The sequence below is a fragment of the Flagellimonas okinawensis genome (assembly GCF_029194005.1).
GTDB classification, from domain to species: Bacteria; Bacteroidota; Bacteroidia; order Flavobacteriales; family Flavobacteriaceae; genus Flagellimonas; species Flagellimonas okinawensis.
Map to the genome: position 1 here is coordinate 1 of NZ_JARFVA010000003.1, position 115,343 is coordinate 115,343.

At 43.2% G+C, this 115,343-nt stretch carries 98 protein-coding genes and 2 tRNA genes (1 of these 100 running past the window's edge); 34 read left to right on the top strand and 66 right to left on the bottom strand.

Annotation, left to right across the window (positions count from 1 at the left end; translation table 11 throughout):
* The 5 genes from PY091_RS09570 to PY091_RS09590 all read right to left on the bottom strand — a co-directional run.
* Positions 1-654: Calx-beta domain-containing protein (locus tag PY091_RS09570; RefSeq protein WP_275649444.1), on the bottom strand; the 654-nt coding region annotated here is incomplete at its 3' end.
* A 143-nt stretch (positions 655-797) separates the two neighbouring features.
* A complete protein-coding gene (gene fabD, locus PY091_RS09575) occupies positions 798-1,682 on the bottom strand; it encodes an ACP S-malonyltransferase (RefSeq protein WP_275649445.1) in 885 nt (294 codons plus the stop codon).
* 101 nt (positions 1,683-1,783) lie between these two features.
* Positions 1,784-2,299, bottom strand: coding sequence for a gamma carbonic anhydrase family protein (locus PY091_RS09580; RefSeq protein WP_275649446.1), 516 nt, complete (start codon positions 2,297-2,299; stop codon positions 1,784-1,786).
* Between the two features lie 80 nt (positions 2,300-2,379).
* On the bottom strand, positions 2,380-3,111 hold the full coding sequence (locus PY091_RS09585; RefSeq protein ID WP_275649447.1) for a LytR/AlgR family response regulator transcription factor: 732 nt from the start codon (positions 3,109-3,111) through the stop codon (positions 2,380-2,382).
* Positions 3,111-5,327: a tetratricopeptide repeat-containing sensor histidine kinase gene (locus PY091_RS09590; RefSeq protein ID WP_275649448.1), complete on the bottom strand. Its 2,217-nt coding sequence runs from the start codon at positions 5,325-5,327 to the stop codon at positions 3,111-3,113. Before PY091_RS09590 ends, PY091_RS09585 begins: the two co-directional genes overlap by 1 nt.
* Before the next feature lie 198 nt (positions 5,328-5,525).
* Between PY091_RS09590 and PY091_RS09595 the strand changes: the two genes are divergently transcribed.
* The gene (locus PY091_RS09595) at positions 5,526-6,698 is read left to right on the top strand and encodes a vWA domain-containing protein (RefSeq protein WP_275649449.1); all 1,173 of its coding nucleotides are present in this window, start codon (positions 5,526-5,528) and stop codon (positions 6,696-6,698) included.
* A gap of 52 nt (positions 6,699-6,750) precedes the next feature.
* Here the strand turns inward: PY091_RS09595 and PY091_RS09600 are convergent, their stop codons facing one another.
* Positions 6,751-7,746 carry a PorP/SprF family type IX secretion system membrane protein gene (locus PY091_RS09600; RefSeq protein ID WP_275649450.1) on the bottom strand — a complete coding sequence of 332 codons (996 nt, stop codon included), beginning with the start codon at positions 7,744-7,746 and terminating at the stop codon, positions 6,751-6,753.
* Between the two features lie 124 nt (positions 7,747-7,870).
* Between PY091_RS09600 and PY091_RS09605 the strand changes: the two genes are divergently transcribed.
* The 4 genes from PY091_RS09605 (at position 7,871) to PY091_RS09620 (ending at position 12,122) form a co-directional block, all read left to right on the top strand.
* Entirely contained in the window at positions 7,871-8,767 is an 897-nt protein-coding gene (locus PY091_RS09605) for a NifU family protein (protein ID WP_275649451.1), read from the top strand.
* A gap of 70 nt (positions 8,768-8,837) precedes the next feature.
* Complete coding sequence (locus PY091_RS09610) at positions 8,838-9,038, top strand: dodecin family protein (RefSeq protein ID WP_275649452.1); 201 nt, start codon at positions 8,838-8,840, stop codon at positions 9,036-9,038.
* A 68-nt stretch (positions 9,039-9,106) separates the two neighbouring features.
* The gene (locus PY091_RS09615; RefSeq protein WP_275649453.1) at positions 9,107-11,206 is read left to right on the top strand and encodes a thioredoxin domain-containing protein; all 2,100 of its coding nucleotides are present in this window, start codon (positions 9,107-9,109) and stop codon (positions 11,204-11,206) included.
* A gap of 88 nt (positions 11,207-11,294) precedes the next feature.
* On the top strand, positions 11,295-12,122 hold the full coding sequence (locus tag PY091_RS09620) for a mechanosensitive ion channel family protein (protein WP_275649454.1): 828 nt from the start codon (positions 11,295-11,297) through the stop codon (positions 12,120-12,122).
* Here PY091_RS09620 and tsaB read toward each other — a convergent pair.
* From tsaB to PY091_RS09810, 38 genes are all read right to left on the bottom strand, one after another.
* Positions 12,119-12,799 (bottom strand): tRNA (adenosine(37)-N6)-threonylcarbamoyltransferase complex dimerization subunit type 1 TsaB, encoded by a 681-nt coding sequence (tsaB, locus tag PY091_RS09625; protein ID WP_275649455.1) that lies wholly within the window; start codon positions 12,797-12,799, stop codon positions 12,119-12,121. The two genes, PY091_RS09620 and tsaB, sit on opposite strands and share 4 nt — an antisense overlap.
* 16 nt (positions 12,800-12,815) lie before the next feature.
* Positions 12,816-14,165, bottom strand: coding sequence for a TolC family protein (locus PY091_RS09630; RefSeq protein WP_275649456.1), 1,350 nt, complete (start codon positions 14,163-14,165; stop codon positions 12,816-12,818).
* Between the two features lie 40 nt (positions 14,166-14,205).
* A complete protein-coding gene (locus PY091_RS09635) occupies positions 14,206-15,324 on the bottom strand; it encodes an efflux RND transporter periplasmic adaptor subunit (protein ID WP_275649457.1) in 1,119 nt (372 codons plus the stop codon).
* Between the two features lie 39 nt (positions 15,325-15,363).
* Complete coding sequence (locus PY091_RS09640) at positions 15,364-16,563, bottom strand: ABC transporter permease (RefSeq protein WP_275649458.1); 1,200 nt, start codon at positions 16,561-16,563, stop codon at positions 15,364-15,366.
* Positions 16,564-16,622: 59 nt separating this feature from the next.
* Complete coding sequence (locus PY091_RS09645) at positions 16,623-17,852, bottom strand: ABC transporter permease (RefSeq protein WP_275649459.1); 1,230 nt, start codon at positions 17,850-17,852, stop codon at positions 16,623-16,625.
* Entirely contained in the window at positions 17,845-18,546 is a 702-nt protein-coding gene (locus PY091_RS09650; protein ID WP_275649460.1) for an ABC transporter ATP-binding protein, read from the bottom strand. The genes PY091_RS09645 and PY091_RS09650 overlap by 8 nt, the downstream gene beginning before the upstream one ends.
* Before the next feature lie 105 nt (positions 18,547-18,651).
* Positions 18,652-19,752 (bottom strand): efflux RND transporter periplasmic adaptor subunit, encoded by a 1,101-nt coding sequence (locus tag PY091_RS09655; RefSeq protein ID WP_275649461.1) that lies wholly within the window; start codon positions 19,750-19,752, stop codon positions 18,652-18,654.
* Positions 19,753-19,790: 38 nt separating this feature from the next.
* Positions 19,791-21,047 carry an ABC transporter permease gene (locus PY091_RS09660; protein ID WP_275649462.1) on the bottom strand — a complete coding sequence of 419 codons (1,257 nt, stop codon included), beginning with the start codon at positions 21,045-21,047 and terminating at the stop codon, positions 19,791-19,793.
* 11 nt (positions 21,048-21,058) lie between these two features.
* Positions 21,059-22,303: an ABC transporter permease gene (locus tag PY091_RS09665; protein WP_275649463.1), complete on the bottom strand. Its 1,245-nt coding sequence runs from the start codon at positions 22,301-22,303 to the stop codon at positions 21,059-21,061.
* Between the two features lie 97 nt (positions 22,304-22,400).
* Positions 22,401-22,613 carry a hypothetical protein gene (locus PY091_RS09670; RefSeq protein ID WP_275649464.1) on the bottom strand — a complete coding sequence of 71 codons (213 nt, stop codon included), beginning with the start codon at positions 22,611-22,613 and terminating at the stop codon, positions 22,401-22,403.
* 8 nt (positions 22,614-22,621) lie between these two features.
* Entirely contained in the window at positions 22,622-23,158 is a 537-nt protein-coding gene (locus PY091_RS09675) for a DUF420 domain-containing protein (protein ID WP_275649465.1), read from the bottom strand.
* Positions 23,155-23,898: an SCO family protein gene (locus PY091_RS09680; RefSeq protein WP_275649466.1), complete on the bottom strand. Its 744-nt coding sequence runs from the start codon at positions 23,896-23,898 to the stop codon at positions 23,155-23,157. Before PY091_RS09680 ends, PY091_RS09675 begins: the two co-directional genes overlap by 4 nt.
* Positions 23,879-24,511 (bottom strand): hypothetical protein, encoded by a 633-nt coding sequence (locus PY091_RS09685; RefSeq protein WP_275649467.1) that lies wholly within the window; start codon positions 24,509-24,511, stop codon positions 23,879-23,881. The genes PY091_RS09680 and PY091_RS09685 overlap by 20 nt, the downstream gene beginning before the upstream one ends.
* A gap of 70 nt (positions 24,512-24,581) precedes the next feature.
* Entirely contained in the window at positions 24,582-24,965 is a 384-nt protein-coding gene (locus PY091_RS09690) for a cytochrome C oxidase subunit IV family protein (protein ID WP_275649468.1), read from the bottom strand.
* 15 nt (positions 24,966-24,980) lie between these two features.
* Positions 24,981-25,955 (bottom strand): cytochrome c oxidase subunit 3, encoded by a 975-nt coding sequence (locus tag PY091_RS09695; RefSeq protein ID WP_275649469.1) that lies wholly within the window; start codon positions 25,953-25,955, stop codon positions 24,981-24,983.
* 92 nt (positions 25,956-26,047) lie between these two features.
* The gene (locus PY091_RS09700) at positions 26,048-26,629 is read right to left on the bottom strand and encodes a cytochrome c oxidase subunit 3 (protein WP_275649470.1); all 582 of its coding nucleotides are present in this window, start codon (positions 26,627-26,629) and stop codon (positions 26,048-26,050) included.
* A gap of 1 nt (position 26,630) precedes the next feature.
* Positions 26,631-27,533, bottom strand: coding sequence for a heme o synthase (gene cyoE, locus PY091_RS09705; protein WP_275649471.1), 903 nt, complete (start codon positions 27,531-27,533; stop codon positions 26,631-26,633).
* 156 nt (positions 27,534-27,689) lie between these two features.
* Complete coding sequence (locus PY091_RS09710) at positions 27,690-28,394, bottom strand: energy transducer TonB (RefSeq protein ID WP_275649472.1); 705 nt, start codon at positions 28,392-28,394, stop codon at positions 27,690-27,692.
* Positions 28,395-28,457: 63 nt separating this feature from the next.
* Positions 28,458-28,865: a VanZ family protein gene (locus tag PY091_RS09715; protein ID WP_275649473.1), complete on the bottom strand. Its 408-nt coding sequence runs from the start codon at positions 28,863-28,865 to the stop codon at positions 28,458-28,460.
* On the bottom strand, positions 28,858-29,238 hold the full coding sequence (gcvH, locus tag PY091_RS09720; protein ID WP_275649474.1) for a glycine cleavage system protein GcvH: 381 nt from the start codon (positions 29,236-29,238) through the stop codon (positions 28,858-28,860). The genes PY091_RS09715 and gcvH overlap by 8 nt, the downstream gene beginning before the upstream one ends.
* A gap of 103 nt (positions 29,239-29,341) precedes the next feature.
* Entirely contained in the window at positions 29,342-36,445 is a 7,104-nt protein-coding gene (gene sov / locus PY091_RS09725) for a T9SS outer membrane translocon Sov/SprA (RefSeq protein ID WP_417957001.1), read from the bottom strand.
* A gap of 5 nt (positions 36,446-36,450) precedes the next feature.
* Positions 36,451-37,032, bottom strand: coding sequence for a Holliday junction branch migration protein RuvA (gene ruvA / locus PY091_RS09730; RefSeq protein WP_275649476.1), 582 nt, complete (start codon positions 37,030-37,032; stop codon positions 36,451-36,453).
* Positions 37,033-37,051: 19 nt separating this feature from the next.
* Positions 37,052-39,349, bottom strand: a complete 2,298-nt coding sequence (locus PY091_RS09735; RefSeq protein ID WP_275649477.1) for an NADP-dependent malic enzyme — start codon at positions 39,347-39,349, stop codon at positions 37,052-37,054.
* A gap of 127 nt (positions 39,350-39,476) precedes the next feature.
* Positions 39,477-40,802 (bottom strand): MFS transporter, encoded by a 1,326-nt coding sequence (locus tag PY091_RS09740; protein WP_289623506.1) that lies wholly within the window; start codon positions 40,800-40,802, stop codon positions 39,477-39,479.
* A 128-nt stretch (positions 40,803-40,930) separates the two neighbouring features.
* Positions 40,931-41,851: a tRNA epoxyqueuosine(34) reductase QueG gene (queG, locus tag PY091_RS09745; RefSeq protein ID WP_275649478.1), complete on the bottom strand. Its 921-nt coding sequence runs from the start codon at positions 41,849-41,851 to the stop codon at positions 40,931-40,933.
* Between the two features lie 43 nt (positions 41,852-41,894).
* Entirely contained in the window at positions 41,895-42,305 is a 411-nt protein-coding gene (locus tag PY091_RS09750) for a DsrE family protein (RefSeq protein ID WP_275649479.1), read from the bottom strand.
* Between the two features lie 2 nt (positions 42,306-42,307).
* Positions 42,308-42,991, bottom strand: coding sequence for a Tat (twin-arginine translocation) pathway signal sequence containing protein (locus tag PY091_RS09755; RefSeq protein ID WP_275649480.1), 684 nt, complete (start codon positions 42,989-42,991; stop codon positions 42,308-42,310).
* A gap of 12 nt (positions 42,992-43,003) precedes the next feature.
* On the bottom strand, positions 43,004-44,089 hold the full coding sequence (locus PY091_RS09760) for a c-type cytochrome (RefSeq protein ID WP_275649481.1): 1,086 nt from the start codon (positions 44,087-44,089) through the stop codon (positions 43,004-43,006).
* 200 nt (positions 44,090-44,289) lie between these two features.
* Entirely contained in the window at positions 44,290-45,312 is a 1,023-nt protein-coding gene (gene ruvB / locus PY091_RS09765; protein WP_275649482.1) for a Holliday junction branch migration DNA helicase RuvB, read from the bottom strand.
* A gap of 58 nt (positions 45,313-45,370) precedes the next feature.
* The gene (locus PY091_RS09770) at positions 45,371-46,192 is read right to left on the bottom strand and encodes a GIN domain-containing protein (RefSeq protein ID WP_275649483.1); all 822 of its coding nucleotides are present in this window, start codon (positions 46,190-46,192) and stop codon (positions 45,371-45,373) included.
* Positions 46,193-46,314: 122 nt separating this feature from the next.
* Positions 46,315-48,138, bottom strand: coding sequence for a cytochrome c oxidase subunit I (locus PY091_RS09775; RefSeq protein ID WP_275649484.1), 1,824 nt, complete (start codon positions 48,136-48,138; stop codon positions 46,315-46,317).
* Positions 48,139-48,176: 38 nt separating this feature from the next.
* The gene (locus tag PY091_RS09780; RefSeq protein WP_275649485.1) at positions 48,177-49,304 is read right to left on the bottom strand and encodes a cytochrome c oxidase subunit II; all 1,128 of its coding nucleotides are present in this window, start codon (positions 49,302-49,304) and stop codon (positions 48,177-48,179) included.
* Positions 49,305-49,336: 32 nt separating this feature from the next.
* Complete coding sequence (locus PY091_RS09785) at positions 49,337-50,671, bottom strand: quinol:cytochrome C oxidoreductase (protein WP_275649486.1); 1,335 nt, start codon at positions 50,669-50,671, stop codon at positions 49,337-49,339.
* A 17-nt stretch (positions 50,672-50,688) separates the two neighbouring features.
* The gene (locus PY091_RS09790; RefSeq protein WP_275649487.1) at positions 50,689-51,258 is read right to left on the bottom strand and encodes a c-type cytochrome; all 570 of its coding nucleotides are present in this window, start codon (positions 51,256-51,258) and stop codon (positions 50,689-50,691) included.
* 4 nt (positions 51,259-51,262) lie between these two features.
* On the bottom strand, positions 51,263-51,790 hold the full coding sequence (locus PY091_RS09795) for a DUF3341 domain-containing protein (protein WP_275649488.1): 528 nt from the start codon (positions 51,788-51,790) through the stop codon (positions 51,263-51,265).
* A 2-nt stretch (positions 51,791-51,792) separates the two neighbouring features.
* Positions 51,793-53,544 (bottom strand): NrfD/PsrC family molybdoenzyme membrane anchor subunit, encoded by a 1,752-nt coding sequence (gene nrfD, locus PY091_RS09800; RefSeq protein WP_275649489.1) that lies wholly within the window; start codon positions 53,542-53,544, stop codon positions 51,793-51,795.
* Between the two features lie 33 nt (positions 53,545-53,577).
* A complete protein-coding gene (locus tag PY091_RS09805; RefSeq protein WP_275649490.1) occupies positions 53,578-56,697 on the bottom strand; it encodes a TAT-variant-translocated molybdopterin oxidoreductase in 3,120 nt (1,039 codons plus the stop codon).
* 32 nt (positions 56,698-56,729) lie between these two features.
* Entirely contained in the window at positions 56,730-58,097 is a 1,368-nt protein-coding gene (locus PY091_RS09810; protein WP_275649491.1) for a cytochrome c3 family protein, read from the bottom strand.
* A gap of 235 nt (positions 58,098-58,332) precedes the next feature.
* On the opposite strand from PY091_RS09810, the gene PY091_RS09815 reads away from it, so the two are divergent.
* Positions 58,333-58,710, top strand: a complete 378-nt coding sequence (locus tag PY091_RS09815) for an SPOR domain-containing protein (RefSeq protein ID WP_275649492.1) — start codon at positions 58,333-58,335, stop codon at positions 58,708-58,710.
* Between the two features lie 50 nt (positions 58,711-58,760).
* On the opposite strand, the gene infB is transcribed toward PY091_RS09815, so the two are convergent.
* Genes infB through rimP form a run of 3 tightly spaced genes read right to left on the bottom strand, consistent with a single transcriptional unit; the run spans position 58,761 to position 63,224 of the window.
* Positions 58,761-61,475, bottom strand: a complete 2,715-nt coding sequence (gene infB, locus PY091_RS09820; protein ID WP_275649493.1) for a translation initiation factor IF-2 — start codon at positions 61,473-61,475, stop codon at positions 58,761-58,763.
* 42 nt (positions 61,476-61,517) lie between these two features.
* The gene (gene nusA, locus PY091_RS09825; RefSeq protein ID WP_275649494.1) at positions 61,518-62,750 is read right to left on the bottom strand and encodes a transcription termination factor NusA; all 1,233 of its coding nucleotides are present in this window, start codon (positions 62,748-62,750) and stop codon (positions 61,518-61,520) included.
* 12 nt (positions 62,751-62,762) lie between these two features.
* The gene (gene rimP, locus PY091_RS09830) at positions 62,763-63,224 is read right to left on the bottom strand and encodes a ribosome assembly cofactor RimP (protein ID WP_275649495.1); all 462 of its coding nucleotides are present in this window, start codon (positions 63,222-63,224) and stop codon (positions 62,763-62,765) included.
* Positions 63,225-63,558: 334 nt separating this feature from the next.
* Here rimP and PY091_RS09835 point away from each other — a divergent pair, with 334 nt between their 5' ends.
* Positions 63,559-66,963, top strand: coding sequence for a PA14 domain-containing protein (locus PY091_RS09835; protein ID WP_275649496.1), 3,405 nt, complete (start codon positions 63,559-63,561; stop codon positions 66,961-66,963).
* 27 nt (positions 66,964-66,990) lie between these two features.
* On the opposite strand, the gene PY091_RS09840 is transcribed toward PY091_RS09835, so the two are convergent.
* Positions 66,991-68,907: a propionyl-CoA synthetase gene (locus tag PY091_RS09840; RefSeq protein ID WP_275649497.1), complete on the bottom strand. Its 1,917-nt coding sequence runs from the start codon at positions 68,905-68,907 to the stop codon at positions 66,991-66,993.
* A gap of 241 nt (positions 68,908-69,148) precedes the next feature.
* Here PY091_RS09840 and PY091_RS09845 point away from each other — a divergent pair, with 241 nt between their 5' ends.
* Positions 69,149-70,243 carry an adenylate/guanylate cyclase domain-containing protein gene (locus PY091_RS09845; RefSeq protein ID WP_275649498.1) on the top strand — a complete coding sequence of 365 codons (1,095 nt, stop codon included), beginning with the start codon at positions 69,149-69,151 and terminating at the stop codon, positions 70,241-70,243.
* A gap of 14 nt (positions 70,244-70,257) precedes the next feature.
* Here the strand turns inward: PY091_RS09845 and PY091_RS09850 are convergent, their stop codons facing one another.
* Complete coding sequence (locus tag PY091_RS09850; RefSeq protein ID WP_275649499.1) at positions 70,258-71,769, bottom strand: carboxylesterase/lipase family protein; 1,512 nt, start codon at positions 71,767-71,769, stop codon at positions 70,258-70,260.
* A gap of 133 nt (positions 71,770-71,902) precedes the next feature.
* On the opposite strand from PY091_RS09850, the gene PY091_RS09855 reads away from it, so the two are divergent.
* Positions 71,903-72,505 carry a YkgJ family cysteine cluster protein gene (locus PY091_RS09855; RefSeq protein WP_275649500.1) on the top strand — a complete coding sequence of 201 codons (603 nt, stop codon included), beginning with the start codon at positions 71,903-71,905 and terminating at the stop codon, positions 72,503-72,505.
* 52 nt (positions 72,506-72,557) lie between these two features.
* Here the strand turns inward: PY091_RS09855 and PY091_RS09860 are convergent.
* Positions 72,558-72,629 (bottom strand) — tRNA-Gln (locus PY091_RS09860).
* Between the two features lie 194 nt (positions 72,630-72,823).
* Between PY091_RS09860 and PY091_RS09865 the strand changes: the two genes are divergently transcribed.
* Entirely contained in the window at positions 72,824-76,156 is a 3,333-nt protein-coding gene (locus tag PY091_RS09865) for a glycosyltransferase family 117 protein (RefSeq protein ID WP_275649501.1), read from the top strand.
* Between the two features lie 33 nt (positions 76,157-76,189).
* On the opposite strand, the gene PY091_RS09870 is transcribed toward PY091_RS09865, so the two are convergent.
* Together PY091_RS09870 and PY091_RS09875 are read right to left on the bottom strand one after the other, a co-directional pair.
* Positions 76,190-76,489 (bottom strand): thioredoxin family protein, encoded by a 300-nt coding sequence (locus PY091_RS09870; protein WP_275649502.1) that lies wholly within the window; start codon positions 76,487-76,489, stop codon positions 76,190-76,192.
* A 96-nt stretch (positions 76,490-76,585) separates the two neighbouring features.
* Positions 76,586-76,981 (bottom strand): hypothetical protein, encoded by a 396-nt coding sequence (locus PY091_RS09875; protein ID WP_275649503.1) that lies wholly within the window; start codon positions 76,979-76,981, stop codon positions 76,586-76,588.
* A 169-nt stretch (positions 76,982-77,150) separates the two neighbouring features.
* On the opposite strand from PY091_RS09875, the gene PY091_RS09880 reads away from it, so the two are divergent.
* Positions 77,151-78,455: an OmpP1/FadL family transporter gene (locus PY091_RS09880; RefSeq protein WP_275649504.1), complete on the top strand. Its 1,305-nt coding sequence runs from the start codon at positions 77,151-77,153 to the stop codon at positions 78,453-78,455.
* An 81-nt stretch (positions 78,456-78,536) separates the two neighbouring features.
* Here PY091_RS09880 and PY091_RS09885 read toward each other — a convergent pair whose 3' ends face one another.
* A complete protein-coding gene (locus tag PY091_RS09885) occupies positions 78,537-79,769 on the bottom strand; it encodes a metallophosphoesterase (protein WP_275649505.1) in 1,233 nt (410 codons plus the stop codon).
* Positions 79,770-79,823: 54 nt separating this feature from the next.
* Positions 79,824-80,543 carry a copper homeostasis protein CutC gene (locus PY091_RS09890; protein WP_275649506.1) on the bottom strand — a complete coding sequence of 240 codons (720 nt, stop codon included), beginning with the start codon at positions 80,541-80,543 and terminating at the stop codon, positions 79,824-79,826.
* Positions 80,544-80,583: 40 nt separating this feature from the next.
* Here PY091_RS09890 and PY091_RS09895 point away from each other — a divergent pair, with 40 nt between their 5' ends.
* The 6 genes from PY091_RS09895 to PY091_RS09920 all read left to right on the top strand — a co-directional run bounded on the left by PY091_RS09895 (position 80,584) and on the right by PY091_RS09920 (position 87,027).
* Positions 80,584-81,582, top strand: coding sequence for an isoaspartyl peptidase/L-asparaginase family protein (locus PY091_RS09895; RefSeq protein WP_275649507.1), 999 nt, complete (start codon positions 80,584-80,586; stop codon positions 81,580-81,582).
* A 44-nt stretch (positions 81,583-81,626) separates the two neighbouring features.
* Positions 81,627-82,160 carry a hypothetical protein gene (locus PY091_RS09900; protein ID WP_275649508.1) on the top strand — a complete coding sequence of 178 codons (534 nt, stop codon included), beginning with the start codon at positions 81,627-81,629 and terminating at the stop codon, positions 82,158-82,160.
* A gap of 140 nt (positions 82,161-82,300) precedes the next feature.
* Complete coding sequence (polA, locus tag PY091_RS09905; protein WP_275649509.1) at positions 82,301-85,135, top strand: DNA polymerase I; 2,835 nt, start codon at positions 82,301-82,303, stop codon at positions 85,133-85,135.
* A gap of 14 nt (positions 85,136-85,149) precedes the next feature.
* Positions 85,150-85,809 carry a DMP19 family protein gene (locus tag PY091_RS09910; RefSeq protein ID WP_275649510.1) on the top strand — a complete coding sequence of 220 codons (660 nt, stop codon included), beginning with the start codon at positions 85,150-85,152 and terminating at the stop codon, positions 85,807-85,809.
* A 105-nt stretch (positions 85,810-85,914) separates the two neighbouring features.
* Positions 85,915-86,733, top strand: coding sequence for an NIPSNAP family protein (locus PY091_RS09915; protein ID WP_275649511.1), 819 nt, complete (start codon positions 85,915-85,917; stop codon positions 86,731-86,733).
* Between the two features lie 9 nt (positions 86,734-86,742).
* Positions 86,743-87,027 (top strand): thioredoxin domain-containing protein, encoded by a 285-nt coding sequence (locus PY091_RS09920; protein ID WP_275649512.1) that lies wholly within the window; start codon positions 86,743-86,745, stop codon positions 87,025-87,027.
* A 54-nt stretch (positions 87,028-87,081) separates the two neighbouring features.
* Here PY091_RS09920 and PY091_RS09925 read toward each other — a convergent pair whose 3' ends face one another.
* Positions 87,082-87,645, bottom strand: a complete 564-nt coding sequence (locus PY091_RS09925) for a hypothetical protein (protein ID WP_275649513.1) — start codon at positions 87,643-87,645, stop codon at positions 87,082-87,084.
* Positions 87,646-87,825: 180 nt separating this feature from the next.
* Here PY091_RS09925 and PY091_RS09930 point away from each other — a divergent pair, with 180 nt between their 5' ends.
* Positions 87,826-88,563 carry a sulfite exporter TauE/SafE family protein gene (locus tag PY091_RS09930; protein WP_275649904.1) on the top strand — a complete coding sequence of 246 codons (738 nt, stop codon included), beginning with the start codon at positions 87,826-87,828 and terminating at the stop codon, positions 88,561-88,563.
* Here PY091_RS09930 and PY091_RS09935 read toward each other — a convergent pair.
* Complete coding sequence (locus tag PY091_RS09935) at positions 88,551-89,006, bottom strand: MarR family winged helix-turn-helix transcriptional regulator (protein ID WP_275649514.1); 456 nt, start codon at positions 89,004-89,006, stop codon at positions 88,551-88,553. The genes PY091_RS09930 and PY091_RS09935 overlap by 13 nt on opposite strands.
* 174 nt (positions 89,007-89,180) lie before the next feature.
* On the opposite strand from PY091_RS09935, the gene hppD reads away from it, so the two are divergent.
* From hppD to PY091_RS09960, 5 genes are all read left to right on the top strand, one after another.
* The gene (gene hppD / locus PY091_RS09940; protein ID WP_275649515.1) at positions 89,181-90,314 is read left to right on the top strand and encodes a 4-hydroxyphenylpyruvate dioxygenase; all 1,134 of its coding nucleotides are present in this window, start codon (positions 89,181-89,183) and stop codon (positions 90,312-90,314) included.
* 79 nt (positions 90,315-90,393) lie between these two features.
* On the top strand, positions 90,394-91,551 hold the full coding sequence (locus tag PY091_RS09945; RefSeq protein ID WP_275649516.1) for a homogentisate 1,2-dioxygenase: 1,158 nt from the start codon (positions 90,394-90,396) through the stop codon (positions 91,549-91,551).
* A 99-nt stretch (positions 91,552-91,650) separates the two neighbouring features.
* The gene (gene fahA / locus PY091_RS09950; protein WP_275649517.1) at positions 91,651-92,874 is read left to right on the top strand and encodes a fumarylacetoacetase; all 1,224 of its coding nucleotides are present in this window, start codon (positions 91,651-91,653) and stop codon (positions 92,872-92,874) included.
* Between the two features lie 102 nt (positions 92,875-92,976).
* Positions 92,977-93,846, top strand: a complete 870-nt coding sequence (locus PY091_RS09955; RefSeq protein WP_275649518.1) for a flavin reductase family protein — start codon at positions 92,977-92,979, stop codon at positions 93,844-93,846.
* 15 nt (positions 93,847-93,861) lie between these two features.
* A complete protein-coding gene (locus PY091_RS09960) occupies positions 93,862-94,956 on the top strand; it encodes a pyridoxal phosphate-dependent aminotransferase (protein WP_275649519.1) in 1,095 nt (364 codons plus the stop codon).
* A 52-nt stretch (positions 94,957-95,008) separates the two neighbouring features.
* On the opposite strand, the gene PY091_RS09965 is transcribed toward PY091_RS09960, so the two are convergent.
* The gene (locus tag PY091_RS09965; protein WP_275649520.1) at positions 95,009-97,660 is read right to left on the bottom strand and encodes a DUF5916 domain-containing protein; all 2,652 of its coding nucleotides are present in this window, start codon (positions 97,658-97,660) and stop codon (positions 95,009-95,011) included.
* A gap of 247 nt (positions 97,661-97,907) precedes the next feature.
* Here PY091_RS09965 and rplM point away from each other — a divergent pair, with 247 nt between their 5' ends.
* From rplM to PY091_RS10015, 10 genes are all read left to right on the top strand, one after another.
* Positions 97,908-98,363, top strand: a complete 456-nt coding sequence (rplM, locus tag PY091_RS09970; protein WP_275649521.1) for a 50S ribosomal protein L13 — start codon at positions 97,908-97,910, stop codon at positions 98,361-98,363.
* Positions 98,363-98,749, top strand: a complete 387-nt coding sequence (rpsI, locus tag PY091_RS09975; protein WP_275649522.1) for a 30S ribosomal protein S9 — start codon at positions 98,363-98,365, stop codon at positions 98,747-98,749. The genes rplM and rpsI overlap by 1 nt, the downstream gene beginning before the upstream one ends.
* 227 nt (positions 98,750-98,976) lie before the next feature.
* Positions 98,977-100,032, top strand: a complete 1,056-nt coding sequence (gene rpsB, locus PY091_RS09980; protein WP_275649523.1) for a 30S ribosomal protein S2 — start codon at positions 98,977-98,979, stop codon at positions 100,030-100,032.
* A gap of 79 nt (positions 100,033-100,111) precedes the next feature.
* Positions 100,112-100,936: a translation elongation factor Ts gene (gene tsf, locus PY091_RS09985; RefSeq protein ID WP_275649524.1), complete on the top strand. Its 825-nt coding sequence runs from the start codon at positions 100,112-100,114 to the stop codon at positions 100,934-100,936.
* Positions 100,937-101,069: 133 nt separating this feature from the next.
* Positions 101,070-101,777, top strand: coding sequence for a UMP kinase (pyrH, locus tag PY091_RS09990; RefSeq protein ID WP_275649525.1), 708 nt, complete (start codon positions 101,070-101,072; stop codon positions 101,775-101,777).
* A 42-nt stretch (positions 101,778-101,819) separates the two neighbouring features.
* The gene (frr, locus tag PY091_RS09995) at positions 101,820-102,374 is read left to right on the top strand and encodes a ribosome recycling factor (RefSeq protein ID WP_275649526.1); all 555 of its coding nucleotides are present in this window, start codon (positions 101,820-101,822) and stop codon (positions 102,372-102,374) included.
* A gap of 75 nt (positions 102,375-102,449) precedes the next feature.
* Positions 102,450-104,849 carry an efflux RND transporter permease subunit gene (locus PY091_RS10000; RefSeq protein ID WP_275649527.1) on the top strand — a complete coding sequence of 800 codons (2,400 nt, stop codon included), beginning with the start codon at positions 102,450-102,452 and terminating at the stop codon, positions 104,847-104,849.
* A 90-nt stretch (positions 104,850-104,939) separates the two neighbouring features.
* Complete coding sequence (gene asnS, locus PY091_RS10005) at positions 104,940-106,373, top strand: asparagine--tRNA ligase (RefSeq protein WP_275649528.1); 1,434 nt, start codon at positions 104,940-104,942, stop codon at positions 106,371-106,373.
* 49 nt (positions 106,374-106,422) lie between these two features.
* Complete coding sequence (rpoN, locus tag PY091_RS10010) at positions 106,423-107,880, top strand: RNA polymerase factor sigma-54 (RefSeq protein ID WP_275649529.1); 1,458 nt, start codon at positions 106,423-106,425, stop codon at positions 107,878-107,880.
* A complete protein-coding gene (locus PY091_RS10015; RefSeq protein ID WP_275649530.1) occupies positions 107,880-108,482 on the top strand; it encodes a hypothetical protein in 603 nt (200 codons plus the stop codon). Before rpoN ends, PY091_RS10015 begins: the two co-directional genes overlap by 1 nt.
* Here PY091_RS10015 and PY091_RS10020 read toward each other — a convergent pair.
* The 8 genes from PY091_RS10020 to PY091_RS10055 form a co-directional block, all read right to left on the bottom strand.
* The gene (locus PY091_RS10020; RefSeq protein ID WP_275649531.1) at positions 108,477-109,178 is read right to left on the bottom strand and encodes a porin family protein; all 702 of its coding nucleotides are present in this window, start codon (positions 109,176-109,178) and stop codon (positions 108,477-108,479) included. The genes PY091_RS10015 and PY091_RS10020 overlap by 6 nt on opposite strands.
* Positions 109,179-109,251: 73 nt before the next feature.
* Positions 109,252-109,734 (bottom strand): ExbD/TolR family protein, encoded by a 483-nt coding sequence (locus PY091_RS10025; protein WP_275649532.1) that lies wholly within the window; start codon positions 109,732-109,734, stop codon positions 109,252-109,254.
* Positions 109,735-109,746: 12 nt separating this feature from the next.
* Positions 109,747-110,355: an ExbD/TolR family protein gene (locus PY091_RS10030; RefSeq protein WP_275649533.1), complete on the bottom strand. Its 609-nt coding sequence runs from the start codon at positions 110,353-110,355 to the stop codon at positions 109,747-109,749.
* Positions 110,356-110,366: 11 nt separating this feature from the next.
* A complete protein-coding gene (locus PY091_RS10035; protein WP_275649534.1) occupies positions 110,367-110,804 on the bottom strand; it encodes a hypothetical protein in 438 nt (145 codons plus the stop codon).
* Between the two features lie 26 nt (positions 110,805-110,830).
* On the bottom strand, positions 110,831-111,559 hold the full coding sequence (locus PY091_RS10040) for a MotA/TolQ/ExbB proton channel family protein (RefSeq protein ID WP_275649535.1): 729 nt from the start codon (positions 111,557-111,559) through the stop codon (positions 110,831-110,833).
* A gap of 77 nt (positions 111,560-111,636) precedes the next feature.
* Positions 111,637-111,724, bottom strand: a tRNA-Ser gene (locus tag PY091_RS10045).
* A gap of 66 nt (positions 111,725-111,790) precedes the next feature.
* Positions 111,791-112,822: an asparaginase gene (locus PY091_RS10050; RefSeq protein ID WP_275649536.1), complete on the bottom strand. Its 1,032-nt coding sequence runs from the start codon at positions 112,820-112,822 to the stop codon at positions 111,791-111,793.
* Between the two features lie 3 nt (positions 112,823-112,825).
* Positions 112,826-113,593 carry a TatD family hydrolase gene (locus PY091_RS10055; protein WP_275649537.1) on the bottom strand — a complete coding sequence of 256 codons (768 nt, stop codon included), beginning with the start codon at positions 113,591-113,593 and terminating at the stop codon, positions 112,826-112,828.
* A gap of 76 nt (positions 113,594-113,669) precedes the next feature.
* Between PY091_RS10055 and PY091_RS10060 the strand changes: the two genes are divergently transcribed.
* Positions 113,670-114,110, top strand: coding sequence for a retropepsin-like aspartic protease family protein (locus PY091_RS10060; protein WP_275649538.1), 441 nt, complete (start codon positions 113,670-113,672; stop codon positions 114,108-114,110).
* 70 nt (positions 114,111-114,180) lie between these two features.
* Here PY091_RS10060 and odhB read toward each other — a convergent pair whose 3' ends face one another.
* On the bottom strand, positions 114,181-115,343 hold the 3' portion of the coding sequence (odhB, locus tag PY091_RS10065; protein ID WP_275649539.1) for a 2-oxoglutarate dehydrogenase complex dihydrolipoyllysine-residue succinyltransferase. The gene runs 58 nt beyond the window's last position; the window shows 1,163 of its 1,221 coding nt (coding positions 59-1,221); the start codon falls outside the window, past its right edge; the stop codon is at positions 114,181-114,183.

Here is a 115,343-nt window from a genome sequence, read left to right on the forward strand (position 1 = left end):
GATCGTACCGCTGCCGCCCGTTATGGCAACGTAGTCGCCGTCCGCTGTGGTCGCGGTGCCGTCAGAGGTGTTCACATCAAAATCTATGTCCGCGGCGGCATTTCCGCCGCCGTCAACGCTTACCGTAAATATGAAGTCCGTGGTGCCGCCATCGCCCTCCGAAAGGGTCACATCGCCGATGCTGATCGCATCCAGGGCAACGTCGTCGTTGGTGATCGTGCCCACTCCAGTGTCATCCGTGATAGTCGCGTTCACCGGGTTGCTGATAACCACATTGAAGTCCTCGTCCAGTTCAACCGACGTGTCCCCGTTGACGGTGACCGTGACAGTCGTGCTGGGAGTGCCAGAGGTGATCGTACCGCTGCCGCCCGTTATGGCAACGTAGTCGCCATCCGCAGTGGTCGCGGTGCCGTCAGAGGTGTTCACATCAAAATCTATGTCCGCGGCGGCATTTCCGCCGCCGTCAACGCTTACCGTAAATATGAAGTCCGTGGTGCCGCCATCGCCCTCCGAAAGGGTCACATCGCCGATGCTGATTTGATCTTGCCCAAATCCGAATCCAATCCCAAAAAGAAAGAAAAGAACAAAGAAAATGTGTCCGCGTCCTACAAGGGTTCGCGATGTATCTGAGGGATTTTTGAATAAGGTCGACATCACCAGTACTATCAGTTTCAGTTTGTTTAAAAGCTAAATGTAGGTTGGCGATTTGGGAGCTACCAATATTACAAAAAAGGCAAGGAACATCCTTGCCTATTTAGTTTAAATCTCTATTTATTCGGATAAACTGTTTTCCTTAACTACGAAACTATGGCTGAACTGGTTTCGGCTTCGCGATGGATTTTTTTCACCAAGCCCTGCAACACCTTTCCAGGCCCTACTTCCACAAAGGATGCAGCTCCGTCCTTCACCATTTGTTGCACGCTCTGGGTCCACTTTACCGGAGCTGTCAATTGTAGGATCAAATTCTTTTTGATTTCCTCTGCATCGGACACTGCAGTGGTGGTCACATTTTGATAAATGGGACAACTTGGTGCATTAAATTGAGTGGACTCGATGGCAGCTGCCAACTCCTCTCTTGCAGGTTCCATTAACGGGGAGTGAAAAGCACCCCCAACAGGTAACAGCAAAGCTCTTTTGGCTCCTGCTTCCTTCATTTTTTCACAGGCGATGTTCACAGCGTCCACTTCACCGGAAATCACCAATTGCCCAGGACAGTTGTAGTTTGCCGGAACAACGATTCCCTCCACTTCGAAACAAATCTTTTCCACCACCTCATCTTCCAATCCCAAAACAGCCGCCATAGTACTTGGTTGCAGCTCGCATGCCTTTTGCATGGCAAGTGCTCGTTGTGAGACCAATTTTAATCCATCCTCAAAATTTAAAGCGCCGTTGGCCACCAGTGCCGAGAATTCCCCTAAAGAATGTCCCGCTACCATATCTGGCTTAAAACTATCTCCCAACACCTTGCTCAAAATCACCGAATGCAAAAAAATGGCGGGTTGTGTCACCTTGGTTTCTTTTAGGTCTTCGGCTGTTCCTTCGAACATAATATCGGTAATGGAAAACCCAAGTATATCATTGGCCCTTTCAAAAAGTTCCTGTGCTTCGGAGTGATTTTCATAAAGGTCCAGCCCCATACCTACAAATTGTGCTCCTTGTCCTGGAAAAATATATGCGTTCATAGTTGTCGAGTTTTTTGAGTGGGACAAAAATAGGGAATATTATCTGATGGATTCTTTGATTTTTGGATAGTTGGAATGTAGGACTTCTGGATGCAAAATCGTTACTCCCCTTTAAACCAACTGGAATATTTCACATAATTGTTGGCAATGCGGTCTATCTCACCTTTGGAGAGTTCCGGGCTGATATCCTTGATTTTCTTTGCGGGCATGCCTGCATAGATACTACCTGCCTCTACATGGGTTCCTTTGGTCACTACAGCTCCGGCGGCAATAATCGAATTACTTTCCACTATGCAATCATCCATGATAATACTTCCCATACCCACCAGCACATTGTCCTTTATGGTACAACCGTGAACAATGGCATTATGCCCAATGGATACATTGTTACCGATAGTGGTCGGTGACTTTTCATAGGTACAATGGATCACTGCGCCATCTTGCACATTGACCTTGTTTCCCATTTTTATAAAATGTACATCGCCCCTGATCACCGCATTGAACCATACACTGCATTGATCACCCATGCTTACTTCCCCCACAATAGTGGCATTTTCAGCTATAAAACAATCTTTTCCAATTTCTGGGGATTTTCCCCTAACGGGTTTAATAATCATTGGTGTGAATTTTATTTTTAGACAAAACCTATCTCTAATGCGCTTCGGCCGCGCTAAGGCAGATAACTTGAGCTGGCAATTTATTGAAAATATGACAACAGGTCTGCCTTTTTGGATGCAGAAACCGAAAGTTCCTTTCCATTGGAAAGCACAACACTGCCTCCTTTTCCCTTTTTGTATTTCACCACTTCGGAAACGTTTACCAAATATGACTTATGGATACGGGCAAAGGAATAGGGTTGCAGGGCTTCTTCAAAATATTTTAAGGTCTTGCTTACTACTATCTTCTTCTTCTCTAGATAAATTTCGGTGTAGTTATCGTCCGCCTTGCAGAAATAAATATCCGATACATCCAAGACTTGGAACCCATCTTGCTGGGGCAAGGTGATTTTACCCTCGGCACGGACCGGTCTTGCCTGCAATACCTGTCCTTCCAGTGCATTCTCCTTTTCTTTGATAGCGGCCACATAATCGACCGCCTTGATCAATTCATCAATATTAATGGGCTTCATAAGGTAATAGGCAGCATGATGGTTCAGCGCATCCATGGCGTATTGATTGTAGGCTGTCACAAAAATGGTCTCGAAATTTCGATCGGGAATCTGTTCCAAAAGGTCAAAAGCATTGCCAAATGGCATTTCCACGTCAAGGAACACAAGGTCCGGGCCATGCTCCTTGATTTGGCGCAGACCTTCTTCAATAGTGGCACCTTCTCCGAGCAAGGAAACGTTCTCACAGTATTTGGACAAATAGTTACGAAGGATTTCCCGGCTATTGGCCTCATCCTCCACGATCACCGCTTTTAATTCCATTATTGTTTTTTGAGTTTTAAGGATACCCGGGTACCCGTTTGGTCCGTATTTAGATCGGAAATAGATACATCGACCCGGTTTTTGTACATATCGTTCAAAATCTGGATACGTTTTTGAATATTGCCCATTCCTTTGGATTTCTGTTTCTTTTGATTGACCGTTTTCAATTCGGCCGATTTCTTTCTTCCAATTCCATTGTCTTCGATACAGATTTCGAGCAAATCGTTTGTCAGCTGTTTGACCTTGATCTTTAAAAATCCTTTGTCCTCCTTATACCTTAACCCATGCCAGATAGCATTTTCTATATAAGGCTGAAGCAACATTGGCGGTATTTCGAAGGCATCGATATCTATTTTGCCATCCACATCGATTTCATAATCGAACTTGTCCGAAAACCTCGAATGCTCCAGTTTCACATATAGCTCCAATAATTCAAGCTCTTTGACCAATGGAATAAAATCCTCTTCTGAATTTTCCAAAACACTGCGCATCAGCACCGAAAACTCGCTCAAAAAACGGTTTGCGCTCCGCTCATCGCTCTTTGCTATAAAATTGTTTACAGAATTAAGGGCATTAAAAATAAAGTGTGGGTTCATCTGGGTACGGAGCGACTTCAGGGCCAAAAGGTTATTGGCCAATTTTTGTTGCCTGTTGCTTCGATAGTACAAAAATGTGGTCAAGGCCATTAGGGCAATACCAAAGACCAAGGAATAGATGATCCACTTTTGACGCTTACTGGCTTCCTCGTACAACTGCTGCTCGGTAACTGCCAAGCTGTATTTGCTCTGACTCAATTCGCGTTCCTGTTCCAAGCTGGAAATGCGATTCTGTGTATTTGCTATTTCCCTATTAAAGCGAGCAGCTCGGGATATTTCCTGTTCTTTCCTGACATAAAGGCTGTCCACCACGGCCACATAATCTTGATAGGACTCCAACGCTTTGGTATAGTCTCCCTTATACTTGTACACTTCCGATAATTTTCGGGTCGCATCCTTTTGCACCACTAGGTCATCATCCCGATCGGCCTCGACAATACTTCTTTCCAGGTAGGGTATGGCCTCGTCCAGCTTATCCTGGGCAATATAGGCATTGGCTATCTTGTAGTTGATGCGCTGGCTAGTGATGGTATCCCTGGTACTTATCCCCTGTCCTTCCGAAGCCACTGCGGACCTTGGCAATTGTTGGAGTTCGTCCAGGTTCCGTTTCCTTAATTGGATCTCATCATTATAGCGGCTTTTTTGACTATAAAAATCGGCCACTTTCTCACTTTCCTGAATAAGTCGTTCCGGTGCTACTTTTTTTGATAGGTTCAAGGAGTTTTGGTAAAAACCTTCCGCCTCGATGACCCTGTTTTCCAGAGCAAAGGCATCAGCTATCTTTGAGCTTAGATCTATTTCCTTGGGAGATATCTGGTTTTTTTCGGCAATGAGCAATCCTTGTCTGTAATAATCCTGAGCCTCTTTTAGGTTGGTCAGTGCTTTATGGGCATCACCTAGGGCCTCAAAAAGCTCAACTCGTTGATAGGGTACCATATTTTTCACCTCCAACATGGGTTCCAAGATGGATATCGCACTTTCATGATTTCCGTTCAGAACATATGCTTTACCTAACAAAACTTTGGTTAGATTCGATTCTTGGGCGGACAATGCATCCTTAAAATTGGTGATGGCAAGATCGTACTGCTCATGGAACATGTAGATTTCCCCCAATGTCCGTAGCGAGGCCGAAAGCTCCCTTTTGTTTCCAGAACTGCCCAATGGCTCTATGGAACGAGCTATAAAATCGATGCTCTTTTCGAGATTCGACTTTTTGTAAAAATTTGCGGAGTCTAGAAATCGCTGGTGACTCATCAAATAATTCGCGGGACTCGCTATTTCACGTTTTTGTTTTTGGGAGGTCTCTCTTCTTTGGTATCCCTCCACCAATACATCCACATCTTCTCGGGATTTTATACGATAACGGACCGTTTCCAGTTCGGGTCCCTCCACGATCAACATATCACCAAGGGACACTTTTATCTTAAACTCCCCAAGTGCATCTGTCCGGGTGAACTGTCCCTTATCGGTGGAGACCTGCACCCCTGATATGGGCATGCGATTTTCCTTCCCCTTTACGGAACCGCTGATTTCAAACTGTCCTTGCGAAGGACCTTCCTGAGCCCACGTCCCGAAGACCGTTGCGAACAGAAGGAATAATATGTATGCCTTGCGTATCATAACTTAGGTAAACATACTGCTTCCCAAGCACTTTAAAAAATGGGAATCTCTCGTTTTTGGTGAAAAAACAAGCTGTTTCACCTTACTTACGAACTCATTCGGTACAGTCACTCATTTTACATCACAGATCACTCATTCATAGTTTTAATTCCTGTTTGTTGCCGATACATTTACCTCATCATTATAAATTATTGCATCATGAAACATATAAAATACATTTTGGGCCCTGCACTTCTATTGTTTATGACAGGAACCTGCTACGGTTGCGACCTCAACGCAAACACCACAGAAAGAACTACACTTATTACAAAGTCATCTGTTGAAAAACCAAAGGAACAATTCGTTAAAATAGCCTTGCTCCTGGACACCAGCAACAGTATGGATGGTCTTATCAATCAAGCAAAGGCCCAATTATGGGACATTGTAAATGAATTTACCTATGCCAAATGCGGCAACGATATTCGACCATCGCTTCAAATTGCACTGTACGAGTATGGAAACGACAACCTTTCTTCCAAAGAGGGATACATTCGTCAAGTTTTGGGCTTTAGCAATGATCTGGACGAGATTTCGGAAAAGCTTTTCTCCCTGACCACCAATGGAGGTGAGGAATACTGCGGGCAGGTGATACATTCTTCTTTAAGGCAATTGGATTGGGGCAAAAATGCCGATGATCTAAAAATGATCTTCATTGCAGGCAACGAACCGTTCACCCAAGGGAAGTTGGATTATAAAGATGCTGCCACCAATGCGAAAGAAAAGGATGTCATCGTAAATACTATTTTTTGCGGCAATTACGACCAGGGCATCAACGGAATGTGGAAAAAGGGCGCCTTGCTAACAGGCGGGGAATATATGGCCATTGACCATAATAGAAAAGTGGTTCATATTGCTACGCCATACGACGATATTATTATTCAATTGAATGCCAAATTGAACAAAACCTATATCTCTTATGGCTCCATAGGCAGGCAAAAAAAGGAACTGCAGTTTATCCAGGACAGCAATGCCGCTGAAATGGAAGAGGCCGTTGCGGTAAAAAGGGCAGTAAGCAAGAGTTCTAGGCTCTATAAAAATTCGAAATGGGACTTGGTAGATGCTGCTGAGGAAGATACCGACTTGATTTCCGAACTTCAAGAAAAAGACCTTCCCGAAGAGCTGAAAGGAAAATCCGAAAGTGAAATAAAAGCCTTTATCCAGGAAAAAAAATCGGAACGTATGGAAATCCAAAACAAGATCCAGGAACTTAATGCCAAACGGGAAAAATATATTGCCGAAAACGCATCACAAGAAACCGGTGAACTAGAAAATGCCATGATCTCGGCCATAAAGGCACAAGCTTCCAAAAAAAATTATAGTTGGGATAGATAGGTGCTGTTGAACACCATGTGTAAAGTGGTCCACCCTTAAACGGTGGGCCATTTTAATTGTTGGCCGCTGGACAATAACAATCGTAGCGTTTACCATCATCTCTTTGTCCAAAATCGTAACCGAGGGTGATCTGATGGAACCCGCCATTGTCGAAGCGTATATCCCCAGATTGATAGGAATAATTGTACGAGAACATGAACCTATTGACATTCACCCCAATAATCGGTGTAAATAATTGCAGACGCTGCTCCCCAAATGATCCATTGGTCTGATATTGGGCCCCATCAAAACTTCTACGATAGGATAATCCCGCCCAAACCGTACCAAAACTTACATCACGATAGACCTTGGCGTTTAGGTCAACGGTCTTTTCCTTTGTAAAATCGGTCATTTGAAAAAGAATGGATGGCTCAATTCGCGTGCTCCTTCCAAAAACATAGCCCACAGAAAAAAGATAACGTCTCAAATTATCGAATTCAGCAGCGGTATATAAGTCCCTTCCACTGCCCAATAGGTTCAAAACTGCGGCATGTGCGTAAAATTCGAACAGGTTATAGGAAACACCTAGATCAACATTAAAATAACTTGTAGTATTCTTTACCCCTGTTACAATGGGATCGGGAATCACCGACCTAAATTCCGATTCGTCCAAACTGCTCAATATCACCCCCGCACTTAATCCAAATGAAAGTTGGTTCAAGGTTCTAAAATCCCCTGCCAATTGCAGATGGTGCGCATAGGTGGCCTTAAAACCGGTTTGGGAATGATAACCATTGGAATCATTGAAGAGTATGCCCCCTATCCCACTTCGTTCACCAACCCTGGAATTTATGTTCAAAGTCTGTAGACTAGGTGCCTCATCCACATTGAACCACTGTTTTCTAGCGGTCAGACGAATCTTGGTCCCTTCCGCAATACCTGCCATGGATGGGTAAACCAAGTAATAATTGTCCGCCAAGTAATCAAAATACACGGGAATACCTTCCTGTGCCTTGGCCATGGACCCAAAAAACAGGGCTATGATAATCGAGGTTAAGATACGTCTCATGTGACGATTGGGGCTAATGGTTGTTGAATACGATAAAACAATAACATAACGGAAAGCTCAGTACATTATTATAATATTTTGCTACGCATCCCAACTATTGGTATTTTTGCATCAAAGTTTCAAGATGAAAGAGTACAACATTACAGTTGTTCCTACGAACAACCCCAAGATAATCAAGTTCGAGACCAATCATTTTTTGGTAAAGGGCAATTACGAATATAAAAACATAGACGAGGCCAAAAATTCCCCTTTGGCCCAACAGCTATTCTATCTTCCTTTTATCAAGACCGTTTACATAGCCAGTAATTTCGTGGCTTTGGAACGTTTTGACATTGTGGAATGGGAAGATGTAAAGGATGAGGTGGCCCAACAATTGGTGGAATACCTCAACGCGGGAGAAACCGTTGTAAGCGAAGAAGAGGTCAAAAAGAAACAGCCTATTACGGTATATGCGGAGGTAACACCAAACCCTGCCGTGATGAAGTTTGTTTCCAACAAAAGAATTGTTCCCAGTACCTACGAGTTCAAGAATATCGACGAGGCCAAGGATTCACCTTTGGCAAAGGAACTCTTCCATTTTCCTTTTGTAAAAGAGGTTTTTATGGATGAGAATTATGTTTCCGTGACCAAATACGAAGTTGCGGATTGGGAGGAAATCAACATGCAGCTCCGCGAGTTTATAAGGGATTATTTGGCCGATGGCAAAGAGGTCGTTACCGCTGAAGCCATCCAAAAAAGTAAGGAAACTGTGGAACAAAACACAGTCCAGACCGACTATGACGACACCTCACAACAGATCATAGCCATTTTGGAGGAATATGTAAAACCTGCCGTTGCAAGTGATGGCGGTAACATTCTATTCCAGTCTTATGAAGAAGAGAGCGGTACGGTCAGTGTTATCCTTCAAGGAGCGTGCAGTGGGTGTCCATCATCAACATTCACCCTTAAAAACGGTATCGAGACCATGCTCAAGAACATGATGGGCGAAAAAATACGTGAGGTTGTGGCGCTCAATGGATAATTAATGGCTTTATACTGCCTTTTTCCCATCAAAATTTGTTAAATTAAGGGGAATCAAAAAAACATTGACCATGGCAGTATTAAAAGTTATTGAAGTATTGGCGAATTCCAGTAAAAGTTGGGAGGATGCCGCAAACAAAGCATTGGAACAAGCCTCAAAATCCGTAAAAAACATTCGGTCCATTTACATTAATGAGCAAAGTGCCACAGTAAAGGACGGGAAAATTGATGATTACAGAGTGAACGTAAAGATCACTTTTGAAGTACAGTAAAAAAAAGAAAGAATAAAAGATGCGTCCGGTACCGGACGCATTTTTTTATGCTACAATCTGCCCTATTGATGAAAAAAATAATTTTCTTCATAGTACTCGGAACCGCAGTCGTGGGCTGCAAACAAAAATCAGACAACGTGAACCATAAATATACCAATGCCCTAATCAACGAAACCAGTCCCTATCTATTGCAACATGCGCACAACCCCGTTAACTGGGAGGCCTGGCATCCGGAAGTATTGGAGAGGGCCCAGAAAGAGGACAAACTCCTATTGATCAGCATTGGATATGCGGCATGTCATTGGTGCCATGTTATGGAAAAAGAATGTTTTGAAGACGAGCAGGCTGCCAAGGTGATGAACGAAAACTTCATCAATATAAAAATCGATCGCGAAGAGCGACCCGATGTGGACCAGATCTATATGGATGCCATCCAAATGATATCGGGACAAGGGGGATGGCCACTCAACATTGTCGCATTGCCCGACGGAAGACCCTTTTGGGGTGCGACTTACGTTCCAAGGGATAACTGGATAAAATCTTTGGAACAACTGGCAGAGCTATATAGGAAAGACAAATCAAGGGTCACCCAATATGCAACCGATCTTGCCAATGGACTCCAGGCAATCAACCTTGTGGAAAACGACACAGAAAGTGAGCGTTACTCCATGGATCAGTTGGAGGCTGCAGTGCACAATTGGTCACAACACTTCGACACCTTTATGGGAGGACATAAACGGGCCCCAAAATTTATGATGCCCAATAATTGGGATTTTTTATTGCACTATACCAAAGCTACAAATAAACCACAGATCATGGAATTTGTGGACACTACCCTTACACGAATGGCCTATGGGGGCATATACGACCATGTTGGCGGAGGTTTTTCCAGATATGCCGTGGATATCAAATGGCATGTACCACATTTTGAAAAAATGCTGTACGACAACGGTCAATTGACAAGCCTCTATGCAAAAGCCTACGCAGTAACAAAAAATGAACTTTACAAGGATGTTGCCTCCCAAACCATAGCTTTTGTAAAAGAAGAGCTCATGGACAAGAGTGGCGGCTTTTACTCCTCTTTGGATGCGGACAGCCTAGATAAAAATGGACAGTTGGAAGAAGGCGCCTACTACGTCTGGACTCAAGGGGAACTCACTCAATTGTTGGGAAAGGATTACGAGATTTTCCAGGATTATTTCAACATTAATTCTTACGGACACTGGGAAGATGGAAATTATGTACTGATCAGGGATAAAAATGATAAGGAAATAGCCGACAAATACAACCTGGAAGTTTCCGGGCTGAAGAACATAATCCGGAAAAGTCTTGACATACTTAAAACTGAAAGGAACACACGCTCCAGACCTCGACTGGACGATAAAATCCTGACCTCTTGGAACGGCCTTATGCTTAAAGGATTAGTGGATGCCTATCGTTACCTGAGCAAACCGGAATACTTAGATCTCGCAATAAAGAATGCCGAATTCATCCAACAGCAAATGATCAAGGACGATAATTCCCTGCACCGAAACCATAAGGAAGGTAAAAGCAGTATCAATGGGTTCCTTGATGACTATGCTACCGTTATCGACGGTTATTTTTCCCTCTACGAGATTTCTTTTGATGGACAATGGCTAAGGTTGGCCAAAAGGCTTTTGGACTATGCCATAGAACATTTTTTGGACGACACTTCCGGAATGTTCTTTTATACCTCGGATGTGGATCGATCATTGATCAGAAGGACCATCGAAGTGGACGACAATGTGATTTCCTCCTCCAACTCCATGATGGCCATCAATCTCTTCAAATTCGATAAGTTATTTCCCAATAAGGGCTATGGCAAAATATCCGAACAGATGTTGAAAAACGTTCAGAAAGATTTTGATCGAAGGGCACAAGGTTTTTCGAATTGGCTGCATTTGGTTCTCTTTCAAAACCAGAACTTTTATGAAATTGCGGTGCTTGGTGATGATTTCAAAACCATGGCACGTGAAATCGGAAAGGAATATAATCCCAATAGTATCTTGGTAGGTTCGAAAAAAGACGGAAGTCTGGAACTACTGAAAAACAGAACGGTACCCGGAAAAACATTGGCCTACGTTTGCCAGCACGGAGCTTGCAAACTACCAGTCTCAAGTCCAGCGCAGGTTTTGGACCAGTTATAGCCCGACCAACATTAACATTTGTTTAGAAACCTATTCTTTTATTTTGTTTTAATAATCTGTAGGTTGCTGTTAAAACTAAAAAACCATTATGGAAGAACTAGAAAATTATCAAGATTACATAGACCAAGCTGTTGAATGGGCAGTGGATATTTTACCCAACCTCATCACAGCGATTGTTATATTTTTTATTGGGCTATGGGTCATTACTTTTATCAATAAAATGGTTCGTCGCTTTTTCGCGAAAAAGGATTATGATGAAACTCTTGAATCCTTTTTACAAAGTTTCATTAGCATAGTCCTCAAAGCTTTGCTGTTCGTGTTGGTGATCACCCAACTGGGAGTAAAAACATCCTCGCTGGTAGCCATTGTCGGTGCTGCGGGTCTTGCCATTGGTCTGGCTCTTCAAGGTTCCTTGGCGAATTTTGCGGGAGGGGTACTCATCCTTATTTTTAAACCGTTCAAAGTAGGTGATTTTATATCGGCTCAAGGAGTGGATGGCACGGTAAAGGAAATTTCCATTTTCAATACCAAACTGAGCACCTTCGGCAACCAGATTGCCATCATCCCCAACGGTCAATTATCCAATGGCAACATTGTAAACTATAATATGGAAAGTACCCGTAGGGATAAGATCGATGTGGGCATAGGATATAGCTCCAACATCAAGGAAGCCAAGGAAATCCTACTTCAGATATGTGCCGATAATCCAAGCATCAATACTGAGCCGGCACCAGAGGTGTATGTTGGTAATCTGGGTGATAGTTCCGTAGACCTTACGTTGCGGTTTTGGGCCAATAACGATGTGTTCTGGCCTGCACACTTTTATGTGATAGAACAGACCAAATTACGTTTTGATGCAGCGGGAATCGAGATTCCGTTCCCACAAAGGGTGATGCATCAAATGAAAGAAGATTAAGCTTTCTTTTTTTTCTGCTGAAGGACAAAATCCTTGAGGTAATAGGGCTCAAAATAAGCTACATCCTCAAAGTGTTTGGATTCATATTTTTTGAATGCTATGGAAGCCATATCCTTGGCAGAAGGAACAACGGATTCATTAAAAATAAAATTGGGGTGTCGCAAGACAACCTTACATTTTTCTGCACCACTCCCAACGAGGTACACCTTGTTATCCGAGACGTATTCCTTAAAGGATAACTCATTGATTACCTCTGCCCTTGTTTCTCTTACTTCGCTATTATTGACATCGTATACACAGGAATACACCTCCATACGCCGTGCATCCAATACAGGGATTACCAATTCACCTGAGTTTAATTTTATCTGGTGTGCCATACTCTGTAAAGTGGGCACGGAAATCAATGGTAAATCCAAGGAAAAACACAATCCTTTTGCAGAAGAGACCCCGATACGTAGACCCGTGTATGAACCTGGCCCTTTGCTAATCGCAACGGCATCAAGGTCCGAAAATGACAAAGAAGCCTCTTGCAAGGCTTCTTTGATAAATATGTGCAATTGCTCGGAATGTGAATAATTTACAGCATTGTTCTCTTTTAGGACAATTATGTTATCATCCTTTGAAATGCTCACCGAGCAGTTGGTAGTTGCTGTTTCTAAATTTAGTATTACGGCCATAGCGGCCACAAAGATACTAGTTTAATGAAATCGGTATACCAAAGTAGAACTCCAAAATTTTCAATCTGAAGATATAATCGTACTTGGTACGGATGGCATCGGCTTGAGCATTCTCCACTCTAGCTTGCGCCTGACTGTACTCGAAAGCATTCATTAATCCGACATCGTATCGTTCCTTGGCGTATTCGTAGGACAAACGCCTAGCCTCCAAGGTTTTTTCTGCAGCGACATAGGCCTTTTCAAACGTATTTACGTTTACATAGGCTTGCTGAATTGTGCTTTCAAGAGCCAATTTATCTTGCTCCAATTGTAATTTGGCCTTTTCCAAACTGATTTTAGACCGCATCACATTATTACGTGTACTCCATCCATTGAAAATTGGGATATTCAACTGCGCACCATAACTGATACCGTCAAAAATCCAGAGCTGATCGGTGAAGTTTGGCGTGTAAGGCACACCGTTCCCATCGGGAATCTGCGTCACATCGGAATATCTTGTACCATATTGAAAGAATCCCGACAAGGTTGGCAGGTATCCTCCCTTGGCTATCTTTAAATCCTGTTCCGCCAGATCCACATTGGATTCCGAGAACTTTATGTCGTTCCTAAAGCTCAATGCCTTATCAAAAATCACTTTGGGTGAGTTGCTAAGAATATCCGATGGTGGAATATCAAATTCCTCTTCCGCGATATCGAAATTCTCATAATCCGTAATCTGTAGCAATTGCGCCAAATTCACACGTGATATCAAAACAAGGCTCTCACCATTGATGATCTGCTGCTCCTGATTGGCTGCCGTAGCCTCTATTTCCAATAGGTCTCCTCTCGGGACCACACCGGATTCAACCAGTTCCTTGGTCCTTTTAAGATCTTGTTCGGTCACGGCATACTGCGCCCTAAAGGTCTTTAATTGTTCCTTATTGGAGACCACTTGTAAATAGGCGTTGGCCACATTCAATCTAATATCATCCTTCAAATTGTCCAGACGGTACTGACTTGCTATGGCGCTCATCTTTGCCCTGTTCAGGCGGTTAATGTTCCTCAACCCATCAAAAAGAGTAACATTGGAGCTTATTCCTGCGTTTACGTTAAATGCCGTACTGTTCGTGGGCAAGTTGTTTGTTGGGTTAATGGAGAAACCTGTATTGCTCGATGCGGAAGTAGACCCGTTAAGGCTGGGCAGCAAATTCCCAAGTGCATCGGATTTATCTATTTTGGCATTCTCCAAATCCAATTCAAATTGTTCTACGCTCAAGTTATTCTCTACTGCATACGCCACACATTCCTCAAGTGTCCATTTGCGCATTTGCGCATTGGAAAAAGAAACTGCGAACAACAGTATTAATATCGTTATGCTATTTTTCATTCGTTTTTTGATTTTGGTTTATAAAATGATTCAGCATGGATTAATCTTCGTCAGATCTGCTCTCGAGCTTGTTCCAAACCTTGATCTTATCATCTTCGCCAATACCTGATACAATTTCTACATCTATACCATCACTGACGCCAAGTTCCAAATCCCTTCGCTCGAATTCATTTTCACCCGTCTGCACTTCCACATAGGGCTTTTCTGTCTCCTTATCGAACTGGAGCAAAGCCTCTTTTATGGAAAGGACATCCTTTTTCTCTTCCAAAACAATGGATGCATTCGCACTGTAACCGGCCCTAACGTATGAAGTGCCATCGCCTTCCTTTACATCCAGGTCGCCCTCGATCTTAAACTGTACCGCACCTTCTTCCTCAACACCCTTTGGTGCGATGAATTTTAGCTTTGCATCGAACTTTTGTTCTTCCAATGCCCCAAGACTTATTTCCAATGGCATTCCAACGCTTAATTTGCCTACCTCGGCCTCGTCGACCTCGCCTTCAAAGATCATTTTGGACATATCGGCGATAGTGGCAATGGTAGTACCCTCGTTAAAGTTGTTACTTTGGATGACCTGGTCTCCTTCCTTCACTGGAATTTCCAGTATGGTTCCGGAAACTGTCGCCCTAATATTGGTATTGGCACTGGAAGATCCACCTGCAGATCCTTTTCTGATAATCTGGTAATCGGCCTGGGCATTCTTGAGTTCTTGCATTGCCTGCTCATAGGTCAATTTCAAGTTGTTATAATCCTGATTGGAAATCACACCTTTGTCGAACAACGTTTTGTTTCTATCATATTCCAATTTGGCGTTGTTCAATGCCAATTCTGCGTTGCGCACACGACCGGCCGCTTGGTTCAAGGATTGCTCGTTGGGAACTACCTTGATTACGGCGATAAGGTCCCCTGATTCTACCCGAACACCTTCCTCCAACATGATTTTATCGATAATTCCGGAAATTTGAGGTTTGATATTGATCTCGTCCTCAGGTATCACCTTACCGGTTACGATAACCTTATTTACAATGTCCTTTCGTTCTGCTGTTTCGGTCTTATACAGCTCTACAGGAGTACTGTTCTGCTTTAAAAAGTAGACTACAGCGGCCAAAATACCAATGACCACTACCCCTATCAATCCGTATTTTACATACTTGTTCATTCTTGCTTATTTGATTTCGTTATTTAATTGTATTGATGATTATTCTTCTCTTAATGCATCTATAGGTTTAATCTTTACCGCCCTGTTTGCAGGCAACAGTCCAATGAGCACACTCAGCCCTACCATAAGGATAAAGGATATGACAAACTGAGGTATACTTATCATGGGCTGTACAAAGGGAAAATCGTCCCCACTGCCCCACATGGAATTCATAATGGACAATATTCCTACGGCTATGGCAAATCCTACCAGCCCGGCAAACGCGGTCAATACGATCGCCTCGATCACGATTTGGCGCTTAACGATTATAGGAGTGGCCCCTAAGGCTCGCCTTACACCTATTTCCTGGGTACGTTCCTTTACCGTGATCAAAAGAATATTACTGATCGCAATGACCCCTGCCAACAAAGTGAAAATCCCGACAAAGAATGAGAACCCTTGAAGAACTGTGGTAAAGGCAGTAATACTGTTGAATATTTCCGACATATCGAAACTGCCTATGGCACGTTCGTCATCTGGATGGATATCGTACTTGGTCTTTAGGATGGTCTTTATCTGGCTCTCCACGAATGCTACAGGGGTACTTTCCTCCACTGCAATGGCCATCCATCCCATTCGATCACCGGAATTAAAGGCTTTTTGAAAGGTGCTAAACGGAATAAACACCGCATTCTCACCATCTATATTGATATTATTGTTCGGTTTATAGATTCCTACCACCGTAAAATAAACACCATTGATTCGGATTTCCTCGCCCATGGCCTTTTCACCCTTTTCAAAAAGGAGCTTATAGGTTTCCTCCCCTATTACACACACTTTTTTGGAATCTTCAATGTCGGTTTGGTTCAAGAACCTACCTTCCACCAATTTCTTTTTGGTAATGTTATCTATCTCCGGATAATCCCCGTAAACGGCGGAACCACTGGTCTGCCCATTTCTATATACACTTACCGTTCCCCTATGGCTTGCCAACTCAATTCTAGGAGCCAGTACTTCTATCTGGGGAATCTGCTTTTTCAAAATATCCGCATCTTCCAATTTGTACCGTATCCGTCTTCCACGTTCGAAACCTTTGTAGGGCTCAGAGGTAGATTGCCCCCATACGAACAAGCTATTGGAAGCTGTTCCTGCAAATAGCTTATTGAATCCGTTGCTCATACCATTGGCAGAACCCAATAACAGCACCAATATGATCATGGCAAAGATTACCCCCAACATGGTCAGGAAGGTCCTGAACATGTTTTTACCCAGGGTATGAAAAATTTCTATCCACAAGTCTTTATCAAATAACCACATAACTATTTATCACTTAGTGCAACAATGGGTTTCACATTTGCAGCTTTCATGGCCGGCAACAAACCTGCCAACACCCCTGCAACTATTAAAATAATAGTGGCCGTAACCACAACCGATAGGCTTACCGATGGATTGCTGAATGCCGGTGTCTCGATCATTGGACCGATTGCGGCCAAGATCATCCAGGCAAACAACAAGCCTACAAATCCCGAGATGGCCGTGATAAAAACAGACTCCAAAAGGACCAGGTTCACAATTTGTCTGGGCCTAGCCCCCAATGCCTTTCTTACCCCAATTTCCTTTGTACGTTCTTTGATCGTGAACACCATGATGTTCCCGATGCCAACGATACCAGCGATCAAGATCAAGAACCCTACTCCAATACCTATCCCTTTAAGAACAGCGGTAAAGCTGCTGATATCATTGAACGCTTCGGCATAATTCCAAACATTGAGACCTGCTTGGTCCTCAGGCGCTATCTTATGTCTTCTCTTCATTAATATTTCCAAACGCTCCGAAAATTCGAGTGCCTCGGCCAAATCATAATTTGGGTTGTAGGTCAATGCAATACTTGCTATCTCATTGGTATTCCCATAAATTCTTTGATAGGTACTTACAGGGGCATAGATTCGTCTTTCGGCATTATCGTCCCCATCATCCGTAAATACACCGATGACCCTGAACGGCAATCCGTTGAATTCAACAAATTTCCCCAACGGATCTTCTTTTTTGAAAAGATCTTCAGCAACCTTTCTTCCGATGACGGCCACCTTTGCCTTGTTGATGATATCCGCCTCGTTGATATACCTACCTGCGGTAACCAAGGTCTTTTCTATGGCCTGATGGTCGGGGTGTGTTGCCTGTACGGAATAAGAACCCGTTTCATCCTTATATCGAGCAGTGGCATTGCCGTAATATCTGGCACTTATATATTCAATATCCTTTGGAAAACTCTCCTTAATGTACTCAAGGTCATCATTCTTCAATTGGATGCGTCTACCTGCCTCGAATCCACCATATGCTTTGGAAGTGGTACCCGGACGTACAAAAATGGAATTGGTGGCATCATCGTTGAACTGTCCTACGAAACCGTTCTGCATACCATTTACCGATGCAAGGAGCATCACCAATATAAAGATGGCCCATCCCACTGAGAAACCTGTTAAAAAGGTCCTCAGTTTATTGGTCTTGAGCGTATTGAATATTTCCTGCCAAACGTCCCGATCAAACATACTGTTCCGCTCTTACTTGTTCAACTTTTTTATCTTCCACAATAACACCATCCTTTAGGTGCACGATACGTTTGCACATATGTGCAATATCCTCCTCGTGGGTCACCACCAAAATGGTGTTCCCTTCATCATTGATTTTTTGGATAAGGTCCATGACCTCGTACGATGTTTTACTGTCCAAGGCCCCCGTTGGCTCATCTGCCAAAAGCACCTTTGGTTCCGCTGCCATGGCGCGTGCAATGGCCACCCTTTGCTTCTGCCCACCGGAAAGTTCGCTAGGCAAGTGGTCTGCCCATGGTTTAAGGCCCACTCTTTCCAAATACTTCATAGCCTTTTCTTGGCGTTCCTTTCGAGGTACTTTTTGGTAATACAATGGGAGTGCTACATTTTCGGCGGCACTTTTGTAATTGATAAGGTTGAAGGATTGAAAAATGAAGCCCAAGAACTTGTTCCTATACTGGGCTGCTTTTGTCTCGCTCAGGTTTTTGATAGGAACACCATCAAGGTTGTACTCACCTGAATCGGCACTATCGAGCATTCCCAAGATATTCAACAAAGTGGATTTGCCAGAACCGGAAGAGCCCATAATGGCGACCAGCTCACCTTCTTCCACTTTAAAATTGATTCCCTTTAAAACATGAAGGGAATTGCTTCCCATTTTATAGGATTTATGAAGATCTTTGATTTCTATCATGATTGATGACGTTAGCTATCTTACTTTTACTTCTGCTAGTAAGACATATATGTTGTTAAATTGTTACAAGATTTTTCACTTTTTTTCTAAATGGTAGTATTTCCATTATTCTTCAGCCAGCGCGTTCCACACCTTAACCTTGTCAGAAGCCGTTATACCAGACCGTACTTCGACAAAAATGCCATCACTGACGCCTAGTTCCACCTCCTTTTTTTCAAATTGCTGGTCAGCGGTCTCAACTTCCACAAATGGCTTCTTTGTATCATCGTCAAACTGGACCAGGGCTTCCTTCACGGCCAATACACTATCGGCCCTTGCCAAAATTATGGATGCATTGGCACTGAGGCCCGCCCTGATAAATACGGTATCGTTCTTTTTTAAGGTTCCCTTTATTTCGAACTGAATGGCACCGTTTTCTTCCTTGCCCTTGGGAGCAATATAATCCAGGACAGCATCGAAGACACGGTTTTCAATGGCCCCTACGGTAATTTCCAACGGCAGGTCTTCCTTTATCTTCCCGACTTCGGATTCATCCACTTTGCCCTCAAATATCATTTTATCCACATCGGCAATGGCTGCAATGGTAGTACCTTCGTTGAAGGTATTGCTCTCGATTACCTGATTGCCCACCTCTACCGGCACCTCAAGTACCATTCCGCTAACAGTCGCCTTGATCAAGGTATTGGCCGAGCTGCTCAAACCGCTCGTGGTTCCAGTTTTTACGATATCGTACCTTTTATTGGCAGCTGCATAGGCTTGTTTTGCCTGATCATAGGATACTTGCGCCCGCTCAAGGTCGGTTTTGGGCACCACACCCTTGCCAAAGAGTTTTGATTGACGCTCATAATTCCTTTTTTGGTCATCCAAGTTGATCTTGGCCTCATCAATGGCATTTCGTGCATCATTTAAAGCGGAGAGATTCGGAACGACCTTGATCTTGGCCAGAAGATCTCCGGATTTCACATAATCCCCTCCTTCCACATAAATCTCTTCGATGACCCCTGAGATATTGGGTTTTATCAAAACTTCTTCCAAAGGCAGGATACTGCCCGTGGCCACCGCTTTTTTTACAATGGTCTGTTTGGATGGGGTTTCCGTTTCATACACTACAGGGTCCTCTGCATTCTTTTGATACAAGTAGTACATGGAGCCACCGAACACTATTACGATGAGCAACAAGATGACAATGGTTACCGATTTTTTCATTTCTATTATTGTTAATTGATTGATTCTTACCTATTATTCTATTCTGTTCGCAATGCTTCTATGGGCCTAACCCTTATTGCGCTTTGTGCCGGGATAAATCCTGCCAACAGTCCCGAGACCATTAAAATGGTCAAAGCCCCTGTGACTACGCCTACACTGACACTTGGACTCATGAACATATCTACTGGACCAATACTGTCCAAAAGGGAATTGATACCGAATATGACCAAGGAACCCAATATGATCCCTACCATACCTGAAATCAATGTCAGGAAAATGGATTCCATTAAAATTTGCTTTTTAATGGACCATGGCTGTTCGCCCAACGCCCTACGTATGCCTATTTCCTTGGTACGTTCCTTGACCACGATGAGCATGATATTACTGACACCTATAATCCCTGAAAGCAAAACCATGATCCCTACGATATAAGCAACCGCCTTTAAGGCCCCGAAAAGACTTTCAACACGATTGTATTGCTCGTACAGGTCAAAATAGCCTACTGCCCGGGTGTCCTCCGGGTGAACTTTATGACGCTGCTTCATCACATCGACTATTTTATCCTTTAACTGCGAAATGGAACTGCCATCGTTTGCCGTAATGGCCATCCACCCCACGTCTTCTCCTCGGTTAAAGGCTTGTGAAAATGAAGTAAAGGGCACAAATATCTCCTTTTGGCCTTCTTCGCCTCCTCCGCTATTGTTCTTTTTATAAGTACCAATGACCATAAAATTCACTCCTTGTATTTTGATATAGGTACCAAGGGCTTCTTCATCCTTATCGTACAGATCGTTTTTGACCCCTTGCCCGATGATGGCCACCTTTCTTTTCTCCCTGATGTCGTTATAGTTCAAGAATCTCCCCGAAGTGACGGCCATAGGGTCTTGGTTAATGATTTCGGGATAATCCCCATACACATTGTAAGCCCCTGTTCGAATACCACGGACTACATTGTTGTTCCCACCAAAGCCTCCCAGTTGGTTACGTGGAGAGATAAACCTGAGATTGGGAACATTGTCCCGAAGAGCTTCCACATCACCTATTTTAAATTCAAACCGTCTGCCTTTTGGCAAACCTTCGTAGCCCTTGGTAGTGGCCCTGGTCCACATAAACATGGTATTTGTGGCTATGTTTCCAAAATCTTGTTTGATACCGTTTTCCAATCCTTTACCTGCCGCCAAAAGCACAATAAGGATGAAAATTCCCCAGCAGACACCAAAGGCCGTGAAGATGGTGCGCCACACATTGGTCGTGAGCACCTCGATAATTTCCCGCCATCTATCTTTATTGAACATATCAGCTTAGTTTATTCGTCCCTCAAGGATTCGATTACCTTTACTCTTGCTGCTCGGTATGCGGGCACAAAACCTGCCAAGGTTCCTGCCACGATCAATACAATTACCGTTGAAAAGGCCACATTAAAGTTCACGGACGGATTCATGATATAGTCGACCTCAATATTGGGACCTACGAGTTCCAATAACGCCATACTAAATATAAGTCCGCCAAAACCTGAAATCGCGGTAACAAAAATGGCTTCGTGCAAAATCATGCCAATAATGGACCATGGCTTTGCTCCAAGGGCCTTTCGTATACCTATTTCACGAGTTCGTTCTTTTACTACGATCATCATAATATTGCTAACCCCTACAACCCCTGCAATAATGGTACACACTCCCACAAACCAGAAGAAAAGCTTGATATTGTTGGTGAGGCCATAATAACGTTTGGCCTCTTCCATGGCACTCCAAACCTCTATACCCCCTGTATCGTCCGGAGCTATTGTGTGGGCTTGTTGCAAATACTGCCTAAGTCCGTTCTTAAAATCAACGGCCTGTGCCACTGCCTGATCAAAATTATCCACTGGCGGTAGGGTAAAGGACAGATTATTAAGTCTATTACCCCCGTTAAAAGTGCGTTGGGCAGTAGTAATGGGTATATAGATCCTTTCCTCTTCTCGATCTTCCATCTCTTTATATACCCCTATTACTTTAAATGGGATACCAGAAATATCTATGAACTCGCCAATGGGAGTATCCACTTCTGCAAAAACATCTGTTTTTATCTTATTTCCAATGATGGCCACTTTACCATTGGACACTTCATCTTGGTAATTGATGAATCTACCCTCGAGCATTTTGGCATTCTCGATAAATTGAAAATCCGATGCCACACCCTGAACCCCATAGATAAGTGCCTCCTTCCCGTAGTTTACACTCACCCCTCTAACAAAAATCCTAGCCGAACCATATTCAATATCGTCTTGGAACATAGCACTTGCCTTATCGAAATTTTCATTGACCAGCTGAATCCGTCTTCCAGGGTTCAGGCCTTTGTATTCTTTAGAAGTTATTCCCGGCCAAACCCATACACTGGTGGATGCATCTTGCTTGAACTCGTTTTCGATTCCGTTGCGCATACCTTGGCCAAATCCTAGAAGGATTACCAATATAAATATTCCGGAGGCCACGGAAAGCCCCGTTAAAAAGGTGCGGAGTTTGTTCTTTCGTATGGTGTCAAATATTTCTTGCCACCGTTCAAGGTCGAACATGGGTTAGCGATTTTTGATTGATGAGTAACGCAATGGTTCACCAATAAGACCACTAAAGCCGACAAATGTTACAGTTTGAAGTAAAAATAATGGGTTTTTAACCCCTCATTTTCCGATAAATGAAATAGAATAGGCCAGCGACTAAGACATAAGGAACGGCCATAAGATATATGATTCCGTTGTTAATGGCCTCTGCAGTTTTACCATCGGACTCGCTTTCCACCACCGCTCGGCACATGGCACATTGGGCTTCGGCGAAAGTGGGGAAAACCAAAAATAAAAATAATATGACCAGCAATCTTGTTCTCATGTAAGTCTTTAATATGGATAATATGGTGAAATCATCACATAGACCAAAACACCCGTGATGGCCACGTAAAGCCATATGGGAAACGTATATTTAGCCCATTGTCTGTGGCTCTCAAAATCGTCCAAATAGACCTTTGAATAAGTAATCAACACCAATGGAATCACTGAAATGGACAACACAATATGTGTCATCAAAATAAAGTAATAGATGTATTTAATGGGACCCTCACCACCAAAAATGGTCGTTTCGGATGTCATGTGATAAGCGACATACATGACCAAAAACAACGCTGAAAGTATAATATTGGCCGTCATCAACCTTTGATGTATACGTTGCCTTCCATTTTTTATGGCTACAATGGCAGCTATCAATAAAATTGCAGTTAGACCATTGATTCCTGCATAAATCGGTGGTAAAAAAGATAATGGTTTAGCATTTGGAATCCTATACCCGAACAATAATGCCACAACCAAAGGAATGGCTATGGATATCACGGTGATCAACTTATTGAACCGTTTTTCCCTTAACGTTACTTCATCGGTCATTCTGCCAATAGTTTTTTTATGTCCTCTTTCAATATAGTAATCTGTTGGGTCTCCCCATCGCTATTCTCTCCTTGCTCCTCTGTAATGGTTCCCCTGTAATAAATCAGGGGGTTCCCAAACTCATCTTTCCGAGAGCGAATATACCCATTTTTATCCACCAACGCGAACATGCCCGAGTGCTCAAAACCACCTGGTGCAGCTTGGTCCTCATTGGCAAATATGTAAAAACCTTCCTGTGCCAAGGCGTATATTTTTTCTTGATCACCAGTCATCAAGTGCCAATCCTTATCCGTAATCCCATATTTATCGGCATAAGCTGAAAGCACCGAGGGGGTATCGTACCGTGGATTAATGGTGAAGGATGCCACTCCAAATGCCTCATCATCCTGAAAAGTATCCTGCAGCTCCACCAAATTCTTGGTCATTATGGGACATATCGTGGGGCATGTGGTAAAGAAGAACTCGACCACGTAGACCTTACCCAGATAATCTTTGTTAGTGACCATTACACTATCTTGGTTCAAAAACGAGAATTCCGGAACACTTCGTTTTTCACCTTGGTTGACCACAAAACCCACTTCCACATTTTTGGAGGTTCCGCTCATGCGATCATTCTCCACGATTGTGCCTCCCTTTACCCTTTTGGTAATTTCATAAACTGCAAAAATCCCAAAAATGAGAATTATTGCGGACACCCAGATATAGGTGTGTTTCTTTTTGTTATTTGCTCCTGTCGGCATTGTTCTTTTTTAACGCTAGTCGGTACTCTGCCAAGATTATCTTAACATCGTCAACCATTTTATTGTTCAGCTCCGCTACTGACGAAGTATCAAATCCGTACTTAATGCCCTCATCCTCATCATCGGTTCGCCCTCTTAGGCTTAAATCCTTGTCCACTATAAAAACATGAGGCATGGATAAATTGTCATCAAGCTCCAAATTAGTATCAAGCGAATTGTAGAATGCGGTTATTTCGGATTCCTCTCCAAAGGCAAAATGCCATTTGTCCACATTCGACAGTTTGCCCAGTTCGGTCTTTAGCTCGTCCACCTTGGCCTCGGAGCCCTCAGTTGCGACCATGACAATTTGAAAATCGTTGAATTCCCCAAATCTCTTGTAGATTTTCTGGTTCAGGTTAAAGGCATTCCCTTGCATAGCCTCTACATTGTTTCCCAAAAAACCTAAAATGGTAATCTTATTTTTAAGTTGAACGCGGGAATCAATGGTTGAAACATCGTCGACCTTTTCGGTAAGAATGGGAAGACGGCCAAAATTATTTACACCTGATGCAAAGAACAGGTAAACCACAACGGGAAGGATAAAAAGGACTGCTAATACGACTTTCTTCTTCATAGTATCAAAACCGTACAAAAATAAAAAAAGACGGTTGGAAAACCGTCTTTTAAATTTGTTAAATGCTTTCTTAGAAATTCCAAGTTATGAATCCATCGCTATATACATTATAAATGTAGTCAGCTTCGAAAAGCAGGATGAATATCAAATAACATATTAGAAATATGGGGGTCCATACGATTACTCTTCGCAACGGAGTCTTTTCGTCTCTTAAGTGCATAAAGTCCCATGCAATGTAATAGGCCTTTACCAAGGTTAGGATTATAAAAATCCAGTTTAGCAATTTCATCCCCAAAAAGTAGCTATGGGTCAAAAATTTTGGTTTAACGATACCCAAAGCAACCTCCACGGTCGTTACTATAGAGAGAAATATAAGTACTCCCCAAATTTTTTGGGTGTTCGACTTAAATTTTAAAAGTCCTCTGAAAATCTCAAGTTTATGCTCGTGTGCCATTTATAATCAATGTTTTTAAACCAAATAAAAGAATGTAAATACGAAAACCCATACCAAATCCACAAAGTGCCAGTACAGACCTACTTTCTCAACCATCTCATAATGCCCCCTACGCTGGTAGGTTCCCAAAATAACATTGAAGAAAATAATAATATTGATCACAACACCGGAGAATACGTGGAATCCGTGAAATCCTGTAATAAAGAAGAAGAAATCCGCAAATAACCTATGGCCATATTCATTGTGCACCAAATTTGCACCTTCCACCACCTGATTGGCTTCCAAGATTTTCGCCAAGGATTGTTTTCTATCCAAAAGGGTCTTCTCACCTTCCTCGTTCAACTGCTCGGTACGTATAAGAATATTTGGCGTGGCCTTGAATCCTTCCACTACCTCGTTCAACGAGTAGGATGTTTGGTAACCTTCTGATTGGAACCAGATACCTTCGCTGGCAACGTGCTTTACCCTTTCCTCTGGCAAGGTCTTGGCAAAATCCGCCAAGGCTGCACGCTCTCCGGTCTCAGCATCCACAAACTGGAGAATCCTACCTGAGTTGGTCTCAAGAGCTCCAAAATCACCTTTAATAAAGGTGGCCCATTCCCATGCCTGTGAGCCAACGAATATGGCACCACCGATAATGGTAAGGAACATATAAAGAATTACACTTTTCTGTTTCATCTTATGACCTGCATCCACGGCCAACACCATGGTCACAGAGGACATAATCAAGATAAAGGTCATAAAGGCCACATAGTACATTGGGTAGTTCCCGTGAAAAAATGGTACGTGCGTGAACACTTCATCGGCGATAGGCCATAATTCTATAAACTTAAATCTTGAAAAGCCATAGGCTACCAAAAACCCGGAAAAGGTCAAGGCATCAGACATGATAAAGAACCACATCATCATTTTTCCATAGCTAGCGCCCAGAGGTTTATTTCCACCTCCCCAAACGCTATCTTCTGTACCGGTACTTACCGTTGCATCCATATAAAAGGTCGTTTTATTAAAACTTTCACAAATTTACATTTTTTGATGTATTGGAAAAGACAAACTTGAATGAAAACTGCTCCAATCAGGTTTTATTTCACGAAATACATAAATAGTATAAGATATACCCAAATAAAATCCAGAAAATGCCAAAAAGTGGCACCCAATTCCATCCCTAACATATTATCAGGGGTATATTTACTTCCTATCTGTCGCACCAAGACCACCAAAAGTGATATCAATCCTGCCACTACATGGGCAATGTGCACTGCTGCGATCAAAAATACATAGGACATTTTTATATTACTAGTGGGACCGGTAAAATAATACCCATTTTCCAACATTTGAGAAAAACCTACAAACTGAAGTGATATAAAAGTGACCCCCAAAGCAAGTGTGACCAACAATAAAATAGTGCCCATCTTTTGGTTCCCCTTGGCCACAAAGTTTTTGGCCATATAATAGGCAATGCTGCTCAGTATGATCATTGCCGTACTGATGAAAAAAGCACTAGGCAGTTCTAGGTCGCTTACCCAGTCCTCACGCTTACTGCTCACGATATAGGCACTGGTCCAACCGGCAAACCCCATAATCAAACTAACAATACCGAACCAGAGCATCATCTTCTTTGCCCTTCTGTTCTTTTCTTCCGCTGTTCCTTGGGTCAAATCCATATTAACTTATAAACTTATCTACGACGTAAATTACTTGAATCAATGAAATATAGGTAACACTGGCCAACATCAACCTTCTTGCCGAAGGGTTGTCCCTTTTCTCATATAATCTAAATGCAAAAAACAACATGACCAATCCGGAAAGCAATACGATCACTGCCGCCGGAACGGACAAGTGCAAGCGCCCTGTGAAACCGAACACTGGGACAATGGAAATCACGATCATCCAAATAGTATAAAGAATAATCTGAATTGCGGTCCCTTTATCTTTTTTACCAGTGGGGAGCATTTTAAAGCCCGCCTGTTTGTAATCATCATCCAGCATCCAGCCGAGCGCCCAAAAATGTGGAAACTGCCAAAAAAACTGAATCATAAACAATGTCCCTGGCTCTATACCAAAGTTGTCGGTAGCAGCGACCCAACCCAACATAAAAGGTATCGCACCTGGAAACGCACCAACAAATACAGCCAGTGGCGACTTGGTTTTTAAGGGCGTGTAGACGCTGGTATATAAAAAGATGGAAATTGCTCCGAACATGGCGGTCTTGGGATTCAATGCCAACAAGGACAAAACTCCGATAACCGTTAAAGCAACTGCGATGATAAGTGCTGATTTTACGGACATTCTACCAGAAGGTATGGGCCTGTTCCTGGTGCGTTTCATCAAAGCATCAAGATCTTTCTCTATAATTTGGTTGTAAGCATTGGATGCACCAACCATGCAGTATCCCCCGAACATCAGTAACAAAAGTGACACGAAGTTGACCTGATCTGCACCTAAAAAATATCCGGCTATGGAGGAAAAAACCACACTTATGGCCAGTTTGGCCTTAGTAATCTCCTTAAAGTCCGAAAACAGTAAGGAAAGGGTATTATTTTTTACGGAACCTACGGCAGATTTCATCCACTTCTTTATTGGCTGGCAAAGATAACGCCAGCATACATCTTATGCAACCAAAGGTAACGTTTTATGATTCTTGCACTTGAATCCATAAAAAAAGCCCGAATGAATATCATCCGGGCTTTTCCCATTCCTGCCTCGACAGGAATTGTATAATTCTTACTGAAGCTTAAATGTAATTGGAATACTGAAAGGTACTTTTACAGGTCTACCTCTTTGTTTTCCAGGTGTCATTTTAGGCAACTTCTGAATAATTCTCATCGCCTCAGCTTCCAAGTTTTTGTCCGGTCCGCGCATTCTAATGTCTCCGATGCTACCATCCTTCTGGATAACGAAAATTACACTTACCCTACCTTGAACACCCATTTCCTGTGCAATTTCAGGATAACGGAAGTTTTTACGGATATGTTGCTGCATCATTTCTTGGAAACAAGCTTTTTTGTCACTGGCTCCTTCACAACCTGGGAATACAGGTACATCCTCGATTACTGCGAAAGGCACGGTAATATCCTCTTCTACCTCTTCCACTTCAACTTCCTCGATTTCGATTACCTCTTCCTCTTGGCTGGTTTCGGTAGACTCGATAACGGTCTCTTCCACCTCTTCTTCATCCTCTACAACCTCGATAACTTCGGGGGCAGCAGGTGGCGGTGGTGGCGGTGGAGTCTTAATCTGCTCGGTCATTGGCACTTCTTCGTCCAATTGATCTTCAACATTCATAGAAATGTCGTAGTTGTTGACCTTGTCGTATTTTTTCCACTCCATGGCTCCGTATACCAACGCCAAGACAGCCGCCAATCCTATAACGAAATATAGTGCGCTGTTTCTTCCTACGTCTGCTTTCGGGTTCTTTTTTGGTTCCATCCTTTTTCTCCTTTTCTTAATTTAGTGTTTGCTAATTTAATTATTAATTGGTTAAATAAACAATTAAAATTTCCATTTTAACGGGTTTTTCTTAGAAAAAACCCACCGAATCAGCCCAATTCCTGAAAATGCTCCCAATGTATTGGCCAATACATCGCCCATCTCCGCCATTCGGTCTGTTGTTAAGGTAAATTGTAATATTTCTATAAGTATACCATATATAATAGCCAAAACCAAGACAATCTTCAAGGTCTTTGCCAATCCAAGACTTCCCTTGGTTCTTTCCCGTAAACTTAGACATCCTGTAAAACCGAACACCATATAAAATATGAAATGGGTTATTTTATCGGCATATGGAATATTAAGGGTTCCTGTGTCCAAATCCATACTGGAAAAAGAAAATAGGCTGAGCACCGTAATAATGACCACCCAACCTAAAAACAATAAGGTATAAAGGTATTTTTTAAGCACCTATCAATGCCTTGTAATCATCGGCACTCATTAATCCATCCAATTCGGAAGGCTCGCTTATTTTGATTTTAACCATCCAACCTTCGCCATAAGGATCGGAATTCACCTTTTCGGGTTCATCCTCCAATGCCTCATTGAATTCAACGATCTCACCGCTCAAGGGCAAAAACAAATCAGAAACGGTCTTTACGGCCTCTACCGTCCCAAAAACCTCTTCCTTGTCCAGTGTTTCATCCAAGGTCTCCACCTCAACATAAACTATGTCCCCAAGCTCGCTTTGCGCAAAATCCGTAATTCCAACGGTAGCGATATCTCCATCGATTTTGACCCATTCATGGTCTTTTGTGTACTTAAGTTCTGATGGTATGTTCATTACTTTCAATTTGAATTAGTTGATGGACAAATGTAACAGATTGCGGAAAGCTTTTCAAAGAAACTTTACCACAAAATGATTCAATGGCAAAATCAGCCCGGTATTAGTTACCAAAGTTATATCTTAAGGTAAATCCAGTATTGATCGTGGTCTGTGGAAATGCCGTCGAAACTGCAAACTCAGAGAAGGAATGGTCATAAAAGAACAGGGCATTGAGACTTTTGCTCAAGGCATAGTCAGCCGTGAACTTTAAGGACATCAATCTTTGTCCGGAAGTGATCTGGTTGTTATCAATATCCAAATTACGTATAATGGTAATGTTATCTCTGAGTGATATATCCGCTTTTAGATTTAGGTCGCCTTTCAAACGTGTCTTCTCACCACCGATATTGGTCACAAATTTCACATCCTTGAAACGGTAGCCCAATCCAACAGTGTATTCGTTTCCGTTAATCTCAGTTAATAGATTATTATCGAATGAAAGGGACAATGTTCTACTGGTTCTGACTTCCGCCAAGAAACTGAAAGAGTTTTGCATCTCAAAATCGACACGCATCAGCGGGCTGAACTCATCGGTAAGCACCACATTATTGATCAGGGTTTTTGGCAACCAATCTGCTGTCTCGGCATCGATAGTGGTATTTTGGCGCTCCAAATTGGTCTGGAAAGAGTTGACACTGTAGGCAGCCCTATACCCATGGCTCAGCGAAAATCGTTTAAACTTCCTTTTAAACCACCTATTCTTCATCAAACCGGTATATTTTATGTTCCAGTTCGGGATTGGTATTTCACGGAACGCATCCATGTTCACCCGTTCAGCGTCCTGACCTGTATAAGCTGCAAAGAATGCCGGCAGCAATACGTCTTGTTGTGTTTTTCCATAACGTTGTGGAAAACCGTCCTCGTCCAATTCTCCCGGTGCTTCGCCCCTATCGGACACCAAACGGTTGGCTATGGTGATCCTGTTCTGTTTGAACTGCTCAAAGGTTTCGGAATCAAACTCATCGCTCTTACTGAAAACAGTCCCGATCATCATCGTGGAAATACTAAAGTTCCCCATCTCGTTCACCAGCCCGTCCAACCCGTTCATCCATTCTTCCGGACTATAGCTTTCCTGAGAAGAACTCATATAATTTCTATCGGCGCTCAAATCGATTGTCAGGTCCTGTGTAGGTTGGGCCGTGGCCGTAATGTTCAATTGTTTGTTGGTGTTCTGCATGAACTGGTTGCTATATTCGGGATAATCCGTGAGCCACCCATTTCGTGCCGCTTCAAATCGCACATCTGCCTGGCTACCGAACACAAAGCCCAAGGTTGGTCGCGTTGTCCCAATAAATCCTATGGATTGTGTATAACCTGGCAATACGGTTCCACGGTTCTCGCTATAGTTTACATTGACACGCTTAACCATTGTGAGTACATCCACCAAAGTATTGAAACCCTTACCGGTCTTTCGAGGACCATCGGGCTCAGCTCCATTGGCCGGGTTCCCTGCCTTGTCCCTTCTAACTGCTGCTTGGTTTGCAGTCACCTTGCCATCGCGCTTCTTAAGGCCCAAAAAGTCATATAAACGCTGCATACTCATGTTCGCTGTAATATTATGAGTACTTGCATTTTGAACCGTATTAATATGCTCCCCGGCAACCTCTAAAAGTGCATCACCGCCTCGTTGCCAATCAAAATTACTGGTATAGGTATACTGCGCATTGATAAAATTGAGGAACGGTATCTTACTGAAGGGCAATTCATAATTCAATTGCATTTGTTGAGCGTGCCTATTGGGCTCACCAATATCAAAAAAGCCATCCCAAAGGTCAAGGGCCTGATTGATACCAGAATCACGATCATCATCCACATTAAAATAATTACGGACAATATTGTTATTGGAGGCTGTAAGGTTCAAGCGTAGTGACTTTGTTAAACTGTAGTTCAATGCATATTGCCAATTGAACAAATAATTTCTTTGTTGTAGCAATGGAAGTTCCAAGGCATCTACTCCCGGTTCCAGAACATCCCTGTACCGTTGTTGGTTGAATGAACGATTGTAATTTGCATTTACCGACAGACTTGTGGGCAACGCATTAAAGTTAAGATCCTTTAACCATTGCCAATATTTCCCCGTGAGCATGGAGTCTTTTTTAGCAAAAGGTGCGACAGGGGCAGGTCTGAAGTTATGGTTGTACACAAAACCTGTAGATACGTTTTGATCACGGAGTTCGGCCACTTCGAAATCCCTGTGGTCGGTTTCGTTATAGGAATAATTGAAGGTAAAGTTTTCAACATCAAAGAAATTCTCCTCGGCTTCCTCACCTCTATTTTTTCTGACCCCTATCAAGTTGATACTGGTACGCTTTGTATAATCTTCCGCTTGCTCTTTAATGGTCTCGGCTTCCTCAGCCGTAGCAGCGGCAGCAATCCTATCGTCCAATCTAAGGTCATCATAAACCGGATCGAACTCTGGCGTGATCAGTGTTTCCGAAATCCCATAGTTGAATGGCAATTGCAAATTCCATTTCTTGGGAAACAATTGCCCCACATTTACATTGGTGACCACATCATAGGATATAGCATCTTCCAATGCTCTTTCGGTTGGTGTCTGATCTATGGAACCAAATCCGGAGGTACTCCTACTTCCAGTTGCGGTAACATTTGCAAAATCGGCCATATTAGCATCCAGTGCTGCGGTCGCTGCCCAGCCTCCATTGTTCTCAAGACCTGCCAAACGAAGTTCATTGAACCAAACTTCGCCTCGGGCGGGAATATCATCAATGTTTTTGATACCCACCATCATTCCTCGGATACTCCCCAAAGAGGGATTACCTCGAATACCTATTCGAAGGGTCCCCAGAGTGCGTGGTGCAAATTCATCCACAGGTACAGCTTCACCATTGACTATCTCATAATAGTTGATTTCATTAAGCGTCTGATCCGAGATCCCTTTGGATTTCACCTTGTTCAAATCACTCAGTGCCACATCTATCTCATTGACATCTGGCCAAATCTCATCAGGTGAGGTGGCTCCATAAGAGGTAAACTGAAGCGGCAATTCTATTTGATAGAAGTTTTCAGAGAAATCGGTGCCTATCCTTAAGAACCCAACCAGTGGCGTATCATTATCCGAATAATCGGTATTGAACAGTTTCTCAGCGTGCATAAACATTTTTAGACGTTTATACTGACGCACATCTATGTTCACATTTTTGAACACCCCCCGAGCATCTTGTGATTCCAAGTTTTCCACAACAAACGACAATGATTGCTCATTTTGCCTGATAATGGTATTGTTGTTGTTCAATTGCTCGCGGATTACGCCTGGAGGCAGCACATACGGAATGGGCTGTCTACCGTAATTCTCCTCAATGTTCACGGTATTCACATCGGTTACGGTAGCATCATCGGAAGGATCGTTATCGACATCGGGCTGTAAACTATTGGTATATGTTCTCCAATCACCACGGACCAAGTCCAAAGTCGCAAAACGCAGGACTACATCATCCGAAAACCCGGTTAGGTACATCCGCATAAAACTAATGGACCTAAAATCGGATATCCCACCAACGGCATCGGTAAAATCGCTCAATGGAATTTTGTACTGAATCCATCTTCTGTTCAACTGGGTACCGTTTGGCAATGTGGGTGTTTGCCCTTCACGAATATCGGTCACATATTGATCATCTATGGTTGTGTTCGGTTTGATCTGTATACGATATTCGTAATAACTGTTCACCGTATTCATCGTAAGATCACGGTCTATATCTTCGACATCGGGCAAGGTAGTGGACCCCCTATTGGTATTGGTCACCTCAACAGGTGAATTCCCTTGGGTATTGTTAAAGTCAAAATAGCGCTCCAATATACCACCCTCCCTATTCAGGTAGTACTGATAGTTGTCCAAAGCAGGATCTTCCGCAGGTCCATTGTAAATGGCCGCTTCCGCTGCATCATCATAACCATCGAGTCCAAGGTCCTGGGCAGACCTATTGGCCTCATCCGCATCAAAAGCATATACCAGTGATTGCGTGGAAGGAACTTGCCCCCAAATGGTCTCCCTTGGCACCTCGTTATTGGTGCTTGCAGGCAATCCGTTCTCGTATTGTTTTCTCCCATCCTTTAAGATATCCTCGGAAATGTTTCCCAGGTTAAGGACCAGTTCCCCGGCATTTACATCGTTGGTTTCCCCATCTATATAGGGATCCAGTACCCAGAATTGTACAAACTCTACATTGGACTGTTCAAAATTTGTACTGCTCAATGGCCTCATGATCCCACCCCATTTAGTATCTGGAGTCTCCGACTCGAAATTTGGATTGGCATTGTAAGGACCTTTTTCGTTCGGATAATAAACAATATCCAATGTACTTTGCACCTGGGTCTGCCCTTGGGCAATATCGGTTTCGGTAAACACCTCATCGATAAATACCCTTCGGGTGGAGTTTAATGATATATCGTTGTCCGACATACCCGATGGGCGTTGGTTTGTATAAAATATGGGGTCGATGGTATACCATGCCATCTTGGCTCGCTCATAACCCACATCAATTCCTGTTCTGTCATTTACAAATTCAACAGGTGGGCTGGCTAAAGTCCATCCCAGTGAAGACCGTATATCAATCAACGCCTGTGCGCCTTCAAAATCATCCAGATAGGTAGTGGTCTCACCCCTAAAATCTGCATTTTTTGGCGAATTGGGACGTAAAAATGCCACCTCGCCACGAACGGATAGATTGGAGGGCACATCCGTATCTATATTGGGCAACTTGTTTGCCAATCGGGTAAGGAAGGGAATCTCGGTACTGAAGTTTCCATTAAGTCCGAAAATTGTATTGTTCACCGGCTCAATACCATAATTTGATTTTTGGGTGAGCGGTCTCTCGTTCAGGTTCAGTAAAGTTCCCCCAAGGACAAATTTATCGTTGAACTTATGTTCGACGTTCACCCCTGCAAACCTTCTGGTCTGCTGACCGAATACGGCATTGTTTTCCACGGAGATATTGATGGGCGTATTGGAAGCTTCCAAACTTGGGTCCAACAACTGTACGGTCCCTGCCTGGTAGTTTACTGTATAGTCTATCCCCTCCTGCAATTGACGACCACCAGCTGTAACTGTCACGGAACCCTCGGGCACATTAAAGGCACCGATCGGGATTCCATTGCCGGATTGTGAGGTGTACCTCCCTTTTATCTGAAAACGGTTTTTCTCTGCATCTTGCAAAGAGGCCGCCTTGGTTTTCGCATACATATTGCGAAATACATATTTTCTCTGGTTGGGATTATAGCCTTGATCGCCATCAACATCATACACACCGCCACCCAATCGTTCAAAAAGAAATTCACCAAATGGCTCAACCTTTGTGAAAATGATTCGGCCGGATTGTGAATCCACTGTGATTCCTTCCACATAATCAAAAAAACCATCCCCTCCGGGCTGCAGGTCGTTATACGTGTTCAAACGATCCAAATTGAAAACGCTCAATAATATTTGATCTTGCAATCCCACGGGCCATCCTGCATTGGGATCTACCGGAGTAATATAGTTTCTCGGTGTTGGATCGGAATAAAGAATATTGAGTTTAAAATCCTCTTGGCTCAATTGATAGGCTCCCGTGGAATAGATGTTCTTCATCATCAAATCCCAGATGGGATCCTGCACATTGGTGATGTTGCTCTTGAGCAATTTCAAAACCAATGAATTGTTCTCAATCAAATTCGAGTTGGGTGGTATCGTGGTGGCATCTACGCCACCATTGGCAAATTCACCCACCTGATACACTTGACCATTAAAGGTATATTGGAAAGCGACTCCCAAAACCTCATCGTTGCTCAAACTCTGGCTCAAGGAAATATATCCTAATTGTGAATCAAACTCATAATCACGTCCAGGTTCCAATTTTCTGGCATTTTCCAGAATAGCATAGTCGAAACCTTGATTAACATTGTAACCGGGTATATTGAAACCTGATTCCACCGTAGCGATATCGCGAATGGATTGGGTCAGTGCTCCACTGCCAATTTGATTGGGATCGTAAGAATTAGCGCCATTCTGTGGAAGTCCCGTTGCCACAGCAGATGCATTGAAGAACCCTGCAGGGTCCCCATTGTTACTACCGATTCGTGTATTGTCCGAAATGGCCTCTCCCAAATCCTGGATGGCCACTACATTTCTAACATTTTGTGTTTGCTGGTTCCGGTTGGTCACCCAAACTTCCAATCGGGTAATCTGCACTTGCGACCGCACCAAAGGATAAAATTCCAAGGCTCTATCATAAGTATCCCTAAAATAATGGGCCAAGAAAAAGTGCCTGTCCTCATCGTAATCCAAAGCTGTCAGAGAAAATTCGTTGACCGTACCACCACCTTGGGCGACCACTGTGTTATTTTGTGATCGTTGTTCAGAAAAAACTGCTGTCACGGTAGTTCTCCCAAACTGAAGCTGCGTTTTGACACCGAACAAACTTTGGGCGCCAGTGATCAGGGAACTGTTGAGCGGCATGCTCACATTACCTACTTCAATTTTTTGAATAATATCGTCCTCGGTCGGTGTATAATCCAACTTGACAAGGTTCTGAAAATCAAATGTGGCCTCGGTATCATAATTTGCGGTCACTTGCAGTCGCTCGCCTACTTTTCCCAACAAACTCAAGCTAATACGTTGATCAAAATCAAAGGAGAGATTGGTTCTGTTTCTTGGGGACAGGGCCGGATTGTCATTTTTCTGCCACAGCACGCCTAAATCCATGGCTACGGACCCTTGTGGAATCACCTCAATGGTATTTCCTCCAAAAATGGTCTCAAAAAAGTTGCTGTTCACATAGAAGTTGGGCAAAAGATTACGTCTTGCCTCTTCACTTCCTTCCTTTTTACCGGCATAGGCATCTGCCTTTTGCTTAAAATAGGATTTCATCTGTTCCTTCTCCACCAGATCATAATATTGTTGTGGTGTAAGGATCACAGGGTAATTGACATTGAAATCACCTATGCTTTCTGTATAAACGTAAGTATTGGTCTTGGGGTCGTAGGTATACTTTGCAACAATGCTATCAGGATTTTCCATGATAAGGCGACCAAGTTCAACCCCTGTTTTTACAGAATCTTGAACCTGTTCATTGGTTTCCTGTGCCATTAGGTTGGATATGGACAGTAAACAAACAACAAAGAAGATGTACTTAAAACGTATTGGTTTAAGTATTGGTTTTGCCCCTTTTTTCAAACTAGTTACAAATTTTTCAGCGCCTGTTTAATAATGTTCTCTACGCTTAACGAAGTATCTTGGGAAAGTACCTTGTCCACTACCTTTTCAGATTGCTTTCTGGTAAAACCAAGAACCTCTAATGCAGATAACGCTTCTTCTTTATTTGTATTGTTTGATTGTTGTGAAACTTCACCTATGTCGTACACTTTTAAAATCTTGTCCTTTAGGTCCAAGATTACGCGTTGGGCGGTTTTCGCTCCAATCCCTTTTACAGACTGGATTGTGGGCACATCACCATTGGCTATGGCATCCCTAACATCGGCCGGTGAAAGAGAGGATAGCATGGTCCGTGCCGTACTTGCTCCAACACCGGAAACGGATATCAACAAACGGAACACTTCTCGTTCGGCACGTTCTGCAAATCCGAACAGGGTATGGGAATCTTCCTTTACCAATAGATCCGTATAAATGAAAATGTTTTCTTCATCCTTCAACAAGGAGAAGGTATGTAGGGAAATGTTCAAAAAATAGCCTATTCCATTGCACTCAACAATGGCATAAGTTGGATTTTTCTCTACTAACTTTCCTCTTAAATGGGTGATCATTTCCTGTCTCGTTGATATGTTAATTTGCCTGCATTTTGGCCTTTCTTCGCTTCTCGCGTTCCTGGGCATCGATTACGGCCACTGCTGCCATGTTCACCATTTCATCCACACTGGCACCCAATTGCAAAATATGGGCAGCCCTGGTAAGTCCGACCATGATAGGACCTATGGAATCGGCATTGTTCAGGCCTTTCAAAAGTTTGTAGGTAATGTTGGCCGACTCGAGATTGGGAAATACCAAAGTGTTGACCTTTTTACCGGAGATCTTAGAAAACGGGAAGTTCTTATTGCTCATTTCGGGGTCAAGGGCAAAATCAGTTTGAATCTCGCCGTCCACCACCAAATCTGGATTCCTTTCGTGCAACAATTTTACGGCCTCCCTAACCTTTTGGGCATTAGGATGGCTGGAGGAGCCGAAGTTGGCATAGGAAAGTAGAGCCATTACGGGATTAAACCCGAATGTTTTGGCCACATTGGCCGTCATTTGGGCAATCTCCGCCAACTCTTCTGCATTGGGGTCGATATTGATGGAAGTATCCGCCAAGAATAGCGGTCCCCTATCGGTGATCATAATGTTTACGGTGCTTGCATTCTGAACATTTTTGGCCCTGCCCAATACTTCAAAGACCGGGCGGAGGACTTTTGGGTAGGCCCTTGAATAACCGGATATCATTCCATCGGCATCCCCTTCTTTGAGCATCATGGCACCAAAGTAGTTTCGCTTGCCCATGTTTACCCTTGCACTGTATTTTGTTTCGCCCTTTCGTTGTCTGGACTCCCATAACTTAAGGGCATAACGTGTTCTCATTTCACTGAACTCATCAGACCGAGGATCTATTATCGGAACTTCGGCATCAAACTCCAGTTCTTTTTTCAAATGCTCAATGATTTCTTTGTTCCCAAGAAGAATGGGGATGGCAATTCCCTCATCATGTACAATTTGCGCGGCCTTCATCACATCCAACAATTCTGCTTCCGCGAACACGATTCGTTTTGGGTTGACCTTGGCCCTGTTGTGAAGCAATCGAACCACTTTGTTATCGTTGCCCGATCTTTGATAAAGCTCCTCCTCATATCTTTGCCAATCCTGTATGGGGAATTTGGCCACTCCGCTTTCCATGGCCGCTTTGGCCACTGCCGGAGGAATTGTGGTAATCAATCTGGGATCGAACGGTTTTGGGATAATGTAATTTCTGCCAAACGTCAAACGGGTTGCATCGTATGCAATGTTCACCTGTTCTGGCACAGGCTCACGGGTAAGATCGGCCAAGGCCCTTACCGCTGCCATCTTCATTTCTTCATTGATCTTGGTAGCCCGTACATCCAGGGCACCCCTAAAAATAAATGGAAACCCGAGCACATTGTTCACCTGATTGGGATGATCGGAACGTCCGGTTGCCATAATGATATCTTTTCTGGTCTTACATGCCAGATTGTACTCAATTTCTGGATTTGGATTGGCCATTGCAAATACAATGGGATTCTCGGCCATGGAGTTAAGCATTTCCGGCGAAACGATATCCGCAATGGAAAGTCCAATGAACACATCGGAATCCTTCATGGCATCCTCTAGGGTATCAATTTTTCTGTCCGTAGCGAACTCCTTCTTCTCTTCACTGAGATTTTCTCTGTCGCTTCTTATGACACCTTTACTGTCCAACATCACAATATTCTCGGCCAAGGCACCGAATGCTTTGTACAATTTGGTACAGGAAACGGCAGCGGCACCTGCTCCGCTAACCACTATTTTCACCTCTTCAATCTTTTTGTCGGCAATTTCCAAGGCATTGAGCAAAGCTGCAGCAGAAATTATCGCGGTACCATGCTGATCGTCGTGCATAACGGGGATATCGAGCTCCTCCTTGAGTCTGCGTTCGATTTCAAATGCTTCGGGCGCCTTGATATCTTCAAGGTTGATTCCCCCGAATGTGGGAGCAATGGTCTTGACGGTCTCAATAAAACGATCGACATCGGTAGTGTCCAATTCCACATCAATTCCATCGATGTCAGCAAATATTTTGAAGAGCAAGCTTTTCCCTTCCATTACGGGCTTAGAGGCTTCAGGACCTATATTTCCAAGACCCAAGACTGCCGTTCCATTGGATATAACTGCAACTATATTCCCCTTTGCGGTATACTTGTATACGTCGTCCTTGTTCTTTTCAATCTCCAGACAAGGCTCTGCTACTCCAGGCGAGTAAGCCAAGGCCAAATCTCGTTGTGTGGAATATGGTTTTGTAGGTACGATCTTAATTTTTCCCGGTTGGGGCTTTGCGTGGTACAACAATGCCTCCCGTCTTTGCTTTTCCTTGCTCATATTTTCAAAAATGAATTGGTAAAGTTAGGACATTCATCGGTTTTATCTTAAAATCCAAAGAATCAATTTAAAGATAGGTTGCGATTGAAAGATTCAACCCATAGTCAACCATCTGCCATTGCTGGATTTAGGCATCCAAAGAATACTCGTCCTTGGCTTTGGACACATTGAGCCGCATGGCCAAAACCGCGGCAAGGGTAAAAAATACCGCCGCAAAGAGCATGGCATTTACAGAATTGCCCCCCAATAGGTTTTTGAATATCGGTCCAAATGTAAGTGTTTCGATTCCCATGGGGATAACGATCATCATATTCAAAATACCCATGTACACTCCCCTTCGCTCCTGTGGGACCACTTTGGATACCATACTGTACGGAATACCCATCATAGCTGCCCACCCGATTCCAAAAAGAACCATGGGAAACAACACAAAGACAGGATCTTGAATAAAGGGTATGGTAAACAGTGCCACAGCGGTTCCCAATAAACTCAATGCGTAGACTTTTTTACCACCAAAGCGCATGGTAAGCGGCACCAAGACCAAGGCAACCACAGCCGTGACCACATTATAGGTCGTGCTCATTTTGGCCGCTTGGGCCGCCGCTTCCGAGGTATCATAACCCAAGGAGACCCTAAACAAAGGTGTTATATATTGCCAATACACAAAAAGGGCGTACCATTGAAACAAGTATACCGCAGAGAGTTTCCACATAAATTTGGGCATCTCCTTCACGGCATGGATAATTTCTACAAAAGGCACCTTTACGCGCTCTGCAAAGGGCAATGCTTTATGCTTGTTGATCTCTGCCAACTCCTCATCCGTAGGTGGAATCTCAGGCGTTTTTAAAACGGACCATAAAATAGTAACTATGGAAAGGAACGACCCTATAAAAAAGGAGTAATACAACCATTTGGGAACAGCCCCCTCGACCTCTTGCCCACCTCCGAACCAATCTTGGAACAAAAAGATGGATGCATTGGCCAAAAGTATACCAGCTCCCACAAACAGACTTTGCATTTGGTATCCAATACTAAATTGTGACTCTGGCAGTTTATCTCCAACAAATGCACGGTAAGGTTCCATGGCCATATTGTTGCCTACGTCCAAAATCCATAATAATCCCACTGCGAACCATAGGGCGGGACTCAATGGAAAAGCAAACAGGCATAGACTGCCCATCAGTGCTCCGATCAAAAAGAAAGGCTTTCTCCTACCCCAACGAGGTGACCAGGTTTTATCGGACACCGCTCCGATAATGGGTTGCACGATCAATCCTGTAACGGGACCTGCGATATTTAAGATAGGAAGCATTTCTTCTGTTGCCCCCAAAAAAAGAAATATTGGATTTATGGCACTCTGTTGTAAACCAAAACTGTATTGGATCCCAAGAAATCCAACGTTCATATTAAAAATTTGCCAAAAGCTTAATTTGGGTTTTTTGATCTTGATCATGCGGTGGGTTTAGCTAGTCATCAATATATAGCCTCAAAAAATATGAATCTTTCAAGAATACAGTCCAATATAGTGTTTTTTCCTTTTGGAGTCTACATTTGGATAATTTTGAACCTTTCTGAGATACATTATTTACCCAGAAAATCAATGTTTCGCTTTAAACCAGAAAGTTTGGTACGTTTAACCGCGGACTTTTTGAAGACTTTTTTGAAGACATCTTCTGTAATCTCTTGCCAATCCTTCTTGGTGAACGCCAATAGGTCTGGGTGTGGATCGAATAATGGCTCACGATGTGGTTTTGAAAAACGGTTCCAAGGGCATACATCCTGACAAACATCGCATCCAAACATCCAACCATCCAATTTCCCTTGAAACTCGGAAGGGATTTGATCTTTTAATTCTATAGTGAGATACGATATACATCTACTTCCATCTACGACATATGGCTGTACAATTGCCTCTGTTGGACAAGCATCTATGCAAGCGGTACATGTTCCACAGTGATCGGTAACGGGAGTATCATATTCCAGTTCAAGGTCCACAATGAGCTCTGCCACAAAATAAAAGGAGCCCACTTGCTGGGTCAAGAGATTACTGTTTTTACCGATCCAGCCCAAGCCACTTTTGGCGGCCCAAGCCTTATCCAATACTGGAGCGGAATCCACAAAGGCCCTACCATGGACATCCCCGATCTTATCCTGAATAAAATGGAGTAGGCTCTTCAACTTATCCTTTATCACAAAGTGATAATCGGTACCGTAGGCATATTTGGAGATTTTAAAGGAGTCGGGGTTTTGTTCCTCTTCAGGAAAATAATTCAACAAAACGGAAATCACCGATTTGGAGCCCTCTACCAATTTGGTCGGGTCCAAACGCTTGTCAAAATGGTTCTCCATATACCCCATCTCCCCGTTCATATTTCGTTCAAGCCAATTTTCCAATCGGGGCGCCTCTTCCTCTAAGAACTCGGCCTTGGAAATACCACACGACAAAAAACCGAGGCGTTTGGCCTCGGTCTTTATCAAATGTGTCCTTTCTTTAAAATTCATGCCATAAAGTTAATCGATATAAAATACTAAACCGAAAACTGTTTTATTTGGCTTCCTTGATATAGCCCCAACCAGCTTTTTGCTTTAGGACTATCTCCATGATACCATCTGGCACGGACCCTATACCCGGAATTAAATCGGTGGCATCCATTTTATGCCGTTTCATGGTCTGTTCACAGACCACCACCTCCACATTCTTTTTTTGAAGGGCGGCTTCCAAGTTTTTGCTGGCGGCAGATAACTTTTTATCCACCATCTGAATTGCGCCACTGTAAATGACCATTTCAAAACTTGAATCGGGATATGCCTCAGCCATTAGTATCAGATGCTTAGCAGCCGTTTTGTGTACATCAGTATCGCTACTGGTTACATCAAACACTACTTTGATGGGTTCATGCTGTGCCAGTGCTATTGCTGACACCATTAATAAAAAACAGAAAATTAGATTCTTCATGCTCAAATGGTATTTCCTGCAAATATGTATCCGCAGCCTTCTTCCTGTGCCCTTCCAAGGGCCCATACCCCAGAGGGGACAACCTGGATGCCCGGCAATACACCTTCCTTCCACTCCTGATATACGGCGTTGGCGTCGGTCCCAGCCTGCTGGGCCGCTGCGCCACTATATACCTGCAAGGCTAGGTTACATACGCAGAACATTGCCCCGCGCCCCATCATTTCCTTGATACCCTGTATCACCGGCAAGGGAAAATCTCCCGCTTGCGGTTCGTAGTAGGGGTTTCTGTCATACGGGGTTCCATCTGTTTTTTTTACATGGAACATTTCTCCCAATGGATATTTTTTCCAGAGGTCTGTATGCAATGCAAAAGGTATGGCATCGTGCCTTAAAACCGTCATGGCCGTTACCTCTTCATCCGAGGCTCCCATTTCATTGTTGGAAAGATAGTATGCCCAATTCCAAATTATAGGAAACCCGTGGTGTGGGTAGGAACCATCGTAGACCACTCTGTGTTTTCCCTTAATGGTTTTCATCCATGCCTCTGCATCATTCATCTCCAAATGGTCAAAAGTTGTCATATCTGCCCATACTGGATGGGTAAAAGCCGATAATGTGGACGCAGTGGCACCCAGCATCATCGCTCCCATAAAATTTCGTCGCGATGTTGTTTGTGTAGTTTTCATTGTTGCTTGTGTTTACTTGGTTTTACGAAGTTGATGTTCCTTAAGGTAGTAATCCATGATAGGCTGGAACGGGCCTAACTGGTGCTGTTCGGGTGAGAAAGGATCCACATAGGGACCATAAGGAGTAGAAACTGGCTTTTTTACCAGATCGGGAAAATCCACCTCCCTGTTGGATTTGACCGGTCTTGCCTTTTGATTGATGTAGCCAGCGACATCGTAGGCTTCTTCGTCGGTAAGAATAGGGTTATTATATGTAGTGCCGTAAGGCATATTCCCTTTTATAAATTGGGCAGCAGTAATCACTCGTGTCATACCTGCACCATTATTATAAGAATCGTTTCCCCATAATGGGGGATATAAATAAAGATCTGTTTGGCTTAAAAGTTGTCCGCTGCCATCCGCTCCGTGACACACCACACAATGCTTTGTAAAAACCTGCTCCCCATGAACCAGGTCCACGGCCCTATCAGGAAGCTCTACGGTCAAAAATCCTTGACCTTCAATTTTTCCGTTGGATGGAGCCGCACGGCCCAACCAGTCCATATAGGCGATCAAGGCTTTCATTTCGGGACTGGATTCCGGTAATACCCTGCCGTTCATACTTCTTTCCATACAACCATTGATCCGTTCTTCAATGGTACCGATCTTGTTTTCACGACCTCTATATTGAGGGAACCTTTTAACTACTCCGATTAGCGGGGCGGCATAAGGTTTGGTTCCTCCATTGATATGGCAACTAGCACAGGCAAGATTATTGCCCGCATATATTTTTGATGAATCTGATTGCTTAGGACCGATGTGCAATGGAGTGTTCCTGAATATTTCGAAGCCCAATTTTACTTCTTCGGATTTAGGCCCTTGCGACAAATTGGCCACATTATAATCCATATAATACACATCGTCAGGGAGCTCCGAAAGTGTTTCGTTGGTAACACCGAAACCAAAACGGAACATTAAAATGGCAAAGGAGATAGCAATAATGAGAAATGAGTACGTACCTATGCGCAATGCCAATTTTCGAATCTGTCTTGACAGATTTGGCACCTCACCAGATTGGGATACTTGCGAATATTTAGGCGGTTCACCCATTTGCTCCATATATACGTTTTAACCAAAACCTCACTCTGGGCAAGATTTTTAAAGCAATGGCTGTGCAACGAGGTAACTTTTAATTAAAAAGTAGGAGAATCCCTTAGATCGGGTAATCTATACCATATTGAAAACCAAAGCAATATATTAAGATACAAAAAGTATTTAAATATTGACCTTGATTTAGAAGGAAGCTAGAAAAGGTACGCTTAAAACAAACCGCCTTGAGTGCCGCCCTTTACCCTTCCCAAATGCTTGTAAGCCAACTCGGTAACTTCTCTTCCGCGCGGGGTACGCATTATAAAACCTTGCTGTATCAAAAAGGGTTCGTACACTTCTTCGAGGGTCTCCGCACTTTCGGAAACTGCTGTGGCCAGGGTGGTTATACCTACGGGACCTCCCTTGAACTTGTCGATGATGGTGCTCAAAATCTTATTGTCCATTTCGTCCAATCCATGGGCATCCACATTTAGTGCCTTTAAGCCAAATTGTGAAATTTCAATATCGATATTCCCGTTCCCTTTGATCTGTGCAAAATCCCGGACCCTGCGCAAAAGGGCGTTGCAAATCCTAGGTGTTCCCCTACTACGTCCGGCAATCTCGATGGCTGCTTCATTGGTAATAGGAACATTTAATATTTCTGCACTACGTTCCACAATAGTGGACAAAAGCTCGGTATTGTAATACTCCAGTCTGCTTTGTATTCCGAACCTGGCCCGCATGGGGGCCGTCAGCAGACCAGATCTTGTTGTAGCTCCCACCAGCGTGAACGGACTTAGGTTTATCTGAACGCTACGGGCGTTTGGGCCCGTTTCTATCATAATATCGATCTTATAATCTTCCATTGCGGAATAAAGGTATTCCTCTACAATGGGACTTAGCCTATGAATCTCATCGATGAACAAGACATCGCGTTCCTCCAAATTGGTCAATAGTCCTGCCAAATCACCAGGCTTATCCAAAACAGGCCCAGAGGTAACCTTGATATTCACACCAAGTTCATTGGCAAGAATATGTGCCAAAGTGGTCTTACCGAGGCCTGGAGGTCCATGAAAAAGCGTATGATCTAACGCTTCTCCCCTAAGATTTGCAGCTTGGACAAAAACCTTTAGATTTTCCAATACCTGGGCCTGTCCGGTAAAATCATCAAAACTGACGGGACGTAAGGCTCTCTCGATATCGAGCTCCTCGGGAGAAAAATTTTCCGATGTTGGGTCTAAGTTCTCGTTCATGGTTAAGCAAATATAATTGAAAAAGGGCGGCTATACGGCACGGTTATCAAGAACAAAATCATTCCTTTTTAATAAGTTGTACGGTACCCGTAAACTGATCTACTGTAATTTTTGGCTGACCATATAAATAGATACTGGAATTGTCCACAGCGCCAATTGTTACCTCCCTAAAGGCGTATACCCTTGCATTGGCCTGCCCTGAAATTTGCAACTGAAGAGCACCGATTTCCATAGTTTCTCCCTTGTACTTGGAATCGCCCATAAAATTGGCCTGCATTTGGTCCGATGTTCCTTCCATGGTTAAGGAAGAATGTCCTTCCAGGTCTAAAAGTCCTGAATTGGTCTGGGCATATACATAGGACTGTGCTCTCTTGTTCATATGTATGTTCAACGAATCGGCCTCCACATGAAAATCCGCATTACTGGTATCTTCCAAATTTATATCCATTACCGATGCATTTGCCTTAATATCCAATCTGGTATTGTTGAATGCATCTATGAACAATTCGTCGGTGTCTATCACATCCTGGGAAACGATGGTTCCGTTTTTAACGGTCAAGCCCTTTAGCCCAGTATAATTTACGGTTATCTCCAATTCCTTTTTGGCTGTTATCGTATAGTATGAGCTTATTATCAAAGTTTCATCCACTACTTCGAATTTCAAGATATCCACAAGATTATCGTCCGCTGAAATATAAAAACCCGGACCAAGGCCTTTTTTTAAGTTGATTTCTAGGTCGTCGTTCAATACAACGGCATTAAACGGAGGAAGTTCCTCACTGACCTGGGTGACTATTCTACTCCCCTTGATCTTTGGTTTACGTTGAGCAAAGACAACAATGGGTGCCACTGCAAACAATAGGATAAACAACTTTTTCATGATAGTTCTCTTTTGATGGGGAATCTCTTTATTAAAGATATACAATTCACTTCAAAATCCATTCCAACAAAAAAAGCCCCTCCAAATATAGGACGGGCTCTTTCACTAATATAAATAAATTCCTAATGGTTGAGTTCTTCTTCGTTCTCTTGAAGCGGAACGTTTTGCGGAACAAAATCCTGTCCTGCTATTATGTACTCACCATTTTCATAAGTTTTACTGTAATCGTATGCCCAACGATAAACATGTGGGATTTCTCCCGGCCAGTTTCCGTGGATATGCTCTTGAGGAGTTGTCCACTCCAATGTGTTCGAGCCCCATGGGTTAACAGGTCCCTTTTTACCGTAGAAAATACTTGAGATAAAGTTGTAAACGAATATCAACTGGGCCAAACCAGCGATGATAGCAAATACGGTCATCAATACCTGTACATTGGTCAATTCATCGAACATTGGGAATGCTGTGTTCTCGTAATATCGACGTGGCACCCCTGCCATTCCCACAAAGTGCATTGGGAAGAACACTCCATAAGCACATACTGCAGTGATCCAAAAGTGTACATAACCCAAATTCTTGTTCATCATACGACCTTGGAACATTTTTGGGAACCAGTGATAGATACCTGCAAACATACCGTACAAGGCAGATATACCCATTACCAAGTGGAAGTGAGCTACAACGAAGTAGGTATCGTGAACGTTAATATCCAATGTACTATCACCCAAAATGATACCGGTAAGACCTCCAGTGATAAAGGTTGACACCAAACCAATGGAGAACAACATTGCAGGGTTAAGCTGCAAGTTACCTTTCCAAAGTGTGGTAATATAGTTAAATGCTTTTACCGCTGATGGAATCGCGATCAATAGGGTTGTAAAAGTAAATACAGACCCCAAGAATGGGTTCATACCTGAAACGAACATGTGGTGACCCCAAACAATGGTTGATAGGAATGCAATCGCCAAGATTGAAGCGACCATTGCCCTATAACCAAAAATAGGTTTTCTGGCGTTTGTTGACATTACCTCGGATGTGATACCCAAAGCAGGTAACAATACGATATATACCTCAGGGTGGCCCAAGAACCAGAATAGGTGTTCGTACAATACGGGCGAACCACCTTGATAGTGTAGTACTTCACCTTGGATAAAGATATCCGAAAGGAAGAACGATGTTCCAAAGCTTCTATCCATAATCAACAACAAAGCTGCGGATAATAAAACCGGGAAAGAAACTACACCAATAATGGCCGTTACAAAGAATGCCCAAACTGTCAATGGAAGACGGGTCATGGACATACCCTTTGTTCTAAGGTTAATCACTGTCACGATATAATTCAATGACCCCAACAAAGAAGATGCAATGAATATGGCCATGGATACCAACCAAAGTGTCATACCCATCCCTGAGCCGGGTTGCGCCATTGGCAATGCACTCAACGGTGGATAAATCGTCCAACCAGCTGCTGCAGGTCCTGCCTCAACGAACAAAGAAATAATCATGATTACAGAAGAAACAAAGAACATCCAATAAGAAAGCATGTTCATGAAGCCAGATGCCATATCCCTGGCACCAATCTGCAATGGAATCAAAAGGTTACTGAACGTACCACTCAAGCCCTGCGTAAGTACAAAGAATACCATCAATGTACCGTGAATGGTTACCAATGCCAAATAAATATCTGCATCCATAACACCATCAGGCGCCCATTTGCCCAATACGGCTTCGAAAATCCCGAAAGATTCTCCCGGCCAGGCCAATTGCATCCTGAACAACAATGACATGGCAATACCAATGAATCCCATAATAAGACCAGTGATCAGATATTGCTTGGATATCATTTTATGGTCTTGGCTGAAAATATATTTTGTTACGAAAGTTTCCTTATGGTGATGTCCATGATCATCATGGTGATCATCGTGACTTACATGGGCTACTTCAGACATATTCCAATTAATTTTTTCGTTAATCTTTTAAAAGTTTGTTATTCTACCGAAGTTGTTTCGCTCAACTCAACATCAACACCATCCTCAGCGTTGAAGGCTTGATCGGTGGTTTCGTCGACCATCACAGTTTCCTTGAAGGTCTTTTGTTCCGCCAACCATTTATTGTATTCCTCTTCGGTCTCTACGATAATCTTCATCTGCATGTTGTAGTGGGACTTACCACATATCTTGTTACACAACAAAACATAATCGAACTCCCATGGATCAGTATTGGGCTTGCCTTCAGCGGCCCATTCTGCCCTAAGTGCATTTGTTCTTTTAACCTTATCTACAATATCAGGATTTAAACGCATTTCTTCCGTAGTTACGGTCGGTGTGAACGAGAACTGGGTAATCATACCGGGAACACAGTTCATCTGTGCTCTAAAGTGTGGCATGTAAGCGGAGTGGAGCACATCCTGTGAGCGCATCTTAAAGTTTACTTTTCTACCCACCGGCAAGTGAAGTTCCTTTACGATGATATCATCCTCTGCATTGGGGTCCGACTCATCCAGACCAAGAACATTGGCATTGTTGATATCGATCAACCTTACATTGGCATCTCCAAGAACGTTATCATCTCCAGCATATCTGGCGGTCCAGTTAAACTGTTGTGCATAAAGTTCTACAACCAATGGGTCGTCATCTTCGTTGATATCCATAATATTGGTCCAGGTGTACAATCCCCAAAGGATCAAACCTGCCAACACGATTACCGGGATAATGGTCCAGATAAACTCCAATTTATCGTTATCGGCAAAGAAAAGTGCCTTTCTCCCCTTTTGTCCCCTGTACTTGTAAGCGAAATAATGCAAAAGTGCCTGGGTTATGGTCTGTACAAAGAAAATGATACCAAAAGAAACCCACATCAACTGATCATAGTCTCCACCGTGTGCGGATGCGGCTTCTGGCAAAAGCATTTTGGAATACTTTGCAAAACTGAATATGGTGATTCCATAAATAAAAATCAAAAAGGCGAACAAAAGGTAACCATTGTTCTTATTGTCGGAATCGTTCGCAATTTCAGCGTTCTCTGTTTTAGTCTGCGAGAGTTCAAAAATCTTGGTCATCTGCCAAATGGCAATCGCAACTAATACTAAAACAGTTAATGTTAATAATGCAGTCATCGTTTATCTATCTAAGACTTAAATCGTATTGTTTAATAATGAAAATGTCTACTCTCCTCAATAAATGGGTTTCGCTTGGGCTGTAAGGGCGCTTTGGTCAAAGCCGTAAAGACCCAGAACACGAACAATCCACCGAAGAACAAAATACCACCAATCTCCGGCAATCCAATGAACCATTGGTCTCCGACCGTTGCAGGCATTATCATATTAAATATATCCAAATAGTGGCCAAACAGCACCACGATACCGGTCATGATCACAAACCAGTTGATTCTCTTGTAATCACTGTTCATGAGTACCAATAACGGGAACACAAAGTTCATTACCAACATACCGAAGAACGGTAGTTTGTAATCCTGGAACCTTGCAACGTAATATGTAACCTCTTCCGGTATATCCGCATACCAGATCAACATGAACTGTGCAAACCAAAGATATGTCCAGAATATACTGATACCGAACATGAACTTGGCCAAATCGTGGATGTGGCTATTGTTCACTTGCTCTAGATAACCTTTTGATTTCAGGTAAACAGTCACCATGGCAATTACAGTGATTCCCGAAACGAACATACTGGCAAAAACATACCATCCGAACAATGTACTGAACCAGTGTGGATCAACACTCATGATCCAGTCCCAAGACATCATGGATTCCGTTACAAGATAGAATACCAAGAAACCGGCAGACCATCTAAAGTTTTTAATAAAATTGCTGTCATCATCGGACTCATCCTGTGCCAATGAAAGTTTTCTTGAATACTGACGGTAGAAAATCCATCCACCCAAGAAAATAGCGGCCCTGATCAAAAAGAAGGTAGGATTCAAATAGCCAGCTTTTCCTTGAAGCAATTCATCATGAGCGACTACTTCGGGATCCATCCATACGAACATATGGTTCATGTGCAGTACGGACAGCAATAATATAACGAATACTATGATTCCACCAGGAACCAAGTAAGCCGTAATTCCTTCCATAACCCTAAAGAGCAAAGGGGACCACCCTGCCTGTGCGGCACGTTGAATGGCATAAAATGCCAAAACGCCCAATGCTATCATAAAGAAAAAGAATGCAGCTACGTAAAGTGCGGACCATGGCCTGTTCTGCAACTGGCTCAATAAATGCTCGTCGTGGGAAGTATCGTGTTCCTCACCATGAGCGGCCTCTGCTCCATGACCTTGTTCTTCTCCGTGACTTTCGGCGGCTTCTGCATGCCCTCCACCATGACCATCGTCATGAACTGCTACCATGGCCTTGGCCTCTTCCACAGTTGATGGGGCAGACATAAAACCAATTACAAGGAATATAAATCCAAGCCCCATGGCAATGAAAGATCCTAGTCTAAGTTTGTTTGAAAAGGTATACATAGTTTATTCTTATCCTATTATTTTGTTAGGTCTTCCTTTAACTTCATCACATATTCGGACACTTGCCACATCTCTTCTTCATTAGCGAACTGGGAGGCATAGGAGCCCATGGAGTTCAATCCGTAATAAATAGTGTGGTAGGTGGTTCCTACTGTAATATTCCTGGCTGCATCATCGTAGCTTGGAACACCCAATATTTTTTCCCTTTTTACAAGGTTACCCTGTCCGTCACCTTTTGGTCCGTGACAAACGGCGCAATAAATGGCGTAAAGTTCAGCTCCTTTAACCAAGTTCTCTTCTTGATTCAAGGAATCCAAAGGACTGGTGTTCAATCTGGCCAATTCCTTTCCTTCCGGAGTGTTTTCAAACTCATATGGCATATACCCCCTGGAGATGGTACCAGCTGGTGGCAACAACGCTTCTGTTCCATCGGGGAACAACCCATTGTCTACTCCTTGATAGGTTTCATATCCCACAGGTTCGTACATGTTTGGCATGAATTGGTAGTTTGGACTGTTCTTATCCGCGCAAGATGCAGCGAACAGCACTAGTACCAAAACAACACTTATTTTACCTAATTGCTTCATATTATTAAGACTCCTTTTCTGTAACTTTTACTTCTACCGCTCCTGTTTCCCACAACAAATCGGCAAGTTCATTCTCATTGTCGTGCACTCCCAATTCCATTAAAAAGTGGTCATCGGTAGTACGCTTATCAGGGTTTTCAGCTTTTTTGAACGGCCACATCCTACTCCTTAGGTAAAAAGTGATAACCATTAAGTGAGCGGCAAAGAAAACCGTAAGCTCGAACATGATCGGCACAAAAGCCGGCATGTTTTCCAAATAACTGAAACTTGGCTTTCCACCAATATCCTGTGGCCAATCTTCAATCATGATAAAGTTCATCATGACCACGGCCACCGTCAACCCCAAACATCCATAAAGGAAAGAGGTAATAGCTATTCGGGTATCTGCCAATCCCATTGCCTTGTCCAAACCGTGAACAGGGAACGGAGTGTACACTTCCTCAATATGGTGGTGCTCTGCCCTAACCTTTTTTACGGCATGCATCAACACATCGTCATCGTTGTAAAGTGCTTGTATAACTTTTGATGCCATGATTACTTTTTATCGTTTAACAACTTTGCCTGACCCGCCCAATCATCACGCTGTGCGCGTCCTGGGAACCTTCCGGTAATCGAATCCAACAAATCATATTCTTTTTCTGTCATTCTAGCGACCTGGGCATAGGTAAATATGCCTATCTCGTTCAAGGTACGTTCCATTTCCGGACCAACACCTTTTATCTTTTTCAAGTCGTCGGCCGTCTCGGTTGCCGCATCAAATGTACCAATGGAACCAAGTAATTCTGACACACCCACTTTATCCCCGACGGTTGGCACGGGTTCCCCCATCAACACATCGTCGGTAATAGGCTCATCATAACTCACCACTTTGTTCACACCTTGGGGCATTTCATACAATGGCTTTCCGGCGTCCCTTAGTTTCTTATATTTCTCTCCAGAGGATTTCAAGATTGATTTCACCTCTGCTTGCGCGATTACTGGGAACGTTCTTGAGTACAACAGGAACAACACGAAGAAGAATCCTATAGTTCCCACAAAGATTCCGATATCCACGAAGGTCGGGGAGAACATGGTCCAAGAAGATGGCAAGTAATCCCTGTGCAATGAGGTAACAATAATCACAAAACGCTCGAACCACATCCCTATGTTCACTACGATAGAGATAAAGAAAGAGAACATAATACTTGTACGTAGTTTTTTGAACCACATAAACTGTGGCGAGAATACGTTACAGGTCATCATGGACCAGTAAGCCCACCAGTAAGGTCCTGTAGCCCTGTTCAAGAAGGCATATTGTTCGTATTCAACTCCCGAGTACCAAGCAATGAACAACTCCGTGATATAGGCACATCCTACGATGGAACCGGTAATCATGATCACTATGTTCATCAACTCAATATGTTGTACGGTGATATAAGCTTCAAGGTTACACACTTTACGCATAATGATCAAAAGCGTGTTCACCATGGCAAACCCAGAGAAAATCGCACCAGCAACGAAGTACGGTGGGAAGATCGTGGTGTGCCATCCTGGAATTACCGAGGTAGCAAAGTCAAACGATACGATGGTGTGCACAGAAAGTACAAGTGGTGTTGCCAAACCGGCCAACACCAAGGAAACCTCCTCAAAACGCTGCCAGTCTTTTGCCCTACCTGTCCAACCGAAGCTCAACAAGCTATAAATTTTCTTTTGGAATGGTTTTACCGCCCTGTCACGGATCATAGCAAAGTCAGGCAAAAGACCTGTCCACCAGAACACCAATGATACTGAAAGGTAAGTCGAGATCGCAAATACGTCCCAAAGCAAGGGCGAGTTAAAGTTCACCCAAAGTGAACCGAATTGGTTGGGGATAGGAAGTACCCAGTAACCCAACCATGGACGACCCATGTGGATGATCGGGAACAAACCTGCCTGAACAACCGAGAAAATGGTCATCGCCTCTGCAGAACGGTTGATCGCCATTCTCCATTTTTGACGGAACAGCAAGAGTACAGCTGAAATAAGTGTACCTGCGTGACCAATACCTACCCACCATACAAAGTTGGTGATATCCCAGGCCCAGTTAACGGTCCGGTTAAGTCCCCAGACCCCAATACCCGTGGAAACGGTATAAATGATACATCCTAGACCCCAGAGGAATGCCACTAATGCGATGGAAAATACAATCCACCATTGTTTATTGGCCTTTCCCTCAACCGGACGGGCAATGTCCACTGTTACATCGTGGTATCCTTTGTCTCCGACCACTAAGGGCTTTCGAATAGGTGCTTCGTAATGCGACGCCATAATTTATCTTCTAGTTACTTCTTTTTTTATTGATTAAGCCTCGTTGGTGTTTCTAACCTTTACATGGTAGAACACGTTTGGTTTTGTTCCTACGTGCTCCAACAAATGGTACATCCTGTCATCTTCTTTCAACTCTGCCACCTTACTATCATGATCGTTGATGTCACCAAATACCATAGCTCCACTGCTACATGCTGCAGAACATGCTGTCTGGAACTCACCATCCTTGATGACTCTTCCATCTCTCTTGGCATCCAAAATAGTCTTTTGGGTCATTTGGATACACATAGAGCATTTCTCCATAACACCTCTTGAACGAACGTTTACATCCGGGTTGATTACCATTTTACCCAAATCGTTGTTCATGTTAAAGTCGAACTCGTCGTTGTTGTTGTACAAGAACCAGTTGAACCTACGTACTTTATACGGACAGTTATTGGCACAATATCTTGTACCTACACAACGGTTGTATGCCATATGGTTTTGTCCTTGTCTACCATGTGATGTCGCAGCTACTGGACAAACAGTTTCACAAGGAGCATGGTTACAGTGCTGACACATTACTGGCTGGAAAGCTACCTGCGGATTGGCAGATGGGTCTTCCATCTCCCTAAATCCACCAAGAGATCCTTGATCCCCCCAAAGGCCATCCATGTTTTCCTTCTTCTCGTTATCTTCTTCAAAGGTCTCCTCAGAAGAATAGTATCTATCGATTCGCAACCAATGCATATCCCTGGAACGGCGCATTTCCGCTTTTCCAACAACAGGTACGTTGTTCTCTGCATGACAAGCTATAACACAGGCACCACATCCGGTACATGCGTTCAAATCAATGGACAGGTTAAAATGATGTCCAATACTTCTATCAAATTCTTCCCAAAGATCCGCATCTGGAGAAGTCACAGGTATTTCATTGTGATTCAAGGTTACGTGCGGCATTGGGTTCCACTCGGAGTGGTCTTTGGTATTGAAGATTTCCAAGGTGGTTTCCTTGATGATATCCCCTCTACCCATCAATGTTTTATGTGATTGAATACAAGCGAATTCGTGCTCCCCAGCTGATTTCTCAACGGAAACGGATTGAACATCGGAGAAATTGCTATATAACGTATAAGCATTTACCCCTGTTGCCATCTCGGCTTGTATTCCTGCTTTTTTACCATAACCAAACGAAAGCCCCACAGTACCTACTGCCTGACCTGGCTGGATAATTACCGGAACATTTTCCAATACCTTACCATCCACAGTCAATTTTACATAGCTACCATTTACACCTCCATCGGCTTCGATACCATTTTCAAGTCCCCAAGATTCTGCATCCGCTTTGGAAACGGTCAGGTAGTTATCCCAAGAAACTCTGGAAATTGGATCAGGAAACTCTTGCAACCATGGGTTGTTGGCCTGACGACCATCTCCCATACCTACTTTAGAATACAGCACCAATTCGGTACCTGGACTAGTAGCGTTTACCAAGGACCGTATCGCAGAAGCAATCGGCACGATCTCGGTCTGTCCTTCTTCAGCATCAGCCTGAGCAGGCGCAGCTGCATCATCTACCATTACAGCAGGCGCAGCATAAACCCCATCTTGCAAGGCTTGGTTCCAAGAACCACCTTGAAGCACCTCAGTACTCCAAGTTTCCTTAATGTATTCGTAATATGTTTTCTCGATGCCCATCCATGTCAAAAGCGAAGTTTGAAACTGTTTGGTATCAAACAACTCGCGAATGGCCGGCTGCATCAAACTAAATTGTCCTTTCTTAAATTCTGCGTCGCCCCAAGATTCCAAATAATGTGAGGCAGCGGCAACATAACTGGACGCCTGAGCCGTCTCATCATAGGTGTAGGCAAAATCAACCGACACATCCACTTGCTCAAGACCTGAAATAAACTCTTGTGCATTTGGCAATGTATAGGCCGGATTAACACCGTCCATGATCAATGCACCAACACGCCCTGCATTCATGTCAGCAATCAACTTGCCCACTTTTGCAGCATCACCTTGACGCACATATTTTGGTTTTTCCGGATCAAAGGCCTCGCTTGCCAACAATTTATTGATGGCCAAAACAACTGTTTGCGCGTTCTCATCATTAAGACCGCTTACAACAACCGCCTTGCTTCCAGCTTTCTTGATTTCAGCAGCAACTTTATCTACCACCTCGTCAACATCCGAAGTGCCCCCACCAACACTACTGCCATTCAACTTGCCGTACAATTTGGCAAGGGCAATCTTTTGTTGGGTAGGAGTCATTGGGTATCTTTTGTCAGCATTCGCACCGGTCAAGGACATATTGGCCTCCAACTGTACGTGTCTGGACATTTTTCCATTTTTGGGAATACGACCCTTGGCATAACCCGTATCGTATCCACCACCTTGCCAGTCTCCAAGAAAATCTGCCCCAAAAGAGACAATAAGACCGGCCTTTTCAAAATCGTAATCGGCCAAAGCGCGTTCACCATAAGCCTTTTGATATGCATTTAAAGCAGCATCCTCGGAAATGGCATCATAAACCACGTGGTTTACATTTTCCCCATAAGCAGCTTTAAACTCAGCAATCAACTTGGTGGTCGATGGACTAGCATAGGTTTGCGTCAATAGCACCACTTGCTTATTGGAACCTTTCAAGGCGTTCAATTTCGCCTTAACGGTTGCATCCAACACTTTCCACTCAACAGCTTCACCATTGGCCATTGGCCCCTGCACTCTTTTGCTATCGTAAAGCGTTAAAACGGATGCCTGCACCCTAGCATTGGCTCCTCCATTTACTTTTGCATCGGTATTGTTCTCGATTTTGATCGGCCTACCCTCCCTGGTCTTCACCAAGATGCTGGCAAAATCAAAACCATCGGCAATTGTAGTTGCATAGTAGTTGGCAACACCTGGAACAATATTGTCCGGTTGCACCACATATGGAATAGATTTATGTACCGGGCCTTCGCACGCTGCAACGGTAGCAGCAGCAGTACTAAAACCTACATATTTCAAGAAATCCCTTCGGGAAGTATTCGAGGCGGACAGGTTTTCCTTGTCGCCCAAAAATTCATCAACGGGAATCTCTTCGGTAAACTCGTTGTTTCTTAGCGCCTCAACAATGGAATCGTTCGGATTCAACTCCGCTTCACTTTTCCAATATTTTTTGTTTGATGCCATACGATATATCTGAGATTATCTTCTTTTAATTCTTAATAGTGACACTTTCCACATTCTAGACCACCCATCATGGCAGCGGTCAATTTTTCCACACCATATTTCTTGGACAATTCCTCATGGATAGCCGTGTAATATTCATTGCCCTCAACCTTAACATTGGTCTCGCGGTGACAGTTGATACACCATCCCATAGTAAGCGGTGAATATTGCTCCACAATCTCCATCTCCTCTACAGGACCGTGACATGTTTGGCACTCTACACCTGCAACGGAAACGTGCTGGGAGTGGTTAAAGTAAGCAAAGTCGGGCAAATTATGTATCCTGACCCACTCCACAGGCTGTGTCTCTCCTGTGTAGCTCTGGTTCTCTTCGTCCCAACCTACTGCTTTATATAATTTTTTGATCTCGCCCGTATAGAACTCATTGGTATGACCTGCAGCCAAATCTTCCGCTGATGGTCCTTCCGGATTGCCGGTGTACTCATAAATGGACTTGTGACAGTTCATACAAACATTCAATGAAGGAATACCTGAAGTTTTGGACACCCTTGCAGATGAGTGACAGTACTTACAATCCACATTGTTGTCTCCTGCGTGTATCTTGTGGGAGAAGTGAATCGGCTGAACCGGGGCATACCCCTGATCAACACCTACTTGCATTAAATACCCATATGCAAAATACGCACTACCCAACAACAAGAAGATCACCGTAACCAAGACCAAGAACTGATTTTGAACAAAGGCTTTCCAAATAGGCAAACGTTTTTCTTTCTCCTGCTCAAGTACAACTCCATTGGCCTCGGCAATCCTACGCAAGGTCTTGTTCACCAAGATCAGCATAATCACCAAAAGACCGAAGACCAACGCAAGGGCACCAAGAATCATCTCATTGGAAATCCCAGAGCTAGCCCCTGTAGCTTCACCTCCGGCAGCAGCGGTAGCAGCAGCGGCAGCTGGTGCAGGTGGCGGCGCGGCAGTATAAGCCAAGATATCATCAATATCCTCATTGGATAATGTTGGAAAAGGGGTCATAGCGGCCTGGTTGTACTCCGCATAAATTTTGTTGGCATAAGAGTCCCCAGAGGAGATCATTGCCGGACTGTTTTTTACCCAAGAATAAATCCACTCCTTATCCAAACCTTCGTCCTCTGCCAATCGAGTCTCTACATTAGCCAATGCAGGACCTGTCATCTTCCTGTCCAAGGAGTGACACGCGGCACAGTTCTGATTGAAAAGTTGTTTTCCGTTGACCGGATCCCCACCAGTGGCATCAGTAGTTTCTTCCGTAGCTACATCAGCGGCAGCTTCGGTTTCTTCCTGTGCATAAAAAGATGTGGAGAATAGTAGGAGAGTTAAACCTAAAACTTTAGAAAATAGATGGCGGTATAAAACCTTTTTCATATTCGTGAAATTTCTATCGAAATCTTTGGTACGATTCTTTCTATTGAGTTTGAGAGCAATAGCTTTTCACCCTACCAAGAGTGGCAACAAAAGTAAGACATACAGTCATTTTTTGAAATGTTAAGGTATTTATAACTTATAATTTATAAAGATTCTAAATAACTTAGGGCGGAAGCGGTTCGATCATAATAATCTACATTTGCAATAAGTATTAATGTTATAACACTGGAACAACATGAAAACCACTGTATTCACGGCAATTTTAATTGGATTGGCCTCACAGATCTCCGCACAGGAGGGACAGGTCTCGATCCAGCAGGACCCACAAATAAATCAATTGGTGAAACTATACACCAACGTGCATGCCAATAGCGGTTATTATCAGATCCAGGTAGGTTTTGGCAACTACGAGAAGGCTCAAGACCTATTGAACCAAGTGGAAATCGATTTTCCCGACTGGTACTCCAAAATTGAGTTTGAATCCCCTACCTATCGTGTTCGTTTAGGCAAGTTCAAAACCAAATTGGAAGCGGAACGCAAATATTTGGAGGTTCGCAAGAAATATCCGGACGCCATGTTATTAAAGCCCGAACAAAGAGAAACAAAGTCATAAAAAAAACCCGCTTTTTAAAAGCGGGTTTTTTTATTTATAGTTTTATCGACTTACAGTTTTTTCTTCACTGCAACTTCTTGGAAGGCCTCTACGATATCACCTTCTCTCACATCGTTGTAATTCTTTATTTGAAGACCACAATCATATCCTTTTGAAACTTCCTTCACATCATCCTTGAATCGTTTCAACGAAGCAAGTTCTCCGGTGTAGACAACCACACCGTCACGGATAAGTCGAATACGGGAATTCCTGAATATCTTTCCACTGGTAACCATACAACCTGCAATGGTACCGATTTTGGATATCTTAAAGGTTTCCCTGATTTCGGCATTACCGGTAACCTCTTCTTTCATTTCTGGCGACAACATACCCTCCATCGCATCTTTAAGATCATTGATGGCATCGTAAATAATGGAGTAGGTCCTGATATCGATTTCTTCCTTATCGGCAATCGACCTGGCATTACCCATTGGTCTCACGTTGAACCCGATAATGATTGCATCGGAAGCACTGGCCAATAGCACATCGGATTCGGTAATTGCACCAACTCCTTTGTGGATAATGTTCACTTGAATTTCGTCTGTGGAAAGTTTCTGGAACGAGTCGGTCAAGGCTTCCACGGAACCGTCCACATCACCTTTGAGGATAATGTTCAATTCTTGGAAATCACCCAATGCGATTCTTCGTCCAATTTCATCCAATGTAATGTGACGCTGTGTTCTCACCGATTGCTCACGTTGTAATTGTGAACGTTTGGCGGCAATTTGTTTAGCTTCTCTCTCGTCTTCCAAGACATGGAACCTATCACCTGCCTGCGGTGCGCCATCCAATCCCAATATGGAAATTGGTGTGGATGGACCAGCAGCTTCAATACTGTTCCCTCTTTCATCGTGCATTGCCTTGACCTTACCGCTACAGGTTCCGGCCAAAACATAGTCCCCTATTTTTAAGGTACCGGTCTGCACAAGTATTGTAGCCACATACCCTCTACCTTTATCCAAGAAGGCCTCTACGACCGTTCCCGTGGCAAGTCTGTCCGGATTGGCCTGCAACTCCAAGAGTTCGGCCTCCAACAATACCTTTTCCAAAAGTTCGGGAACACCTTGACCTGTCTTGGCAGATATATCCTGGGATTGCACCTTACCTCCCCAGTCTTCCACCAAAAGGTTCATTTGTGCCAATCCTTCTTTTATCTTATCCGGGTTGGCCGTTGGCTTATCGACCTTGTTAATGGCAAACACGATCGGTACGCCTGCAGCCTGAGCGTGACTTATCGCTTCTTTGGTCTGCGGCATGATATCGTCATCGGCGGCAATCACAATAATTGCTATATCCGTTACTTGGGCACCACGGGCTCGCATTGCGGTAAACGCTTCGTGACCGGGTGTATCCAAAAATGTTATTTTTTGTCCATCTTCAAGGGAAACTCCATAAGCGCCAATGTGCTGGGTAATTCCTCCACTCTCCCCTGCGATTACGTTCTCTTGACGAACATAATCCAACAAGGATGTTTTACCATGGTCCACGTGACCCATTACGGTAACAATCGGAGCACGAGGTTTCATATCCTCTGGAGCGTCCTCCACCTCATCAATGGTCTCCTCGATTTCAGCGGTTACGAATTCAACTTCATAACCAAACTCATCGGCAACAATGGAAAGGGTCTCCGCATCCAACCTCTGGTTCATGGTCACCATAATACCCAAGGACATACAAGCGGAGATGATCTGTGTCGAAGACACGTCCATCATGGTAGCAAGTTCATTCACGGTAACAAACTCGGTCACCTTCAAGATTTTGCTTTCCAATTCCTGTTGTTCAAGATCCTTCTCCGTTTGCTGACGGTGCTGATCTCTCTTCTCCCTACGATATTTGGCCCCACGACCTTTATTGGATTTGCCCTGAAGTTTTTCCAGGGTCTCCCTTACTTGTTTTTGTACTTCTTCTTCGGTAGGCTCAACCTTAGGTGCGGATGAACGTTGCCCTTTTCTTCCGGCGCCTCCCCTATTATTGCGACCTCCTCCTGCTTGAGGGCCACTTTTTACAATTCTCTTTCTGCGTTTTTTACGCTCTCCCCCGTCGGAAGCACCTCCGCCCTTGCCGGACTTCTGATTTTCCTCCTTCTTCTTTTTCGGTTTTTTGAATTGGGAAAGGTCTATTTTATCACCGGTTATTTTAGGACCGGACAGTTTTTGATAATTGGTCTTTATGGTTCCGGTTCCAACTTCTTCGGAACTCTCTTTGGCTTCTTCCTTGACCTCTGGCTTTTTTTCCTCGGCCTTCTTTTCAGCTTCAGCGGGAGCCTCTGGCTTCTCTTCCTTCTGAACTACCTTTTCCGGCTCGGCCTTTGGAGTTTCTTCCACCTTTTTAGGCTCTTCCTCCTTAGGCTTGTCCTTCTTATTGTCCAAGTCGATTTTGCCTACGGTCTTTGGTCCGGACAACTCTGCCTTGGCCTTAACGACCTGTTGTTCGGCTTCCTTCTTTTCCTTGGCCAATCTACGCTCCTCCTGTTCTTTCTCCATTCGGATGCGGATGGCCTCCTTTTCTTTTCGCTTTTCCTCTCCAACTTCCTTGGAAGCGACCTTTTTACTCTTATCCGTCTGGAACTCATCCAACAGAACTTGATACACTTCATTGGATATTTTTGTGGTAGGACGTGCTTCCACCTCATGCCCTTCCGAGGCCAGGTAGTCGACCGCTCTATCCAGTGAAATGTTCAATTCTCTGAGAACTTTGTTAAGTCGTATTGTTGGATTATCTGCCATAAATTATTTTACTTGCCCTAAATTTTCGCTGCTAATATAAGCCTAATCTTCAAATTCTTCTTTGAGGATGCGAACCACTTCCTGGATTGTTTCCTCTTCTAGATCGGTTCGCTTCGCCAAATCTTTAACATCTTGCTCCAAAACGCTGCGTGCGGTATCCAATCCAATTTTCTTGAATTCGTCTATTACCCAGCTTTCGATCTCATCCGAAAACTCGGTCAACTCCACATCTTCCTCAACGCCTTCACGGAACACATCTATTTCGTAACCAGTCAATTGACCAGCCAAACGTATGTTGTGCCCACCTCTACCGATAGCCTTGGAAACTTCCTCCGGCTTTAGGTAAACTTGAGCTGTTTTTTTCTCATCGTTCAATTTGACCGAGGACACCCTTGCAGGACTCAATGCCCTGGTCACCATAAGTTGCGGGTTGTTGGTCCAGTTGATCACATCGATATTTTCATTGCCCAACTCTCTCACGATTCCATGGATCCTAGATCCTTTCATACCCACACAGGCCCCTACAGGATCGATTCTATCATCATAGGAATCCACGGCAACTTTAGCCTTTTCACCAGGAATACGGACCGCCTTTTTAATGGTGATCAGTCCGTCGAACACTTCCGGTATTTCTTGGAAGAACAATTGCTCCAAGAATTTCGGTGATGTCCTGGACATTATGATCGCTGGCTTGTTTCCTTTTAATTCAACACTTTCAATGATTCCCCTAACGTTATCCCCTTTACGGAAGAAGTCGGATGGAATCTGCTTTTCTTTTGGGAGGATGATTTCGTTGCCCTCATCATCCAACAAGATTACCGCACGATGTCTGATATGATGAACCTCTGCCGTGTAGATCTCACCTTCCAAATCCTTGAACTGCTTGTAAATAGTCGTATTATCGTGTTCATGGATTTTGGAGATCAAATTCTGGCGCAAGGCCAAAATCGCTCTTCTACCAAGATCGACCAACTTTACCTCTTCAGAAACGTCCTCACCTACCTCAAAATCCGGCTCTATCTTCCTAGCTTCGGACAAGGAAATCTCCTCGTTAGGCTCCTCAACTTCACCATCTTCAACAACCACTCGGTTTCTCCATATTTCCAAATCCCCTTTGTCCGGGTTAATGATAATATCAAAATTGTCGTCAGAACCAAATTTTTTCTTGAGCGCACTTCGGAACACTTCTTCCAAAATCGCCATAAGGGTCACCCTGTCAATAAACTTATCGTCCTTGAATTCCGAAAAGGATTCGATGAGCGCTAGGTTTTCCATTTTCTACTACAATTAAAATTTTAATTTAACTTTTGCCTCTTGAATATCAGAAAATGCGATTTCCTGCTTTTTCTGCACTGTAACTTTTCCTTTACCCACGGGTTTGGGCTCTCTAGCCTTCCACTCCAAGGTAATACTATTTGTCGAGGTTTCGACCAATGTACCCTCCAATTCACCGGAGTTGGTCCTCACCTGTAATTTTCTTCCTATATTTTTATTGTACTGACGCGGTAATCGTAATGGGGATGTGGCTCCGGCAGAGGCAACTTCCAAAGAAAAATCCTCTTCCTCGCGATCAAGATTGTGCTCAATTGCACGGCTTATATCCATACAATCTTGCAGGCTTACCCCTTGATCTCCATCCAAAATAACCTTGATGCTGTTATCGCCACCTACGGTAAAATCCACAAGGAACAGGGAAGAATGCTCTTCCAAAGCCTTGTTCAACAATGATTCCACTTCATCCTTAAACATAAGAAACCAGCAATAAAAGAGGGGACTCAAGGTCCCCTCATGAATACTTTTATATCCGTTCAGTGGTGCAAATATACGACAAATTATATCGCTTGTGCAACCCCGGACGAACAAAAGTAATACGCCCCTTTCTATTTTTCAGCGGATTACCATTTTTCCTGTTTTAACAGTCAACTCCAAAGGATATATCCAAGGCCAACAGCCCTGCAATTTCACAGGCCGTGCATCATTCTAACAGTATTGTGAGGTTAACCTTGGTTTTACTGCCTTTCACAACATTTATTTTGAACAGGCCATGCCCCGACTAATTTTGCGGAAGAATCAATAATACCACATGGGCACAACCTCCCTCTTCAGCAAGAAGATGAACCATTTCCCCAAAGGCTGGATGCTGATCTTGGCATTTTTTCTTTTGGGAACATTCCTTTCATTTTCCCAAACCACAATATGGAGTGAAAACTTCAACTATACCAACAATACGGCCAGTGGCACCGCTACGGGCCCCTCGAGGTCCTCATGGACACTTAGCAATTCAGGAAGACTCAATATACAGAACAATCAAATAGAGGGAACCAACCTGGATTCAGAAAGCACATTTCTTATAGACCCTATCAATATATATGGATATACCTCGGTAAACTTCAGCATGGATGTGTCCTCGGTCGCAAATCGTATGGACCAGGGTCAGGATTATTTTATTGGTGAGTACAGAATAAATGGAACAGGCGGATGGACCCAGTTTGAAAATGCATCGGGTGACAGTCCCGGAGACCGCTTAGACCCTTCCTATACCGTCAATTTGCCCACATCGGGAGCCACATTGGAAATCAGGGTCAGGATGTACAACGACCAGAACAATGAAAGTTATTACATTGATAATGTACAGGTAGTCGGTAATTTGGACCTATGTAACGGTGAAGTGGATTTTGAGTTTTATGACAGCTCCCCTTCAGGTAGCACAGTGGACAATATTCCCACGGTCGGATATATTGGTTCGGGCACCTATACCAGTTTCAATGTGGATAACCTACAAAACCAAGAAGACCCCGGCGACACCGACAACTTCAGTATTCGGTACTCAGGATACATTCAAGTTGACACCCAGGGGTCATATACTTTCTACACAACTTCGGACGATGGTTCCAAACTTTACATCGACGGCAATCAAATTGTTGATAACGATGGAGCACACGGATCACAGGAACGGTCTGGAACAGTAACTTTGACCACTGGTTTGCATGACATCACAGTGCTGTTTTTTGAAAATGGTGGAGGCGAAAACCTATCTGTCTCCTATCAAGGCCCCTCCATTTCCAAACAGAACATTCCCTTTTCAAAATTGTACTCTACCTGTAGTGTAGGGTCGGCCGACCTTGATGGGGACGGCGTAGATGATATTACGGATATTGATGATGACAACGACGGTATTTTGGATGTTGATGAATGCGCCGGATTAGGGGGCAACTTTGTCCAAACGGCCACCAATCTTCAAAACTTTACCGATGCATCCAATGCCGAAGGCGACCCTGGCACAACATATGCATACAACTCAACTACCACATACCCAGGCCAGTCCATCATATCCTTCCAATTTTCACAGGTAATCCCCATTGGCACCACCGTCAGCGTATTTTTGAGCGCAGACCCAGCGGTATCTGATTCGGATATGCAGATTCAATATGACAATGGAAACTGGTTGGCCAGCGCAAACGCCATTCCATCCGGCTCCATTACAGAGATCACCTTTAATGTAAGCCAGAGCAATTTTCAATCTTTTCGGGTTATGGCATATCAAATTGGTGCCCGGGTGCACGGAGCCAGTTATGGAGGCACTGTTGATTGCACAACTGTGGATACGGATGGAGATGGCATCCCCAACTATCAAGATTTGGACAGTGACGGGGATGGGATACCCGATAATGTGGAAGCACAGACTTCATTGGGTTATATAGCACCTTCGGGAATAGATGCCAACAACAATGGACTTGATGACGCCTATGAGGGAGGTGGTCTGACCGCTGTCGACACTGATGGCGACGGCACTCCTGATTTTATGGATGCCGACAGTGATAATGACGGAACTCCGGACACAACTGAAGCCGCCCTTACCCTTTCAGGCTCCGATAGCGATAACGATGGACTGGACAATACTATGGACACCACTACAGGTTATGACGACCCAGGAGGAACCATTGATAATCCAATGAATACGAATGGTGGATCTTTGATGCTTCCAGATTCGGATGGGGATGCAGCATCGGGTGGAGATTTGGACTTCAGGGATGATACGGTTAACGATTCAAATCCGCCTTCCATTACAGCGACTGGGGACCAGATTTTTTGCCCAGGAGAGACAATCTCTGTTGTTGAAAGTGTATCCATAACAGATTCGGACAGCAGTACTTTGGATGCGGTATACATACAAGTAACCTCCAATTATGATGTTTCCGGTGATGTGCTTAGCCTAACAGGTACACACGCCAACATTACGGCCAGCTGGGACACGTCCGAAGGTAGATTATTATTGGAAGGGCCAGCAACCTTGGCAGAGTTTGAAGCCGCTATTAGTGATGTGGTTTTCCAAACAACGGCAACGGTTAGTTCAGGTGATACCCGTACTTTTTCCATTGTTATGAACGAGGCCAATTATTTGGAATCGACAGGACACTATTATGAATACGTCCCTTCTCTGGGAATAACATGGACAGCGGCCAGAGATGCAGCTGCCCTACGCACATTTTATGGCCTACAGGGATATTTGGCCACCATTTCCATTCAGGACGAATCCGATCTTTTGGGGTCGCAAGCTCCCGGTGCCGGGTGGATCGGTGCCAGCGATGCTGCTACCGAAGGAGACTGGTACTGGGTGACAGGACCAGAGGCGGGCACCCTGTTTTGGCGAGGAACCGCCGGCGGAACCGCTTTCGCCTATGAATTTTGGAACTCAGGGGAACCCAACCAATCAGGAGACGAAGATTATGCACATATTACAGCACCTGGTGTAGGGCTACCCGGGTCATGGAACGACCTTTCGAACACGGGAGCCGCAAGTGGCGATTATCAACCAAAAGGATATCTAGTGGAATACGGGGGCATGCCCGGCGACCCTCCGTATCCGGATTTGGCGGCCACTACCACGATCACAGTGGAAACAACCGCTCCCACTGCAACTGCACCTGCACCTATTTCAGTGAATTGTTCGGCCGACATCCCTTCACCGGATGTGAATGTAATTACAGATGAAGCAGACAATTGTGACCCTTCACCAACGGTAACCTTTATAAGCGATGTAAGCGATGGGGGCAGCAACCCGGAAATTATTACCCGTACGTATAGGGTTAGCGATGCGGCGGGAAACAGCTTGGATGTGGAACAGACCATTACGGTAGCACCCTTCGCAATCACAACTCAACCTGTTGACCAAACCGTTGTGGTGGGCAACAATGGAAGCTTTACAATCTCAGCAACGAATGTCGACACCTATCAATGGGAAGTCAGTACGGACGGTGGAAGTAATTTTGTTCCCCTTGCTGACGGTAGCGAATACTCAGGAACATCCAGTTCCACATTAACGGTTACAGCACCCGATTCATCAAAAAATGGATATATATACCGAGTACAGGTCTCCAATTCAGCAGCTAGTTGTAGTCCTCTTGTCTCCGACCAAGCTACATTGACCATGAAAGCCGGCAGGGTAATCACCAACAGGGGAGTAACCTACCGAGTAAATAAAAATTAACGGGATATCTTTCGAAGAACAGGCCGATCAAGCCTGTTTTTCGAAAGAACCTACCATTTGTTCTTTGAACAAATCTTCTATTTCTTTCAATATTTCGGGATCATCGATGGTGGATGGCACAGCAAATTCCTTACCATCTGCAATGGCCCGTATAACCTTGCGCAATATTTTCCCCGATCGGGTCTTTGGCAAGCGGTCGGCAACCAATACTTTTTTCAATGAGGCCACAGGACCTATCTCCTTTCGGACATCGGCTACCACTTCCGACTGCAACTGAAAGCTCTCAATGGTCGCTCCAGTTTTTAGGACGGTAATAGCCAAAGGTATCTGTCCCTTTAGATCATCTTCGATGCCCACCACACAACATTCGGCCACATCGGGATGCTTAGCGACCACCTCTTCCATTTCTGCCGTAGACAAACGATGGCCCGCAACGTTTATAATGTCATCCACCCTACCGGTGATGAACACATAACCATCTGGATCGATATAACCTCCATCGCCTGAAAAATAATAGCCATCGAACTTGGTCAGATAACCCTTCACAAATCTTTCGGTATCTCCCCAAAGATTGGGCAAAGTTCCGGGAGGCAAGGGCAATTTTATAGCCACATAGCCTTCTTCGCCCGGATCGGATTGACTTCCATCTTCACGAAGTATCTGCACATCATATCCACAAACGGGTTTGGTAGCGGAACCTGGCTTGACATCGAATTGCTCCTCAAAACCCATCATATTGGCAACGATAGGCCACCCTGTTTCCGTCTGCCACCAATGATCGATTACAGGTACGTTGAGTTTTTCACCTGCCCAGTTCAAGGTCGACACATCACATCGCTCCCCTGCCAGGAACAGATATCGAAGCCCGCTCATATCGAATTGCTTTATAAATTCCCCTTTGGGATCCTCTTTTTTTATTGCCCGGATGGCGGTTGGAGCGGTAAACATCACTTTTACCTCATGATCGCTTATCACACGCCAAAAAGTGGAGGCATCGGGGGTTCGGACCGGTTTTCCTTCAAAAAGGACCGTTGTGCAGCCATAGATCAATGGTGCGTATACGATATAACTGTGCCCTACGACCCATCCCACATCGCTTGCGGCCCAAAACACCTCACGGGGATTGACTCCGTAAATATGTTTCATACTATAATGCATGGCCACGGCATGGCCTCCATTGTCACGTATAATGCCCTTGGGTTTCCCTGTGGTTCCGGAAGTGTACAGAATATACAGTGGATCGGTGGCATCTACCTCAATGCACCTAACAGGATCGGCAATTTTCATTAGGGTAGCGTAATCAATATCATTTTCACCGTCTGGACGTGCAGCCCCTAACCTTCTGTTATAGACAATCACATTCTCGGGAGAATGTGCCGCCATTTTTATGGCCTCGTCCACCATAGGTTTATATGGAATAATACGATCGACCTCTATACCCGAAGTGGCGGTTATGATCAACTTGGGTTTTGCATCATCTATCCGAATGGCGAGTTCATGAGGGGCGAAGCCTCCAAAAACCACGGAATGTACGGCACCCAGTCGAGCACAGGCCAGCATGGAGACAACGGCTTGGGGAATCATGGGCATATAAATAATGACGGTATCACCCTTTTCCACTCCCAAACGCTTCATACCCCCTGCCAAGCGGCTGACCCTATCACGTAGTTCCAAATAGGTAAATTTCTCAATCGTTTGCGTAACAGGAGAATCATAAATCAATGCAGTATCGTTGCCCCGTCCATTCTCGATATGGGCATCCAAGGCCAAATAAGAGGTATTGAGTTTCCCGCCCTTGAACCAACGGTAAAAGCCCTCAGCATCCTTTGTCAGTGCTCTTTGCGGCTTTTGGAACCAATTGATATGGGCTGCCTGTTCCATCCAGAAGTTGTCAGGGTCCTTGATGGAGCGATTGAATTCCTGTGCATAGTTAATCTTCGCCATCGTTATGTAGTTTGAATAGTTTATTTGTGCATGTTTGATTGTAATAGTTCAGACATCAACATTTTCAAGCGACTGGAAATGAAACTTTTGAACCTACAACTCGTCTAAAGTAGTGATTTATCCAAATGACCTATTGAATTATGTCGCTAAATTGATATATCTCACCTGCCTTATCATCATCCCCACAAAGTTTTGATATCCGAGCATTAGGTTAATTCCATTTTCACGCTACCTTTACCCCATGGCCCTATTTTCGAATCCAAGGTTTCGTTACCAACTAAAGCGTATTTTACCCTTTGGCATTATTTGGCTGGTATTGAGCTGGTTTGTCTTGCTCATTGAGTCCATGGCAATGGGTTACGAAAACCAACGTCCAGAAACGGACATAACGGTAACTTGGAACATTTTTCTGTTCGCCTCACTTGCTGTTTTCTTGGTAGGACTGGCTATGGGGGCCGTGGAAATACTCTGGTTGGGCAAACTGTTCAAGCACAAACCTTTCTGGCAAAAAATCCTGTACAAGATGGGGTTTTATCTCTTGTTCATGTTGCTCATCAATCTCATCACCTTCCCGATTGCGGCAAGCATTGAGTTGCGTACATCCATTACGGACGAACAAGTCTGGCACAAGTTCTCCAATTATATTATAAGTTCAACTTTTTTGAGCACTATGGTCTCCTTGTGCTTTAGCATACTGGTTTCCCTGCTCTATTCAGGCATAAGTGAACATCTCGGGCACAATGTATTGCTCAACTTTTTTTCCGGCAAATATCATCGACCCAAAGAGGAATCGCGCATTTTTATGTTTTTGGATATGAAATCCTCGACCTCATTCGCCGAAGAATTGGGCCATAAAACTTATTTCCGGTTCTTGAGTAACTATTACAATGAACTGTCCGATGCCATTGTTCAGTATCAAGGGGAGGTCTACCAATATGTTGGGGATGAAATCGTGGTTACCTGGAAAAAGGATGAAGGTATCCAAAACCACAATTGCCTTCAATGCTTCTATGCCATGAAACAAAGTTTACTCAACAAATCTTCCTATTTTAAAAAGACCTATGGTGTTGTTCCCACTTTCAGGGCCGGGGTACATTTGGGCCAAGTGACCACAGGGGAAATCGGAGCCCTGAAAAAGGAGATCTTTTTTACAGGGGACGTCTTGAATGTTACGGCCCGAATCCAAAAGCTCTGCAAACCCATGGGCCAGGAAATCATTGTTTCCGAAGAATTGGCCCAACAATTGGAAAAAGAGGGAATCCGTTTCGAATCCCTTGGAAATATGGAATTGGAGGGACGAAAAAAATCGGCAGGATTGTTTGCTCCAAAAGTATGACCGGCAAACTCAAATTAATCTTTCGATAGAAAGCGGAATTCCTCCAAATATTTAGTTTCCGAATCTATTGCATTGGTTTCAAAGGTCAAAAGCTTGCCGTCTTCCTCTTTGTAACGGCTCCATTTTGGCAGGCCCTTACCATTTGGATCTCCCGTTTTGGCAAAATTAACCCAATAGGCAGACATTACGTTCTCCAGCTCGCGTTCCTCAGATTTCCATGGCCGCTTCCATTGATCGAGCGTATGTAGGGCAAATGGCACTTCAGAAGTGTGGAATGCCCCATAATTGGGAAAACCAGGTTTATCCGTGGGTACATGTGTGAATTCATATAGCCAAACTTCCTTTTCCATGTATTTTGCGAGTAGATAGGATGGTTGAGCTGCAAAGCTCAACAAGTTCATTTTTTGTTGTGATCGAAGTGCTGACTCATCCGTTTGAGCGGGGAACAATTCTAAAAATTCATCCGACCGTTCGCCAAATTGCCTTTCCGCCATGTTTTTGAAACTCTCCTGCGTTACCTCACCTGTGGGCAATAGGGCCGAATCCCCGGTAACCCACCCCGTTAGAACCTTCACTTGGTTATGATTACCATTTTTAAAATGTTGCATTAAATCCTTGGGCAAAAAATAATCATCGAGCACTACCCCGAATCTGCCCAATTCCGGATCATTGCTCAACTCCTGTAATTTGGAAGCGGGCATTTCCCTTAATTCAGCTAGGGAAGATGCATTTGCAGATTGCATAAATCTGACTCCCTGTGATTCCGCAGCAGACAGATCCTGCATTAAACGACCACCCAAAATCCCACCGCTCTGACATATGGCCTTGTTAAAATAACCGCTAGCCAAAGGTGATGCAATTTGTGCATTGACACTAAAGGACCCTGCGGATTGACCAGCTATGGTCACATTGTTGGGATCTCCCCCGAACGCGGCTATATTATCCTTTATCCATTTCAATCCTTGCAACTGGTCCATAAATCCATAGTTGCCCGAAGCGTTCTCACCCGACTCTTGGCTCAACTCAGGATGTGCCATAAACCCGAACACCCCTACCCTGTAGTTCAAACTCACGAAGACAACACCCTGCTCCGCCATTTGAACACCATCATAGATATCGCAATTGGCACTACCTGAACTCAAACCCCCTCCGTAAATCCAGACAAAAACAGGCAACGGTTCATCATTGTCCTTTTCTGGGGCCCAAACATTCAAATACAGACAATCCTCACTCAATGGTTCCGGTTTGGCAATAAATTCCTCTGTCCAGCACAAAAAGGGTTCAGGTGTGTTTTGGATAGGGCTTGGTCCAAAATCCTTACATTCCTTAATCCCCTTCCAATCCATAACAGGCTGTGGTGCCTTCCAACGGAGTTCCCCCAATGGAGGAGCTGCAAAGGGAATACCTTTAAAGATCCGGATACCATTTTGAGCATATCCCTCAACCTTTCCATTTTGGGTATCTACAATGGTCTGCGCATACCCCACTGAGGATGCCATTAAAAAAAGAAGTATCAATTTTTTCATCGGGCAAGTATATCGTTTAGTTGTTTTCAGTTGTGCTTGATAGTGGAAAAGATAAGGCTTTTTAAAAATCTGGGTTTGCATCAAAAAATATTTTAAAAACCTGTTGAAATATAACATACTTTCGGAGCTCAAAATGACACTAGATCAGAAAGTCCGATTGGTTGAATCGTTATTTGACCAGTTGGACCGGGAAACACAACAATTTCAAGACAAATCTGGACTTGGTTGTGTTACCGGTTGTGGAAAATGTTGTACCCATCCCAACATTGACGCCTCTCCTTTGGAATTCTTGCCTTGGGCGTTGGAACTATATTTATCGGGCAAGGCCGAAGACACATGGGCAACCTTACAGGAAAGTTCGGACCAAACCTGTGCTTTGCTAAACCCATTCGCCTTATTAAACAAAGGACATTGTGGAAGTTACAAATACCGTGGCCTAATATGTCGGCTCTTTGGGTATGCCGCCAGTAAGGATAAATACGGAAAACTCCGTTTGGCCACCTGCAAGATCATAAAAGAGGAACAGACGGAAAAGTACCACGCGGTATCCCAGGCAATCTCCGAAGGTCTGTATGTTCCTGTTTTTACCGAGTACTACATGCAATTGGCCCAAATCGACTATCAAATGGGGTCTAAGATCATACCGATAAACAAAGCGCTAAAAATGGCATTGGAAGAAGTACTGCAATACTATGCCTATAGACCCGCGCCCGATATGGGCAAACAGATCGTGTAGATGATAGGCATAAAAAAAGCCCCTTAATTCTTTCGAAATAAGGGGCTTTTTGTTGGCCTACAAGGACTCGAACCTTGAACGACTGAACCAAAATCAGCTGTGTTACCAATTACACCATAGGCCAGTACCATATAAAAGCTAAAATTGATTCAGCTTTTGAGCGTGCAAATTTAAAACAAACTTTGGTTTCAACAAATATTTTTCACAAGAATACCTGCTATTTTTCTTTAACATGGGTGTTAAAGGTTTTCCAAAAAGGACTAGGCTTCTGTTCTAGATTTACTAAATTCGCCACAATTCGGTTAACAACCAACTCATATGTTTGCAAAAGACTTCAAAAAATGGGACACCATCCTTGGGTGGGTTTCCTTCGCCATTGCGTTTATAGTATATGCCCTGACCGTAGAACCTACCGGAAGTTTTTGGGATGCAGGTGAATATATTTCCACCTCTGCAAAGTTACAAGTAGGTCACCCACCAGGTGCTCCCTTGTTACAAATGATCGGTGCCTTTTTTGCCATGTTCGCCTTCGGCGATCCCACTAAGATTGCACTTATGGTAAACGCCGTATCCATAGTTTCAAGTGCATTTGCAGTATTGTTCACATTCTGGACCATTACGAACCTGGTCGGCAAAATGATTTCCAAAAAGGAAGAAATGAACAATAGTAAGGCCATCGCCATTTTGGGAAGTGGCCTTGTCGGAGCACTTGCCTTTACCTTTTCGGACAGTTTTTGGTTCAATGCCGTTGAGACGGAAGTCTATGCCATGGCCAGTCTGATCATGGCCCTATTGTTATGGTTGGGACTCAAATGGACAGACAATTTGGACGATCCCCGAGGACACCGCTGGCTAATGCTCATCTGCTTTGTGATAGGTCTTACCTTCGGGATTCAGTTTATGGGCTTTTTGGCCATTCCATCCATTGGGCTGTTATATTATTTTAAAAGATACAAGACCACTACGGTCAAAAACTTTTTGTTGGCCAACATTATTGTAGTGGCCATTTTAATATTGGTCTATAAATTCTCACTGACCTACGTTTTGGAGTTGTTTGGATGGAGCGAAGTATTCTTTATCAATGAGATAGGCCTACCGTTCAATTCCGGATCCATCATCATGGGACTATTGTTCGTGGCCGCATTCTACTTTGGATTAAGATATACCCGAAAGCACAATTACTACAATGCGAATATCGTGGTGCTCTGCCTCATGTTCCTTATTTTAGGTTTCTCCTCTTGGTTGATGCTTCCAATCAGAGCCAATGCAAAAACCGTGGTCAACGAAAACAACCCTGCAGATGCCAGGGCATTATTGGCCTATTACAACCGTGAGCAATATCCGGGCGTGGACAGCCCCATTTATGGTGCGTACTATTCGGATACTTTTGCCACTTCTGGCGAGGACAGGGACGATAGCCCTAAATACGAGAAAGACCTGGAACTGGGCAAATATGTGATTGTAAACCACTATAAAGGAGCTTTACCAGGCCCCAATGAAAAACACGTTGGTTTTTTACCAAGAATGTGGAGCGATCAACATGCCGAAAACTATATGCGCTATTTTGGCGCCTTGGATTTCCGGATCAAATCCGAATATATTTCCAATAACGATCTTCGCGAGGCGGTAAACCAATTCAAAACGGCATATTCCCAAGGAGAGTTGGACACCGAGCAGTACATTCGTTTTTTACGGGAATTTGGTCAATATATAGAGGTAGAACCACCAACTTTGGGTCAGAACCTAAAATACATGTTCGACTTCCAGTTCAGTTATATGTACATGCGCTATTTTATGTGGAATTTTGTTGGAAAGCAAAATGATGTACAAGGGAGGTACGATGAGAACGGAAACTGGTTGAGTGGTATCAATTTCATTGACAGTATTCGTTTGGGCAGTCAAGACAACTTGCCCAGTGACTGGAAAAACAACAAAGGGCGCAACACTTATTTTTTCCTTCCCTTGTTGCTGGGTATTTTGGGAATCGTGTTTCAAATATCCAGAAACCCAAAACATTTTTGGGCATTGTTCGTGTTCTTTATGTTCACTGGACTTGCCATACAATTCTACACCAACCCCTACATCTTTCAGCCTAGGGAACGAGATTATTCCCTTGTGGGGTCGTTTTACGTGTTCTGTATTTGGATAGGAATAGGAGTATATGGACTTTTTGAAGAGTTCAAAAAATTGATGTCCGCGAAAATTGCGGCACCCGCCATTACAACAATTTGCTTGTTGGCAGTACCGTTATTAATGGGGTACCAAAACTGGGACGACCACGATCGATCTGATCGTTACACTGCACCCGCCACCGCAAAGGCCTATCTCGATTCCTGCCAAGAGGATGCAGGTGCCATATTGTTCACTATTGGGGACAACGACACCTTCCCTATTTGGTATGCGCAGGAGATTGAGAATTATAGGACCGATGTCCGTGTGGTGAATACAAGCCTTTTTGCCACGGATTGGTATATAGACCAAATGAAGCGTAAAGCGTATGAAAGTGATCCGATCCCATCACAACTCACGCACGACAAATACAGTTACGGTAGTCGGGATGCGATCTACTATCAAGGGGTTACGGACAACCGCTGGAATATCAAGGATTTTATGAACTGGGTCGGGTCCGACAAGCCACAGACCAAGTTCAGGCATATCCTCACCAATCAAGGTGCGGACCTTAGCAATTACTCGGAAAGCACATTGGACATCGTTTACTATCCTACCAATAAAATCAGGATTCCGGTAAACAAACAAAATGTATTGGAAAGTGGTCTGGTCAAAGAAAAAGATTCCGCTTTGATCGTGGATTATATAGATATCGACCTGCCCACGAGCGCACTTCCTAAGAACCGAATTTTAATGTTGGATCTTATCGCCAACAACGATTGGAAGCGACCCATCTATTTTTCGGGTGGTAGTTTTGACAGTGCCGAATACATTTGGATGAAAGATTACCTGCAATTGGATGGACTCGTATACAAGTTGGTACCCATTAAAACACCCAATAGGAATTCGTTCGAAATGGGCCGTATAGATTCTGAATTGATGTACGATATCGTCAAGGACTGGGATTGGGGCAACTCCGGAAGCGATGAGATTTACCACGACCCCCAAACACGTTCACAAGGTCTATCATTTAGGAGCAACCTGGCCCGATTAATGGAGACCATGATCGAGGAAAACAAAATTGACGGGGCAAAGGATGTAATCAACATTGCCATGGACAATATGCCTGTCGACCATTATGGATTCTATGCATTTGTTGAACCATTCGTAGACGGTTACTACAAGGTAGGTGAAACGGATAAAGCACGTGAGCTGTTCGGAAAACTCAAGAAGGTATATCAAGAACATCTGGAATATTACGCCAATATCCCATTGGATGAACAATATGATAAAATTGACGATATCCTTTCCGATATGCAGGCCTATAGAAGAAATATCGACATTCTTATAGAGAACGGCGATAAAGAGCTGGCCGAGTCGGAAACCATCATTTTTAATGAATACATTGATATGTTCTCACAATTTGTGGATGATGAGGAAGAAGTATTGGAGGAGCCTATGCCCTTTGATCCGGACATGGAAGATTCCATTCCATTGGATACCATAGAAAGTGTACCGGATTCGACACTACCGGAAAACTAAAAATAAAAAAGCGAGGTTGAACCTCGCTTTTTTTTATTGGATATATTCGTTTAAGATACCTATAAGTGTGTTGGCATCTTGCTCACCACTCTGTCTCCAGACCATCTCACCTTTTTTGTAGATCATTAAGGTGGGCAATCCTTTAATACGAAGTGCTTGTGAAAGTTCCTTGTTCTTATCCACGTCGATTTTAATGACCTTTCCCTTATCGCCAAGGGCTGCTGCCACATCGCTCAAAACGGGATGCATGGAAGTGGACTGTTCGTTCCATTCCGCATAAAAATCCAACAATACTGGAATTTGCAAATCTATGAGTTCACCAAATTTGGACATCTATTCTTAGGTTTACAGTCAAAAGTAAGAAAAATTGTTAATGTTTTATACCTGGTCAATCCATACTGTTCACCTGCCCATAGAATTTAGACAGATCTAATTGGCATCCCTATTTGAATTCACTTCTATATTCTTAGCTTTTTTATCCAGATACTCCCTTAGATATGCTCTATCCTGTTCGAGCACCCCTAACCTGTTCACAAAAGCAATATCCGGATCATCCTTATGGATCATAACTATAATAGGGTCATCTATCTCTGGCAAAAGAGGGCAGTTAAGTTCACATCCCAAACTAGGTTTATCCTCGGACAAATTATAGTAATAACACACATCGGTACTGATCTTACCAAATTCGCTATCACCCATATCGACCTCTACTACTATGCCCTGCACTTCAAAAAAATCATCTTTGTCATAGTCTGTAAATTCCTTTGGCCCATCCTTGCACCCCAAGCAAAACAGGACCAAAAACATTAATACTAAACGTCTCATAACTTAAAGTCTTTCAGAAAAATAGGAAAAAATATAACATCTTCATATTATGACATTTATCATTACATTTACTCTACTAAGTTTATAGGTTTACAACTGAATTAACACAACAGCAATTGACTGACCATTTACTTATTTATCAGCCACTTACTGTGTAAAAACTCAACAAATGAAAAATTTTATTTTTACACTTAGTGCTCTTTTCATGACCACAGTCACTTTTTCGCAAGCCGGACACATTATGCAAGGTGTTGGTTCGGTGAATATGTCCATGGGGGGTGCCGCTACTGCTCAGCCTTTAGATATTTCTGGGGCTTTGCATTGGAACCCAGCTACGATCTCTGCCTTCGACGACAATATCATTAAATTGGACATCGGTCTTTTCTTTTCATCTCCTGAACTAAACTCGACAGTACCAGAATTTGATGGACAGGGACAGCCTACCGGCAACTTTTTTAGTGGAACCACCGAAGATGACCGTGGTGTCTCTCCCATGCCAGCCTTGGCTGCCGTATGGAGTAAACCGGACAGTAAACACACCTTTGGCGCATCGATATTCGGGATCAGTGGATTTGGGGTGACTTTCCCCGAAAATATGTCCAACCCGATAAATATGCCGCAAGCAAATGGAGGTTTTGGCAGGATTGAATCCGATTATATGCTTTTACAGATTGGTCTGACCTGGGCCTACGAAATCACCAATGAACTTTCCGTTGGTATTCAGCCTACTTTCAATTATGCCGCCTTGGAATTAATGCCCAACCCAACAGCGAATCCCAATCAGGCAGGTTATCCATCGACAGATAAGGCCTCTGCGCTTGGATTTGGTGGACAGGTAGGATTGTTCTATAATTCCAGCTCAGGGTTCAAAGCAGGTGTTTCCTATAAAACCACACAAAATTTTGGTGATTTTGAATTGGACAATACCTATTTGGATGGTACAACGGCAACCAACTCGTTCAATATGGATTATCCCGCCATTCTTTCTTTAGGACTCGGCTATTCACTTGGCACCATAGACTTAGCTTTGGACTATAGAATGGTCGATTATGAAAACACCGATGGATTCTCCACCACAGGCTGGACCCCAAATGCATCCGTTGCCGGCTTTGGTTGGGAGAACATCAATATTATATCCGCTGGTGTTCAATACAAGGGAATAAGCAAACTGCCATTACGCGTAGGCTACACCTATAGTTCCAACCCTATCGACAGTGATGTGGCCTTTTTTAATATTCCAGCGACCGCGATCATTAAAAATGCGTTTCAGTTTGGACTTAGCTATGAAGTATCCGAGAAGTTTCAACTGGATGCTCTTTATCATTACGGTGCCAGTGGAGATGCTACCTCAGGCCCCATGTTAAACCCTCAGTTTATACAGAACTTCCCACCCTATGGTGCAATACCTGGAAGCGAAGTTTCTTATGATATGACCACATCGATGATTGCCATTGGCGCATCACTTAAACTGTAAACAACCAAGAACATAACCAATTACAAACGAAAAAGGCACTGGGTGAAACCAGTGCCTTTTTTATTTTCTTGGAACGGATTTTTAAGCCAACCCCCTTTTCTTTAGAGTGATTACCGAAATCTCCGGATAAATACCAAAACGACCAGGATACCCGATAAATCCAAACCCTCGGTTCACATTGATAAACTGCTCCATCTCTTTGTAGATTCCGGCCCAGTATTTATATCTCCATTTAACTGGACTCCATTTTACCCAACCCGGAATTTCTACACCGAACTGCATACCATGGGTGTGCCCGCTCAAAGTCAAGTGGAAATGATAATCATCGTGTATCACCACATCCTCCCAATGGGACGGATCATGACTCAACAATATTTTAAAATCTTCTTTGGACACCCCTTCTTTGGCCTTTTGTAGGTCCCCGGCCTTTTTAAATCCGCCTCTCCCCCAATTTTCCACACCTACCAATGCGATTTTTTCACCATCCTTTTCCAAATATCTATTGGAGTTCAATAGTAGATCAAAACCCATTTCCCTTTGCATGGTCTTAAGGTCCTCCAAGTTACGGGCCTTCTCTTCTTCCGTATTCCAAACGGCATAATCACCGTAATCGTGGTTTCCCAAAATGGAGAATACCCCATCTTTGGCATCCAATCGTGAAAATACTTCCTTCCAAGGCTCCAGTTCATCAGAACGATTGTTCACGATATCCCCCGTAAAAAAAATCACATCACTTTGCTGTTCATTAACCAGGTTCACACCATACTCCACCTTTTTATAATCATCGAGACTTCCACTGTGCACATCAGAAATCTGTGTGATCTGATAATTGTGGAATGCATCGGGAAGGTCATCAAATTCAAGCTCGTATTTCAGCACCTGATAATTGTACTTTCCTCGGTACATGCCGTACAAAAGGGCGCCAAAAGGAAGGGCCGCCAAACCAAGGGCGATACCACTTATGAATTTTCTACGGGACGGAAAATACCCTGCCTCCACATCCGATACCCCGACAATTTTATTATAACCGTAACCAAGTACACGAACTACATCCTCCAACAAAAGGAAGAATCCCAAAACCAGGGCCAATAGGAAAAATGCTGCGAATATAGTTCCCGCTATGGCCGCAGTGCCTTTGAAACCATCGCCGGGATCATAGGTCATAACTTTTATGGTCAAGAAAATCAAGGCTCCCAAAAACAGCACAATGTAGGCCCATTGCATGAGAGGGCTTTTAAAAAGTGTGCGGAATGCCTGAAAACCATAAACGGCCAGCACCACATAAAGGATTGCCAAAACAATAAATCGGGACATACAATTTTTTTACAAAATTAGAGCTAATCTGCTATTTAGCAGTGGTTTTTAATTTTATTTAACGGCTTCAACAATCGCCTTCACGGTGATAGGGTCCGAAACTGCCACCTCGTTCTCTACCAAATGTTTAGTGGAATTCATGGTGATTTTATCCATTAGGTCCACACGGTTTCCAAAGGAACTACCGGAACAATGGATAGCCCTCAAGCCTATATCCTTGAATTTTGTTGCGTTTTTTGGTGATACACCTCCACCCGCCATAATGGTCATTGGGGTGTTACGTTGCCATGCCTCAAGCTTTTTTATTCCCTTTTCGGCCGATGTCTCCCCTCCAGAAGTCAGAACAGTATCTACCCCGATGGTTCCGAGTTGTTTAATGGCTTCCAAAGGTTCCGCGACCCAATCCAATGCACGATGGAATGTGAAGTGCATAGGTCCTGCCAATTCCACCAACACTTTTGTCCTTTCCATATCAATGGAAAAATCATCGTGTAACACTCCAGAAACGATTCCATTCACGCCCAAAGACTTACAAAATAAAATGTCAGCTTTCATCACTTCGAATTCCATATCGGAATAGGTAAAATGTCCCCCTCTCGGACGTACCAAAACATGAACAGGAATGGACAGTTCACTTTTCACCATTTGAATCAATCCAGCGGAAGGGGTTATACCTCCAACACCAAGCTCCGAACAAAGTTCAACGCGATCCGCCCCTGCCCTTTGCGCATTCATGGCCGATTCAAATGAATTGGCACAAACTTCTACCAGCATATCGTATCTTTATAATCCCTAAAATTAAACATCCAAACCAATGGAACGACGCAAATTCCTTAAAAATTCCAGTCTATCGGCTGCTGGACTTGTTTCCGCCTCTACTCTGGTTGCGTGCAAATCGGAGACCAAACCAGAAACCACCTTGGCCGCATCCATTGCTCCAGAACCTATTAAACCCATCGTGGTATGTACCTGGAATTTCTTTAATGCTTCCGAAAAGGCTTGGGAGGTATTAAAATCGGGCGGGAGTGCCCTCGATGCCGTAGAGCAGGGTGTAATGGTGGAAGAAGCTGACGAGACCAACGAAACGGTGGGCAAAGGAGGAAGACCAGACAGAGATGGCAACGTGACCTTGGATGCATGTATTATGGACAAAGATGGCAATTGTGGATCTGTTGTCTGCATGCAAAATATTGTGCATCCCGTTTCCGTGGCCAGGAAAGTAATGGAGGAAACCCCTCATATAATTTTGGCAGGCAAGGGAGCAGAAAAATTTGCTTACGAACAAGGTTTTAAAAAAGAAGATCTATTCACCGAGAGTACACGAAAACAATATGAAGATTGGTTGAAAACTTCCAAATACGAGACCACAATCAACATAGAGAACCATGATACCATTGGCATGCTGGCCATTGATGACAATGGGGATATTGCCGGAGCTTGCACCACAAGCGGAATGGCCTACAAGGTAGCTGGGCGCGTTGGCGATTCCCCTATTATCGGAGCCGGATTATTTATTGATAACGAAGTAGGAGGTGCAACGGCTACTGGGGTTGGAGAGGAAGTGATACGAACAGTGGGAAGTTTTTTGATCGTGGAATTGATGCGCCAGGGCAAAAGTCCTCAAGAGGCATGCGAAGAAGGTGTAAAACGCATCATGAAGAAAAATGAAGGACGAAAGGATTTTCAAATAGGGTTCTTGGCCATTAATAAAAATGGGGAAACTGGTGGGTACTGCGTACATCCTGGGTTTACCTATCGTGAATATTCCGACCAAGGGCACGAGAATCGAGAAGTGGTCAGTTTTTACGAATAGAGGTTGGAAATGAGACTACTTCGATTTCAGACTCAAGAATCAGGATGGTAGAATCAAATAATAAAGTGACCAAATACTCATCCTCCTCTAGTTATTTTATTTTTGAGGCAATTTTTGCTTCAATAATTCTAGCAGCAATTGGATATTCTATTTTCTCTTCAACAGATTCAATATTTATCAAAACAATAACCGTCACATTTTCATTATTGATATTAGCGTCAATTGCATTTTACCTAAGAAGTATAGTATTTAGCATCTTCTTTTATGACTCCGAGATAGTTATTGATTTTCATTTAAAAAGCCAAAAAACTAAATTAAATTATACAGAAATGGTTGGAATAAAATATATCTCAGTTCAAAAATCCCCAGACATGAACAGAATATATTTTAAAACTAGAAATGGCAAAAAGAGCAAAAAATTTCAAGCCGTAGCATTTGATGATGAATTTATCGAATTCATTGATTGGCTTAAATCAAAGAATCCAAAAATCGAGGTATCCGTTATTCCCTCTGACCATTATCTAAATGAAAAAATGTTTGGGCCTAAATACAAGAAATACATTAAAAAAACCCTATAATTCTGCCTTTGGTCTAGCCTCTTGACTCTTGATTCCAAAATCTTGGTTCTTTTTAAACTTCAATTCGTACTTTTAATCCCCACCCCATTCAGGGTACCTCATATTGTTTATTGAACATTGTTAATTGTTAACTAAATAAAATGTCCGAACAAAAAAGACTTTTTTTATTAGACGCCTACGCGCTCATTTTTCGTGGTTATTATGCCCTTATCAAAAATCCAAGAATCAATTCCAAGGGAATGGATACCTCGGCCATCATGGGGTTTGTAAATTCCCTGTTTGATGTGATCAAACGTGAACAGCCAGACCACTTGGCCGTTGCCTTTGATAAAGGAGGCAGTGTGGAGCGTACCGAATTGTTCGAGGACTACAAAGCGAACCGTGACGAAACTCCCGATGCCATCCGTATAGCAGTACCATATATCCAACAGATCCTTAAAGCAATGAAGATTCCCGTTGTGGAACTAGAAGGGTACGAAGCAGATGATCTTATTGGAACCTTGGCCAAACAGGCGGAAAAGGAAAATTATAAAGTGTTCATGGTAACGCCTGATAAGGATTTTGGCCAATTGGTTAGCGAAAACATTTTCATGTACCGCCCTGCTCGAATGGGGAATGGCATCGAAATTTGGGGCATACCTGAAATTCAGAAGCGTTTTGGTGTAAAACGTCCCGAACAAGTAATAGACTATTTGGGAATGATGGGTGATGCCAGTGACAATATTCCGGGACTTCCTGGTGTGGGCGACAAAACCGCAAAAAAATTCTTGGATCAATTCGATTCTTTGGAAGGGCTTTTGGCAAATACCGACCAGCTCAAAGGTAAAATGAAAGAGAAGGTAGAGGAAAATGCCGAACTGGGGAGATTATCCCGAAAACTGGCGGAGATAAAAACCGATTGTGAAGTACAGTTCCATGCAGAGGATTACGAAATGTGTCCGCCAGATGCAGAAAAGGTTCAGGAGATTTTTGAAGAACTGGAGTTCCGTCGACTCAAGGACCAATTCATTAAGTTATTTACAGGTGAGGCAGAGACCAGTACCCAAGTAACCAATACAAAAACGGCAAAGGAAGAGGCCAAAGTAGCAGGTAGTGGCCAGTTCACCTTGTTCGGAGGGGACCCATCCGAGGCCGCTGCCACGATAAAGGATGTGAACAGCCGCTTGACCATTGGTGATGTACCCCATTTTTATCAAAATGTAAAAGAAGGAAAGAGCATGGAACTCTTTCTGGAGATGTTAATGAAACAAACTTCCGTATGTTTTGATACCGAGACCACTTCGTTAAATCCACTGGAAGCAGAACTGGTGGGCATCGCTTTTAGCTGGTCACCGGGCAAGGGATTCTACGTGCCTTTCCCCGATAACGAGAACGATGCCAAACCCTTGATTGAAAAACTGCGCCCATTTTTTGAATCCGAAAACATTGAAAAAGTCGGACAAAACCTCAAGTACGACATTAAGGTAATGCAAAACTACGGTGTGGAGGTCAACGGCAAATTGTTCGATACCATGTTGGCCCACTACCTTATCAATCCGGATATGCGGCACAATATGGACGTGCTATCCGAGACCTATCTCAATTACACTCCTATATCGATCACTGAACTTATTGGCAAAAAGGGCAAGAACCAACTCAACATGCGAGATGTTCCTTTGGAAAAACAAACAGAGTATGCGGTGGAGGATGCCGATATTACTTTTCAGTTAGGGTTAAAATTCACTCCGGAATTAAAAGAGGCCCATACCGATAAGTTGTTCGAAGATATCGAGATTCCTTTGGTTCGTGTACTGGCCGATATGGAGTTGGAGGGCATTAATCTGGACAAAGATTATCTGGGTGGCCTTTCGGAGCAGTTGGACAAGGACATCAAGGAACTAGAACAAAATATTTACGAAGAGGCTGGGGAAGAATTCAACATTGCCTCTCCCAAACAGTTGGGCGACATCCTTTTTGGCAAGTTAAAATTGGTGGACAAACCCAAAAAGACTAAAACAGGACAATTTTCCACTTCGGAAGATGTGCTTTCGTACCTAGCAAAAGACCACAAAATCATTCAAAACGTACTGGATTATCGCGGACTGGCCAAACTAAAGAGTACTTACGTAGACGCGCTTCCCAACGAAGTACAGGAAAAAACGGGTCGCGTACACACCGATTATATGCAAACCGTAGCCGCTACGGGCCGTTTGAGCAGTAACAACCCGAACTTGCAGAACATACCAATCCGTACCGAGAGGGGACGACAGGTGCGAAAGGCTTTTATCCCACGGGATGAAAATTATGTGCTCTTGGCTGCGGATTACTCTCAAATAGAACTGCGTATTATCGCTGCTTTGAGCGAGGAGGACACCATGATCTCCGCCTTTAAAAATGGAGAGGATATTCACGCTTCAACGGCGTCAAAAGTATTTAACGTGCCGATTAACGAAGTTACCCGTGAACAGCGAAGCAATGCCAAAACGGTCAACTTTGGGATTATTTACGGGGTGTCGGCCTTTGGGTTGAGCAACCAAACCGACTTGAGCCGCTCCGAGGCCAAAGAACTTATCGACACTTATTACAAAACCTATCCCAAATTGCGAAATTATATGAGCGAGCAAGTGGATTTTGCTCGTGACCATGGGTATGTGCAAACGGTATTGGGCCGTCGCCGATATCTAAAAGATATCAATGCCGGAAACCAAGTGGTGCGTGGTGCCGCGGAACGTAACGCGGTAAACGCCCCGATTCAAGGAAGTGCAGCGGACATCATCAAAATTGCGATGATTAACATCCATAAAAAGCTCTCGGAAGGCAAGTACAAAACCAAAATGTTGTTGCAGGTGCACGATGAATTGGTGTTCGATTGCTACAAACCCGAATTGGAGGAAATGAAAGAACTCATTAAATCTGAAATGGAGCACGCATACGAACTATCGGTACCCTTGGATGTGGAAGTCGGCATTGGTGAGAATTGGTTGGAGGCACATTGATCAATTGATAAGTAGTGAAGCTAGCCATATTTATCGCCATCATTGTTTTCCTGAAATATCTGGTCCCACGATTGGTAGATTTTGGAGCTCCCCAAAAAACAACACCTAAAACCGAGTGGGATTATAGAGTTAGATTTGCCAAACTAAACAAGGAAATATTTGATAATGCCAATCCGGAAGAAAGGGAGGAAATACTTTATTATTATACACAAAAATTAAGGAAAGCCGACAATTATAGTGATGCCTCTTATAAAAACATGCCCAAACCTCTTCAAATTGTTTTTTTAATTAACGAATTGGAAATGGAGGTCAATAATGGAGGTTATCTACAATTTTTCACCAATTCTTCAGGCAGATATGTGGATGAAACACTTGAAGCCCTAGATTTGATTGGAGCTACACACAACTATCAACTCTTATTAAATGCAGTTGAAACCCTTTTCAAACATAATGAAAGCACCGAGAACTTGAATAAAAGAATCAGTTCAAAAACATTGCACAAGATTATCGATGTTTCCGAATTTTATGGCAATAGCGAATTGCAAAATGCATTGAACAAACTGGATCAAGAATTCTTCAAATACAAAGAAAATCTTTCGAAATTGAAGATGGAATATTTTGAAAAAAATAAAGAGCAGCTCTGGAGCGAATTAAAAGAAAACATTAGGGAATAACATACTTAAATAAAATAGCTCAAAGCATTACCCAATTAAATGCCTATCTTGAGATGTCGTTTTTCAGACAACATCAATTACCCACATCAAAATCAACTGCACAACATGAAAATTATCAAACTAACTATGCTTTCGGTCGTACTGGCCATAGCGAGCTGCGGCAATCCAAACCCAGAAACCAAGGAAACTACCGAAACACCCAAAACTACAGAAGTCCAAAGGGAATTTTATCAACTCAAAATCTACTCCTTGAGCTCTGAAGAGCAAGTGGCCACAGTGGATGCATATCTTAAGAATGCATTTATGCCAGCCGTTAAAAAACAGGGTATCGACAAAGTCGGGGTGTTCAAATCACGCCCCTCCGATACCGATACGGTCCAAAAAACCTTTGTTCTGCTACCCTTCGAGAGTTTAGGACAATTCCAAACATTGGAAAACCAGCTTCTAAAAGACTCAACATATATTGACGCAGGTGCCACTTATATCGATGCGAATTATGACAACCCGTCCTATGATCGTATTGAATCCATCCTATTACAAGCCTTTCCCGATATGCCTCAAATGGAGGCTCCCGAATTGGACAGCCCAAGATCCGAACGAGTATATGAACTGCGTAGCTATGAATCTTCCTCTGAAAAATACTATCGCAACAAGGTCGACATGTTCAATGCCGGTGGCGAAATACCACTTTTTGACCGCTTGGACTTTCAGGCCGTATTTTATGGGGAGGTGATTTCGGGTGCCAACATGCCCAACCTTATGTACATGACCACCCATGCCGATATGGACACTAGAAACGAGCATTGGGATGATTTTGTAAATTCCCCGGAATGGAAAGAACTGATTTCCATGCCCAAGTATGAGAATAATATATCCCATATAGATATGTGGTTCCTCTACCCTACCGAATATTCAGATTATTAATTTCTATAAATGATTCAACTGATTTATTTTACGGGCAAGACCTGCGGAGTCTGCAAGGTCTTAAAGCCAAAACTACTGGAAGCGGTACAGGAAAACTTTCCCAAAGTAAACATCCGTGTTGTGGATGTGGAGGAGGAAGTGGAGTTTACGGGACAATCCATGGTATTTACCCTGCCGGTTGTAATCATTAAAGCGGACGACAGGGAAATGTATCGCTTTGCTAGAAGCTTTTCGGTATATGAGGTTTTGGACAAGTTGAAGCGATTGAGCGGAGAGCAGCAGCTAAATTCCTAAAATTAAAAAAGGCACCGAACGGTGCCTTTTTCATTCCTTTTCATAGCATAATAATCAATTGCCAAACATATTGGCCAATCGTGGTTTTTGACTTTTGCTCCCAATAAACAAATCCGTAAGCGGTTTAAAGTGTCGCTTCCACTGGTAGGGAGCAAAGTCAAACCACAATTTAACTTCGGGGGCTTTGCTTTTCTCCACCTCAAAACCATTCTCAATTTGAAAATCCAAACGCTCGAACGAATTGGCGGATTCCGCCACCCCATCCTGGTAAATAAACTGGTTCCCCCAACCTGCCATATAAAAACGTAGTGAGGAGTATTTACCCTCTGGCAGGGAAAGTACGCTCTTGGAACGGATAAAGTTTCCAGAGGAGATTCCCTTAAGGGTAACTGGGTTCTGACCAGGAAAATCTATTATAAAATGTTCTTCACCGTGCTCATCTATGGCAGAGAGCTTGGTAATGTTCAATGACATTTCTGAAACCCTGAGCGCCGTAGCGGGCTCATTTCTCAATATCAATTCGGTTTCTTGGGTCTCAGCACCATACCATCCTGCCATTACAGAAGGGGCATAAGGAGCTGTAGACCATATCGTTGGATAAAATCTTGTCTTTTTCATAGCAATTGTATATCTAAAGTTATACAGGTACAAAGTTGCGGTGGTTTTCCTACCCTCACGTCCATTGGATTGTCCAGTTTATATGCTGAATTAACCCAGAACATCCATTTTAAGAATTATTTAAGGTAAAATGACACAAAACCAATATTGATAACACTTACCAACGTATCTTTCCTGCCCATGAAAGTGAACTATATTTTTTTATTATTGGCCTTGGTTGCGGAGATCATTGGCACCATTGGTGGTTTCGGCTCTTCGGTGTTCTTTGTACCCATTGGCAACTTCTATTTTGACTTTTATTCGGTACTTGGAATGACCGCCATATTCCACCTTTCCAGTAACATCAGTAAAATTTTTCTGTTTAAAAAAGGCCTGGACAAAAGGTTACTGCTCTACATCGGGGTTCCATCTGTAGTATTTGTTATCGTGGGAGGCTTTCTTTCAAAAATAGTCAACAGCAATTCCCTTGAAATTGTACTCGGGGTTTTTCTGGTTGTATTTAGTCTACTATTCCTGATTAAAAGTGAGATCATTGTGCTTCCCAATAAAAAGAACTCTATTCTGGGCGGGGCATTATCCGGGTTTTCCGCAGGACTCTTGGGCACGGGTGGAGCAATACGCGGACTTACCATGGCCGCATTCAACCTTGAAAAAAGTGCATTTATTGCAACCTCTGCCTTTATAGATTTTATGATCGATTTCTCTCGAACGTTTGTTTACTATGAGAATGGCTATATCGGTAATCAAGAATTGACCTATTTGCCCTTTTTGTTCGCTATCGGATTGGTCGGTACTTATTTGGGCAAAAGAATACTGCATTATATCCCTCAGGAAAAGTTTCGTAAACTCAGTCTGATTTTTATTCTTCTGATAGGATTGGCGACAATCACCAAACTCATGTTCGACTATTGGGGCTGATCGGTTTCATAATTATCCCCGATTTTGTCCAACACCTTTAAAAAGGTCTCAAATTCGGAGGACTCCACATTTTTTACGGCCAGCCGGCGCAGGGCCATTGCGCTGGGAAGTGTAATATCCAGAATCTCCTGTCCCTTTGGTGTCAGCTCCAATTTAAATCGCTTCTGATCACCATCAAAACGGGTCTTGGAAATCCAACCTTTGCGCTCAAGTCCGCCGATTACCCTAGATGTTGTAGCCCTATTACGGAAATTCTCGTTAACAATATCCCGCTGACTGGCATCATCTCCCAATTGATGTATTTGGTAAAGTATCACCCATTGCTCAATGGTCGTATCCACACCTAGTTCGTCAAACTTGCGCAAATAGGCCTTTTGAATCTTCCGGAGCACCAAATCAAGGTGGAACCCCATTCCTTGTATTTCATCTATACGACTGAGCATTTTTTAAAGAATAGCCACAAAAATAGGGATTCATAATTTTTCAAAGGCCAACAATCAGGCAACACATCAATTTTAACTCAATTTTCAACCTATAAAACCCAGTTGGTATCGCAAAATTATTATTTTTGTTGTTGATGCAACAAAATAAAGCTGAACAATCATAAAATAGAAACCATGGATACATCAACACTTCCAAAAGGAAACAATACCACAGAAGATTTTATGCCCATCAACGGAACCGATTACGTTGAACTATATGTGGGCAATTCCAAGCAAGCGGCCCATTACTATAAAGCGGCCTTTGGATTTCAATCCTACGCGCAAGCCGGCTTGGAAACAGGATTAAAAGACCGTGAGAGCTATGTAGTAGTACAGGATAAAATTCGTCTGGTACTTACCTCCCCCCTAAAAAGCGGTACGGAAATTGGCAAACATATAGATAAGCACGGTGATGGGGTAAAAGTTGTCGCCCTTTGGGTCGATGATGCCACCATAGCCTACAACAACGCCATGGAACGCGGCGCCACATCGTATATGGAACCTCGGGTTGAAGAAGATAAAGACGGTAAGGTGGTCCGTGCCGGAATTTATACTTATGGTGAAACCGTACATATTTTTGTGGAACGCAAAGATTACAATGGAACATTCCTTCCCGGTTTTAAGAAATGGGAAACGCCCGACTATAATCCAGAACCTACCGGTCTAAAATTTGTGGACCATATGGTCGGCAATGTCGGTTGGAACAAAATGAACCACTGGGTGAAATTCTATGAAGATGTTTTGGGATTCAAGAACATCCTATCTTTTGACGACAAGGATATTTCAACGGAATACACCGCCTTGATGAGCAAGGTGATGAGCAATGGCAACGGAAGAATCAAATTCCCGATCAACGAACCTGCCGAGGGTCAGAAAAAATCACAAGTGGAAGAATACTTGGACTTTTATGAGGACGAAGGCGTTCAGCATATTGCCGTGGCTACGGACGATATTATCAAAACCGTTCGCGATCTTAGAAGTCGCGGAGTAGAATTCTTGAGAGTACCTGCCACCTATTATGATGCGGTTACCGACCGTGTTGGTGAAATAGACGAGGACATAGCCCCATTGAAAGAGTTGGGCATTTTGGTGGACCGTGATGATGAAGGCTATTTATTACAAATCTTCACCAAGCCAGTGGAGCCCAGACCTACGATGTTCTTCGAAATCATACAAAGAAAAGGAGCGCAATCGTTTGGAAAAGGAAACTTTAAGGCCCTGTTCGAAGCCATAGAGCGTGAACAAGAGCTGCGCGGCACATTGCATTAAAAATTGTAATTTAAGAGAGTAAAATATCGGGTGTAATTCTGCACCCGATATTTAAATTCATCACTTAAAACACCAAGCAATGCCTATCTATCATAAACTCGGGAGAATCCCACAAAAACGACACACTCAATTCGAGAAACCTGATGGAGGACTCTATTACGAGCAACTTTTCGGGACAATCGGTTTTGACGGCATGTCTTCACTATCTTATCACGTACACCGACCCACACAGGTAAAGGAAATAGGAAAAGCCTTGGACGTGAGTCCAAAAATTGCAGTTGAAAAAAACATTGCCAGCAGAAAATTCATCGGTTTCGATGTTGCCCCAAAAGATGACTTCTTGGAAGCTAGAGAGCCGCTATTGGTGAACAACGATGTTCATGTAGGATTGGCAGCACCCAAAAAATCCGTTACGGACTATTTTTACAAAAATGCCGATGCCGACGAAATGCTCTTTATCCATAAAGGATCGGGAACCCTGAAAACCTTTTTGGGGAACATTCCTTTTGAGTATGGGGATTACCTCATCATTCCCCGTGGGATGATCTATCAAATTGAATTTGACACCGAGGACAACCGCATACTGTATGCCGAATCCTTTCACCCGATATATACGCCGAAGCGTTATCGCAACTGGTTTGGGCAACTACTGGAGCACTCCCCTTTCTGTGAGCGCGACTATAAATTGCCACAAGACCTAGAGACATTTGATGAAAAGGGTGAGTTTTTGATGAAAATCAAAAAACAGGGCATGTTGCACCAACTGGTCTATGCCACACATCCTTTTGATGTAGTCGGATGGGATGGCTACAATTATCCATATGGTTTTTCCATTCATAATTTTGAACCGATAACAGGTCGCGTACACCAACCGCCACCGGTGCACCAAACTTTTGAGACAGGTGCTTTTGTAGTTTGTTCCTTCTGTCCAAGGTTGTACGATTATCACCCAAAAGCTATACCTGCACCCTACAATCACTCCAACATTGATTCTGATGAAGTTTTATATTACGTAGATGGTGATTTTATGAGTCGGACAGGTATAGGTCCCGGTTATATTTCCCTACACCCGGCAGGTATTCCGCACGGACCTCATCCTGGCACCTATGAGGCCAGTATAGGCAAAAAAGGAACGGAAGAACTCGCAGTGATGATCGATACCTTTAAGCCACTTCAAGTAACAGAGAATGCTCTTAAAATTGATGACGGCAAATATTATAAATCTTGGTTGGAGTAAAATGAATTCGTTATTGTCTTCTGTCATTTCGAGCGCAGTCGAGAAAAGAAGGCTTTGTATCGCTATCAACTGCGCTAGAGCTGACAAATTCAATTTTAAATGATTATTGAGATACCTAAGAACTCAGATTTTTCAATTCACAATATTCCTTTCGGGATTTTTTCCACACAGGACAGAAGTCCACGAGTAGGTGTTGCTGTCGGCGAATACATTTTGGATTTGGCCGCTGTGGCCGAGTTGGATGTGTTCGACTTCAATACGGCATTGCTGGAAAAAGATACCCTGAACGATTTCATTTCCCTCGGGAAAGAAATCACTGCACGAGTTCGAAAAAAGATTCAATATTGGTTGAAAGACGATAATTCCGTTTTAGCCGGAAAGCCAGAACTTTTCGTAAAGCAGTCCGATGCCCAGATGCACATGCCCGTAGCGGTCGGGGACTATACAGATTTTTATTCCAGTTTGGAGCATGCCACCAATGTTGGCAAAATGTTCCGTGACCCCGAAAATGCTCTTCTACCGAATTGGAAACATATTCCCGTGGGGTATCATGGAAGGGCAAGTTCCATTATTGTGAGCGGACAACCTATTCATCGACCCAAGGGACAGACCATGCCCAATGGTGCTGAGTCGCCTGTATTTGGCCCAACAAAACGTTTGGATTTTGAACTGGAAATGGGCTTTATCTGCGGCAAGGACACCCAATTAGGTGAATCCGTTTCCACAAAAGATGCTGAGGATTATATTTTCGGACTGGTACTGTTCAACGATTGGTCGGCACGCGATATTCAAAAGTGGGAATATGTGCCCCTGGGTCCATTCTTGGCCAAGAATTTTGCATCGTCTATTTCTCCATGGGTGGTGACCTTGGAAGCCTTGGAACCTTTCAAAATTAAGGGCCCCGAACAAGAACCTGAAGTATTGCCCTATCTAAAATATGAAGGTGAAAAGAATTATGATATCAGCCTAGAAGTGGAGATCAAACCAGAACAGGGCGAAGAAACCTCTGTCTGTTTTAGCAACTTTAAACACATGTACTGGAACATGACCCAGCAATTGGCGCATCATACAGTAAACGGTTGCAACATCAACATTGGGGATATGATGGCCTCCGGAACGATTTCGGGCAAAGAAGAAAACAGTTTTGGTTCTATGTTGGAATTATCTTGGGGAGGTACAAAATCCATCAAACTAAAAGATGGCAGCGAACGGAAATTTATTGAAGATGGCGATACGGTGACCATGAAAGGTTACGCTCAAAAAGACGATATTAGGGTCGGATTTGGTGAAGTGACCACCAAAGTGTTACCTGCTAAAGAATAAATATAGTTTCAGGTGTCACATTGAGCGCAGTCGAAATGTCATCTGAATTTAATTTCAACCATATCTCGACTGCGCTCGATATGACAAAATAAATCAATCTAAATGATCAAGACCTTAGACCCGACCACCATACCGCAACCGGAACTGTACAGCATTTTATCGACCGCTGTGGCACCAAGACCCATTTGCTTTGCAAGTACGGTAGATTCAGAAGGAAATGTAAATCTGAGCCCTTACAGTTTCTTTAATGTATTTAGTTCCAACCCACCGGTAATGGTGTTTTCTCCCACGAGAAGCGGAAGGGACAACTCTTTAAAGCATACCCATCAAAATGTGGTGGAAGTACCCGAAGTGGTCATCAATGTGGTGAACCACCAAATGGCGGAGCAAATGTCACTATCAAGCACGGCGTACGACAAAGGAGTGAACGAATTCGTAAAAGCAGGCTTTACTCAAGTACCTAGCTTAAAAGTAAAACCGCCACGTGTAGGTGAAGCTCCTGTTTCATTTGAGTGCCGTGTTTTGGAAGTGGTTGAATTGGGACAAATTCCAGGCGCAGGAAACTTGATCATCGCCCAAGTGGATATGATTCATATCAACGATGAGTACTTGACCGATGATGTATTGGATACCGAAAAATTGGATTTGGTTGGTCGAATGGGCGGCAATTGGTACATCCGAGCCATTAAAGAATCCTTGTTCGAGATTCCAAAACCTATCCGGACCCATGGCATAGGCGTAGATGCTTTGCCGCAGGGTATTCGGGAGAGTGATGTTCTGACAGGTAACAATTTGGGGCGATTGGGAAACTTGGAACAATTACCTTCTTCAGAAGATATCAAAACGATTGTTGAGACCGTAGGAGTACAAGATAACACCAAAACTGAACTCCATACCTTGGCTAAACAAGTTTTAGAAGATGGTGATACAGAAAAGGCGATGGCTCTTTTGTTATATGGTGAAAGTTTATAGAAGCTGACATACAAAATGAAAAAAAATATAGAATCCATTTTCAAGGCCCATTTGGTGCCCAAAGAAGTATACAAAGGCGGAAAGAATATTCCCCCAACAGATAAGAAAATATACAAACTATCCTCCAACGAAAATCCTTTGGGGGCATCGCCCAAGGCCATTGAAGCCATGAAAACGGCCCTGGACAAGATCGACATCTATCCCGACCAGACGGATATTCGATTACGGGAGGCACTGGTTAAAGATTTTGATGACCAATTGACCACCGACCAATTCTTGTGCGGTAATAGTGGCTCGGAGGTAATCGATATGCTGCTTCGGGCTTTTATCAACGAAGGCGATGAAGTGATTTTCTCCAACCCTTGCTTCCTGCCCTATTCCGTTTTTTCGAGATGGTATGGTGCCCATCAGGTAGATATCCCACTTTTGGCACCCAACTACGATTTGGATGTGGAAGGTATTTTAAATGCAATCAACGAAAAGACCAAGGTCATTTTCTTGACCAGTCCCAACAACCCTACTGGAACTTACATTCCAAAATCCGTGATGGACGACTTTATGGCCCGTGTTCCAAAAAACATCCTTGTGGTGTTTGATGAAGTGTACCGCCATTTTGCGGATGCCGAGGATTATGTAACTGCACTGCCTTATGTCTTGGAAGGTCACAATGTGGTCGGACTCAACAGTTTTTCCAAAACCTATGGTCTCGCAGGGCAGCGTATTGGATATGGATACACCACACCGACCATCGCCAACTATGTGCGTTTGATCCACAAACCTTTTTTACTGCCATTGACGTCGATTGAGGCAGCCATTGGAGCTTTGAACGACACAGAATTTATTGAAGAAACGGTAAAGACCGTTTTGGAGGGTAGAACCTATATGGCCAAGGCCTTTGATGAGCTGGGTATAACATATTGGCCAAGTCAAGCCAACTTTTTCATCATTGACCCACCATTCCCCGAGATGGAGTTCACAGATAAAATGATGGGAGAAGGAATCATGGTTCGACCAGTTTCACAATTTGGCGCCCCTGGCAAAGTTAGGATCACCATTGGTGATGCCGAGGCGAATCAAGCATTGGTTAGGGCACTCACAAAAATAATTTAAGAATAGCTGACATTTCTTATTTGAGACATCTCGACTGCGCTCGATGTGACAATTACAAAACAAAGCGATAAGTAGCTTTGACCAAAAAGATGTTTTGTGGCTTTTGTCCAAAAATGTTGTCGCCCAAACTGGAAAGAAGTCCATTGGTTGGGTCCCCACTTCGCGATACATCCTGTGACCAGACCAGAAATATTTCCGATCCTGGTATGTATTCCCATCGAATCACCAAATTGGAACGGAACTGCACAAAGGAAAAATCTGGGTCGTCAAAGCTAAAATCCGTAACACCATCCAGGTCTTCGTCAATGGCATAACTACCATCTACTAGGCTGGTTTGATCAGCCGTATATTGTACAAAACGGTCATCAAAAGTCTTAGCCACTGGATCTACGATATGTTTAAAGTTGGAATATCGTCCACGCGAAATAAATGGTTGTCCCCAATACTGAATCGTAAGATTGGGATTAATGGTATAATTGAGCCTAAAGGACATACTCAAGGTCCGTTGATTTATTTCTCCGTTTAGGTAGCGCGGTGTCCCATTAACATCATCAAAGTTATCAATGAACTGTAATTTATCGTGATTGATCTGTAAAGACGGAAAAGCGGAAATCCGGAGGGCATTTATTGGTTGATAGACAAACCCTCCTTCCATATAATAGGTTTTAATGGAGTTGTCCAATGCTTTTCTTCCATTGTGGAAAAAGGAGAATCGGATTTTTTTTCTGTAGTCGGTGTTGATACTGTTCCAAAAGCTCATCCAAGGGGACTGCCTTAATCTTGGCCCGCCCCTTAGTGCAAAATTGGAGTACTCTATGGGAGCAAAGTTAAAACCGATATTGGTATTCCAGTTGCCCTTCCAGTTTTGCCAACTATTGGTATTAAACTGCAAATAATTATGGTTGCCCTGAAAATCCCAAGCCGTCCAATGGTTATAATTGATGCCCACCCGTCGAAACGTACTGTCTGGTTTTAGGGTTTGATAACCGATCCAGGTATAATGTCGAACATCATCGGCCTGTCGTTGAAACCCAATATCGTTAAGTTCCAGTTCCGGTGACCGCCAGGTAGCTCCGGATTCGAACTTCCAGTGACCATTCCCCACTTTTCCGATTTGAACATTGCCTCCGGTCCCGGTCAGCGAAGTCCTTGTGGTATCCACGGCCACATGGTCTGCATCAACCCTATTGAATAGGTGTGTAATGGATTGCTGGGTATTGGTGATCGCATCTTTGCTTCCACGAACATGACTTAGGGTAAAATTCCCACCAAAATACCAATCCCGGTTAGCCCATTGGTGTTTAAAATCAAGTCCTCCCGTGTAGGCTGCATCGTGCAAAAAACTGAGTTGTTCTGGGATTTGCTCGCGATTGGTTGCCGTGAAAATCCCACCGACATAGGAATTTCTTTGATTAAAATCCTTTTGCAGCCGTCCCACGAAATAATTTGTAAGCGGTTCCACCATTTCCTTTCGAGTATCCCCACCACCATTTATTATGGTTGCCGTTCTACGGGCAGTTACACTCTCCAATACACCAATGGCCCAGCCATCCTTTGTTTTACCACTGAACTTGGCCGCTCCAATGATCGGTGTGTTATCGGGCTGGTCCACAAACTCACCATCAGAGGTGTCAGGATAACCCTGTGGACTTCTACCTATCCTACGGGAATAAAAAATATTGTCGGAACCAAAGGTGTTTCCCGCTTCTGACTGTGATACACGAAAATCAAAGATGTTTTTGTTCTCCACGAAAAATGGCCGGCGTTCCTGAAAAAAAATCTGGAACCCATCCAATGCAATCGCGGATGGATCGGCATCTACTTGGCCAAAATCAGGATTAACTGTCAAATCCAAAGTAAGGTCGTTGGTTATTCCGATCTTGGCATCTAGTCCCGCAGTAATGTCATTCTCGCTCCCGTCCCGAAAAGGATTCCCTTCCTCCGCTTCATAAGTCTCCGTTTTTGCCACAGTGTAGGGCTGAATCTCCAACTGTTTTTGAGGCTCTATGTTTTTCAACCCGTGTAATTCCCCAAATTCACTTACCCATCCAGGCTGATCTACCGGTTTACGCTGCCAGACCGAACGCTCTTCGTTTCTAAAAAAACGTCTTGTTGATTGAAAGCCCCACACCTGCTCCTTCTCACTTCCGAATTTCAGTTGACTTAAAGGAATTCGCAGCTCCGCTGTCCAGCCCTCATCGTCCACATGTGCCTTGGCATACCAAATCGGGTTCCAACTATCGTCCCAGTTATTCCCATTATTGGAAATGAACTCATCGCCTTTTACACCAGCTGCCGTAATGGTAAAGGAAAAAGCGGTTCGTTTATCGAAATAACTATCTATGTTGAACTCGACCCAATCCCCATCAAAACCGTCTCTTCTGGACAATCTTCTTACAATCTTGTCGGGTTCAGTATCGTAGCATCGGACCCCTATATATAAGTTTTTACTATCATATAGAATCTTAAATTTGGTCTGATGGGTAGGTGGGGTATTTTCGTCGGGCTGCCATTCAATATAATCCCCGCCCCAATCTACCTGGTTCCAAACTTCCTCTTCCAAAATACCGTTGATTGTTGGTGCGGCATAATCACCCAAGGGTTTGGTCGTATATTTTTTCTTGATGATGACTTCAGTAGAATCTTGTGCTTGAGCGGAATAAATAAAGAATAGGGCCAGGATGACCAGGACAACGTTTCTCACTAGTTTGTTTTTTGATTGAATGATAACCTAAAGACCTAGGAAAATTAGGTGAGTTACACTATTCCTGTTTTTTAAACTTTTTTTAACACTTTACAAATCTATCTTTCCATGTATTTTTGCGGCCAAAGATTGAATTTGAAAAAAGTGAAAAAATATTCCCGACCAACCGTTTGTAATTCAATCTAATAATTGTACATTTGCAGCCCGTTAATCGGGATAGGTTATTTAAATCAATAATATTCGAGAAGTGGACACATTAAGTTATAAAACTATTTCCGCCAATAAATCTACCGTTGACAAGCAATGGTTATTGGTTGATGCTGAAGGACAGACATTAGGAAGATTGGCGTCTAAAGTAGCCAAAATACTTAGAGGGAAATATAAGACCAACTTTACCCCTCATGTTGATTGTGGAGACAATGTTATTGTCATCAATGCTGAGAAAATTGACATGACAGGTAATAAATGGGATGATAAGGAATATCAAAGATATACCGGATATCCTGGTGGGCAACGTTCCGCTTCCGCTAAAGAAGTATTGGAAAAACATCCTGAGCGCATCATCGAGAATTCCGTAAAAGGAATGCTTCCAAAAAACAAACTTGGAGCCGAGCTTTTCAGAAACCTAAAGGTATACGCAGGTGCTGAGCACGGTCAAGAGGCGCAAAAACCAAAACAAATAAACTTAAACGACTACAAATAATGGAAGTGGTTCATAAGATAGGTAGAAGAAAAACAGCTGTAGCCAGGGTTTATGTTTCCGAAGGATCTGGAAACATCACCATTAACAAAAGAGATCTTAATGATTACTTTACTACTGGTACTTTGCAGTATAAAGTAAAACAACCTTTCACATTAACCGAGACAGAAGGTACCTACGACGTAAAAGTAAACGTTTACGGTGGTGGTATTACCGGTCAAGCAGAAGCAGTTCGCTTGGCTTTGTCCAGAGCAATGTGCGAGATAGATGCGGAAAACAGAAGCGTTCTTAAACCAGAAGGTCTATTGACAAGAGACCCGAGAATGGTGGAAAGAAAGAAATTCGGTCAGAAGAAAGCCCGTAAGAAATTCCAATTCTCCAAACGTTAATATACTTTGGACACCTTGGTGTTCGAATATAGATAAGTTCATTGAAAACCCTGAAAGTGCAAATATTTCAGGGTTATATTTTTAACCAAAGTTGTCGTTGTTCCAAAAGGGATATCTATAAACCGACTTTTTGGAAACTAGTTTAGCATCTAAATGGACAGGGCGAACATAATTTGTGACCACCTGCCCATTGCTACTTACAACGGAACGTAAACTAAGTACAAAAAATGGCAAGTAAAATTGAAGTAAAAGACTTACTGGAAGCAGGTGTGCATTTTGGGCACCTAACTAGAAAGTGGAATCCGAACATGGCTCCCTACATCTACATGGAGCGTAACGGAATTCACGTAATCAACCTCTACAAAACGGTTGCAAAGCTTGAGGAAGCCAACGAGGCCCTTAGTAAAATTGCTGCCTCAGGAAGAAAAATCCTTTTTGTAGCCACAAAAAAACAAGCAAAGGACATTGTAGCCGACAAAGTATCCAAAGTAAACATGCCTTACATCACTGAAAGATGGCCAGGTGGTATGTTGACCAACTTTGTTACCATCCGTAAAGCGGTTAAGAAGATGGCTTCCATCGACCGCATGAAAAAAGATGGAACATTCAACACCCTTTCCAAAAAAGAAAGATTGCAAGTTGACCGTCTACGTGCCAAGTTGGAGAAAAACTTGGGTTCCATCGCAGACATGACCCGTTTGCCAGGAGCACTTTTTATTGTTGACACCATGCGTGAGCACATCGCGGTAAAAGAAGCCCAAAAACTGAACATTCCAATTTTTGCAATGGTGGATACCAACTCCGATCCTCGTGATGTGGATTATGCCATCCCATCCAACGATGATGCCGGTAAATCCATTGAAGCTATCTTGGAATCAGTGACCAAAGCGGTAGCTGAAGGCTTGGAAGAGCGTAAGAGCGAAAAAAACAGCGGAAAAGATAAAGAAGAGAGCAAAGCTGCAAAAACAGAAGAAGCTCCAAAGAAAGAAGAGAAAGCTGCTGAAGAAAAGCCTGCAAAAAAAGAAGCTAAATCAGAAGACCTTACCAAAATAGAAGGTATTGGTCCAAAAGCTGCCGAAGCTTTGTCCGCCAACGGACTTAGCACTTACGCTGCTCTTGCTGATGCCGATGCTGAGAAAATCAAAGAAATCCTTACAGAGGCCAGCTCAACATTGGCTCACTTGGATCCTACATCATGGCCAAAACAAGCCAAAATGGCTGCCGATGGCAAGTGGGACGAACTAAAGGAATGGCAAGACAACGTAAAAGGTGGGGTTGAATAAGCCCAACGATTTAACATTGTCCTAAACAGAAACACTTACATAGTGTTTTACTTTACATAAAATTTAAAAAGAAAAGAAAATGGCAAAGATTACCGCCGCAGAGGTAAACAAACTAAGAAAGACCACCGGAGCTGGAATGATGGATTGCAAAAAAGCTTTGGTTGAAGCAGAAGGTGATTTTGAACAAGCAATTGAAATCCTAAGAAAAAAAGGTCAGAAGGTTGCTGCAAAAAGAGCTGACAGAGAATCTTCAGAAGGTGCTGCCATCGCTAAAGTAAACGGTGACAACAACCAAGGAGTTGTAATTTCTTTGAACTGTGAGACCGACTTTGTCGCCAAAAACGACAGCTTCGTAAAACTTGCCAACGATTTGGCAGATTTGGCCTTAGGTTTCGAAAGCAAAGATGATTTCCTTGCCGCTTCTATCGATGGAATGACCGTTGCCGACAAATTGACCGAGCAAACAGGAGTTATCGGTGAGAAAATTGAAATTGGAAGCTTTGAAAAACTAAGCGCCCCATTCGTAGGTTCTTACATTCACGCTGGTAACAAGATCGCTACTTTGGTAGGTTTGTCCGCAAATGTTGACGGTGCTGCTGAAGCTGCAAAGGATGTAGCTATGCAGGCTGCCGCCATGAACCCGGTTGCATTGAACGAGGAAGGTGTAGATCAATCTATCATCGACAAAGAAATCGAGATTGCTAAAGATCAATTGCGAGAAGAAGGTAAGCCAGAAGAAATGTTGGACAAAATTGCCAAAGGTAAACTTCAGCGTTTCTTTAAGGATAACACCTTGGTGAACCAAGCTTTCATCAAAGACAGCAAACAAAGCGTTGCTCAATATGTAAAATCTGTTGACTCCAGCTTGGAAGTTACAGGTTTCTCAAGAGTAGCACTTGGATAGATTATTCTTCCAATAGATATAAAAGACCGCTTCCCAAAAGAAGCGGTTTTTTTATGGCCACTACCAAACCAATATTTCTTCATTTCCCGTAAATATTTTTGATTATTTTTGTCCGGACTTCAAGAAACACTCAATGCATTACAAAAGAATTTTATTAAAATTAAGTGGGGAAGCCTTAATGGGCGAACAACAATATGGTATTGATGCCAAGCGATTGGACGAGTATGCCGAGGAGATAAAATCTGTTGTTGACAAAGGTGTAGAAGTTGCCATTGTTATAGGAGGCGGAAATATATTCAGGGGACTTGCAGGTGCAAGCCAAGGAATGGACCGTGTACAAGGAGACCATATGGGCATGTTGGCCACCGTGATCAATGGTTTGGCACTACAAAGTGCCCTTGAGATCAAAGGTGTGCAAACACGTCTGCAATCAGCTATAAAAATCAATGAGGTCGCCGAGCCCTTTATCCGCAGGCGAGCCATCCGTCACTTGGAAAAAGGTAGAGTGGTAATTTTTGGTGGAGGAACAGGCAACCCCTATTTCACCACGGATTCAGCTGCAGTACTGCGTGCCATTGAAATAAAAGCAGATGTAATCCTCAAGGGAACAAGGGTCGATGGTATTTATACCTCTGACCCCGAGAAAGACAAAAATGCGACCAAGTTCGATTCAATTTCCTTTAACGATGTGCTTTCCAAAGGATTGAAAGTCATGGATACCACAGCGTTTACCCTAAGTCAGGAAAATGAACTGCCCATAGTCGTATTCGACATGAACACACGTGGCAACTTGATGAAAATAGTATCTGGAGAAAATATTGGGACCGTTGTCGATGTATAAACCGACAAACAATTAGGTTTTAGTTTTATAAATTTTAAAATTATGGACGAAGAAGTTAAGTTTATTCTGGACAGTACAAAAGAAAGTATGGATGCAAGTATATCTCACTTGCAAAAGGCATTTACCAAAATCCGGGCCGGTAAAGCTAGCCCCATGATGCTTTCCACTGTAATGGTGGATTACTATGGTTCTCAAACACCGCTTTCCCAAGTATCCAACATAAATACTCCCGATGCAAGAACGATATCGGTTCAACCATGGGAAAAAAACCTTCTTTCGGACATAGAGACCGCGATCATGAACGCCAACTTAGGGTTTAACCCAATGAACAATGGTGAAATGATCATTATCAACGTACCTCCGTTAACCGAGGAAAGAAGGATACAATTGGCAAAACAGGCCAAATCAGAGGCAGAGGATGCCAAAGTATCCATACGAAGTGCCAGACAGGAAGCCAACAAGGAATTGAAGGCCCTGGATATTTCTGAAGATCTTTTGAGCAATGCAGAGGTCGATGTCCAAGAACTCACCAACTCTTACAGCGATAAAGTAGATGCTATCTTGGCAACCAAGGAGGCCGAGATCATGAAGGTATAAAACTTGAATTTTGACCTTAGTCTTTCCTAGGAACAGAGCATATCATTTTCTACCTTTGCGCCCAACAAAACCCACATGGTAGCAAAGCTCACTAAAGGATTTTGGCCCAAGGTCGCAAGAATTATCCTCCGTAATAGAATTCTCATTTTATTAGGTGTGGCCGGTATCACCGTTTTCTTGGCCATGCAATGGAAAAACATGCGGTTTTCCAATACCGAGGCCAATATATTACCGGACGATCATCCAGCTACCGTTCAATACAAATCCTTTACCAAAATCTTTGGCGAAGAGGGCAATGCCATTGTTCTGGCCATAAGGGACTCTTCCCTATTCACACCGAAAAAGTTCAATCGTTGGAATACGCTCAGTAAACAACTGGAAGCATTTCCAGAGGTTGATTATGTAATATCACTTGAAAACCTCAAGGAGCTCATAAAGGACAACGAGACCCAGACATTTACCATGGAGCCCTTAATTTCGGCACCTCCCAAGACTAAACAGGAAATCGATTCGCTCACAAAGCATCTTTTTACAGAACTTCCTTTTTACGATAATCTGGTCTACAACCCCAAAAGCGGAACTATCCAAACCGTGGTCTATCTAGACAAGGATATTATGAACACCGCTGTAAGGAACGAATTTATACTTAACGACCTTGGGGAACTGGTTGAGAATTTTGAAGAGGAGACCCAAATGGATGTCCACGTTTCGGGCATGCCATACATCAGAACCTGGAACACAAAATCCATAGTCGATGAAATTGGGCTTTTCATAGTTGGCGCCCTATTGGTGACCTCGATCATCTTTTTCTTTTTCTTTAGAAGTTTTAGGGCCACCTTGATCTCCATGTGCGTAGTGATCATTGGAGTAATGTGGGCATTTGGAATTTTAGGATTGCTCCAGTATGAAATCACCATACTTACCGCATTGATTCCACCACTGATCATTGTGATCGGAATCCCGAACTGTATTTTCTTGATCAACAAATATCAACAGGAAGTAAAAAAACACGGGAATCAAGCCCTATCACTGCAACGCGTCATCTCCAAAATTGGAAATGCCACTTTGATGACCAATATTACAACGGCCTCCGGTTTCGCTACATTTATTATTTTGGATAGTGACCTGCTCAAGGAATTTGGTATCGTTGCCTCCATCAATATCATTGGAATCTTTATCCTATCGCTACTTATTATCCCGATCATCTACAGCTTTATGCCACTTCCCAAGACAAAGCACTTAAAGCACTTGAACAAAAAGTGGATGGACTTATTTGTGAATTGGATGGAGAATATGGTGAGAAACCACCGGATCGCGGTATACATTACCACCGTCGCCGTCCTTGTACTGAGCATCATCGGAATCTATCAGATGCGGATTACAGGGAGTAGAATCGAGGACCTTCCCAAGAAAAGTCATTTTTATAAGGATATCCAATTTTTTGAAGCCGAGTTCGATGGCATAATGCCCATGGAAATCGTTGTGGATTCCAAACGAAAAAATGGGGTAGTAAAACCAGCTACCCTGAAAAGGATGGACCGATTGGGCTCTGTAATCGATGAAATACCCGAGTTGTCCAGACCGGTATCCATTGTGGATCTGGTAAAATATTCCAAGCAAGCATTCTATAACGGCATTCCAAAATACTATCAGCTGCCTACCAGTCAAGAGAACACCTTTATCATGAATGCTGTTCAAAAGTCATCTACCGGAGGCACCGATCTTCTGCAAAGTTTTGTGGACAGCACAGGACAGACCGCTCGCTTAACAACATATATGCGCGATGTTAAAATCGACCGCATGGAGGAAATTGAAAAGGATGTTCAACAAGCCATCACTAAAGAATTTCCAGCTGATCGCTACAACGTATTCATGACCGGAAAGGCATTACTGTTCCTGAAAGGAACAAAATATTTGGTGAAGAACCTCTTGCTGTCCTTGGCTCTGGCCATTGGTCTGATCTCACTTTTCATGGCATATCTGTTCCGCTCGTTTAAAATGGTGATCATCTCCTTGGTCCCCAACTTGCTCCCCTTGGTGATCACAGCTGGGGTCATGGGTTATTTGGGAGTTCCTATAAAACCTTCTACCATACTAGTGTTCAGTATAGCTTTTGGGATTTCCGTGGACGATACCATTCACTTTTTGGCCAAGTACCGCCAAGAACTTTCAACACACCGTTGGCACATCAAACGATCGGTTTATGCAGCATTGCGAGAGACCGGGGTAAGCATGTTTTACACTTCAATAGTGTTGTTTTTCGGTTTTTCCGTCTTCATCATCTCCAGTTTTGGGGGAACCAAGGCATTGGGAGGTTTGGTGTCCGCGACCTTGTTGTTCGCCATGCTGTCCAATTTGATCTTACTACCCTCACTTCTGTTGTCACTGGAGAGAAGCATTGCCAACAAACAAGTGCTCAAAAAACCCCAAATCGACATTTTACCGAAGGACGAGGACAGCCTAAAGGACAAATAGTACTTTCCATGGCCATAAATTAGGCTGTTCCATTGCCATCATTTTTTATCAAAAACCTATCTTTACCATCTAAATTACGATAGTTTTAGAATGATGTCTTATTCCATAAAAGAATTGCTAGAGAAGCAACCCGTAGGAGATTCCGTTGAAGTTAATGGATGGGTAAAAACATTTAGAAGCAACAGGTTTATTGCCTTGAACGATGGTTCGACCATACATAACCTCCAATGTGTAGTGGATTTTGAAAAATTGGACGAAGCATTGCTCAAAAAAATCTCAACAGGTGCTGCGCTTAAAATTACCGGAACCCTAGAGGAGAGCCAAGGCCGCGGCCAAAGCGTGGAAATACAGGCCACCGATATATTTGTGCATGGAACCGCTGACCCGGAAACCTACCCGATACAACCCAAAAAACACTCTTTGGAGTTCTTGAGGGAGAAGGCACACCTAAGGGTAAGGACCAACACCTTTTCTGCCGTTATGCGAGTACGGTCGACCTTATCCTTTGCCGTTCACAGCTATTTCCAACAAAACGGCTTTTATTATATGCACGCCCCGATTATTACGGGTTCGGATGCCGAAGGAGCCGGTGAGATGTTCCGAGTGACCACTTTGGACGACAAGAACCCACCTCTCAATGAAACCGGCGAGATAGATTACTCCGAGGACTTCTTTGGTAAAGAGACCAACTTGACCGTATCTGGGCAGTTGGAAGCGGAAACTTACGCCATGGGATTGGGCAAGGTATATACTTTTGGACCAACCTTTAGAGCAGAGAACTCCAATACATCAAGGCACTTGGCTGAATTCTGGATGATAGAACCGGAAATGGCCTTTTATGACCTGGACATGAACATGGACCTAGCCGAAGATTTCATCAAGTACATTATACAATATGTACTCGATCATTGTCCGGATGATCTTGAATTTTTGGAAAAGCGCCTACTGGACGAAGAAAAGACGAAACCCCAGAGCGAACGCTCGGAAATGGCCTTGATTGAAAAACTAAAGTTTGTTGTCGACAATAATTTCAAAAGGGTATCCTACACGGAGGCTATAGACATATTGAAGAACAGCAAACCGAACAAAAAGAAAAAATTCCAATTCCACATTGATGAATGGGGTGCCGACCTACAGAGCGAGCATGAGCGCTTCTTGGTGGAAAAACACTTTAAATGCCCCGTAATCCTATTTGATTACCCTGCGAACATCAAGGCTTTCTACATGCGATTGAACGAGGACGGCAAGACCGTACGTGCCATGGACGTACTTTTCCCGGGTATCGGTGAAATTGTCGGAGGTTCACAAAGAGAGGAACGCTTGGAAGTGCTCGAACAAAAAATCAAGGACCTTGACATTGATGCCAAGGAACTATGGTGGTATTTGGACCTTAGAAAATTTGGTACGGCCGTACATAGTGGTTTTGGACTTGGATTTGAACGAATGGTTCAGTTTGCTACGGGCATGGGCAATATCAGGGATGTAATCCCTTACCCAAGAACACCTCAAAATGCAGAATTTTAATTTGATTTTGTTATTTTAAGTAAGAGAAGATAGTAAAGAGTCCATCTATATGCTGAAACAACATCTACAGTTTAAGCTTTCCCAGAAACTGTCACCACAGCAGATTCAGCTCATGAAACTTATTCAATTGCCCACACAGGCATTTGAACAACGTTTAAAACAAGAGTTGGAGGAAAACCCTGCATTGGAGAGTGGCAAAGAAGAAAGCGACACTTTGGATGACCTCTATGAGGACACCTACGATGATTCCGCCGACAATGAGAACATTGATACGGATGAGATAAATATAGATGATTACCTGAGCGATGATGAGATTCCCGATTACAGAACTCAGGCCAACAATTATAGTGCAGATGATGAGGATAAGCAGGTACCTTATGCTGCAGGAACTTCATTTAACCAATACTTACTGAACCAACTCAATACGGAATATCTGGATGACCAGGAATGGGCCATTGCAGAGTTCTTGGTAGGCAGTGTGGATGAGAGCGGCTACATTCGCCGACCACTTCCGGACATTATGGACGACCTTGCTTTCACCCAGAACATATATGTGGAGGAAGACAAAATAAAAGAGGTTTTGAAAATCGTCCAAGATCTGGACCCTCCTGGTGTAGCGGCCCGCTCATTGGACGAATGTTTGATCATCCAATTGAAACGAAAGGAACAAAAGCCATCCGTGGAACTGGCAATCAACATTCTTGAAAGATCATTCGAGCATTTTACCAAAAAACATTATTCGAAATTATTACAAAAGCACCACGTTTCCGAAGAAGAACTCAAAGAAGCAATCTCGGAAATAGAAAAGCTCAATCCTAAACCTGGTGGTTCGTACTCGGGCAATACGCGTTTGATAGAACACATTGTACCCGATTTTTCCATTAAGATAGTGGATGGAGAGCTGGAACTTACCCTTAACGGTCGAAACGCTCCGGAACTTCACGTATCAAAGGATTACAGCAATATGCTGGAAGGTTATAAGAACGCGAAGGAAAAATCAAAGGCGCAAAAGGATACGGTAATGTTCATTAAACAAAAGTTGGATGCTGCCAAGTGGTTCATAGATGCCATTAGACAGCGGCAACAGACCCTTTATATTACCATGAGCACTATCATGGAATACCAAAAGGAATACTTTTTGACCGGGGACGAGCGTAAACTGCGACCTATGATCCTAAAGGATATTGCCGACAAAATCGACATGGATGTTTCCACTGTGTCAAGGGTCGCCAACAGCAAATATGTGGACACCCCTTATGGCACCAAATTGATCAAGGATTTCTTTTCAGAGGCCATGAAAAATGAACAGGGAGAAGATGTCTCCACCAAGGAAATAAAAAAGATATTGGAGACGGTGATCAAGGACGAAGAGAAGAAAAAACCACTTACCGATGCCAAATTGGCCAAGATCCTTAAAGATAGAGGATACCCCATTGCACGCCGTACCGTTGCCAAATACAGGGAACAACTCGGGATACCGGTGGCACGGTTAAGAAAAGAAATCTAATGCGCCACGTATACAACATCATCTCATACATCTTCCATCCGTTATTCATACCCATTGGAGGAACGTTAGCGTATTTTATGGTTGCCCCTTATAGTACACTGGAAACCCAGAGCGGTAACATCCTTCCCATTTTTATTTTAACGGTCATCATTCCCATTATCTTTTTTTTGATCCTTAAGAACCTAGGTGTTATCCACTCCATCTTTCTCCCAACCATTCAAGAACGAAAATACCCCCTCTATATAAGCTGTATCATTTTTTTGATGATCTTGTACCAAGTCATACCCAACAATTACGTACACGAGCTCTTTTACTACTTTACAGGGCTATTGACGGCCACGAGTGCAACCCTGATTCTTCTGTTCTTCAAATTCAAGACCAGCATGCATCTATTGGGCATGGGAAGTATTTTGACCTTTATGGTAGCTTTGAGCATACACTTTGAGATCAACATAACCATTGCCATAAGTCTTTTCACGCTTTTCACGGGCATGGTAGCCACTTCGCGTTTGTACCTTAGGGCACACACCAAAAATGAATTGCTGATCGGGTTTTTATTGGGTTGTTGCTCCCAGTTGATTATTTTAAAATACTGGCTATAGGATATAGAATATCAAGCCTATTCTAAGCACATTTAGATCAATGGGATTCCCATTCAATTGCGCATCATCGGTTAAAAGGGAATTCAAACCGTAATATGCGTGGACATTCCAAGTATTATACCCAAAATTCAACATTAATCCATATTGCCATTGGTCTATATGGTCATTCGAAAAGGAATCGTTCCAATCTTGCGTCACAAGTTTTGATCTACCGGAAAATACATAGCTGAATTTTAATCCTGCATAAACTCTCCAAAATTTATATTCCTCAGCAGTAGAGGTACGCCATCTGACCTCAAAGGGCAGTTCAATGGAGTGGGTCGCCAATTTACTTCGATTAAAATCATCCAAACCCATAATCTCATAGCTGATCATATTATCTTGCTCTGATGCCACTAGGTTGGAATAATATGCATTGATAGCATAGCCCAGTCCTATTCCTACTCCAAAATTTCTTTTCTTGTTAAAAGGAATGTCCTTTATAAAACCCGTTTGAAGGTTATAGGAGAGATTTCGCTGGTTCAGCTCATCAGGACGCTCGAACAAAACATTATATCCAACACCAATATAAAATTGATCTTCCAAATAGCGTTCATCGACTACCTTAATAGGCTCATCATTCCCTTGTGCCATAATATTAACTGACAAAAACAGACAAACAATAAAGAATATGGCTTGGAGCGTTCGTAGCATCATATGTGTGAATTTAAAACAAAAAACGCCCCAAATTAAAAATTTGGAGCGTTTCCCACTAAATCTAAGCTATTGCCTACTGTAGATTGTTAAAAGCATCACCTTCATAAGTGGTATAATTCACTTTAAGGGCATTAACTTTTCTCAATTCTTGCTTAATATCGGTAATAAGGCCCATGTTGGCCTCTTTATCAACTTTCAAAGCAGTAGTCAATACATTTTGAAGTTCTTGCGGTTTTTTTGCACGTTCTGCCAAAATAAATGAACCTACTTCGTCCACATTGGCAAATTTATCATTCAATTGGATTTTTGGTTCTGTTCCAAAAACCTTTTGATACTCTTGAGTAGGTGTTCCTACATAGATGTAAATAACGCGATCCTTCTTTTCCAACTTCTTGATCTCAGAAGCATTTGGAAGGGTGTTGGCAACCATTAAAGAACTATCTTTCATCGTGGTTACGGTCATAAAGAAGAACAGTAGCATGAAAACGATATCCGGCAACGAAGCCGTAGACACCGCTGGCAAATCTCCATCCTTCTTTTTGGTAAACTTAGCCATTTTAAATATAGTTTAATTGGTTGTTGTTTCGGCCTCGGAAAGCTTCTGTGGGAACATATCTTGGATACGCTTCACTTTGTCTTTGAGGTCATCTCTAACATTTGACGGGGTTTCTGGATTAAGGTACTCAGCCTCCATATCCGTAAAGTCCCTACCGAACAAACGTTGTGCTTCGCGGTTACGCAAGTCGTTATATGCACCTACCAATTCGTTCTGAACTGTAATGTATGTGCTGTACTTGGTTTCCCTATCGTTCTTTAACGATATGATCGCTTTTGCTGGATTATCAGATGAACCTGGGTCCTTTCTTCCTTTACAGTAAGTACAAGTACCGTCAGCACCATTTTCAAGAAACTTTGTTGCAGCCTCTCTCAAATCGCTTATTTCCATCAGTTGATCTTCTACCAAAAGTTGACCATTCCTGTTGATGTTAACAGTAAAAATGTTTTTCTGCTTGATCACAGGCGGTTCTTCATTTGGCGGCTCAAACGGCGGCAACATACGATCCAGACCTGCATCGGTTTCAATGGTGGTGGTCACCAAGAAAAAGATAAGCAAGAGGAAAGCGATATCCGCCATGGAGCCGGCATTTACTTCCGGTGCTCCTTTTCTTCTAGGCATAATAAAACTTTTTACTTAACAAACATTCTTTTCAAACCTGGAAATACCATAAGAACTACTGCAAGTGCAGTTAGGATGAAGAATACATTCAATCCCATTCCAATGTTTTTCACAGTTCCCTCCGTGGTCTCGATGCCTCTATCGGACATTGTTTCAACCACAGCCATGTTATCAGAAGAAATACCGTAAGATATCGCTACCACGATGGCCAGGCCACCTATAGCGAAAAGGGCTTTCTTCAAGCTTCCCTTTGTGGAAAACAATTTTGCAAATCCAAATACCACTGATGTGATAACGGCGATAGCCAAAAGGATGTACATAATGATGAACATGAAGTTCATGGCGCCACTGTTGATGGCTCCTGGATCATCGGCGGACGGAAGGGAGAACCAAAGAACGGCAGCAACCAATCCGATGACGATGAGTAATATTTTTACTATTTTATTCATGATTCTCGATAGTTTTTAATTCGTAATTATTTCTTGTGGGCAGCCAACATATCAATCAAAGCAATTGAGCTGTCTTCCATATCGTTTACGATACTATCGATTTTAGCAATAATATAGTTGTAGAAAATTTGAAGGATAATCGCTGTAATCAAACCGAATACAGTTGTCAACAACGCTACCTGGATATCACCTGCGATCAAAGATGCACTCAAGTTACCTACAGCAGCAATTTTCTGGAAGGCCTGAATCATACCGATTACCGTACCCATGAACCCAAGCATGGGAGCAATAGCGATAAACAAAGACAACCAAGAAACGTTTTTCTCCAATTGACCCATTTGAACACCACCATAAGCTACAACAGCTTTTTCAGCGGACTCCAATCCTTCGTCAACTCTATCCAAACCTTGGTAGTAGATAGAAGCAACAGGTCCTTTTGTATTTCTACAAACTTCTTTAGCAGCTTCAACACCACCTGAAGCCAAAGCGTCTTCTACTTGTTGCTTCAATTTAGTGGAATTTGTAGTTGCCAAATTCAAATAGATGATTCTTTCGATGGCTACGGCCAATCCCAAGATCAAACAAAGAAGTACGATACCCATGAAGGCAGGACCCCCCTGGATGAATTGTTCTTTCAATACTTGGGTGAAACCTTTGCTGGCTTCAGCGTCTTCTTGCAACATTGCTGCAGATGCAGTTGTAGTTCCCATCACAAACATTCCGGCAGCAGCCAGAGTAAAGGATATTTTTTTCATTTTACTTAAACTTAAATTTAGTTAGTTAATAATATAAAGATATAAAAATTTTACAATTGAAAAATTAAAATACCTAGCAGAGAGGAAGGGATTCGAACCCTCGATACACTTTTGGTGTATACACACTTTCCAGGCGTGCGCCTTCGACCACTCGGCCACCTCTCTATTGTTTCATTTAGGGCGACCAATAAACAAAAAAATAATCAGTTATAGAAATTTGAAGCGTTAATTTTACACCATTTCACCACGAAGTGGTGTCTCGAAAATTGTCTTGAACAATTTGGCGGGAACCCCCGTCCCCAATAGGTACATCGCCTTAACGATTGCCGCCTCGGTTGTAATATCCTTGCCGTTAACCAGTTGCATCTCCTTAAGCTTTTCGCTGGTTTCGTAATGCCCCATAAAAACACTGCCACCGGAACATTGTGTAACATTAATTATGTGCAATCCATTTTCCACGGCATTTTTAAGAGCATTCAAAAACCATTCATCCATTGGAGCGTTCCCTGCACCGTAGGTTTCCAAAACCAGTGCTTTTAAATCGGGGATTCCCAGCACCGATTGCAGTACATTTTCACCAAGTCCGGGAAACAATTTCAGAATCGCCACACGATTGTCCATTTTTTTATGAACCTGTAGCGATTTGTTCTTGGTCACTTTTTTGATCAAATAATTCTGGTGCACCTTTAAATGAACACCGGATTCGACCAAAGGTGGGTAGTTCAAGGAAGCAAAAGCCTCAAAATGCTCTGCATTTATCTTGGTGGTTCTATTGGCGCGGTACAGTTTGTACTCAAAGTACAGCCCCACCTCCTGCACTACTGGTTTCCCTTTTTTCTGTAGGGCGGCAATTTCAATGGAAGTGATCAGATTCTCTTTGGCATCGGTACGCAAATCCCCGATGGGAAGTTGTGAACCTGTAAAGATTACGGGCTTCTCCAGATTTTCCAACATAAAACTCAAGGCAGAAGCGGAATAACTCATGGTATCACTGCCATGCAGCACCACAAAACCATCGTTATCATGATAATGCTCCTCTATGATCGAAGCGATAACTGCCCAATACCTAGGATTCATATTGGAGGAATCTATGGGATCATCGAAAGAAACTCCTCTTAAGTTACAGTCTAGCTGCTTTAGTTCCGGAATGTTTTTTACAAGCTCATCAAAATTGAACGCTTTTAGGGTACCGGTTTTATAATCCTTTACCATACCTATGGTACCTCCCGTGTAAATCAGCAATATGTTGGACTTTTTTTTCATAGGTCAGATCCCGAATATTTCCTTTGAATTTTCCGTGGTAATCGATGCAATCTCTTCCTCTGAAACACCATAGATATCAGATAGTTTTTCCAGTACCTTGATGATGTAAGCGCTCTCATTTCGTTTTCCTCGATAAGGCGTCGGTGCCAAATATGGGGCATCGGTCTCCAAAACAATATGTTTAAGATCAATCTCACCTAAAAATTTATCGATTTTACCATTTTTAAAGGTGGCCACTCCCCCAATCCCCAACTTCATATTGTAAGATATGGCCTTATGCGCCTGTTCCAATGTTCCCGTAAAACAATGGAAAATCCCAAAGAGATCCTCTCCTTTTTCCTGTTCCAGCACTTCGAACACTTCTTCAAAAGCATCCCGGCAATGAATTACAATGGGCAATTTGTATTTTTTGGCCAACCTGATCTGATAAGCAAAAGCTTCCTGTTGTTCCTTTAAAAAAGACTTGTCCCAATAAAGGTCCACACCTATTTCACCAACGGCATAGAACTTTTTCTTAGCCAACCATTCCTCCACATGGGCCAACTCTTCCTTGTAATTTTCCTTGACATGGGTCGGATGCAATCCCATCATCAAAAAAACATTGTCAGGATAATCGGACTCCAGATCCAGCATGGATTGGGTGTAAGTGGAATCGATAGCTGGAATAAAAAAGCGCTCCACCCCTGCATCCAGGGCACGCTGCATCATTTTACCCCTATCTTCTTCAAAAGCCTCACTGTATAAATGAGTATGTGTATCGGTTACAATCATATCGCAAAAATAGGCTTATCTTAGATGTCCCAAAACTTTGTTCCCTATTAAAGATTCCGCAAGAGCATATTTCCAAATGACATCACTCAAAAAATTCCTGAAATCCAAGGACTACATCAAAATACCTTTGGTATTGACCGAAACCAACCACTTTGAACTTGTAGCCAGCATAAATGGTGTAACTGGAAAGTTTATCCTGGATACCGGTGCGTCCAACACTTGCGTGGGAATGGACAAAATCGAATTTTTTGATATGGTCTCCGAGGCAACCGAAATAAAAGCGGCAGGTGCAGGCGCAACAGAAATGGACACTATGATATCCAATAAGAACAAATTGGAAATCGGGAAATGGAAAAAGAAAAAACAGAAGGTCGTTCTTTTTGACCTCACCCACGTAAACCAAGCCCTTATTGCCCACAATGCCTTGCCAGTTGATGGGATTATTGGTGCCGACGTGTTAAAAAAAGCAAAGGCCGTTATCGACTACAATAAAAAATGCCTCTACTTAAAAAAGTAAAGGCATTAGTTTATAGATTTCTCGGTATCGCTTCGACTTCGTTCAGCGATCCTTCAATTTAATATTTAGATTATAGCTCCAACGCTTTTTTCACGTTTCCGTCCATCAACAATTCTTCTGGACTTTCCAAAGCTTCTTTTACGGCTACCAAGAACCCAACGGATTCTTTACCATCAATAATTCGGTGGTCATAAGAAAGCGCTACGTACATAACAGGTGCAATGGCAATGGCCCCATCCCTAACTATGGCTCGCTCCACAATGTTGTGCATTCCCAGGATTCCACTTTGCGGTGGATTAATGATCGGTGTTGACAACATGGAACCAAATACACCACCGTTGGTAATGGTAAAGGTACCTCCTGTCATTTCATCAACAGTTATTTCACCTTCCCTTGCTCGGATGGCCAAACGTTTTACTTCTGATTCTATGCCTCGGAACGTTAGGTTCTCAGCATTCCTGATTACGGGAACCATCAAACCTTTTGGTCCAGAAACTGCTATACTGATATCACAGAATTCATAGGTGATCATTTCCTTGCCATCTATCATCGAGTTAACGGCAGGATACATTTCCAAAGCGCGAATTACAGCTTTGGTAAAGAAGGACATAAACCCAAGACTAACACCATGTTTGTTCTTGAACTCCTCTTTGTACTGGCTTCGCAATTCAAATATAGCCGACATGTCCACTTCGTTGAAAGTGGTCAACATGGCGGTCTCGTTCTTTGCCGCCACCAATCTTTCCGCCACCTTTCTGCGCAACATGGACAATTTGGAACGGCTCTCGCCACGATTGCCACCGGTCGGGGTCCCCATGGAAGGAACCGCCTTCACTGCATCATCTTTGGTGATACGTCCATCTTTTCCGCTTCCTGAAACGGATGATGGCTCTATTCCTTTTTCGTCCAATATTTTCTTGGCCGCTGGAGATGGAGTACCTGAAGCATAGGTTTCTTTCTTGGCCTCCTCCTTCTTTGGCGTTTCTTTCTTTGGCTCTTCCTTTTTAGGCTCCTCTTTTTTCTTGGAACCGGCAGATGCCCCTTCAGGTTTTTCTGCACTGGTATCGATAAGGCAAACTACCTCGCCCACGGCCACGGCATCTCCCACCTCGGCCTTAAGGGTAATAATTCCGCTCTCCTCTGCGGGAAGCTCCAATGTTGCCTTGTCCGAGTCAACCTCGGCTATGGCTTGGTCCTTTTCCACATAATCTCCATCCTCTACCAACCACTCGG

What these genes read in the sequence shown, in the direction of transcription:
- fabD (WP_275649445.1), bottom strand. Translation starts at nt 1,682, where the DNA reads ATGAACGCATATATTTTTCCAGGACAAGGAGCACAATTTGTAGGTATG.
- PY091_RS09580 (WP_275649446.1), bottom strand. Translation starts at nt 2,299, where the DNA reads ATGATTATTAAACCCGTTAGGGGAAAATCCCCAGAAATTGGAAAAGAT.
- PY091_RS09585 (WP_275649447.1), bottom strand. Translation starts at nt 3,111, where the DNA reads ATGGAATTAAAAGCGGTGATCGTGGAGGATGAGGCCAATAGCCGGGAA.
- PY091_RS09590 (WP_275649448.1), bottom strand. Translation starts at nt 5,327, where the DNA reads ATGATACGCAAGGCATACATATTATTCCTTCTGTTCGCAACGGTCTTC.
- PY091_RS09595 (WP_275649449.1), top strand. Translation starts at nt 5,526, where the DNA reads ATGAAACATATAAAATACATTTTGGGCCCTGCACTTCTATTGTTTATG.
- PY091_RS09600 (WP_275649450.1), bottom strand. Translation starts at nt 7,746, where the DNA reads ATGAGACGTATCTTAACCTCGATTATCATAGCCCTGTTTTTTGGGTCC.
- PY091_RS09605 (WP_275649451.1), top strand. Translation starts at nt 7,871, where the DNA reads ATGAAAGAGTACAACATTACAGTTGTTCCTACGAACAACCCCAAGATA.
- PY091_RS09610 (WP_275649452.1), top strand. Translation starts at nt 8,838, where the DNA reads ATGGCAGTATTAAAAGTTATTGAAGTATTGGCGAATTCCAGTAAAAGT.
- PY091_RS09615 (WP_275649453.1), top strand. Translation starts at nt 9,107, where the DNA reads ATGAAAAAAATAATTTTCTTCATAGTACTCGGAACCGCAGTCGTGGGC.
- PY091_RS09620 (WP_275649454.1), top strand. Translation starts at nt 11,295, where the DNA reads ATGGAAGAACTAGAAAATTATCAAGATTACATAGACCAAGCTGTTGAA.
- tsaB (WP_275649455.1), bottom strand. Translation starts at nt 12,799, where the DNA reads ATGGCCGTAATACTAAATTTAGAAACAGCAACTACCAACTGCTCGGTG.
- PY091_RS09630 (WP_275649456.1), bottom strand. Translation starts at nt 14,165, where the DNA reads ATGAAAAATAGCATAACGATATTAATACTGTTGTTCGCAGTTTCTTTT.
- PY091_RS09635 (WP_275649457.1), bottom strand. Translation starts at nt 15,324, where the DNA reads ATGAACAAGTATGTAAAATACGGATTGATAGGGGTAGTGGTCATTGGT.
- PY091_RS09640 (WP_275649458.1), bottom strand. Translation starts at nt 16,563, where the DNA reads ATGTTCAGGACCTTCCTGACCATGTTGGGGGTAATCTTTGCCATGATC.
- PY091_RS09645 (WP_275649459.1), bottom strand. Translation starts at nt 17,852, where the DNA reads ATGTTTGATCGGGACGTTTGGCAGGAAATATTCAATACGCTCAAGACC.
- PY091_RS09650 (WP_275649460.1), bottom strand. Translation starts at nt 18,546, where the DNA reads ATGATAGAAATCAAAGATCTTCATAAATCCTATAAAATGGGAAGCAAT.
- PY091_RS09655 (WP_275649461.1), bottom strand. Translation starts at nt 19,752, where the DNA reads ATGAAAAAATCGGTAACCATTGTCATCTTGTTGCTCATCGTAATAGTG.
- PY091_RS09660 (WP_275649462.1), bottom strand. Translation starts at nt 21,047, where the DNA reads ATGTTCAATAAAGATAGATGGCGGGAAATTATCGAGGTGCTCACGACC.
- PY091_RS09665 (WP_275649463.1), bottom strand. Translation starts at nt 22,303, where the DNA reads ATGTTCGACCTTGAACGGTGGCAAGAAATATTTGACACCATACGAAAG.
- PY091_RS09670 (WP_275649464.1), bottom strand. Translation starts at nt 22,613, where the DNA reads ATGAGAACAAGATTGCTGGTCATATTATTTTTATTTTTGGTTTTCCCC.
- PY091_RS09675 (WP_275649465.1), bottom strand. Translation starts at nt 23,158, where the DNA reads ATGACCGATGAAGTAACGTTAAGGGAAAAACGGTTCAATAAGTTGATC.
- PY091_RS09680 (WP_275649466.1), bottom strand. Translation starts at nt 23,898, where the DNA reads ATGCCGACAGGAGCAAATAACAAAAAGAAACACACCTATATCTGGGTG.
- PY091_RS09685 (WP_275649467.1), bottom strand. Translation starts at nt 24,511, where the DNA reads ATGAAGAAGAAAGTCGTATTAGCAGTCCTTTTTATCCTTCCCGTTGTG.
- PY091_RS09690 (WP_275649468.1), bottom strand. Translation starts at nt 24,965, where the DNA reads ATGGCACACGAGCATAAACTTGAGATTTTCAGAGGACTTTTAAAATTT.
- PY091_RS09695 (WP_275649469.1), bottom strand. Translation starts at nt 25,955, where the DNA reads ATGGATGCAACGGTAAGTACCGGTACAGAAGATAGCGTTTGGGGAGGT.
- PY091_RS09700 (WP_275649470.1), bottom strand. Translation starts at nt 26,629, where the DNA reads ATGGATTTGACCCAAGGAACAGCGGAAGAAAAGAACAGAAGGGCAAAG.
- cyoE (WP_275649471.1), bottom strand. Translation starts at nt 27,533, where the DNA reads ATGAAATCTGCCGTAGGTTCCGTAAAAAATAATACCCTTTCCTTACTG.
- PY091_RS09710 (WP_275649472.1), bottom strand. Translation starts at nt 28,394, where the DNA reads ATGGAACCAAAAAAGAACCCGAAAGCAGACGTAGGAAGAAACAGCGCA.
- gcvH (WP_275649474.1), bottom strand. Translation starts at nt 29,238, where the DNA reads ATGAACATACCATCAGAACTTAAGTACACAAAAGACCATGAATGGGTC.
- ruvA (WP_275649476.1), bottom strand. Translation starts at nt 37,032, where the DNA reads ATGATCACCCATTTAAGAGGAAAGTTAGTAGAGAAAAATCCAACTTAT.
- PY091_RS09735 (WP_275649477.1), bottom strand. Translation starts at nt 39,349, where the DNA reads ATGAGCAAGGAAAAGCAAAGACGGGAGGCATTGTTGTACCACGCAAAG.
- PY091_RS09740 (WP_289623506.1), bottom strand. Translation starts at nt 40,802, where the DNA reads ATGATCAAGATCAAAAAACCCAAATTAAGCTTTTGGCAAATTTTTAAT.
- queG (WP_275649478.1), bottom strand. Translation starts at nt 41,851, where the DNA reads ATGAATTTTAAAGAAAGGACACATTTGATAAAGACCGAGGCCAAACGC.
- PY091_RS09750 (WP_275649479.1), bottom strand. Translation starts at nt 42,305, where the DNA reads ATGAAGAATCTAATTTTCTGTTTTTTATTAATGGTGTCAGCAATAGCA.
- PY091_RS09755 (WP_275649480.1), bottom strand. Translation starts at nt 42,991, where the DNA reads ATGAAAACTACACAAACAACATCGCGACGAAATTTTATGGGAGCGATG.
- PY091_RS09760 (WP_275649481.1), bottom strand. Translation starts at nt 44,089, where the DNA reads ATGGAGCAAATGGGTGAACCGCCTAAATATTCGCAAGTATCCCAATCT.
- ruvB (WP_275649482.1), bottom strand. Translation starts at nt 45,312, where the DNA reads ATGAACGAGAACTTAGACCCAACATCGGAAAATTTTTCTCCCGAGGAG.
- PY091_RS09770 (WP_275649483.1), bottom strand. Translation starts at nt 46,192, where the DNA reads ATGAAAAAGTTGTTTATCCTATTGTTTGCAGTGGCACCCATTGTTGTC.
- PY091_RS09775 (WP_275649484.1), bottom strand. Translation starts at nt 48,138, where the DNA reads ATGTCTGAAGTAGCCCATGTAAGTCACGATGATCACCATGATGATCAT.
- PY091_RS09780 (WP_275649485.1), bottom strand. Translation starts at nt 49,304, where the DNA reads ATGACTGCATTATTAACATTAACTGTTTTAGTATTAGTTGCGATTGCC.
- PY091_RS09785 (WP_275649486.1), bottom strand. Translation starts at nt 50,671, where the DNA reads ATGTATACCTTTTCAAACAAACTTAGACTAGGATCTTTCATTGCCATG.
- PY091_RS09790 (WP_275649487.1), bottom strand. Translation starts at nt 51,258, where the DNA reads ATGAAGCAATTAGGTAAAATAAGTGTTGTTTTGGTACTAGTGCTGTTC.
- PY091_RS09795 (WP_275649488.1), bottom strand. Translation starts at nt 51,790, where the DNA reads ATGGCATCAAAAGTTATACAAGCACTTTACAACGATGACGATGTGTTG.
- nrfD (WP_275649489.1), bottom strand. Translation starts at nt 53,544, where the DNA reads ATGGCGTCGCATTACGAAGCACCTATTCGAAAGCCCTTAGTGGTCGGA.
- PY091_RS09805 (WP_275649490.1), bottom strand. Translation starts at nt 56,697, where the DNA reads ATGGCATCAAACAAAAAATATTGGAAAAGTGAAGCGGAGTTGAATCCG.
- PY091_RS09810 (WP_275649491.1), bottom strand. Translation starts at nt 58,097, where the DNA reads ATGAAAAAGGTTTTATACCGCCATCTATTTTCTAAAGTTTTAGGTTTA.
- PY091_RS09815 (WP_275649492.1), top strand. Translation starts at nt 58,333, where the DNA reads ATGAAAACCACTGTATTCACGGCAATTTTAATTGGATTGGCCTCACAG.
- infB (WP_275649493.1), bottom strand. Translation starts at nt 61,475, where the DNA reads ATGGCAGATAATCCAACAATACGACTTAACAAAGTTCTCAGAGAATTG.
- nusA (WP_275649494.1), bottom strand. Translation starts at nt 62,750, where the DNA reads ATGGAAAACCTAGCGCTCATCGAATCCTTTTCGGAATTCAAGGACGAT.
- rimP (WP_275649495.1), bottom strand. Translation starts at nt 63,224, where the DNA reads ATGTTTAAGGATGAAGTGGAATCATTGTTGAACAAGGCTTTGGAAGAG.
- PY091_RS09835 (WP_275649496.1), top strand. Translation starts at nt 63,559, where the DNA reads ATGGGCACAACCTCCCTCTTCAGCAAGAAGATGAACCATTTCCCCAAA.
- PY091_RS09840 (WP_275649497.1), bottom strand. Translation starts at nt 68,907, where the DNA reads ATGGCGAAGATTAACTATGCACAGGAATTCAATCGCTCCATCAAGGAC.
- PY091_RS09845 (WP_275649498.1), top strand. Translation starts at nt 69,149, where the DNA reads ATGGCCCTATTTTCGAATCCAAGGTTTCGTTACCAACTAAAGCGTATT.
- PY091_RS09850 (WP_275649499.1), bottom strand. Translation starts at nt 71,769, where the DNA reads ATGAAAAAATTGATACTTCTTTTTTTAATGGCATCCTCAGTGGGGTAT.
- PY091_RS09855 (WP_275649500.1), top strand. Translation starts at nt 71,903, where the DNA reads ATGACACTAGATCAGAAAGTCCGATTGGTTGAATCGTTATTTGACCAG.
- PY091_RS09865 (WP_275649501.1), top strand. Translation starts at nt 72,824, where the DNA reads ATGTTTGCAAAAGACTTCAAAAAATGGGACACCATCCTTGGGTGGGTT.
- PY091_RS09870 (WP_275649502.1), bottom strand. Translation starts at nt 76,489, where the DNA reads ATGTCCAAATTTGGTGAACTCATAGATTTGCAAATTCCAGTATTGTTG.
- PY091_RS09875 (WP_275649503.1), bottom strand. Translation starts at nt 76,981, where the DNA reads ATGAGACGTTTAGTATTAATGTTTTTGGTCCTGTTTTGCTTGGGGTGC.
- PY091_RS09880 (WP_275649504.1), top strand. Translation starts at nt 77,151, where the DNA reads ATGAAAAATTTTATTTTTACACTTAGTGCTCTTTTCATGACCACAGTC.
- PY091_RS09885 (WP_275649505.1), bottom strand. Translation starts at nt 79,769, where the DNA reads ATGTCCCGATTTATTGTTTTGGCAATCCTTTATGTGGTGCTGGCCGTT.
- PY091_RS09890 (WP_275649506.1), bottom strand. Translation starts at nt 80,543, where the DNA reads ATGCTGGTAGAAGTTTGTGCCAATTCATTTGAATCGGCCATGAATGCG.
- PY091_RS09895 (WP_275649507.1), top strand. Translation starts at nt 80,584, where the DNA reads ATGGAACGACGCAAATTCCTTAAAAATTCCAGTCTATCGGCTGCTGGA.
- PY091_RS09900 (WP_275649508.1), top strand. Translation starts at nt 81,627, where the DNA reads ATGGTAGAATCAAATAATAAAGTGACCAAATACTCATCCTCCTCTAGT.
- polA (WP_275649509.1), top strand. Translation starts at nt 82,301, where the DNA reads ATGTCCGAACAAAAAAGACTTTTTTTATTAGACGCCTACGCGCTCATT.
- PY091_RS09915 (WP_275649511.1), top strand. Translation starts at nt 85,915, where the DNA reads ATGAAAATTATCAAACTAACTATGCTTTCGGTCGTACTGGCCATAGCG.
- PY091_RS09920 (WP_275649512.1), top strand. Translation starts at nt 86,743, where the DNA reads ATGATTCAACTGATTTATTTTACGGGCAAGACCTGCGGAGTCTGCAAG.
- PY091_RS09925 (WP_275649513.1), bottom strand. Translation starts at nt 87,645, where the DNA reads ATGAAAAAGACAAGATTTTATCCAACGATATGGTCTACAGCTCCTTAT.
- PY091_RS09930 (WP_275649904.1), top strand. Translation starts at nt 87,826, where the DNA reads ATGAAAGTGAACTATATTTTTTTATTATTGGCCTTGGTTGCGGAGATC.
- PY091_RS09935 (WP_275649514.1), bottom strand. Translation starts at nt 89,006, where the DNA reads ATGCTCAGTCGTATAGATGAAATACAAGGAATGGGGTTCCACCTTGAT.
- hppD (WP_275649515.1), top strand. Translation starts at nt 89,181, where the DNA reads ATGGATACATCAACACTTCCAAAAGGAAACAATACCACAGAAGATTTT.
- PY091_RS09945 (WP_275649516.1), top strand. Translation starts at nt 90,394, where the DNA reads ATGCCTATCTATCATAAACTCGGGAGAATCCCACAAAAACGACACACT.
- fahA (WP_275649517.1), top strand. Translation starts at nt 91,651, where the DNA reads ATGATTATTGAGATACCTAAGAACTCAGATTTTTCAATTCACAATATT.
- PY091_RS09955 (WP_275649518.1), top strand. Translation starts at nt 92,977, where the DNA reads ATGATCAAGACCTTAGACCCGACCACCATACCGCAACCGGAACTGTAC.
- PY091_RS09960 (WP_275649519.1), top strand. Translation starts at nt 93,862, where the DNA reads ATGAAAAAAAATATAGAATCCATTTTCAAGGCCCATTTGGTGCCCAAA.
- rpsI (WP_275649522.1), top strand. Translation starts at nt 98,363, where the DNA reads ATGGAAGTGGTTCATAAGATAGGTAGAAGAAAAACAGCTGTAGCCAGG.
- rpsB (WP_275649523.1), top strand. Translation starts at nt 98,977, where the DNA reads ATGGCAAGTAAAATTGAAGTAAAAGACTTACTGGAAGCAGGTGTGCAT.
- tsf (WP_275649524.1), top strand. Translation starts at nt 100,112, where the DNA reads ATGGCAAAGATTACCGCCGCAGAGGTAAACAAACTAAGAAAGACCACC.
- pyrH (WP_275649525.1), top strand. Translation starts at nt 101,070, where the DNA reads ATGCATTACAAAAGAATTTTATTAAAATTAAGTGGGGAAGCCTTAATG.
- frr (WP_275649526.1), top strand. Translation starts at nt 101,820, where the DNA reads ATGGACGAAGAAGTTAAGTTTATTCTGGACAGTACAAAAGAAAGTATG.
- PY091_RS10000 (WP_275649527.1), top strand. Translation starts at nt 102,450, where the DNA reads ATGGTAGCAAAGCTCACTAAAGGATTTTGGCCCAAGGTCGCAAGAATT.
- asnS (WP_275649528.1), top strand. Translation starts at nt 104,940, where the DNA reads ATGATGTCTTATTCCATAAAAGAATTGCTAGAGAAGCAACCCGTAGGA.
- rpoN (WP_275649529.1), top strand. Translation starts at nt 106,423, where the DNA reads ATGCTGAAACAACATCTACAGTTTAAGCTTTCCCAGAAACTGTCACCA.
- PY091_RS10015 (WP_275649530.1), top strand. Translation starts at nt 107,880, where the DNA reads ATGCGCCACGTATACAACATCATCTCATACATCTTCCATCCGTTATTC.
- PY091_RS10020 (WP_275649531.1), bottom strand. Translation starts at nt 109,178, where the DNA reads ATGATGCTACGAACGCTCCAAGCCATATTCTTTATTGTTTGTCTGTTT.
- PY091_RS10025 (WP_275649532.1), bottom strand. Translation starts at nt 109,734, where the DNA reads ATGGCTAAGTTTACCAAAAAGAAGGATGGAGATTTGCCAGCGGTGTCT.
- PY091_RS10030 (WP_275649533.1), bottom strand. Translation starts at nt 110,355, where the DNA reads ATGCCTAGAAGAAAAGGAGCACCGGAAGTAAATGCCGGCTCCATGGCG.
- PY091_RS10035 (WP_275649534.1), bottom strand. Translation starts at nt 110,804, where the DNA reads ATGAATAAAATAGTAAAAATATTACTCATCGTCATCGGATTGGTTGCT.
- PY091_RS10040 (WP_275649535.1), bottom strand. Translation starts at nt 111,559, where the DNA reads ATGAAAAAAATATCCTTTACTCTGGCTGCTGCCGGAATGTTTGTGATG.
- PY091_RS10050 (WP_275649536.1), bottom strand. Translation starts at nt 112,822, where the DNA reads ATGAAAAAAAAGTCCAACATATTGCTGATTTACACGGGAGGTACCATA.
- PY091_RS10055 (WP_275649537.1), bottom strand. Translation starts at nt 113,593, where the DNA reads ATGATTGTAACCGATACACATACTCATTTATACAGTGAGGCTTTTGAA.
- PY091_RS10060 (WP_275649538.1), top strand. Translation starts at nt 113,670, where the DNA reads ATGACATCACTCAAAAAATTCCTGAAATCCAAGGACTACATCAAAATA.